The sequence below is a fragment of the Paenibacillus sp. Marseille-Q9583 genome (assembly GCF_976954365.1).
Genome location: NZ_CDRJTB010000017.1, coordinates 1 through 97,819, shown reverse-complemented (window position 1 = coordinate 97,819; position 97,819 = coordinate 1). Strand labels below are relative to the sequence as shown.

Below are 97,819 nucleotides of genomic sequence, written 5' to 3'. Positions count from 1 at the left end.
CAGTCCGTTTCCCAACACACAACAAAAAAAGCGAAGGATTTCTCCCCCGCTTCTTATCATTCGTATGAAGACTAGTCTACGATTTCAGCAGTGTCGCCATTGTTGGCACCAGCAGCATTAGCTTCGTCAGTATCAATATGCATATCAAGTTTGAAACTGTCGGATACACGAGCAATTACGTTCTCCAATACGAGACCGCGGTCGCCACCGAGACGAACTTTAAGCAATTGCTTATCCGCAATGCCCCAAGCTTCAGCTTCAGAAGTGTGGAAGTGAATGTGACGAGCTGCGATGATAACGCCTTGTTCTAATTCAACTTCACCAGCAGGTCCTTTGAGCGTAATGCCAGGTGTTCCTTCAATATTTCCAGATTCGCGAACTGGAGCTTTCACGCCAAGTGCGAAGGAGTCAGTACGGGAAATTTCTAATTGGGAAGCCGGACGAGCAGGTCCCAAAATTCTTACCTTGTCAAATTTACCTTTGCTACCGATAACTGCTACTTGTTCATTTGCTGCAAATTGTCCTGGTTGGGAAAGTGGTTTGAACTCAGTTAATTGATATCCTGGGCCAAACAGAGCCTCCACGTGCTCTTGCGTAAGGTGAATATGTCTAGCCGACACACCTACGGGTACAGTCTTACTCATTGTAAAGTCACTCCTTGTATTTTCTCTAGTATCTGTACAAGCCATTAACCATTATACATCTTCTTACCCAAAAATAAAAAGGGCTGCATCATAACGAAGCCCCTTTTTTCGACAATTTATTTTTTTTGCACAAGATTGTCATGGTTTAGACACCTGAGAGGGCAAATTAACGCTTAAAAAAGAGGCCGCATTCTCATACATCCAGCCTCTCACAGTATTCTCTGGATAATAACGGAGCAGCTGCTCTATAAGATCAGGGTATTTTCCCGGATGCTCCAACTTCTCTACCCAAGTATCAATGCCGTCAAAATCCGAGCCAAACATCATATGCTTCTCTCCGCCGAGACTACATACATGTTCAATGTGCTTTAGCAGATCAGCCATGCGAGCCTTCCCATCATCACGTACAAACCACGGATAAAAGGTCAGGCCCATTCTTCCATCCATTGCAATCAATGCTTTAATCTGTTCATCATTTAAATTTCTAACATGCCCACATATAGCTGCAGCATTCGAATGGGAGGCAATAAACGGACGATTGCTTAAATCGGCCAACTCCCAGAACCCCGCTTGTGACAAATGCGACACATCAAGCAGCATTCCACTTTCGTTGCACCATTCTATCAGCTTTCTCCCTTTTTCCGTAAATCCACCATTACGTTGCTCTAGCACACCATCTGCTGCCCAGTTCGCATAATTCCAAGTCACACCAAGAAACCGTACTCCAAGTTCGAAACAGAGCTGAGCATAAAACAAGTTCCCTTCTAAGCCGTCTACGCCCTCCAGAGAGAGCATTGCTTGTGGAGGCGCGCCTACTAGTCGATTCCCTACTTGCTCCTTCCACCGTAACCACTGAAGCCCATCTGTGTTCACTATCTTTTGCCTAAAGAGATCCATTTGCCCTAGAACATGTTCAAAGCTTGGTTTTCCTCTGTTAGTTGAAAGATATATTGCAAAACATTGCAACTCCACTCCGCCAGAAGCCAGCCGCTCTGCAGTAACATCTAGTCGAGGATCATTGTCAAAATTAATATCCGGGGAGGCTTGCATTTTGCTTAGCACATCACAATGGAAATCCGCTACTTTAAGCTTATCAGCCCTCATTTTTACAACCCCACTTTCTCACAGTTCCCAGCCGTTCATTTCATTTCCAAATGCCTATTTCAGATACTATGCAAAAAAACGCCAGACTATAAATCAAAAGCAAAAAACCTGTTTACATAAGTAAACAGGCTCAATCATTCTATAGGTCTATTATCTGGGTTCAACAATCAGTTTAATCGCGGTTCGATCTTCCCCATCAATCACTATATCAGTGAACGCAGGAATGCAGATCAAATCTACTCCGCTTGGTGCAACAAATCCCCGGGCAATGGCAACTGCTTTGACTGCTTGATTCAGTGCTCCAGCTCCAATAGCTTGTAATTCGGCCGATCCACGTTCACGAAGAACACCCGCTAATGCGCCGGCGACAGAATTTGGATTGGATTTAGCTGATACTTTTAATACATCCATAGTAAGTACCTCCCCTGGGAAAATAATGGTGTTCTTCCACTACTTTAGATGTTATTCGCGAGAGAAGAAATAATTCCTTCTTTTTACGGACCACGTCTTCCAAAAACGGTTTTAAAGATACTCTTTTATGATATTAAAAATATCACACTTTACCCTAACTCAGCGAAATTACCCGGATTAAAACATACTCTGTTCTACGTTTAGCTCATAACCCATTCATCTTCACGTAACCGTATCTTCTCTAGACGAGTTGCCGCACCAGTATTTTCATCTAGTTCTGCAAATAAACCGTGAAGCTGCCACTTGCCTTCATCGACAACAAATCGTGCTGGAAGCTGAGTTGTGAACTTATAAAGTACTGCATCTCTTTCCATACCCAGAATTCCTTCGCTTGAACCAACCATGCCCGCATCGGTTAAATACGCAGTTCCTCCTGGTAAAATCACATCATCATTTGTCTGAACATGAGTATGTGTCCCAACAACAATTGATGCGCGACCATCCATAAAATATCCCATGGCGATTTTCTCAGAGGTTACCTCTGCATGGAAATCGACTAAAATACATTTATGATCTCTACGAAGCTCTTCCACAATTTGTTCCCCGACACGGAAAGGACAATCGATAGCAGGTAAGAATGTCCGGCCTTGCAAATTCACTATGGCAAGTTCTTTACCGTTCCCTTTAACGACTGTATAACCTCTTCCCGGTGTTCCTGGCGGAAAATTAGCGGGACGAATAATCCGAGCCTCATCATCGATGAACTCAAAAATATCTTTGTTGTCCCATGTGTGATTCCCCATAGTTATACCGTGAACGCCCCAGTTAAAAAACTCATTAGCGATCGCCTTGGTGATCCCTCTACCGGCAGCAGAATTTTCACCATTAACAATAATGATATGTGGCTGATATTTACTTTTTAGTGAGGGCAACATCTCACGAAGAGCCTTTCTGCCAACATTTCCAACGATATCTCCAATAAATAGTACTTTAATGATTCTCTCCTCCTAATCTTAACCGCTATATCTAATGGATAAGACCTCATATTCAAAAGAAAAAAGGCCCCGCTTAGGGGCCAATTCTCAACAAATATAAGAAAGTATAAGTTACATCTTATCCCTTAACCTTATATTCCACCTATTTAGCGTATTCAACAGCCCGTGTCTCACGAATAACGGTAACTTTGATATGTCCTGGATAATCCAGTTCACTTTCAATCATTTTCGTAATATCGCGAGCAAGACGGAATGCCTCTGCATCGTCAATCTTCTCTGGCTGTACCATCACGCGTACCTCACGGCCCGCCTGAATAGCAAATGATTTCTCAACGCCTTCGAATGACTCTGAGATTTCTTCCAGTTTTTCTAGACGTTTAATATACGTTTCCAGTGTTTCACGGCGAGCGCCAGGTCTTGCTGCTGACAATGCATCAGCTGCACCAACCAACATCGCAATAACCGAGGTAGCTTCGCAATCTCCATGATGAGACGCGATACTGTTGATAACAACCGGATGTTCCTTATATTTCTTCGCTAGTTCAACGCCGATCTCAACATGCGATCCTTCTACTTCATGATCCAGCGCTTTGCCGATATCATGGAGCAATCCTGCACGTTTTGCAAGCACGATGTCTTCCCCAAGCTCACCGGCCATCAGTCCAGTTAAATAAGCAACCTCCATGGAGTGCTTCAATACATTTTGACCATAGCTTGTACGGAATTTCAGACGACCCAGAATCTTGATCAAATCTGGATGCAATCCGTGAACACCCACTTCGAAAGTAGCTTGTTCACCATATTCGCGAATTCGTTCGTCCACTTCTTTGCGGGATTTCTCCACCATCTCTTCAATTCGAGCGGGATGGATACGTCCATCTGCCACAAGCTTCTCAAGTGCCGTACGGGCCACTTCACGGCGGATTGGATCAAATCCCGACAAAATAACTGCTTCCGGCGTATCATCAATAATGAGGTCGATACCTGTAAGAGTTTCGAGTGCACGAATATTACGGCCTTCACGACCGATAATCCGCCCCTTCATCTCTTCGTTCGGCAGGGTAACAACTGAAACTGTTGTCTCCGCTACGTGATCAGCTGCACAGCGTTGGATAGCGAGTGTGATGATTTCACGGGATTTCTTATCCGCTTCCTCTTTCGCCTGCTGTTCAATCTCTTTGATCATTTGAGCCGTTTCATGGCGAACTTCTTGCTCAACATTGCTAAGAATAATACTTCTTGCATCTTCGATGCTTAAATTGGAAATTCTCTCCAATTCAGTAACTTGGTTTTTGTAAATAACATCAATTTGCTGTTGGGTTTCATCAATTCGTTTCTCTTTGTTAGCTACTTGTTCTTCTTTTCTTTCAAGCGATTCCATTTTTTTATCCAGAGATTCTTCCTTTTGCAGCAAACGTCTCTCTTGCCGTTGGATTTCATTCCGACGTTCACGAGTTTCTTTCTCAGCTTCAGTACGGATTCTATGGACTTCGTCCTTAGCTTCCAATACTGTTTCTTTCTTCAGCGCCTCTGCGTCTTTCTTCGCGTTCTCCACGATGACTACGGCTTCTCTTTCTGCGCTTTGAATTTTAGCTTCTGCAAGGGATTTACGAATAAAATAACCGAACCCAAAGAATAATGCAGCTACAACGAGAACGATAATGACCCAGATCCATGGTTGCATCTGTTCACCTCCTCGTTGGTTCCTCTCCAAGGTATACCCTTGGGAATTGTGCAGTTGTTAAACTATCCGTTCATCACCATACAAAAAACCGGTAAATAACCGATTGCCATACTGCACATGCTGCACATGCACACTGCCCGCCTTATCCGGCGATTACATTTCATATGAGTTGTACGCGAACCGTTTTAAAAAGTCACCTTTTTGGGAAGGAAAAAGGATTCTTACTTTATGCCGATTCATGTTATATTTTATTATTTATAAAAAGACATTGTCAAGAGAGTCGATATGCGCATTAATGTCAAGAGAATCAGTGAGTCTAGTAAAATTCCTCATTTTCACCCTCATAATTGTCTTCCTCAAGTAAAGTATTGATCACTTGTCGCACCATATCACCCGAGAATCCACGCCGCATTAAGAAGGCTCCAGTCTTTCTGCGCTTATCTGTGGCTTCACCACGAATAAGATTCCATTTCTTACGACCAATCTGAAGTGCACTCTCTAGTTCTTGTTCAGGACTGACATTCTCCAGTGCTTCCGAGATCAAGGTTTTGTCGATTCCTTTCTCACGCAGCTCTTGGCGAATCCACATTTTCCCTTTTCGCTGGTTCGTAATGCGTTGCTCGGCCCATTGCTTTGCATACAAGGGGTCATCAAGAAATCTTTCCTGCTGTAGCCGTTGCACCACTTCCGCAATAATAGTCTCCCCTATTTCCTTCTGCCGTAAACGGCGAGTCATTTCCATAGCGGTACGTGGCTTCCTTTCTAGATAGCGAAGTCCTTCTACATAAGCTCGTTGTCGCTCATCAGCAACAACAATTTCCTCCAAATCGGCTTTCATAAAAGAATTTCCAGTAATCATCCGATATTTAATCATGACGTCTTCGTGTACGGTCATGTTATAGGCTCCGAAATGTATGATGTAGCGGTGGTCCGACTTCTTCTGACGTTCTACCTTAGTAATTTCTAAAAGTTCTCCATCAGGAAAATCAGATAGGACCTGTACGTCCTGCTCATCCGACTCAAAATCCATATCCAGCTGTATTACCATAGTTGCTTGTCACCTCATAGCAATAAAATATCCCCACAAAGTGTGGCTTAACTTCGATGCGTACTCAGGTACTTTTGGGGGACCCAAAATATATATGTTCTTACACTGTTAAGAAAAGACACCCTGCAACAATGAATCACAGGGCGTCCTATTCCTTAGTAAATTCTATTGTTCGATTTCGAGAAGTAGCTTTTCTTCTTCCTCTTGCTCTGCAATGATTTCCGCTTCATTTGGTGCAGCAACAATAGTGGACAGGTTACTTGCTTCACGGATCTTGTTCTCAATGATAAGTGCAATATCTTGATGTTCTTTCAAGAACTGTTTGGCATTCTCACGTCCTTGGCCGAGACGCTCACCCTCATAGGAATACCATGCACCACTCTTATTCACGATGTCCATTTCAGTACCGATGTCTACAAGACTTCCTTCTCTGGAAATCCCTTCACCATACATGATATCAACATCAGCTTGTTTAAATGGAGGTGCTACCTTATTCTTCACAATCTTGATCTTGGTGCGGTTACCTACAACGTCGTTACCCATCTTAATACTTTCGACACGACGAACATCCAACCGTACGGAAGAGTAGAATTTCAACGCCCGACCACCCGGGGTTGTCTCAGGGTTACCGAACATAACACCAATTTTCTCACGAAGCTGGTTAATAAAGATAGCAATTGTATTCGATTTACTAATGGCACCAGATAGCTTCCGAAGCGCTTGAGACATCAAACGAGCCTGTAGGCCGACGTGAGAATCACCCATATCGCCTTCGATTTCCGCTTTAGGAACCAACGCAGCTACGGAGTCAACGACAATAATGTCTACTGCACCACTACGGACAAGTGCTTCAGCAATCTCAAGTGCCTGTTCACCCGTATCTGGCTGAGATAGCAACAATTCATCAATGTTTACGCCCAAGTTACGTGCATACTTCGGATCGAGCGCATGCTCAGCATCGATAAATGCAGCTTGTCCTCCTTGTTTTTGCACTTCTGCAATAGCATGAAGAGCAACAGTCGTTTTACCGGAGGATTCAGGTCCGTATACTTCAATAATACGTCCCTTTGGAAGTCCGCCTATACCTAACGCAATATCAAGTGCCAAAGATCCGCTAGGTACAACTTCCACTTGCATATGAGTGGATTCTCCCAGTTTCATGATCGAACCTTTACCAAATTGTTTTTCTATTTGACGAAGCGCCATATCAAGCGCTGCACGACGATCTGACAATCAGACCACTTCCTTCACTGTTTATAATAATATAATAACGTGTTTTTGAGGTCTTGCCAAGCTTTTTTTCGAACATACATTCGTTTTTTTTGTCTCAAGCGTTAATTATCCCTTTTATTGTAAGCCTCCCTCCGGACATAGAAGTTAACTGATTTCTCTACTTCACCGGACATCAACGACTTATGATCAAAACCATAACAGCGATCAAAATCTCCGCAGATATACAAAAAACCGCAGCAAAGAAATCTCAGTGCCACGGTTCTTCCGTATGTCTCAATTATAACTGGGCTAATCTCCCATTACAAGTCTGAGCCTTCAAGAGGTGTCTCCACCTTCCGTTCCTCAAGTCTGCGCCATAGACGATACAACAGAGCTTTAACAGTACGCAGTCGTATATTTTCACGTGTACCTTTAAGATTAAGCTCATACACCTCTGTCTTACGCCCGCGTTCAGCTAAACCAATAAATACAAGTCCAACTGGCTTACGTTCAGAATAGCCTGGTCCTGCTACACCAGTTACAGATAAACCGAAATCACTATCCGCGATCATTCTCACCTGATCAGCTAACACCTCGGCAACTTCACGACTAACTGCCCCTGGAGCATCTGGCCCCTCCAAATAAGCACTTGGCACATTCAGAAGTTTTTTCTTCAGGTCGTTGGAATAACAGACGATTCCTCCCGCAAACATCGAAGCACTGCCTGGAATGTTAGTTATACTCTCCATCAACAAGCCTCCCGTGCAACTCTCTGCCGCACTTAAAGTCAGACCTGCATCCGCCATCCAATCCACAATCAATTGCTCCAGTGGCACATCAATATTTGCATATAAATGTTCTGGCAAAATCTCTTTGATCTGTTTCTCCAGAATCTCCAGCTTCTTGTAAGCTTCATGCTCGGAAGGCGCCTTTGTCGAAATACGAACGGTTACCTCTCCCTCTTTAGCGTAAGGAGCTATGGTTGGGTCTGTCTGGCTGTGAATAAGATCAATGAGCTTATCCTCAAGCAGTGATTCTCCGATACCGGCAAATTTAAGCATTTTAGAATAAAGTGGCATTTCTGTCGTTAGAGCGTGCTGCTGGAGCCACGGTACAGCTTTATCTACGAACATCGGCTTCATCTCGCGAGGCGGACCAGGAAGCACAATATAATATTTCTTTTCATGCTCAAAAGCAATGCCAACAGCAAGACCAATCTCATTTGGCAAAGGTGTAGTTCCTTCAATTATAAGTGCCTGTTTACGATTATTCTCCGTCATTACAATCTTTCGATCATCAAAGAAGCGTTGTACATGATCCATTGCTAAGCGATCTGTATGAAGTGTGCGACCTAAGGAAGCAGCCAGCGCGTCCTTCGTTAGATCATCTTCTGTAGGACCAATACCACCGGTAAATATGATAACATCCGCTCTACTTTGAGCGATTTCAATGGCTTGCTGCAAGCGACTGCTGTTATCCCCAACTACGGTTTGAAAATATACATCAATCCCAATAGCAGCTAGCTCAATAGACAAAAACTGGGCATTACTATTTACGATTTGACCGAGCAAAAGCTCCGTGCCTACTGCAATAATCTCCGCTTTCATACCTGGCTTTCGCCTCCTCGTTATAATGTAGATACACTGCTTTTAGGGTTTAAAAAAGGTAATAGGTGCTTTACCTATTACCTCTCCTATATGTAGCTGCCTAAAATGCTTAAGCATTATGCAGCTGTAATAGATCCTTATTCTTCACAAAATAATCAATTCCAGAGTATATAGTGATCAAGGCTGCAGCCCAGATGGCAATATCGTCTACAGGAATGCTGACGAATTGAAATGGGAAATTATTTAACAACAGCAGTGAGATCGCTACAATTTGTACAACCGTCTTTATCTTACCCCATTTGCTGGCGGCAACCACTTTTCCTTCTAACAATGCTATCTGGCGAAGCCCGGTTACTGCGAACTCACGACTAATGATAACAATTGCGATCCATGAATCACATCTGCCCAATTCCACAAGTGAAATCAGAACTGCGGAAACTAACAGCTTGTCCGCTAACGGATCAAGGAGCTTACCGAGATTGGTAACCATATTATATTTCCTAGCTATGTAGCCGTCTATTCCATCTGTACTCGCAGCAAGCAAAAAGATTACAGCTGCTACCAAATGATTAACAGATAGCTGAAAAGAGCCCCAATGTATCGGTTCTGGATAAAAGCTGAAATCCACCAGCAAAAAAAACATCATAATCGGGATCAGGCAAATACGTGATAGCGTGATGCGGTTGGGTAAATTCACTGAAGTTCCTCCCCTAAATCGTTCATACAAATTGCCTGGATCAGGCTCATCTTTTTCTACTTAAGCAAGTATATTATAGCTATAAATAGGTGTCAAAAAAAATACAAAGCACCCCGCATAAGGGCGCTGATAAGCACTGCGGGGTACAAAATGCTATTTTAAGTTGTTGAACTGCAGGTCCAGCGGCAAATCAGCTTTACGCAGAATCTGGATAATTTGTTGTAAATCATCGCGACTCTTACCAGTTACGCGGATCTGATCTCCTTGAATCTGACTCTTCACCTTCAATTTCGAATCACGAATCAGGATGTTAATTTTTTTAGCGTTCTCCTGATCAATCCCTTGCTTAAGACCTAAGCGCTGACGAACACTTCCCAGGGAAGCAGGCTCCACTTTGCCGAAATCCAAGTTTTTTAGCGTGATACCTCTCTTCACCATCTTCGATTGTAAAATATCAATAACAGCGTTTAACTTATATTCGTCCTCAGAGGCGATAATAAGTGCGTCTTTCTCCAGCTTCAGACTGCTCTTACTGTTCTTAAAGTCAAAGCGGTTGTCAATTTCTTTCTCTGTTTGGTGGATCGCATTGGTTAATTCCTGCATATCCATTTTAGATACGATATCAAATGAACTTTCTGAACTCATAACTACACGTCCTTTGTACTTTTTAGTCTGCTACTATTATAAAAGAATGATACCCTTAAGTCTAATATTGGATAATATGTACCTCACCCGACACAGAAAACAGCCCCACAAAGTGGAGCTTTTCCTTCGAAATGAGTTGTGTTTCAGGTAGAAAATACGTCTCCACGGAAATATACCCCGGGAGACGATCATTTCTAAGGTTTCTATCTGCTTCGGACTGGGTTTCGGAACATATCCAGAACCCCAAGCACAATATGCGCAAGACCGAAACCAAGAATTCCGTAACCCCAAGCACTTGGTGTCATATAGTATCCGATAAGACTGACTATAACCCCAAGTCCAGCTACAACCCAGCTAACAATCATGAATGTACACCCCACTTTGGCTAAGAACTAGAAACAGTCTTATGTTCCCCGCAAAGCCAAAGTCTATGCATCAATTTTCTTATTGGCCTGTTTCATTAGTCTGGTCAGTAGTATCGGTGGAACCTTCATTCTGGGTCGTTTCACTTCCAGTACCATCATCCAGATTAAGTAGCAGACGAGATGAGGTCTTTTCATCCGTAATCACTTGTCCATTGACAGTAATCTCAGTAGCTGGTGAATAACCAGATTTAATATACATTCCTTCACTTCCAAGCACAAAGCTCATACGATCTCCTGCCGCTGTGTTACCAAATGAGAGCTTTTCACCTTTAGAGTTCTCACCTTTATACACCTCAAGCCAGCTTACCCCAGTAGCAGAAATCTCAACCTTCACTTCACTTCCAGCCGGAGCCGAAACCTTGAATTTTGTTGTTTTTCCTGCTTTCCCATCCGGTGTAACTGTAATGGATTGCGTGGAAGGCGTAGGCGTAGGTGTTGGTAATGGCGTTGGCTCTGCAGTAGGTTCAGTTGTTCCTTCTGTTCCTGCCGAAGAAGTTGGCGCCACAACTCCACCCCCTGAAGCCGGTGGAGATGTTTGAGCAGTCGTAGGATCCTGCTGTTCATTCGTCAGATTCGTCTGATCAATCTGATCAGGATCCGGTTTGTTCAAACTAGATGCATAAATGTAAATCACAACAATAATTAATATTGGAAATGTCCACATTAGCACTGTTGGCAGCCATTTTGCATTCCGTTCGGTTTCAGGTCTACGGCTGCGTTTTTGAATCACCGTTTCCATGGCTGTGTCTTCGGGAGGGGCAGGTACATTCCCATGCTCCTCTAGCAGTTCGTCAGGACTCATCCCCACTGCCTCTGCGTACGTTTTGATAAACGCCCTAACATAAAAACTTCCTGGAAGCACCTTATAGTCTCCAGACTCGATGGCTTCCAAATACTTTTTGCGAATTTTCGTTACTTCCTGGACATCGTCAAGACTCATCCCTTTTTGCAGACGCGCCTCTTTCAATTGCCGGCCCAGTTCCGACATACCATCACCTCCTGTAAATTTCAATGAATATCATTGTTCATTCTTGTTCTATAAATCATCACTGTAGCTAGTCGTAAACGACTCGTACAATATTTCTTCATTTGGATTATTGCGAAGCTCGATAATAATATCAAAATCATCAAAGGTGTACTCAGATTCCCGCACAAAAATATCTGGATGCTCGATCACTTTCGTACTTGGCATACTCATAACATTTTGTAATAAATTATAATGCTTCTCATTAGAGCGGATCGTACTAACAATACCATCAATAATAAATACATTATGTGGGTTCATCTCATCTTCTGCTAATTGACTTCGAACCGTCTGACGTAAAAGTGTCGAGGAGACAAATGTCCAACGCTTCATCGCGCAGACACTGCCAGCAATGATTGATTCCGTCTTTCCTACACGGGGCATACCTCGAAGTCCTATTACCTGATTTCCATCTTTTTTAAACAGTTCCCCGAGAAAATCGACCAATAGACCAAGTTCATCCCGAGTAAAGCGAAACGTCTTCCGATCATCTGAATCCCGTTCAATATATCGCCCATGGCGCACAGCCAGCTTGTCTACGAGTCTTGGAGACCGCAGAGCTGAAACTGTAATATTATCAACTTTCTTGAGCATTTCGCCCATCAGCATTATTTTGTCATCGTCATTGGTCTCCAGCAACATTCCGCGAGTCTTTCCTTCAACGCCATTAATCGTCAAAATGTTGACTTCTAGCATCCCTAACATTGAAGCGATATCACCAAGCAGACCGGGTCTGTTCTTGTGAATCTTGTATTCCATATACCATTGTTTATATTCCACTTGTACACCTCATAGATTCCTTTTCCCGCACTTTGATATACATCAAAAAAATGCCGTTCAGACAAAGCGGTCTGAAACACGGGTCATGTTAATGATATATAAAATAAAAATGAAAGGCAAGGTCAGTCCTGTAATAATTGCAGAAAAGCTCCCACAAGGGGAGCTTTTCCGCAAGCTTAGGCGTGATTTTTCGCCAACTTGACCATGAGTTTAGCAATCGTCTGCTTTTCTTCATCGTTGCCGACGTCCCATAGCTCTTTGATTGCACGGTTTTGAGTGTTTGCTGGATCCACTTTTTCATCGAGGAATTCCCCAATTTCAAAAGCCAGCTTTGAGATTGTGTCTTCACTCATCCCAAGTTTCTCCGCCTGTACAACTCGTTTTCCTAGGAATTTCTTCCAGGTGTCAAAATTTTTGATTACGCTATCTTCTTGTGTCATCTTAAATCCTCCTTCATGTTTACGGTCAAACACCTGCATACAGGCTGTAAGCCGCCTTACGTGAGATTTAAAAACAACACTTATAATATGTCTTAGAAGCTAAGTTATTATGCTGGAGCTTTTCTCCAACTGAAGATCAGGTAATCCAACCACCATTTGGACTAATAATCTGGCCAGTGATATACCCGGACTCAGGCAAAGCCAAAAAATAAATTAGTGAAGATATTTCATTAGGCGTAGCCAAACGCCCTACTGGAATCTCATCCTCCAGCATACGGACTTCATCCTCCTGTAAATTGGACAGCATGTTCGTATTAACCGCTCCTGGAGCTACCGCGTTAACCGTTACACCAGATGGAGCCAACTCTTTAGCTAAAGCCTTTGTAAAGGCATTCACTCCACCTTTGCTAGCCGAATAAGCTACTTCGCAAGAAGCTCCAGTGATTCCCCATACAGAAGAAACGTTGATGATACGACCATAACGTTGCGACACCATGTACGGCATAAAGATCTGACTGCACATAAAGGTTCCCTTCAAGTTAATGGACATAATGTCATCCCATTCCTCTTCGGTCACATCAGCTAGCATTCCGTAATGCGATTTACCGGCATTATTGACGAGAATATCCGGCTGCATCCCATTACTCTCAAGCTTTTCCGCCATACGTACAATCTGACTACGATCCTTCATATCGGCGTTTACTGTCATTACCTTTGCCCCAAGAGCCATACAACGCCGAGCGACATCATTCGCAGCTTCATGTGAGTGTTTGTAATGAATAACTATATTCATCCCCACAGAAGCAAATCGTTCCGCAATGGCGCCGCCGATCCCTCCGCTTCCCCCTGTAATGAGCACTGTCATTTCCCCTAGTGGTTTGCTGCTCTCTCCCAAAACGCTCACCTAAGGACTCACCACCAATGAAACGGCAAGCTGTTCCCAGTTTACATGGGCTTGCAGACGCTCATTTACTTCTGCCAGAGTAATCGATTCATACATAGGCAGAACTTCAAACAGGTCACCACCACGGAACTGGTAGCGTGTAAATTCATGTGCGATACTTTCAGGGGAGTTCAGCATGCGCAAATAACCGCCAATTTTCTTTTTCCGTGCCCGCTCGAAATCCTTCTCCGCAAAGCCAGACTTTAAGATTAGATCTACTTCTTCTTTAATTCGTTTTAAAAGCAAGTCCGGATCCTTTGTATCCCCACCCATTGCAGAAAAAGCATACTGTGGAGAACTATTAAATTCATGTCCAAAGCTGTCCGAGATCAATTCCTCATCATAAAGCTTTTGATACAATGCTGTGCTACTACCTACCAACAAATCGAGCATTAGCTTCGTTATCAGGTCGCGTTTCAGAGAAGCTTCACCTGTTAGATCTTCTACTTTTTCCTTGAAACCAAACATGATTTTCGGCATCGAAACAGCAAGCTTGCTTTCTAGCCGTTTTGTAGCGACTTGTTCGGGTTCATCTTCAAAAATACGCTTGATTTCACCCTGCTTACCGTAGGTTTTACCCTTTTGGTTAGCGCGAATCAAGGAGAATACTTTCTCCGGGTCCACACCCCCAACCACGAACAACAACATATTGCTAGGGTGATAAAAAGCGTTATAACATGTGTACAGCGTTTCTTTCGTGATCGTACTAATCGATTCTACCGTACCTGCAATATCAATCCGAACCGGATGCTTCGAATACATTGCTTCAATAAGGCCAAAATACACGCGCCAGTCCGGATTATCAGCATACATATTGATTTCTTGACCAATAATTCCCTTTTCCTTTTCTACATTCTCATCTGTAAAATAAGGTCGCTGAACAAAATCAACGAGCGTATTAAGATTGGTCTCTATATTCTCTGTTGCTGAGAAAAGATAAACTGTCTGATCAAAGCTTGTAAAAGCATTGGCCGAGGCTCCATTTGAAGCAAAGGTAGCAAAAATATCGCCTTCTGGCTCTTCGAACATTTTGTGCTCTAAAAAGTGAGCTATACCATCAGGAACAGTGGTCTCTTCTCCACCTGCGACATGAAAATGATTGTCAACGGAACCGTATTTAGTTGCAAATGTAGCATAGGTCTTTTTGAAGGTTGGTTTTGGCAACACATATACCTGAAGTTCGTTATCCATGACCTCATGATAAATGGTCTCTTGAAGTCTGTCGTAATGAATTTGTTCCATCGTTATTCCTCCTTTCCTGTCAAGAAATATATCGTATCCAGCTGAAAGGTTTCGGCGGCAGCTTTTACATCTTCAGCACCGATTTGTTCCACCTGCTTCAATAGCTGATCTGCTGTCCGTTCTTTTCCTGACAACTGGCGGTTGAAGTCGTAAGAGATCATTTCAAAAGCAGAATCCGGAATCTCGGAAAGCTGATTGCGAATCATAGCTTTGGTCTGACTCAGTTCCAGATCACTGATATTGCCAGCTTTCATCTCTTCCAATTGTTTCTCTATAATGTCCACGGCTTTGCCGTAATTTTGCGTTTCAATGCCTGATTGAATCGTTCCAATGCCCTTGTGGCCGTCATAACGAGACGAAGCATAATATGCAAGGCTTGCCTTCTCACGTACGTTAACGAAGAGTTTAGAGTGGGGATACCCTCCTAATATTCCGTTGTACATAAGTGCGGACGCGTAATTATCATCCTTATAAGTAATAGAGGTGCGTAGACCCAGGTTTAACTTGCCCTGACTGACATCCAGCTTCTCTTCTACAGTCCGCACCTCATTAACTGATACAGGTACGAACTTAGAGCTATATAAGCCCACCTCGGACTGAACCCGACCGAAATGACGTTGTACCAACTTTTCTACTTCCTCAGCTGTTGTGTCACCCACTACATAGAGATCAAGGATGGCATCATCCAGCCAGGAATTATACGATTCATACAAACTTTTCGGAGTGATTTGATCCAGATCCGCTCTTTGCCCCAGAGGGTGAAGACGATATGGCTCGTTACGGCACATTTCCTCAATACAGCGCTCAGCAGCGTAACGTATCTTGTCATTTACGATGGACTCCAGCTTCTTGCGAACGGTTTCACGCTCCGTTGCAACATACGAAGGTCGGAAACTGCCGTCTTCAACTAATGGACGAGTCAGTACTTCACCTAAGAAAGCGAAGGATTGTTCAAGTAAGCTCTCCTGGCTTTGCACAAAAGAGTCATTAATCGTATCCATGCGGAACTGAACGATTTGATAATCGCCTCTTTTGTAAATATCAAACCCGAACCCAGCGCCATACAGCTCCTCCAAACGCTCGCGGAATTGCGTAGTCTCCGGGTAAGTGGCGGTACCTCTGCGAAGCACGAATGGAGCTAATGCGGTAGAGGTCACTGTATTCTCGTCAAGAGGAATACCCGCATAAAGTGAGATCGCGTAGGTTTTGAACGCCTTGGTTGGCATAACGTGAATGCGCAAGCCTCCAACGGTGCCATGCTGAAATACATTATTAGTCAAGTCCAAAACTCCTTTACTGCGTGGATAGTTGCTCTAAGTCATGTTTATGAATTAATAACCATTCTAAACCATTCCAAAGTAAGGAAGCAACCGGGAGCCTCTTCCCGGTTGCTCTCTGAAATCCTTAAATTTCTTATCTACATACAGAAAATATGCTGACCTATCGTCTTAACCTGAGGGCGGCTCCAAATCCATTTAGAGGTAGCCGTTTTTGGGTTAAAGTAATACAAACAGCCTCCGGATGGGTCCCATCCACTGAGTGCTTGCTGCACTGCCTTACGTGCTTGCTCATTCGGCTCCAGATAGATCTGGCCATCAGCCACAGCTGTAAATGCTCTCGGTTGAAAAATAACGCCAGAAGGTGTATTCGGGAAACTAGGTGATTTCACACGGTTTAAAATGACCGCAGCAACAGCAACCTGGCCTTCGAAAGGCTCACCTCTGGCTTCTCCATACACGGCATTAGCCATGATTTTCAGATCATTCTCCGATAAGCCCATCGAATTACCAGAAGACAATCCTGGAGAATTCGATTGATTGGACGTATTTGTTTTATTGCCAGTGTTATTCTGTGCTGTCTTATTTCCCGTAGAAGGCTCCGTCGGCTTCCAGTTCTTCGTTGCGTTATACAACTTCAGCTTAGTCTTGGCACCTACAATGCCATCAGACTTCATTCCGAATTTCCATTGAAACCAGGTTACCGCATTCTTCGTTTTTGGACCAAAATGACTGTCTATTTTCCCGGCATAATAACCTAAGTGCTTTAATCGTCCCTGCAATTCATAGACATCCTGACCCGTGGACCCAAGCTTAATGGTTGTTGTACTGAAAGCCGGCAAGGCTTCTTCGTCAGGATTATTTAACTCGTGGACAAATGACGCAGCAGCACTTTGCTTGGTCTGAACAAGGCCATTCCCCTTGAAAAACGTTCCTGCAAACGGCGCGGCAGCAAGTGCAAGAGTTAAAGCAGCAAATATCCACATCTTTTGTTTCTTCATAGGGTTCGCTCTACCTTTCTTTTGTAAGTTCTGCATGGATGGCTAAAGTTATTATGACGACTGTCAGTCCATCCTATGCATTACTAAAAAAGAAGAAATAGCTTTTCATTGTAATTGAGAATAATTATCAACTATAATCGAAATAAGAAAATCATGAAGTTGATATGAATCATGAATTTAAAGGATCACATTTTACTGTGGAACCACGCATTAATTGAAATTATAGATATACGTCATATTCTTCAACATTTTAGTGATATGAATTCACAATAGTCCAAGTAACAGGTTCGCACTTTTAGGGAAAAACTCCCTGAAAATAGTGGATATTCTCTGATAATGAATGGAATTAGGGAATTCCCCCCTAAAAATCAGGCCAATTCCTTTATTTATTACCAAAATTAATGAATTACAGGGATCTTTTCCCTGATTATTTTAATGAAGCTTCACTCGGAGCCTCATTCGTAGCTTCACTAAAGCCATTATTTGAAGTGTCATTTACACTCCTTCAATGAGTAAGAGGCCGTCCCCAAGTAGTACAAACTACTTGGGGACGGCCCCTTTTTACTGTCTATTTAAGGTTTAAACTGACTTGTTCAGCTTAAGAACTGATCTTGTTATGCTGATACTGCTCAAGGGATACAAGCACCTCACGCGGCTTGCTGCCCTCGTAAGGCCCTATTACCCCACGAGCCTCCATAGAGTCAATCAAACGGGCTGCACGGGTGTAACCAACCCTCATCCGGCGCTGTAGTAGCGAGACTGAAGCTTGCTTCGCTTCAAGCACGATCGTTACGGCCTGCTCATATAACTCATCCTGGGGCTCCTGGTCTTCAGCGATTGTGTCATCAACCTCTGGAACAATGGACTCGTCATATTCTGCTTCACCTTGACTGCTGACATATTGAACGATTGTCTCAACCTCTTGATCGCTCATAAAGGCACCCTGCACACGAATCGGTTTAGAAGCCCCCATCGGTAAGAACAGCATGTCTCCTCGACCTAACAGCTTCTCCGCACCTGGCATATCCAGAATGGTCCGTGAGTCTACATTGGAAGATACGCCGAAAGCGATACGAGATGGAATATTCGCCTTAATCAAACCTGTAATGACATCCACGGAAGGACGCTGAGTGGCGATAATTAGATGTATACCAGCTGCACGCGCCATCTGTGCAAGCCGACAGATAGCATCCTCTACATCGTTAGCGGCAACCATCATCAAATCCGCAAGCTCGTCCACAATAACAACGATATACGGAAGTATAGCAGCTGGGTTCTCTGCCATCAGCTTGTTATAGCCTTCCATGTTACGTGTTCCTGATTTGGAGAAGAGTTCATACCTTTTCTCCATTTCCACAACGATCTTCTTTAAAGCTAAGCTCGCCCGCTTCGGATCAGTAACGACTGGAGCCAGAAGATGCGGAATCCCATTATAGACATTCAGCTCTACCATCTTCGGGTCCACCATCAGGAATTTGACTTCATCGGGTTTAGCTTTGTATAAAATACTCGTAATAATCCCGTTAATACAAACCGATTTACCAGAACCCGTTGCACCAGCCACCAATAAATGGGGCATCTTCGCTAAATTACCGATAATCGTCTGACCCGAAATATCACGTCCAAAAGCAATCGATAATCTAGATTCAGCTTCCTGAAAAATCTGTGTCTCCATAACTTCACGCATGGTCACAATAGACACTTCGGAATTCGGTACCTCTATCCCAATGGCTGATTTACCCGGAATTGGCGCCTCCATACGTATATCTTTGGCTGCAAGAGCAAGCGCAATGTCATCCGTCAGATTAACAATACGGCTAACTTTGACACCGATATCCGGCTGAATCTCATACCGTGTAACCGCTGGACCTCTAACTACTTCGAGAACCTTTGCTCTTACACCGAAACTCTCCAGGGTTGCTTCTAGCTTACGGGCGGTCTGCATATAATCATTCTGATCTCCCGCTTTGCCGCTGTTGTTAGGTTTGGCTAGAAGTCGGAAAGATGGCAGCTTATATGGTTTTGGTGGAGGTGGTGCCGGTGGAGCAGGAATGATCTGTCCATCAGGAGTGGCGCTTAGCAATCCATCCAAGTCAATAGTCACATTCTCCTCAGGCTCATCTGAAGGCTGTTGACTAACTGGATTAACCCCAGCAACAGGAGCTTTGACGGTAACACCACGAGCTGCTGGAGAGAATTCACTCCATTCCTCCCGATCTTCCTCATTCAGCCCTTCTGAGCGGATATGTTCAAAGAAGTCGCGAATAATTGGAGTTACAGGTTCCATATCCATATCTGTATCATCAAAATCATGTTGGATATCCTCAAGTGGAGTCACACGACTATCTACTGAAAGCCCAGAAATGATCGGACCGTGCGAAGCACTTGTTACAATTGGACCATGATCATCATCCTCAGAATCGGCTTCCGCCTCTGAACGGGTGGAGCCTGTGAACCAACCGGATATTTTTTTCAATAGAACAGGTTGCTTACGATTAGGTAAATATCGATCGTCTTCTTCCTCTTCGTCATCTTCGTCATAGACAGGCTGCTTCACTGACCGAGTCTTTGCGGGTGCGGCTGCTTTGGAAGGTCTAGCCGCTACTGGGACTGCCTTCGGACGGTTTGCCGCATGGAGACGAATCCCTTCCACAAACTTAACCGTACGAACTCGTAAAAGAGTAATAATCTCTACATAGGAGAGATTTGTAATTAACATAAAGCTGATGGCAAGCATAACGATCATGAGCAGCTTAGCTCCCAGACTACCAAAGAGCCACAGCAGTGCAGCATACTCCAACCCGCCGATATATCCGCCACTTATATCCTTACCCAGCATATAGACATTACTATTGTTAACACCGGGCGAAAGAGATCCCGAAAGATCATTATGTATTTGTGTCATCACGTTGCCAGGATGGAGCAAGGACAACGGGCCAAGCTTCTGCTCCATTGCAGAAATAGTGCTCATAAGGCACATGGATAGCAGAAGCAGAAGCACGCCTGTATGTCGACTGTTCCAAGAAGAAGGCCATCTTCGATGGATCATAACCATAAGCCCATAAAAAATACCAATAAGCGGCAACACAAAATAAAATCTCCCTAATAAATAACCCGCCATACTTGAAAGTGACCGCCCTACCGCCGCTTCACCGGACAGAGCAATAACGGATATCGTTATTAGTAAAATTCCGTAAATTTCATATTTTAAAACGCTGCCGAGCAGCGCTTTTTTCTTTTTCTTTTTTCGTTTAGCCACGCCAGCCACCCCCGGAACAACATTATACCATATAATGGCGTGGCGTACCTATGTTCTCTTTTGTCAAAAAATGAATCTTTATGTTAACGTAATTATCGCTCCAGGAGAGAACGACGGATCTAAATATCGCTCCAAAGGACAATCCAGCAATCTTACTATGCGCGCGCGTCCTTCCTCCATCGGCTCAACCTGCATGAGCATCCCCTGAACACTTACTTCTCGCGTTGTAGTGTAATTATTAAATGCCCCCTCCCACACCTGTTCCATCGACATTATCGTATAGAGTGTCATTGCGTAAGCCCTCCCGAAATCGCTGCTGTAGGCGCTGCAGAGAAATCTCCACCAATCATGCGGTTAAGATGCGCTAAGGCAGCTCCTATCCCACCCACCTCATCCATGAGACCATATTTAACAGCGTCCAACCCCCCAACGGCTGTTCCAATATCACGATTGAGCTCACCTGTCTTAAACATGAGGTCACGGAACTGTTCTTCAGAAATCCGAGAATGAGAAGTAACGAATTTCACTACACGCTCCTGCATTTTTTCCATGTATTCGAACGTCTGTGGCACTCCAATTACTAAGCCATTCATACGAATCGGATGTATCGTCATTGTTGCACTTTCCGCAATAATTGAATACGTAGAGGATACAGCGATCGGAACGCCAATACTATGGCCCCCTCCAATGACTACTGTTACCGTTGGTTTAGAGAGTGAAGAAATCATTTCGGCAATCGCTAGACCAGCTTCTACATCTCCGCCAACCGTATTTAAAATAATAAGCAGACCTTTAATATTCTTATTCTGTTCAGCTGCCACCAGCTGGGGAATGATATGTTCGTATTTTGTCGTTTTGTTCTGAGGAGGCATTACAATATGGCCTTCAATCTGACCGATGATCGTTATGCAAAAGATATCCGGTTCACCGGTAGGAACCGCTGTTTGTCCAAGCTCTTTAAGTGCACCCATTGTAGTGGGCGGCATATTTTCATTTGTATTTGGATTTCCCTCTTGTGGTATAACTTCCTCATTCTTTGCTCCATTTGATCCATTCATGTAGTTCATTTCGCAGCTCTCCCTTTTCATATGCAGCTCTGGTCTGCTATAGCCTTACTAACTTTCATTAGTATGACATTTCAGGGCACCGCATTATGCAAACCTCTCCTCATGATGTGAATATAAACAATACAAAAACCCCTTTTCCCGTAGAAACCGTCCAATATTTCCGGGGAAAAGGGGCCAATGCCCAAGCTATATATTTATTTAAGGAGAATTCTCCTTACACTTCCATGATAATTGGCAAAATCATCGGTCTACGACGCGTTTGCTCATATAAGAAACGACCGAGTGAATCTTTTACGCTTGTTTTAAGCGACGCCCACTCATTTACTTTCTCACTCATCAGGCGTTGCAGTGTACTGGAAACAATCCGGTTCGCTTCGTCAAGCAGTCCTTCGGACTCACGAACGTAAACGAAACCACGAGAAATGATGTCAGGTCCGGAGACAATCGCACCATTCTGTTTGCTTAGTGTAACCACGACAACTAGAATACCATCTTGAGACAGAAGCTTACGGTCACGCAATACGATATTACCTACATCACCTACACCCAGACCGTCAATCAATACGTTACCAGCCGTTACTTTACCAGCTTTACGAGCGGCACCGCCTTGAATTTCCACAATCTCACCGATTTCAGTGATGAAAATGTTCTGAGACTCAACGCCAACGGATTCTGCCAAAAGCGCATGTTTACGTTGCATACGGTATTCACCGTGAATTGGAATGAAATATTTTGGTTTCATCAGGTTAAGCATAAGCTTAAGCTCTTCCTGGCTACCGTGACCGGATACGTGAACGCCAGAATTGGAACCGCTATAAATTACGTTAGCGCCAAGACGGAACAATTCATCGATGGTACGACCTACATATTTCTCGTTACCTGGTACCGGTGTTGCTGCAATAATAACAGTATCACCTGGCAAGATATCTACTTTACGATGACTGGAACGTGCCATACGGGTCAATGCGGACATTGGCTCGCCTTGGCTGCCTGTGCAAAGAACAACGACACGGTTCGCTGCCATTCTGTTCATTTCTTCAGGCTCGATCAGCATACCGTCTGGTACGTTTAGATATCCAAGCTCTGAAGCGATGGATACAACGTTTACCATACTACGGCCAATTACTGTAATCTTACGGCCTGTGGATTCTGCTGCATTAACCACTTGTTGAATACGGTGCACATTGGAAGCAAAAGTTGCCACAACAACACGTTGTTCAGCTTTGCGGAAAATGTCTTCCAGAACGATACCGACATTTTTCTCAGATGGGGTAAAGCCTGGTTTCTCAGCATTCGTACTATCCGACAAAAGAGCAAGCACGCCCTTCTGACCAATTTCAGCCATCCGATGCAGATTTGCAAATTGACCGTTGACTGGAGTGTGGTCAAATTTGAAATCTCCCGTATGAACTACGTTACCTTCCGGTGTTTCTATGCATACACCGACGGAATCAGGAATACTGTGATTGGTTCTGAAGAAAGTAACTTTGAGCGAACTTCCCAGTTGAATTTCTGAATCTTCATTGATCAGAATTCGTTTGGTGTCACCCAGTAAGTTTGCTTCCTTCAATTTGTTTTCTACAAGGCCTAATGTAAGTCTTGTTCCGTAAACCGGAACATTCAAATTCTTCAGGACATATGGGAGACCACCGATGTGATCCTCGTGTCCGTGGGTAAGTACAATCCCTCTTACCTTGTCACGGTTCTCTGTCAAATAAGAGATATCAGGAATTACGATATCTATACCGAGCATATCTTCTTCCGGGAACTTAAGTCCCGAATCCACGACTACAATGTCAGCTCCATATTGAATGACATACATGTTTTTCCCGATTTCTCCGACTCCGCCCAATGCGAAAATCATCAATTTATCGTTGTTGTTTTTTTTGGACAAATGAATCTAACCCTCCTATGATGTTGGACGTCATACTTTTATTGGTAAATATTGAACTTCGATTATTTCAGCGGCGCTGAACACATTCTTCAAACAGCTGATAGCTTCCTTAATTAACAAGGATATTCCTGATATCTGTAAAATGCGCAATGCGAAAGCTCCCGATTCCGGGCAGTAAAGTTCATATTGAAGCGGACAAATGCCGTCAAAATTCACCGTCGCGCCCCTCGCGCGAAGACATTTCTATCATTTACACAGACTCATCTTGGGACCTATCCTGTCTCACAATGTATACCATTGACGGAAGATTACCGCATATTTAATTTTAACCGCACCCAGTCACTTAAGATCATTATACATGATTTTTTTGGCAAAAGACAAGTCACCCTATCTCGTATCCAAATTCTTTCCTTAAAGGTGACCCATTATTTTAGCAAAATATAATAAATATAAAAACCGGCTCTCCACAGGAGAAGCCGGTTTAAAGACTAGAATATCATTGTTCAGCACTTAGTGAAATAGTGCCTCGATAAAGGCCGCCTCAGCTTCAGTAGGAGAAATAAGCGGCAATCTGACGCCTCCAACAGACAGACCTTTCAGACTTAAAGCATATTTGACCGCTGAAGGATTCGGTAAAGGTTGTGGACATTCGAACAACCCCTTGAAAATAGGGAACAATTGCCGATGGATCTCTCCCGCTCGCTGAACATTTCCTGAGTTGTATGCATAGATCATTTCTGACATCTGTGCACCAACCACATGACTAGCTACACTGATAATTCCGTATCCTCCTACGGCTAGACTAGCTAAGCCCGCAGAATCATCACCAGTATATACACGGAAGTCATCGGAACACGCAGAAGCGATAAGTGTTACTTGATCGACAGATGCACATTCTTTTGTCGCAACAATATTCGATATTTCAGCAAGTCGAAGGGTTGTGTCCACGCTCATACTTACACCCGTGCGACCGGGAACATTATACAGCATGACTGGCAATGAAGTCTCCGAAGCAATCGCAGAAAAATGCTGATAGAGCCCTTCCTGATTAGGCTTATTGTAATAAGGAACGACCAAAAGTACGCCATTCACACCTATTTTCTCCGCTTCCTTCGTGAGGTGAATAGAGTGCTTCGTGTTATTACTGCCTGTTCCAGCAATAATTTTACAGCGACCATTCGCCTTCTCTAGTACAAAAGAAAACAGCTGCAGTTTCTCCTCATCACTTAATGTTGGGGATTCCCCAGTTGTGCCACAGACAACCAATGCCTCTGATTTCTGTTCTTCAATTAAATAATCGACAAGCTGTGAAGTTACATCCCAGTTGATTTCTCCATCCCCGTCAAAGGGGGTTACCATGGCTGTTATTAATCTTCCGAAATCCACTTTGAATTCCTCCTTAGCGGTGCAATTCAAACATAGCGTGCAGCGAACGCAGGGACTGCACCATATCCTCTTTCTTCACCAGCACCCAAATCGTTGTATTCGAATCTGCGGATTGGAGAATCTGAATATTTTGTGAGCTAAGTGCCTCAACGATACGCGCCATAATACCAGGCACACCATTAATTCCGCCCCCGATAACGGAAACTTTTGCACAACCTGATAAGCTCTTAGGACGCAATCCCAATTGCTGAAGAACTGAGATGGCCTTTTCTGATTTGTCATCGAACACAGTATAAAGAGCTTCAGTAGGTGTTACATTAATAAAATCAACGCTTATTCCGTTGTCGGCCATACTTTTAAAAATTTGCAGTTGAACGCCCGTACCATTTCCATCTGGACACTCCACAGAAATCTGTGTGACGTTGCTGACATAAGCAATACCTGTTACGAAGCGATCTACAATACCGCCAGACTGAATATCGTTGAATCCTTCAGGATTCGTAACCAGCGTACCTTCATTCTCAGAAAATGTTGAACGAACGCGTACTGGAATTTGTGCCTGCATAGCAATCTCAACCGCACGTGGATGGATCACTTTTGCTCCTTGATGAGCCATATTACAAATTTCTGTATAACTAACATACGTTAGCGGTTTTGCGTCTTCAACGATCCGCGGATCTGCTGTAAGAATCCCATTAACATCTGTATAGATATCAACCATATCTGCATGAAGGGCAGCACCCAGTGCAGTCGCAGAGGTGTCACTTCCTCCACGGCCCAAAGTCGTCAAATCACCAGCTTCAGTCTGTCCTTGGAACCCGGTCACTATAACTACTTTATCTTCACGCAGTTCGCGAAGAATACGCTCAGGACGTACATCTAGAATTCTTGCATTGCCATAGTTGCTATCTGTCATAAAACCAGCCTGAGCTCCCGTTAGTACCGTAGAAGCAATCCCTTCATTCTCCAGCAGGCCACAAAGTGTAGTAGCAGAGATAATCTCACCACAGCACATCAAGAGATCCTTCTCACGCTCTGGGAGTGAATCTCCATTCTGAACAGCCCAATCCAGCAGAGTATCTGTTGCATAAGGTTCTCCGCGTCTGCCCATTGCCGAAACGACAATGACCAAACTATAGCCGCTAGCGAGCTCCCGTTTGACATTACGAATGACGTGCTCTCTAGCTTGTGGTGTTGAAAGTGATGTTCCTCCGAATTTTTGTACCAGAATACCCATGTATAATTCCTCCATTATTGTCAAAGCAAACACACTAATCGTTCGTAAATAGAACTCATTTCGTCTCTAATGAGAAATTCCTTTACAGTACGTAAGCTTATTTCTTAAGTAATTTTCTTTTATTTTGAAAAATGGTTGTACCGCCCTCGAAATGAGGACGGTAGCAGTAAAGCTTATATTTTTTGGTGGCAATGATCTCAGCAATGGGTTTAGCAGATCTTGGCTTTGAGCGTTTACGTCCGTATCTATTGATTAAGAAGTAACTCCGACCAAGGCGGCATTTAACTTCTCATTGCTCATTTAGTGCATCTCCCCTTTTTATGTCCGCAACTAGCTCCGCCGATTCCGCCCTATTCTAGACGGAATGAAACTTTTCAATAATCATCGGCTGTAGTTGTTTACCTTGCAAAGCGGCATAGCAAGCTTCTGGGATAAGATCCATACGCGCTACTAACGAATTAGGTTTGCCCTCAGGGTTATCCTGTCCGAATGGCACAAAATAAATATGTTTAGCCACTAGAAGCTTTGCAATATTTGCGGCATTAAGACCTAAGCCATCATTGGTAGATATCGCGAGAACAAGTGGACGTCCATTGCGCATCTGCGATTTTGCAGCCATGAGCACTGGACTATCGGTCATAGCATTTGCCAATTTACTCGTTGTATTTCCAGTGCAAGGTGCTATCGTCAGCACATCCAGCAGCTTGGAAGGACCCAGCGGTTCCGCTTCAACAATTGTAGAAATGATATCATTACCTGTTATATCTTTCAACTGTTTTAGCCAATTTTGCGATGTTCCAAAGCGGGTGTCGGTACCTAGTACGGATGCTGAAACTATGGGCACTACGTTTGCTCCTCCATCTACGAAGCGTTGAATTTGCGGCATTACCTCCGCAAATGTGCAGTGAGATCCGGTAATCGCATACCCTACTGTTTTTCCGTGCCAATCCATTTTATTCGTCCCCCTTGATTAAAGCCTCGTCCGATATCGACTGAACCAGCGCATTTGCCATAATAATCCCAGCGCTTTTAGGAGCTACAATGCCAGGGAGTCCAGGTGCCAGCATCGCTTTAATTCCTCTTTTCTCAGCATAACGAAAGTCACATCCACCTGGAGCGGAAGCCAGGTCGACAATTAAGCAATGCGGTGAGATACGTGAGAGTACTTGTGCGGTGATGATCATACTTGGAATCGTATTAAATATCAGATCGACATCCGGCACATGAAGCAACAGTTCACTGGTCATAAACGGCTTCCAGCCCATTTCCTCAGCACGTGCATAATGTTCCTGTTTTCTAACACCGGCTTTGACACTAGCACCCAATCCTTGCAGACTTCTTGCCATTGTAAAACCCGTTCTGCCCAAGCCCAGTACCATCGATTTGGAACTGTGAATGGTAAAATCCGTGTTCTGTATAGCCATAACCAGTGCCCCTTCCGCTGTTGGGATGGAGTTGTAGATGGCTACATCATCACGATTAAGCAATTCAATTAACTTTAACGAATGCTTGGCGCACATACCGCGTAAGTAGCTTTTAGCCATACCGCTATACACCAAACAATGGGGTGGCAGAGCAGCAAAATGTTCTTCCAAGAGCATCAAGCGTTCAGAAGAAAATAAAGCACTGATATTCCCTTCATCATCACAACCAACCGTAGGTAACACTAATACATCTGCATTACTAAGCAGCTCTACCGTCATCTGTTCCAGGCTCACCCCTGGGCAAGGGGCTTCCCATTTATCGAACCCGGCAGCGCTTACCGTCGCATCCAATTCCACACATTTCCGAATCACTTCAAGCTGTCTCGCGTCCCCGCCCAGGAACACGATCCTGACGCCAGTAAGCATAGGGATGACGCTCCTTTCAACATACACTATCGACTATAGAGCATCTTATGCTGGGCATTCTTAATGGGTGAAAAGCGGAGAAGAATTACCATGCAGGCTTAAATATGAAACTTATAAATTGTCATATTTAAACAAAAAAAGCTCGCGAATCACGCCGATTGGGCATAAATTCGCAAGCTTTTTAATAAGTCATATTATTTGCCAGTGTGACCGAAGCCTCCGGCTCCACGTTCTGTTTCGGATAAAGCATCTACTTCAACCAAAGTGACCACTGGAACCGCTTGAAATACCATTTGGGCAATGCGCTCATTACGAGCGATAGCAAATGGCTCTTGCCCTAGATTGATCAACAACACTTTGATCTCTCCACGATAATCAGCATCAATCGTTCCAGGTGTGTTCAAACACGTAATCCCATGCTTCAAGGCTAGTCCACTTCGTGGACGAATTTGAGCTTCTAATCCGTCTGGCATAGCTAATGATATGCCTGTTGGAATTAATGCACGTTCTCCAGGTGCAAGCACAACTTCGCTACCAACTGCGGCATATAGATCATACCCGGAAGCCTGTTCTGACATTTTACAAGGAAGATTAACATCCTCGTTTCCAGCTAGTTTATTGATTTGTACGTAATAAGACAAGATCATCTCTCCTAACATTTGCAATAGCTTTATCTGTTGAACCTACCATCGCTAAAGAAAGCGGCTCAGCAAACATATTATCAAGCACACTGTTGATATTGTCCATCGTTACTAACTGAATCTTGGCGATCATATCGTCTAATGTGTTATGTTTTCCGAGCATAAGTTCATTTTTCCCAATCCGATTCATCCGGCTACTAGTGCTTTCCAGGCTAAGAATTAGGCTACCTTTAAGCTGCTCCTTGCCTTTTCTCAGTTCATCTTCACTAAGACCCTCAGTAGCAAGTTCGTACATCATTTCCTTAATTAGCTCCGTTACATCCTTAGTTTGCTTCGGTGCTGTTCCAGCATAGACCGTGAACAAACCAGAATCCGCTTGAGAACTGTGGTATGAATATACAGAATAGGCTAGGCCACGTTTTTCACGAATCTCTTGGAACATCCGTGAGCTCATACCGCCGCCAATGGCATTATTAATAAGCACCATAGCATATTGCAATGGGTCGCCAGAGCGGACCCCTGGTAGGGAAAGACAGATATGATTCTGTTCTGTTTTTTTGCGGTGAAACAACAAGTCCCCATAATAATCCGGTGGAGTCAACGGCGCAGATGTGCCATGATTAGCAAAAGAACCAAAATGCTGCTCCAGCAGCTCAATCAATCCATCGCTGATGTTCCCAGCTACACTAATTACCGTATTCTCAATCGTATACTGCTCCTTCATGTAGGCACGAAGATCATCCGGCTTCATCTCCATCAGCCGTTCCTTTAAGCCAAGGATAGAATACGCAAGCGGATGATCCTTGTAAGCAGCAGCACACATCAAATCATGCACAAGATCGTCTGGTGTATCTTCGCACATAGAAATTTCCTCAAGGATGACGTTTTTTTCTTTCTCCAGCTCTTCAGCATCCATACGTGAACGGAAGAACATATCTGCTAGCACATCTACTGCGATAGGCAGATGCTCATCCAGTACTTTTGCATAATAGCAAGTATATTCCTTAGAGGTAAACGCATTTACATTGCCGCCAATAGCATCGAACTGTTCGGCAATATCCTTAGCACTATATCGGTCCGTACCTTTAAAAAGCATATGCTCTACAAAATGGGATATCCCGTTGTTTCCAGGGTGTTCATTCCGCGAACCTGTCTTCACCCATATTCCAAATGAAACGGACCGGCCGGTCGGAATTTTTTCCATCACTACTCGTAATCCATTGGATAATACTATTTTTTCCACTTCATGTCCTCCTGGCAATAGCCATGTTCTATCTAAATTAATACACGTGCCTATAATCCTACCAGAAATAGATCACTCACTCAACATCAGAGGGGATTAGACGCTCCGCTGACAGCGTTTGGCTAACTGTTCCTAGCTGTAACCCTTTTGCCTTTATCCCGCGTATCATGGCCTTCAGCGCCTTGGAGGATGAGGCAGTAGGATGCATTAGAACAAGTGTGCCGGGTTCAGCTTTGCTTGTGATTTTGGCAACTATAGATTCAGGAGAAGGATTACGCCAATCCACCGTATCTACAGTCCAGAGTACAGTCTTTAAGCCCAAGCTGCTAGCGATTTCTACTGTCTCTTGATCGAAATCACCAGATGGAGGCGCGAACCATTTATTAGTGACTCCAAGTGATTCCTTTAGCAGCTTTTGCGTCTTCTCAATCTCAACGGTAGCCCGCGCTCGACTTAAAGTACTCATATTGGGGTGAGTATAGGCGTGATTCTCCATCTCATGACCACGCTTTAACATTTGTGTAGCAAGCTCTGGATTCTTACTCAGCCAGCTTCCATCCAGAAAAAACGTAACTTTCACGTTCTCTTCATCCAAAATATCCAGCATTGGCACGATATACTGATTCCCCCAAGCCACATTAATCATCAGTGATACCATCGGTTTCGCCGGATTTCCTCGATATATAGGTTCTGCTCCCAGTTCATTTAACGATACTTTTGGTTCGATCTGCCGATACACTAACTTTACGGGTTCTTTTGGTGCCAAAAGAGCATTCCGATAGGTACTCTCTACATCAATCTCAAGTCCGTTATAACCCGGAATGGCTTTCCACACCCGGTCAACCACTGCATCCACAGGAGGTGCATTTAGCTTGGCCGCGGCGGTCTCAATCCTCAGACGAAGATCGTTGTTCGCCGCCTTAGGGATATCCATCCACACCGCGAGATCATCCTGCGGCTTCAATTGCGCAAGCATGTCCTTGACTGGTCCCTGTGTGCTACCAATTCCTATCACGATTGCTACACAAGCAACCACTAATGCCACTTTTTCCGTCTTCATGACGACTTCCTCCCCGGTAGAAACGAATTTCAGGTTCGTTCCACACGATTACAAAGACACTTTGTCCCAATCTATGAGACAAGGGAGGAATTTATGTCATGAACAGATACAAGACTAATTGATAGGAATGTTTGCTACAGTTTTCCAACCCGTTCATATAAAAAAAGAGCCAGAACGCAAATCGCTTCTGTCTCTTTTAATAATGAAATTCAATCCCTTTAGTAAAGGTTATTACTAAGATCAATCTTACGCTTTAGCTCCAGCTTCCGAAGTCAACACTGCTTTACGAGACAGGTTAACCCGGCCTTGTGGATCGATCTCGGTAACTTTAACGGTAATGGTGTCACCAATAGCAACAACATCTTCTACCTTAGCTACACGCTCAGTTGATAATTGGGAAATGTGTACCAATCCGTCTTTGCCCGGAATAAGTTCAACAAATGCACCAAATTTCTCAATACGTCTAACTGTACCCACATAGATTTCTCCGACTTGTACTTCACGCACAAGACCTTCGATAATCGAACGAGCCTTTTGGATCATTTCTTCATCTGAAGAACCGATAAAGACACGGCCATCTTGTTCGATGTCGATTTTCACACCGGTTTCTTCAATAATTTTATTGATAATCTTACCACCAGCACCGATAACATCACGGATTTTGTCCGGATTGATGTTGATAATAATGATTTTTGGAGCATATTTGGACAGATTAGGTCTTGGCGCAGAGATCGCTTCATTCATTTTGTCCAAGATGAACAGACGGCCTTCTTTAGCCTGTTGAAGTGCATCTTGAAGAATGTTGCGGTCGATACCTGCAATCTTAATGTCCATTTGAATAGCTGTAACACCTTCTGCTGTACCAGCTACCTTGAAGTCCATATCTCCGAGATGATCTTCCATACCTTGAATATCCGTCAGGATGGAGACATGATCTCCGTCTTTGATCAGACCCATTGCTACTCCGGCTACTGGTGCTTTGATTGGCACACCAGCGTCCATCATAGCCAGAATGCTGGCACAGATACTTGCCTGGGATGTAGAACCGTTAGATTCAATCGCTTCTGATACTAGACGAATCGTGTACGGGAATTCAGTTTCACTAGGAATTACCTTGGATAATGCACGTTCTCCAAGTGCTCCGTGACCGATTTCACGACGTCCTGGTGCTCTAAGCGGACGAGCTTCCCCTACGCTGAACGGAGGGAAGTTGTAATGGTGCATGAAACGTTTCGTTTCAGTAGGATCGATTCCGTCGAGGATTTGTACATCACCTAGAGCTCCAAGGGTACAAACGCTAAGGATTTGTGTTTGTCCACGTGTGAACAGACCGGAACCATGGGTACGCGGCAACAGGCTTGTATCACATTCAATCGGACGGATTTCATCAAGTTTACGTCCATCTGGACGAACCTTATCATGCGTGATTAGACGTCTTACTTCATCCTTCACGATATCATGTAGGACTTCTTTAACATCTTTCAGAAGCTCCGGTGCTTCTATGTACTTCTCTACGAAATACGCAACCGCTTCATCATTAACGACATCAATCGCTTCCTGACGAGCATGTTTTTCAGCAATTTTAACGGCTTCCACCAGACGAGCCTCAGCAAATGCACGGACCTCAGTATTTACGTCAGCATTCACTGCATGCAGCTTCACAGCCATTTTTTCTTTACCAGCCACTTTGACCAGTTCTTCAATGGTTGCAACGATCTTACGGATTTCGTCATGACCGAACATAATCGCTTCGAGCATCACATCTTCCGTCACTTCGTTCGCTTCTGCTTCAACCATCATGATTGCTTCCTTCGTTCCAGCAACCACTACATAAATATCACTGATTGCTTGCTGAGCCATATCCGGATTGATCACAAACTCTCCATTAATCCGACCTACAGCAACGCCGCCGATGGGTCCATCAAAAGGCACATCGGAAATACTAAGTGCAGCTGAAGTGCCGATCATAGCAGCAATATCTGGTGCGCAGTCCTGATCCACACTCATTACCATGTTCAATACCTGAACATCGTTACGGAAACCTTCAGGGAACAGTGGTCTGATTGGACGGTCAGTCAAACGGCTGGACAGAATCGCTTTCTCACTCGGTCTGCCTTCCCGTTTAATAAATCCGCCCGGAATTTTACCTACCGCATATAATCTTTCCTCATAGTTAACTGTAAGCGGGAAAAAATCCAGGTCCTTCGGCTCTTTCGAAGCCGTAACGGTACATAATACCGAAGTATCCCCATAACGCACCATAACGGCTGCGTTTGCTTGTTTAGCTAGTCGGCCCGTTTCCAGCACAAGGCGTCTTCCGCCTAGCTGCATTTCTACACGTTTTTCCATAAATACCTCCTTGAATAGTAGTAGACCCGCAGTCAAATATTGCAGGTTCACATATCGATCTAATGAATCGGAAAGGCTTGTCCCTAAGGTAAAAACGCCTTCGGCGTCCTTATAAGGACGGTAGCGTTTATGCGAGAATTATAAGGATAAAGTATAGCATGAAACATATACTTTCTTATAATTTAAGGTATGTAGCCTGTTCTGTATACATATAAGAAGAAACGGCTAAGTCTTACAGATGATGTAAAGTGGCCGTTTTTACGAATAATCTCATCAGTCTTGCTATAAAGTTTTCCCTAAATTTTCAAAAAGCAACCCAGCTGTCCCGCTGTCGCTCCGAGAAGGACATACGGTATACAACCAGGCTGCTTTAAGGGTTATCTTATGGAAAATTAACGACGCAATCCCAGTCTTTCGATCAGGGCGCTGTAACGTCTGATGTCTTTGTTTTTCAAATACGCCAGAAGTTTACGACGTTGTCCAACCATTTTCAACAATCCGCGACGGGAGTGATGATCTTTCTTGTGCGTACGCAAGTGGTCAGTCAAATTAACGATGTTCTCCGTTAGGATAGCAACTTGCACCTCAGGGGATCCAGTATCGGATTCGTGAGTTTTGTGCTCGTCGATCAATTGATGTTTACGTTCTTGAGTTAATGCCATCCTGTTCACCTCCTTCAATATAATCGCCATTAGCCTCGTCACCGTCGGTGAGAACGTGCAACCAAGCTAAGGTTATGGTGCTGTAAGCCAGCAACGTTTATTAGTATAGCATCTCCATTAACAAAAGTAAACGGCTTGTCCGGGATGACTATAGATTATACCCCAAAATCTTCTTCGCGGTTTCTGCATCCTCACCGATTTGAGTAATCAATGCACCAATGGATTCGAATTTTCGTTCAGGACGAATGTAAGATACTAACTCTACCTTGAGCTCTTGATCATACAAATCACCTTCGAAGTCAAACAGATGGACCTCAAAGCTTGGAGTCAATACACCCTCATGAAAGGTAGGTTTAACGCCCACATTCATGACCCCGTATAAAACTTTATCCTTATAAAAGACTCGGACCGCATATACACCTTTAGTCGGAATGACAAAATGAGCACTGAGCTTCAAATTCGCCGTTGGAAAACCAATGGTGCGACCTCTCTTCTCACCATGACCCACTTCACCGCGCAGATAGTAGCAACGTCCGAACCAGGAGTTTGCCAGCTCTAAATCCCCGTTTTGGAGACTTTTACGAATGCCGGAGCTGCTGACCTTCTCACCATCTAGCAGAAAAGGGGGAGCAACCTCTACATTCATAACACCTTCACCCAGCTTGCGAAGCATCTCAACATCGCCTTCACCTTGATAACCAAAACGAAAGTCAAAGCCGACAACTGCAGTTACAATATGTAGCGGCAAAAGCATAACAGAGACAAAATTCTGTGGACTTACACGGGAAAGCTGCTCGTTAAATTCAATAACATATAAGATATCGACACCCAAACTAGCAAGAATCTCCTGCTTTTCTACGGGTGGCGTCAAATACCCTTCATAATCACCCTTACCCATAACATCTTTAGGATGGGGATGAAATGTAAGGACTGCGGCCGGCACACCTTGTTTATGGGCTAGGGCCACAGCGGATGTAATGACGCTAGCATGTCCACGATGCAATCCGTCAAACTGCCCTAGAGCAGCCACTTGAGGCTGAGCCCACTCTGCAGCAGTCTCCGGAGACATCGGATAGGTTAACGTTACGGTTCTCACGCTGTTTCTCACCTACAATTCACTTGGTAAAATTGATTTAAGCTTGTGCAAATACCTTCACTGGAGCAATTGCACCTGTATCTTCCAATTCATAAATGCCAAGAAATCCACCTTGAAGATCGTATAGCCGAAATTGACTGTTTGTCTTCACCTCTGGAGCGATAAATCGTGAGGACAAACGCTGCCCCTGCAAAGCTGCCTTTTTCTTCTCATCCATTACAGTGTGCTTTGGCAAATGAGAAATGGCTTCGTCTGCAGCGATTAGATGATCTTCCAATGTTCCGGCTTCCTTGTGAGTCGCAATATCCTCTAGCGTAAGACAATGACTGGCAGAAATCCCTGCCGACATCGTTCTCTCTAGTTTCACCATCACACCTGGCAGTCCAAGTGCTCGTCCGATATCGACACAGAGCGTACGAATGTACGTCCCCTTAGAGCAAAGCACCCGGAATGTGATATCGGGATGATTGCCTTCCCAAGTCATATCCGTCATTTCAATTTCATAAATCTCTACTTCACGGCTTTTACGTTCAACGGTTTTACCTTCTCTTGCTAACTCATAAAGACGTTTGCCGTCAACTTTTACCGCAGAATACATCGGTGGAACCTGAGAAATAACCCCTTTAAATGAAGCAAGCACTGATAGAATCTCTTCTTCAGTTACATGCACCTCATCTACAGTTTCTATAATAGTTCCAGTTAAGTCCTCAGTATCACTGGACATCCCTAGTCTCAGTGTTGCCACATATTCTTTGGGCAACTCCTGAATATACTCCACGACACGAGTAGCACGGCCAAGACAAAGTGGCAGCACACCTGTTACCTGTGGATCTAGCGTTCCCGTATGTCCGATCCGTTTCATGCCGAGAATACGACGTGCCTTGGCCACAACATCATGTGAAGTGAACCCGGCTGGCTTGTAAACCGCCAGTACACCTTCTAATTCACTCATAAATGACGTCTTACCTCCTCAAGCACCTGCGATATTGCCGTTTCGAGTGTAGCTTCTATACGCGCACCTGCAGCACGGGTATGACCGCCACCTCCAAACGTTTGCGCTAGATCAGCCACGTCGACCTTACCCGCAGAACGCAAACTAACTTTAACCGCATGTTCATGAATGACTTTGAACAGAATCCCTACTTCCACACCTCGAATATTGCGAGGGTAGTTCACGAGACCTTCTAAATCTTCATTAGCAGCAGCACATTCAATCATATCCTCCGGTGTAACATAGAGCCAGGCAATATCCCCTTCGGGTGATAATTGAAGAGTATTTAACGCTTTATTTAAAATTTTAATCTGCGGCAATGTCATTTCTTCAAGTAATGTCTCAGCCAGTTCAGGACCGTTAACGCCATAAGAAAGCAGTTCAGATACGGCTGCCATTACTTTTGGTGATGTATTGGTATATCGAAATCCACCAGTATCTGTCAAAAGACCTGTGTATAAAGCTGTGGCGATATCAATGTCCCATTGAATCTCGAACGTCTTCAGCAGATCGAACAAAATTTCCGCAGTCGCAGCAGCATCCGGTTTGATTAAGTTCACAAGTCCATAACCGTTGTTAGTGGGATGATGGTCAATGTTCAGGATTAGAGCATCCTTCGCAAAATAGCGATGAGTCAGTCCTACTCGCTGAAAATCAGCACAATCCACACAGATCACATTGCTGTATTGACGGGGCGGCTCACTAGAGGCCATATTGATGATTTCATCCGAATGCCATAAATATTCCATCCGCTTCGGTATCGGTCCTTCATTCAGCATAGTGTATTTTTTGCCCAGACATGAGAGAAGCCAGCCCACCGCTAGGGTGGAGCTGACTGCATCTCCGTCCGGCTGAACATGCGACACTACAAGGTAATCGTCGTGTTCCAGCAGAAACTCACGGGTCTGCTGGAGACTTTGTTCATAGCTCTGCATTCGCCGTCTCCTTTATAAAGGTTGTTCAAAATAGCCTTGAGCTATTTTGAACTCCTTTTAGTACCTATTTCTAATCGTTCTTATGAAGCTCTCCAAGAAGTTTCTCAATGTGACTGCCATAAGCGACAGATTCATCGATCTTGAAGATCAGTTCCGGTGTATGCCGAAGGCGTATCGCCTTGCCAAGCTCCGAGCGAAGAAAACCATTAGCTTTTTCAATCGCTTTAAGGGAGCCTGACTTCTGCTCTTCATCCCCGAACACGCTTAGGTATACTTTCGCTTGCGACAGATCGTTAGTCACGTCTACGCCAGTTACAGTTACAAAACCGATTCGAGGATCTTTCAGTCCGCTTTGGATAAGTTGACTAAGCTCTTTCTTGATCTGCTCGCCCACTCGTCCTGCTCTAATTTTAGACATCTATATTCACCTCTTCGCTTAGCGCTCTACAGTTTCCATAAGAAACGCTTCGATAATGTCGCCCTCTTGGACGTCATTATAGCGTTCCAAAGTTATGCCGCATTCATAACCTTGCGCCACTTCTTTGGCATCATCTTTAAAGCGTTTCAAGGTATCAACTTTACCTGTAAATACAACGATTCCGCTACGGATCAAGCGCATTTCAGCATTACGGGTAATTTTACCATCAATAACCATACAACCTGCAATGGTACCCACTTTACTGATTTTGAAGACGCTACGTACTTCAGCGTGACCGATAACGTTCTCTTTATAGATAGGATCAAGCATACCCTTCATTGCACTTTCGATTTCCTCAATTACATTGTAGATGATGTTATGGAGACGAACATCTACTTTTTCTTGTTCAGCAGCTGCCTTGGTTTGAGCGTCAGGACGAACGTTAAAGCCAATAACAATAGCATTAGATGCTGCTGCAAGTGTAATATCGGATTCCGTAATGGCACCAGCACCACTGTGAATGATCTTCACGCGGACGCCTTCCACTTCGATCTTAGCCAGGGAACCTTTAAGTGCCTCGACCGAACCTTGTACGTCAGCTTTAATGATAACGTTAAGGTCTTTGATCTCGCCGTCTTTAATGTGCTGGAACAAATCATCCAATGTTACACGGGTGTTCGTATTCAGCTCAGATTGACGTTGGGATGTGGAACGTCTATCAGCAATCGCACGGGCTTTACGCTCGTCTTCGAAAGCCATAAACGGATCGCCAGCTTGTGGTACCTCAGTCAAACCAGTAATTTCTACTGGAGTGGAAGGTCCAGCTTCCTTGATCTTACGTCCTTTATCATTAACCATCGCACGTACACGTCCGAAGCAGTTACCTGCTACGAAAGCATCGCCGACTTTCAATGTACCGTTCTGTACCAGAACACGTGCAACTGGTCCACGATTCTTATCAAGCTCAGCTTCTATAACCGTACCACGTGCCCGTTTGTCAGGGTTCGCTTTGTACTCATTTACTTCAGCAACGAGCAGAATCATTTCCAGCAGTTCTTCCAAGTTAATACGTTGTTTTGCAGAAAGGTTAACGAAGATGGTATCTCCGCCCCACTCTTCAGGAACGAGTTCATAGCTTGTAAGCTCTTGCTTCACTTTGTCAGGATCTGCACCCGGCTTGTCGATTTTATTAACAGCGACAATAATCGGAAGTCCAGCAGCCTTAGCATGTGCAATAGCTTCAACGGTCTGAGGCATAACACCGTCATCAGCAGCAACTACGATAATAGTCATATCTGTTACCTGTGCACCACGAGCACGCATAGCAGTAAATGCTTCGTGACCAGGTGTATCTAGGAACGTTATTTTCTTCTGGTTGATTTCAACTTGATAAGCACCGATATGCTGTGTGATTCCGCCTGCTTCGCCTAGAGATACACTCGTCGAACGAATGGCATCCAGCAAAGTAGTTTTACCGTGGTCAACGTGACCCATGATCGTAACTACTGGAGGACGTGACTGAAGTTCTTCTTCAGCATCATTCTCTTCCACAGTTTCAAAGCTATCCTCATCAACAGGAATCTTCACTTCTACTTCTACGCCGAATTCAGCAGCAAGTAGCAGGATGGTGTCGATATCCAGCTCTTGGTTGATGGTTGCCATAACACCCATAGAGATCAGCTTCTTAATTACTTCAGAAGCGTCTTTGTGAAGCAATTTTGCTGTTTCACCAACAGTCATGCTACCACGAACGATAATCTTCTTAGGTGTGTTATCGATCTTCTCACGGTGAACCATTGGCTGATTCTTGCCGCGGCCATTCTTACCACCACGACCGCGGTAGTTACCGCCTTTGCCATCATCAAACCGTCTATTGTTCGTATTTGGTCTACCACCAGTGGTGTTCTTCTTAGGACCTCTGTCGTCACCGCGTGTGAAGCCACCGCCAGTGCCAGATTGACCTTGTGGGCGGCTGTCAGTGCGAGGTGCACTGCTTTGTCCTTGCGGACGGCTGCCAGTATTGCTTCCTTGTGGACGGCTACCACCGGTATTACTACCTTGCGGACGGCTACCACCGGTACTGCTACCTTGTGGACGGCTGCCAGTATTACTTCCTTGTGGACGGCTTCCGCTAGTAGTGTTACCTTGTGGACGATTGCCGCCTGTGCTACTTCCTTGCGGACGGCTTCCGCTAGTACTGTTAGTACGTGGAGCTCCGCTTTGTTGCGGACGTGCATTCTGCGTTGAACCTGTTGTTGTTCTGCGGGAATCTTGTCCGCTTTGGGGCCTTGGGGACGTCGTCGATTGGTTGTTGTTTTGGTTACTGTTCATACCTACCTGCTTTTCCTGTTGATTTTTGTTGGCATTCTGAGCACTTTGGGGTTCGGCAGTTACCGCACCGGTTGTCACCGGACGGCTGCTGGAGCTGGTATCCCGTTTGGCTGCAGCGTTCGACTTGATATCCTTGAAGAATTGCTCTACTTTGTTCACGGAACCGTTCTCCATGACACTCATATGATTATTCACAGGGACATTCAAACGCTTCAGAATTGTAATAATTTCTTTACTGCTCATGTTTAGTGACTTGGCGTATTCGTACACGCGCAATTTATCTTTGTTCTCTTCTTTAGTCAATAAATCCACCTCCGACAGTATCTCCGAGTTGCTTGGAGATCATTTCCGCGAATCCTTTATCCGTAATGGCCAGTACTACACGCTGGTCTTTACCAATACTTGCACCGAGGCTGTCTCGGTGAAATGCGATTACTAGTGGAATATCGTAGGTTCCGCATTTATCACGGAACTTTTTTTGGGTATTATCTGAAGCGTCACCTGCCAGAACGACCAGCTTCGCCTCTGAAGACCGTACAGCTTTGAGTACAGCCTCATCGCCGGTGACTATCTTGCCTGCTCTCATGGCAAGCCCTAAATAAGAAAGCGCCTTACTCATTATCCTCACTATCCTTTGCTGCTAGAAACTGCTCTTCCACGGAAGTAAACTCCCGGGCAAGCTGGTCATAGATTTCAGGACTCACTTGACATTTCAAAGCGCGGTCAAGTGCTTTATTCTTCTGTGCCAGCTTAAAGCATTCAAGCTTGCCGCATATGTAAGCACCGCGGCCTGACTTCTTACCTGTCAGATCAATCAGTACTTCGCCCTCGGGCGTTCTAACCACTCGAATCAGCTCTTTTTTCGGCATCATCTCCTGGGTAGCAACGCATTTGCGCAGCGGCACCTTTCTTTGTTTCATACATACGCCTCCCGTCAAGCAGGTTAATTAATCAATGGAGACGGAATCCTGATGCATTTCATCAATAGAAGTTCTCGGTCTACCGTATTCCTGCTCCGCTTGACTTTCACTCTTAATATCAATTTTCCAGCCGGTAAGCTTAGCGGCAAGACGTGCATTTTGCCCTTTAATACCGATAGCCAGTGATAATTGATAATCAGGAACGATCACCCGTGCCATTTTCTCTGCTTCAAAGACTTGAACTTCAAGCACTTTAGAAGGGCTGAGTGCATTAGCGACATACTCCTGCACCAGATCAGAGTAACGGACGATATCGATCTTCTCGCCACGAAGCTCAGTAACGATGGTTTGAACGCGTGTTCCTCTTGGGCCTACGCAAGAACCAACTGGATCCACTTCCGGATTGCGGGAATACACAGCAATCTTCGAACGGAAGCCAGCTTCACGAGCTACGGAACGAATTTCAACTACACCATCAAAAATTTCCGGAACTTCTAGTTCGAACAGACGCTTCAGCAATCCGGGATGACTGCGGGACAGCATAATTTGCGGTCCTTTAGTCGTGTTCTCAACTTTAGTGATATAAGCCTTGATACGCTCGCTTTGTTTAAACTTCTCACCTGGCATCAATTCACTAAGCGGCAAGACCGCTTCGATTTTACCAAGATCAATGTAAATGTTCCGCATATCTTGACGTTGTACAAGTCCTGTTACAATATCATCTTCTTTGTCAATAAAGGCATTATAGATGAGTCCACGCTCTGCTTCGCGAATCCGTTGTGTTACAACCTGCTTTGCAGTCTGTGCAGCAATACGCCCGAAATCACGTGGTGTTACTTCAAGCTCAGCAATGTCTTCAAGCTGGAAATGCGGGTTAATTTCTCTGGCTGCCGGCAATGAGATTTCAGTCCTTGTATCCAGGACCTCTTCAACAATTAGCTTGCGGGCAAACACTTTAATGACACCTGTGTTGCGGTTCATGTCAACACGCACGTTCTGTGCTGCATTGAAATTACGTTTATAACTAGAGATCAGCGCCGCTTCGATCGCTTCGAACAGCACATCTTTACTGATGCCTCTCTCCCTTTCCAGCTCATTCATTGCTTCAATAAACTCCATACTCATGAATTTCCGGCCCCCCTTTCAAGACGTTAAAAAATAATGGCCAATCTCGCGCTTGCGACTTTGGCATACGGTACTAAATGTTCTTTTTTGCCCGCGGAGATGAGCAGTTCCTCGTTCTCGAACGAGAGCAAACGACCTTCAAATTCTTTGAGTCCTTGAATCGGCTCATAAACAGTCACATACACGTCCTTACCTACCGCTTTAGCTACATCCGCAGCTTTTTTGAGAGGACGCTCTGCTCCCGGTGAGGAAACCTCAAGGAAATATGCCTCAGGGATAGGATCATTCTCATCCAACTGCTGACTGAAATATTCGCTAATGCTTCCGCAGTCATCAATATCAATGCCGCCTTCTTTATCTACGAATATACGCAGAAACCAATTGGAGCCTTCCTTCACGTATTCAACGTCCACCAGTTCGAAACCATTGTCGTCGAGATAGGGCCCGAGCATCTGCTCTACCGTTTGTTTAATTTTAGATTTGGGTGTGCTCAAAAGAAAATTACCTCCACGAACTTGTCTTTTGCTATATACCAAAGATAAAGAGTGGGTTTCCCCACTCTTTACACAACGGACTTATCTCATTATTACCAAAGAAATTATACCATAGTGAGTCTGGACTGACAAGTGCTAGCCCTTGACTCCCCCTTTGGAACTCTCTTTTCCAGCCATGAAATAAGTGTTGTTAAAGCCTTTAAAATAGGGAAAGTTGATTGCTCTCCGGTAAGCCGCGGAAGCAGCCCATATTGGTTAGCAGCTCAATAACTGTCTTACTCGCCTTGGATTTTTGCTGGAAATCCTCAATAGAAAGGAACTCCCCGGCATCTTTCGCAGCAGCAATGTTGATAGCAGCATTCTCACCAATTCCCGCTAATGCGGAAAACGGAGGAATCAAACTCTTGTCATCAACAATAAACTTATTCGCTTCCGAACGGTAAAGATCAATGTTTTTGAATGTAAACCCACGTGCCGTCATCTCCAAAGCCATCTCAAGGACAGGCAACATCGCCTTTTCCTTAGGCAAAGCTTGAAATCCTTTTTGCTCAATTTCTACGATCTGACGGTTGATCGCTTCATATCCCTTACAGCACAATTCAATATCAAAATCTGCTGCACGTACAGAGAAATAAGTCGCATAATATTCAATAGGATGATACAGCTTGAAGTAGGCGGTACGTACTGCAGAAATTACGTATGCAGCAGCATGCGCCTTCGGGAACATGTATTGAATCTTCAGACAAGAATCAATATACCATTGTGGAACCTTGCACTTTTTCATTTCCTCGATCCATTCGTCAGATAAACCTTTACCTTTACGAACACTCTCGGTGATTTTAAAGGCCAAGCTCGCATCCATTCCCGCTTTATAAATTAAGAAGAGCATGATGTCATCCCGACAACCGATAACGGTCTTAATGTTACAAGTGTTATTCTTTATAAGCTCTTGCGCGTTACCAAGCCAAACTCCAGTACCATGAGACAAACCTGATATTTGCAGTAAGTCAGCAAAGCTGGATGGTTTCGACTCAATAAGCATTTGACGTACGAACTTGGTACCCATTTCGGGCACACCATAAGTCGCAACCGGCGATCTGATTTCGTCAGGTCTCACTCCAAGTGCATCTGTAGAGTTAAACATGCTCATTACTTTCGGATCATTCATCGGGATAGAAGTTGGATCAACACCTGTCAAATCCTGGAGCATCCGCATCATCGTCGGATCATCATGACCCAGAATATCAAGCTTCAGCAAATTCGCGTCAAAAGCGTGATAATCAAAGTGTGTGGTCTTCCATTCGGCATTGACATCATCCGCCGGGAATTGCACTGGCGTAATATCTTCTACCTCCATATAGTCTGGAACAACGACTATACCACCCGGATGCTGTCCCGTACTACGTTTAACGCCTGTACAGCCGGCCGCCAGACGGCCAACTTCAGCTCCACGCCAACGTTTCTGGTGAAGTTCTTCGTATTTTTTTGCAAATCCGAAGGCTGTCTTCTCAGCCACGGTACCAATCGTTCCGGCACGGAATACATTTTTCTCACCAAACATTTCTTTGGTAAAGTTATGTGCATTCGGCTGATATTCCCCTGAGAAGTTCAAGTCGATATCGGGAACTTTATCCCCTTTAAATCCAAGGAAGGTCTCGAACGGAATATCCTGGCCTTCGCCTTTGAGCTTCTGACCGCAATCCGGGCAGACTTTATCTGGTAAATCGAATCCGCTCCGCACACTACCGTCCAGGAACCATTCACTATGGCGACACTCAGGGTTTAGGCAAATATAATGCGCAGGCAAAGGATTAACTTCTGAAATCCCAAGAAATGTAGCTACTACAGAAGAGCCTACAGAACCCCGCGAGCCTACGAGATATCCATCTCGATTTGATTTTTTAACGAGACGTTCAGAAATCAAATAGTTGGCAGAGAACCCGAATTTAATAATCGGTGCAAGCTCTTTCTCCAAACGGGCAATCACTACTTCAGGTAGTTCTTCGCCATAAATGGATTTGGCAGTGTTATAACAGGTCTCGCGAATTTCTTCGTCCGCCCCTTCAAGAATTGGTGTAAATAGCTTATCTGGAAATAGCTCCAGCTCTTCAAAACGTTCTGCCAGCTCAACGGTATTCGTAACCACGACTTCCTTCGATTTTTCAGCACCGAGAAAATCGAATTCAGACAGCATTTCATCCGTTGTGCGGAAGTGTGCATCCGGTTTGCGTTGGTCTTTAAGCGGACTAAAGCCTGTGATCCCATTAATCGTAATATCACGATACAGCTTGTCCCGGGGTTCAAGATAATGCACATTCCCTGTTGCGATAACAGGTTTATTCAACTGTTCCCCTATTTCGCAAACCTTGCGGACTACATCGCGAAGCTCATCAGGGCCTGCTACAAAGCCCTTGTCCACCAAGTGCATGTACATGGTCAAAGGCTGAATCTCCAGCACATCATAAAAATGAGCAACCTCCATGGCTTCCTCAGTCGTTTTATTGAGTACTGCTTCAAAAAACTCTCCACGTTCACAACCGGAAATCACAAGCAGTCCATCTCTATGCTCTTCCAGCTTGGATTTTGGAATACAAGGTACACGTTTGAAATATTCCGTATGTGACATGGAAATGAGCTTATAGAGATTTTTTTTGCCTACTTGATTAAGTGCATAAATATTACAGTGGAACGGTCTTGTGTTCGAAAGATCATTACCCACATAATCGTTTAGTCGATCAAGGCGGGTCATGCCCTTCATCTTTTCAGCATCTGCGAGCAATCCTGTTAATATACCGCCGAGTGCTATGGTATCATCAATCGCACGGTGATGGCTTTCCAGAAGAACTTTATATTTATCGGCTAATGTGTTCAGCCTGTGATTCTTCATGCTTGGATATAGTAACCGAGCGAGCTCAAGCGTATCAAGAGATGGATTTGGAAGCACAGGTTCACCTATTTTACGTAACGAGGCCTGAATAAAACCCATATCAAATCGGGCGTTATGAGCAACAAGGATACTGTCACCCACAAATTCAACAAACTTACGCAGCACTGGTTCAAGATCAGGAGCATCCTTAACCATTTCATCCGTAATATTGGTCAATTGCTGAATATGATAAGGGATCTTCTCATGCGGATTAACAAAAGTAGAATAACGCTCTACTTCTTTGCCTTCGCACATTTTAATGGCCGCCAGCTCCGTAATATTATTGCGGGTAATCGATAATCCAGTGGTCTCTATATCAAACACTACATAGGTAGCTGTCTTCAAGTCCAAAGGCTGAGCATTCTCGACAATATTTACAGAGTCATTCACAACATTGGCTTCCACGCCATAAATCATTTTTATCTTATGCTTATGAGCTGCATGGTTCGCATCAGGAAAAGCCTGAACTCCGCCATGATCAGAAATAGCAATCGCAGGATGCCCCCACTGGGCAGCTGTTTTGACATAGGTAGTGATCGGAGTGACCGCATCCATCGTACTCATCGTAGTGTGAAGGTGGAATTCCACCCGTTTCTTAGGAGCCGTATCTTTACGCGCAGGCGGTGCCTTAACTTCCGTTAAATCCGAAGGGATCATCACTAGCTCAGGAATCTGCATAAAACGGTCATATTCAACTTTTCCGCGTGCTCTTACCCATTTACCGTTTGCTAGCTGACTCATAACCTTCAGATCATCTTTAGTCTTCGCGAACATCTTCATTTGTAGAGAATCCGTGAAATCAGTCAAACTGAAGGTGAACAAGGTACTGCCATTGCGAAGTTCCTTACGATCCAGACCAAAAATGGTACCCTGAATTGTAATTTTCTTCTCTTCATCTTGAATTTCAAGAATCGGCACGGCCTGTTCCTTAATTTCATACCCCACTTGAAGCTTAATTACTTCATTAGGATCGCTATCATCAGCAGGAGCTTCTGTTTCTACAGCAGTCATCATCTGCTCAACGATCTCGCGTTGTTCTTGCTGAAGCTTTTGCTGAAATTCTTCGTATGCTTCAACATTATTATTTTCGTTCTCTGCCATTAGCACTTTAACTTTTATGGAGAGACCGAAATACTTATCATAAAATTTAATAATTGCCCCATCGATGCCTTTTTTACGAGCCAGCTCCATAGAAGTGGAGTCACTCATCGTCAGCATTAAAGTGTCATCTTTAAGCTCTTGGGTAGAACGTGTCAGCCAGCCATTAACCGAAGGGATCTCGCGAGTCACCCACTCCAGAAACAATCCCCAATATTCTTGGACTAGCTCTGCTCTACTAACTTTTTGATCATATACGAATAAAAAGTTTACTTTGGCTATATGCTGTAGCTTCTCGCGCATTCTGAGGCAAAATGTCCGGTATACCTGAGCTGGAACAAGACTTTCTTTCGCAATCACAATTTGCCAGTCTCGGTTACCACGGCTGATCTCTACACGCTCTATATATCCATCTAAAAAGTAGGGATCCATAATTGCAGGTGGAATTTCACCTTGCTTCATCAAGAGCTCGAATCTTTTTCTTCTCTCCTGGTTTTGTTCCATGCTTTCCTCCCACCTTTGATAACTCCGTAAAACACAATCAATGATATTCAGTGAAAGTACAATATGATAAGAAGAAACGACGTTGTCGTCTTTTCAAGACGATAACTGTTTCTCGCAAAAATATAAGGATAATTTATTACGTAAGCATATAAATTCTTATATTTTAAAAAGCTTCTGGATTCAAAAAGCATTGGGTTTTTTCGGCCCGCTGACTCCTCTCTCCAGAAGCTAGATTAAAATACTACAAGACTGTTGATCGGTACCAAAAGATTAATATGCCTTTGCAAAAACCACAGTATGCTCAGCCGGTTTGCCACAGCAAATGCAGACTTGTTTCTTCTCCGCCGGATCGAAAGGAATGTTTCGGCTACCCGCACCTGTCTCTTCCTTAACTTTGGACTCGCATTCTTCGGAACCACACCAGCCAGCTAGTGCAAAGCCGCGTTTTTCTTCCATTGAAGCTTTCATTTCTTCCAAGGAATCTACAGAATAGAAATGGTCCTCGCGGAATTTCAGGGCACGTTCGAACATTTCATTATGAACCTGCTCGAGCATTGCTTGTACCTCTTCAACAAGGTTCTCCTGCTGAATTACCTTCTTCTCACCTGTGACACGGGATACGATAACGCAAACGCCATTCTCCATATCGCGTGGTCCAAGCTCCAAGCGCACAGGTATACCGCGCATTTCATATTCATTGAACTTCCAACCTGGCGTTACATCCGAACGATCATCCACACGTACACGAACACCTGCGTTCTTCAGCTCCTTGAACAGCTCGTCTGTCCGTCCAATCACGGCTTCGCGAGTTTTAGGAGGTCCGATCGGAATCATAATCACTTGAGTTGGCGCTACCTTAGGTGGCAGAACAAGACCACGGTCATCACCATGTACCATAATCAGCGAACCAATCAAGCGTGTAGTGGATCCCCATGAAGTGGTATGCACATATTCTAAATTATTGTCGCGGCTCAAATACTGGATCTCAAATGCTGTTGCAAACTTGGTACCCAAGTAATGTGAGGTAGCAGCCTGAACAGCACGTCCATCTTTCATCATCGCTTCAATAGAATACGTATCTACTGCACCAGCAAAACGCTCGGAAGGTGTCTTTTGTCCAGTGATCACCGGAATGGCAAGGAATGTCTCGGCAAAATCACGGTAGTTATCCAACATCTTCATGGTTTCTTCACGAGCTTCGGCTTCATTCTCATGTGCGGTATGCCCTTCTTGCCAAAGAAACTCAGTAGTGCGGATAAATGGTAAAGTACGCTTCTCCCAACGAACCACGTTCGCCCATTGATTGATAAGTACAGGAAGGTCACGATAGGACTGAATCCATTTGGAATACATATGCCCGAACATGGTCTCAGAAGTAGGACGGACCGCCAGACGTTCTTCAAGCACGTCTCCACCAGCCTCAGTTACCCATGGCAGTTCGGGATTAAAGCCTTCAATATGATCCTTTTCCTTTTGAAAGAAACTCTCTGGAATAAACACTGGAAAATAAGCATTACGATGCCCAGTTTCCTTGAGGCGACGGTTCATTTCCTCCTGAATATGCTCCCATATTTCATAGCCCTCTGGCTTAAATACGATACAGCCACGAACAGGAGAGTAGTCCATCAAGTCTCCTTTTTTTATAACATCAATATACCAGCGTGAGAAATCCTCGCTTTGCGGCGTGATTTCCGTAACGAATTGCTTATCTTTTGCCATGTAATGGAATGCCTCCCGAAGAAAATTAGCCGCTGATCAAACGTAAAATATCATTATACGTAACAGCAATCATTAATAAAAATAACAGTGCAAATCCGACAAAGTGAACCATACCTTCACGACTCGGATCTACAGGTTTACCGCGTAATGCCTCCACACCTAGGAACGCCAGACGGCTTCCATCGAGTGCTGGAATCGGCAATAGGTTGAAAATCCCCAGATACAAGCTTAGGATAGCAGCCCAATAGGTAAGATACTGAATGCCTTGTTGGGCAATTTGACCGGTTACTTCAAAGGTACGAACCGGACCTCCAATATCATCCATATTGAATTTATTGATCAATTGCTTAAAGCCCAGAAAGATAGCTTCCGTCGTATCGACCATAGCTTTACCTGAACCTGTCAACGTCTCTCCAACCCCTGCTTTGCGGGTAGGAAGCTCAGGTGTAATCCCAATTTTACCGCCTTCTTGTCCCTCCATGCTACGAGGAACGAGAGTCACATTAAGGGTCTCATCACCACGTTGCAGCATCCATTTCATTTCTTTCCCTTTGGACTCCGAGGTTAAGTCAATCATTTTTTGGTAATCGGCACCAATCTTCTCACCGTTGATGGAGACAATAATGTCACCCTTCTGCAATCCCGCCTCTTGTGCAGGCATTCCTTCAGAGACATCACCGATCTTAACATAAGTAGGATTCTCCACCGGAATTCCAACCATTTGCAAATGGATGGCAAACAGAACAAAGGCTAACAGGAAGTTCATCACAGGACCCGCAACAATAGCCAATGCACGCTGACCCACGGTTTTACTACCGAATTGGCGATCTTTAGGGGCAATTTGAGTCTGTTGCGTTCCTTTAATCATCATCGCTTGAGGATGAACATCATAAGTAGTAACTTCGCCATCGACATCCAAGCGGATTTGCAGATCATTTTCAAGATCAGTATGCAAAGCCTCACCACGGATTACATTTTTACGTGTATCCAATGCGTCCAGATAAATATTTTTTACTTTGTTATCCTGACCGAGTCTTACTGCAATGGTCTGCCCTGAGCCAATTTCAATAATTTCTGGATCTTCACCAGCCATCCGAGCATAACCGCCAAAAGGCAGTAAACGCAAAGTGAACTGTGTCTCATTCCGTTTATAAGAAAACAGTTTCGGACCGAAACCGATAGCAAATTCCCTCACGAGAATACCGGCGCGTTTGGCAAAATAATAGTGACCCCATTCATGTACAGTCACCAGGACAAAAAACATGAGCACCGTTAATAAAACGACTTGAACCATTTCCAAACGTATCATCCCCCTTTAGGTGTAAGACCGAAGTATGTCCTCTTAATTTATCATTATTCTCCGATCAGGCACAAGAGAATCAACTGTCCCAACCTATTTTTAGGGCAAAGTAAGTATTTCCAGTCAAGCAATAACGCCATCGGCGTCCCTTAAGGAGACGGTACGCATTTACGCGAGAAATATAAGGATAATGTATATAGTGAAACTTATACTTTCTTATATTTTTAAAAGAGATCTTTCTACCTTCTACAGCGTTGCTGCCAGCTCACGAACACGCTTATCACAGGATTCAATTTGTTCCAAATTCGGATTGTCCTCGTTAATATGACGATGCAGCACTTCCCCGATGATCTCCTCAATGCGCAGGAACGGGATCTCATGACTCAAGAAACGAGCAACAGCAACTTCATTTGCAGCATTAAAAGCAGTAGTAGCTGTCCCTCCAGCTTTTCCACAATCCATGGCTAGCTTAAGCGCAGGGAATCGTTCATAGTCCATTTCCCGGAAAGTCAAACGTCCAACTTCAGCTAACGACAAACGCTGTGCTGGCGATGCCCAGCGTTCGGGATACGTGAGCGCATATTGAATCGGGACACGCATATCGGGATTACCAAGCTGAGCAATAATGCTGCTATCGCGGAACTCCACATAAGAGTGAATGATACTCTCTGGATGCAAAAGTACATTTACTTGTTCATAAGGTAGACCAAATAGCCAATGCGCTTCTATCACCTCAAGCCCTTTATTCACCATTGTAGCAGAATCAATCGTGATTTTCGCGCCCATGCTCCAATTTGGATGACGAAGTGCATCCTCTACCGTTACATTTTTGAGTTGATCACGAGTGAAATCCCGGAAGGATCCACCAGAAGCTGTTAAAGTGATACAAGCTATATCAGCAAGGTTCTCACCATTTAAGCACTGAAAGATAGCTGAATGCTCGCTATCAATAGGTAACAACTTAACACCCTTACGATTAGCTAGATCAGTGACGAGGTGTCCTGCCGTTACCAAAGTCTCTTTATTAGCTAATCCAATATGTTTGCCTGCTTCGATCGCAGCTAACGTGGATTGGAGGCCTACACTACCCATAACAGCCGTTACGACCATTTCGGCATCTCCACCAGCTGCCACCTCAACAAGACCTTCATTCCCGCTGTATAGCTGTATGCCAGAAGGCAGACTGGATCTAATCTCATCTGCCAACTCCTTTGTTGCAACAGAAACACGACGAGGATTAAACCGACGAACTTGTTCCAGCAATAACGCTGTATTCGTTCCAGCTGCCAAGCCATCTACTTGAAAAGAGTCTGGGTGCATAGCGATGACATCTAGAGTCTGAGTGCCGATCGAACCTGTGGAACCAAGAACACTTATTTTTTTCATAGTTATACCCTCTCCTTCCGTTAATAGTAAGGCATGAGCGTTAGGATATGTACGAATGGAAAGACGATAATCCAGCTGTCACATCGATCAAGAATACCACCGTGACCTGGCAGAAGTGTGCCTGAATCTTTGATACCATACGCACGTTTATAGGCAGATTGCACAAGATCACCAAGCTGACCCAAGACCGCACAAGAAAGCCCTATAAGGAGCGCTCGTCCTATCGCTAGTTGTTCAGGAGCAAATATTGCAAACACGATCGCGATTAGCATCGAGATCAGTACCCCACCTACTGCACCTTCCACCGTTTTGTTGGGACTGATGGCAGGCCAAAGTTTGTTCTTCCCCATGCTTCTTCCAACAAAGTAAGCACCGGCATCACTACCCCAAATGCAGAAAAGGAGTAAAAAAGTCCAGAACAAACCATGTCCGTCATCCGATGCACGAGCCATGGCCATATAAGAAAAACCCATTCCAATGTATACTATACCAGTAAACAGCAAGGCCGTTACTCGAATATCTAATTTATTTTTAGTAAAAACTGTAACTAAAAGGAACAACAGCAGCAGAATCCAAATTCCTTGTTCCCACGATAAGGGTGCAGAGATCCCAAGCAAATTCCAAGGGATCATAAAACTTAGAATGGCTGCATAACCAAGAACGGTAGAACCGGAAAGCGCAGGTATCCCTATCATTTTCACAAATTCATAAAACCCGATAAAAGCCATGGCAGTAAGTAACAACTGGTATGGCCAGTTCCCCAACACGCATAAGCCTAAAAATAGTGCTCCGGCAACAATTCCGGTAATCAATCGCTGCTTCAAAGGTTTCCATCTCCTATCAAGCTACTTCAGTCCACCATAACGGCGTGTACGGCGTTGATATTCAGCAACTGCCTGATGCAAATGCTCCTTATCAAATTCAGGCCAATACACATCAGTAAACCACAGCTCACTATAAGCAAGCTGCCATAGCATGAAATTGCTAAGTCGCATTTCTCCGCTTGTACGTATAAGCAAATCCGGATCTGGTAACCCACCAGATAACATTCGGCTATCGATTAGATCAGTCGTAATATCTTCCGGTGACAAAGCCCCTGATTGGATGTCTTTACCAATGCTGCGCATGCAGTCCTCAATTTCTTTACGTCCCCCATAATTAAGAGCAAAATTCAATATAAGTCCAGTATTGCCCTGTGTTCGGGAAACCGCTTCTTCCATAGCCTTGCGTGTATATGAAGGTAATGCATCAGTATCCCCCATCATACATACTTGGACATTCTTCTCAATCAGTTCATCAAGCTCAATGGCTAGAAACTCCACTGGCAAGCGCATCAGATAATCGACTTCTTCCTTTGGTCGTTTCCAATTTTCTGTCGAGAACGCATACATCGTCAAAAACTCAACACCCAGTTCGTCTGCAGCGATTGTAGCACGTTTAACAGCCTTCATGCCATTCTGATGACCCACAACGCGCGGCAACCCGCGACGCTTAGCCCAACGCCCATTGCCGTCCATAATAACAGCCACATGCCGGGGAATGTTATCCGGTGAAATCTCGACTGGCTGTTGCCTGTCTTTACGGCTCAGCCACGCTTGAACCCGTTTGATCATTTCCGTTTCCTCCAAGCTCTTATCAGAAAGAGACAAACCCCACCATTAACGGAGGGGCCTTAAGTCTCTAGAATATCTTTATACTTCCATAATCTCTTTTTCTTTGGATACAAGTACTTTATCGACCTCGGCTATGAACTTATCCGTTGTCTTTTGAATGTCTTCCTGATGGCCACGGGACTCATCTTCCGAGATACCGTTTTTCTCCATCTTCTTAATATCATCGTTGGCATCACGGCGAATGTTGCGGATCGCTACTTTCGCTTCTTCACCAAATTTCTTCGTCAATTTCACCAAGTCCGTCCGACGTTCTTCAGTCAGCGGAGGGATAGAAAGACGAATGATTGTGCCGTCATTAGCAGGCGTCAAACCGATATCCGATTTCATGATCGCCCGTTCAATGTCAGACATCGATGTTTTGTCCCAAGGCTGGATTAACAGTGTCCGGGAATCCGGAGTACTGATGTTCGCCAGCTGATTGATTGGAGTAGGAGAACCATAATATTCAACTTGAATGCGATCTAGCAGTGATGTTGTTGCACGTCCTGCACGCAATGTTGCCAAGTCACGTTTCAGCGATGAAATCGCTTTTTCCATACGCTCTTCGGCATTTTTTTTGACCGATTGTGGCATTAATCTACACTCCCTTTAACAATCGTTCCGATCTTCTCACCGAGAACGACACGTTTGATATTGCCTTGTTCAGTAATGGCAAATACAATGAGCGGTATATTATTATCCATGCATAGAGATGAAGCTGTGGAATCCATAACACCAAGGTTTTTGTTCAGAACATCCATGTAAGTGAGCTGTTCAAATTTCTCGGCTGTGCTGTCTTTAAACGGATCTGCTGAATATACACCATCAACCTTGTTCTTCGCCATCAGAATAACTTCTGCTTCGATTTCTGCTGCTCTAAGTGCTGCAGTAGTATCTGTAGAGAAGAAAGGGTTACCTGTGCCTGCTGCAAAAATAACAACACGGCCCTTCTCTAAGTGACGAATCGCACGACGACGAATGTACGGTTCAGCAATTTGCTGCATCGAGATCGAAGTCTGCACTCTTGTTGGCACATCGATTTGCTCTAATGCATCCTGCAGAGCAAGTGAATTCATTACTGTTGCCAGCATGCCCATATAATCTGCAGTAGCGCGATCTATGCCACTTGCACTACCAGCGATCCCGCGCCAAATGTTACCTCCACCACAAACAATCGCAACCTGAACGCCAAGTTCTACAACTTCCTTGATCTGTTCAGCGATGGAAATAATCATGTCGGCATCAATACCATATCCGTTTTGTCCTGCCAAAGACTCTCCACTTACCTTAAGGACTACTCTCTTAAATACCGGCTGTTCCAAATGTATACCCTCACTTTCTGCAAAAGACGGAACACTACGTGTACGTGTTCCGCTCTTCTGATGCTTGCCTTTATTCAATTCTTCACATGTATGATGAAGCTGATATTAATTATTTACTTGTGCCATAACTTCTTCAACAAAGTTATCCACTTTCTTTTCCAAACCTTCGCCTAGTTCAAAACGAGCAAAACGACGGATCGAGATATTTTCTCCGATTGTGCTGATTTTTTCATTCAGCAATTGGGAGATCGTTTTGTCTGGGTCTTTAACGAAGGTTTGCTCAAGCAAGCAATATTCTTCGTAATATTTACCAATACGTCCTTCAACCATTTTTTCAATGATTTTCTCAGGCTTACCTTCGTTCAAAGCTTGAGCTTTCAGGATTTCTTTTTCTTTTTCTACATCTTCTTGCGGAACTTCTTCACGACGAACATAACGTGGGTTTGCTGCAGCGATTTGCATAGCGATATCGCGAGCAAATTCCTTGAAGGAATCTGTTTTACCTACAAAGTCAGTTTCGCAGTTGATCTCTACAAGTACACCAATACGGCCGCCAGCGTGGATGTAAGATTCTACAACGCCTTCAGTAGCAATACGTCCTGCTTTGTTTGCTGCTGCGGACAGACCTTTTTCACGAAGCAATTCAGCCGCTTTAGTGATATCGTTATTAGCTTCTTCAAGCGCTTTTTTACAATCAAGCATACCAGCGCCTGTTCTTTCACGAAGTTCTTTTACTGCTTTTGCATCAACTGCCATTGTTTATTCCCTCCAGGTAATTGTCGTTTTCTTACATTATTCAAGGCCTTTATCCTAAAAAAAGGGCAGTGAGAGGTTATCCACCTGCCAACCACCCTTTTCATTTAAGTTCTTGTATGTGTTAGTCGCTACTTAAGCAGTAGTTGTGTCTTCGCCTTGGTGAGCTTCAACAACAGCGTCTGCCATTTTACCAGTCAACAATTTCACGGCGCGGATAGCGTCGTCGTTACCTGGAATTACGTAGTCGATTTCGTCCGGATCACAGTTAGTATCAACGATAGCTACGATTGGAATACCCAATTTGCGAGCTTCTGCAACTGCAATACGCTCTTTACGCGGGTCAATGATGAACAACGCGCTTGGTAGACCTTTCATGTTCTTGATACCGCCCAAGAATTTTTCAAGACGATCTTTCTCTTTGCGAAGAAGGATAACTTCTTTCTTAGGTAGAACTTCGAAAGTGCCGTCTTCTTCCCAAGATTCCAATTTCTTCAAACGATCAATACGTTTTTGGATAGTTTGGAAGTTAGTAAGAGTTCCGCCCAACCAACGTTGGTTAATGAAGAACATACCGGAACGTTCTGCTTCTTCTTTTACGGAATCTTGTGCTTGTTTCTTTGTTCCTACGAATAGGATTGTGCCGTTGTCACCAGCGACGCTTTTTACAAAGTTGTAAGCTTCTTCTACCTTCTTGACTGTTTTTTGCAAGTCAATAATGTAAATTCCGTTTCTTTCAGTGAAGATATAACGATCCATCTTTGGGTTCCAACGACGAGTCTGGTGACCGAAGTGTACCCCAGCTTCTAGAAGCTGTTTCATGGAGATTACTGCCATCTTCACACACCTCCTAAGTTTGGTTTATTGTGTGTCTCCTCCGCCGTGCGTCATCTTTCAGCAAGACTTTCTTCAGAAGAAAGCACCCCTTGTCGAAATCAACCGGCGTGTGTTTTAACACCGTCAATTACTATACCATATTTTATTAGTGTATGCAACGATCATTGAAAACTTATTAATTTTTCTAGTATAGAATCTAGACTCTCGTCTTTATTAAAGGTGTAAGAACCCGATTGAATCTTCGTATTGATCTGACGTTGATTGGCGGCTTTAAGAAAACTAGCCTTGTCCTTAATGACTTCAGCCTTCTCCAAAATATCTGCTGTTTTTGTCAGTGTGCTACCTGAAGGTATACGAACAACAACCCCTGCATCCGCAGTGGCTTTAGGCTTATCAGGTGCAACAGCAGATGGTGCAGTAGTGACCTCTGGCTTCTCAATAGTGCCTTCTTTAGGCGTTGAGGGCTCTTTAGGAGGGACAACCTTATTGGGGTTATCAGATACTGTAGGAGACACTACAGGAGCGGGAGAAGCCGCTACTGTAGGCTTAGAAGGTTCCACGTTCTCCGTACTTCCCTCATTACCGCCTTCTGTCTTCTCACCTTGAACAGCGTCCTCCAAAGCGGACTCGTCAGAAGGAGGTTCAGTAGATTCGTCGATAACCTTCAAGTTCAATTTCTCAGCACCTTGTATTACCTGTTCCTTGGTGAGTGGAGCCGCTCCACCGGATATCATTAACTGAAGTAATAGGGCGCCTGCAATTAGCCCTGTGCCAAGACCGAACAAAAAAGAACGGTTCTTCATCATACCGATTCCTCCTGTTTGGCGAGTTGCAGAATCAGTTGCACTTCTCCCCGCTGAAGTCCAGCCGTCTTGGCAATGGAGTCTATCGATTTCCCCTGCTCATGTAGTTCAAATAATCGTGGATACCGCAATTTAATAGAACTAATGGGTTTCGCTTTCACTTCTGGTTGTATTGAACTCAATTCAGCTCCGGCAGACGGGTCTCCGATCGCCGCAACCTTAGCATACGAACCCTTCTCAACCGAAACTTCCAACTCTCTTAACCGCTTTTCTTCGTTAGTTACTCGGCCCTCTAGTAATAAAGAGCTTTGCTGTAATTCTGTCAATTGATGCTGCAAATCACTAATCTGCCCTTGCATTGCTACATGATTAGTTTGTGATTGCTGTTTAATACTGCTGACCAACTGTGCTAGCTCTTCATTCTCGCGCTCTATGTCAGCCATATATAGCTCAAGCGCAGCCTCCGTTTCTTTGAGGCTTTGCTGCCCTGCTTTTCCTTCCTTCATACGCGCTGGAAGTAAAAGGGCATAAAGAATAGCGGCGACACCTACTAGCACAATATACACCCATGGTTGCAAGTGCCTTATCTCCTTTTACATATCAAATATAATTACCTATTAAAGACTCAGATCAATGCGCTGTCCTTTGTAAGGATGTTCCGCATCACGAGTGCCTGACTTCGAACGTTTCTCCGAGGAAGAATTCCCTCCGGAATGATGATTGCCTTTATCTCCGCCATCGCGTAAAGCAGATTCAGAAGATTCATCCACTTCAGCGCTTCGCATGGTCATTTCCTGACTTTGTTTCACATTTTGTCCGGCTAGTTGATGCTGATCAATAGCGGGGCGCTGCTGAGATTCATTCTGAACCTTACCCGCTTCCGTAGTCCGAGGTAGTGCAATTTGCAGTTCCACTGGTTTTAGGCTCATCATAACCCTCTTCTCATAAGAAGAAACGATGTTGTCGTCTTTTGAAGACGATAACTGTTTCTCGTAAAAATATAAGGATAATGTATAACGTGAAACTTATACTTTCTTATATTTCAAGAATGGCCGGCCGCTATTGCTGCCCGCCCGATTAATTGTATGGCGTTAAGGATATATCACCTTCACTATAAACAAACACAACTCGTTCTGTGGGGTCCTTTACAAATCGTGTATATCTGCCGATCATAATTTTGGATCCGCCATAGATCGTTTTGATCACTTCAACTCTAGCTCTGCCTGTATCTTCTAGCATTCTTTCAATCTCTAGTACACGTTCTTTAATTCTTTTTTCCTCACGTTGATGAGACTGTTTGGTAGCATTCAATTTAACGCGAAGTGCCACTTTATCTGCAGGGAGTTGACCATTAGTTGCCAATTGATTTAATAGATACAATGCTTTAGAGGTTTTGTCCTCATTTTCAAGTAATTGACGCAGTGATTGACGTAGCTCGTTAATCTCATTTCTGAGCTCAGGTACTACTCCTACCTCAATAGAAGTCGCTGTGGACATGGTATTGCCTATGGTACGTGCTACGACTCTTTCCCCAGACTGTACAGTTCCGCCAACTATCAATCCCTTAGCCCCGTTACAAAGAACGTCTCTGCCTGCACGTATATTGGAATGCATAATGCTCTGGGATACAATGACATCTTCACCAGCTGTTACATTACCATCTTGAATGAATGAGACCTTAACATTTTTCCCAGCAGTTACATGTCCTTTGTTATAGCCGATAATTCCACCTGTAATTTCGATAGATCCCCCAGAGATTAATTCCGCTCCTTCAACTCCACCAACTACACGAATATCACCAGCGGACTTTACAGAAAATCCTGAAAGTACGTTTCCTCGAATAACAACGGTACCTACAAAATCAATGTTCCCAGTACTGTAGTCCACATCACCATTCACTTCATAGACAGGAAATACATTGATTTTACCGCTATCGGTTAAAGTAACAAGACCGTCAATTGCGGCATACATCGAGGTTCCATTGTTATCAACGAGTACGTTCTTACCCACTTTAAAATGAGCTTCCCTTCCAGCTCTGAAAGCAAGCTCATCACCAGTTACAGTCTTACCATGCTTACCAGGCTGAGCAGGGATAATTCTAGCTATCAGCTTTCCTTTGAGGACGTTACGAAGCCGAACTAAATCCTTATAATCCACCTTACCATCCGCTTTTTCAAGCGGCTTGCGATCCTCTTCCAGATCAACAGTAAGCATAATACTTCCGTCGACTCCATTTACTGCAGGTTCACCTGTAGCAATAGCGACTTTACTCCAAAAAAACTCCTCCGGATGACTACAAATACGTCCAACAATATCACGCTGGACCCCGTAGCGAATATTGTGACTGTGCAGGAAGCTTTCCAATTCTGAAGGAGAGCAGGAAAAATTCTCATCCTTTTTGGAGAACTGCAAATACGCGATCCCTTTGTCATCCGAAAAAGTAATACTTAAGTACTGATCCAAAGCATTTTGACCGATCAATTTTGCTCCCCCTTGTCACCACTAACGGTTAATCGTTCTGCATAAGTAGATCGCGATTCTTCTCAAGCGTTCCCCTCAGCCGCAAAATAGCCTTGGAATGAAGCTGCGAAATCCGTGAAGGAGATAGTGACATGACCTCTGCGATTTCGCTCAATGATAAATCTTCATAATATAAAAGGGACACAACGGTCCGTTCTTTCACCGTTAATTTCTCAATACCTTTGGTGAGGGCTTCGCGTAAGTAGAACTCATTTACCTTGCTATCCGGATTCTTAGCTTTATCGTCCACCAGTATGGACATTCGGGTCTCTGATTCCTCTTCACGAATCGGGTCTTCCAGTGAACATAGTGACATTACAGCCACATCCTGCAACATATTTTGAAATTCAGTTACACTAATATTCAGGTATAGACTCATTTCCTCATCACTAACGGATCTCAAATACTTCTGTTCCAACTGCTGATAAGCGTCCTCGATTTTTTTAGCTTTTTCTCGCACAGATCTAGGGACCCAATCACTTTGGCGTAAGGAATCTAAAATCGCACCACGTACGCGCCAGGAAGCATAGGTCTGAAACTGCAATCCCCGTTTGTAGTCGAATTTTTCAATCGCATCAATTAATCCCATGACTCCATTGCTGGCTAAATCATCTTTAGATACATTTTTGGGCAATCCCACAGCCAAACGGCTGGATACATAATCAACAATATGGAGGTAACTCTCTATCAGCTTCTTTTTGGCTTCAGGGTCACTGTGTTCTTTCCACTGTTCCCATAGCTCATCAGTTTCCAATTGAGAAGCTTTACGCTCGTTCAATAGCTTTCACCCTTCCCAAAGTTTAGTCAGAGAGCTTGTCGCGGCGAAACCTGCCTAGTCATAAGAAGAAACGCCTTCGGCGTCCTCTCTGGGACGCCCATCGTTCCTTCGAAAAATATAAGAAATAAAGTATTTAGTGAAACTTATACTTTCTTATATTTAAGATAACCGATTCCGCCACAGCGCTCGCTTATTCTTCTTTCAGGTGACGAACGGCCTTGGCCAATTCTTCAGGATCTTTCATAGAGACTAGTTTTGGGGGTGTGAGCGGCTTGAACCCCTCACTGTTCCCACTCCCTTGTCCTGGCTTCGGTTTGAGTAGATTAATTAACTCTTCATCCTCATTAGGGGTACTGATGTCTAGCTTTGCACCAAGTTCTTCTCCCTCAACATCCTGTTCATCCGGAGGTGATGATTGATACACGATAAAACCCAATACCCATCTTAGGAGGAAAGCAAGCAGAAACCAGATGATAAATCCTAATAGGCTTCGTAATAAACTAGTACCGAGAACATTATTACTGTAGGTTACAAAAAAAGTGAATACAAAACCTATCAAACCAAACAGCAAGTTTATAAAAATGTTTCCTATCATCTTCATATTTATATTTCCTTAGCGCCTTTTTGCACACTGCGGATGAACAATACACCAGTGTTACAGGCAATTTCTATCGTACGGCCATAATTACCGCCCGTGTCTTCCGCAATTAACGGAATTTTCAAATGCTCAAGAGCAAGTTTACAAGATTCAACATTACGAGGCCCGATCCTCATGGTGTCGCTCCCCCCGGCAAAGGCAAACATTTGTGATCCTCCTGCCATCTTGGCTACGATCCGACTCCGAACCGCACCAAGCTCCAGCAAACGGGATAAGAGCTCCGGCACTGCAGTATCTGCAAACTTAGCGATGTTTAATTGCCCTTCCCTAGCAATCTCAGAAGTAGGGAGCATCACATGCGCCATTCCCGCGAGTTTTTTTCCAGGGTCAAACAATGTCAATCCCACGCAGGAGCCAAGACCCGTTGTACGAATCAAACTATCCTGGCTTCCAACGTTAAGATCTGCCATCCCTACTTTAATGATGCTTTGTTCTTCAATCATTTTCAAACGGAACTCCTAGCGATTTGAAGATTTTCGGGAATGATTCCGGATCGGGAATAAGGAAAAATTGCCCTTCAATTTCGTTTTTCCCCTCAAAAAAGGTAGTATCGATCAACAATGCATCGTCACCCATTTGCCCAAATTGCAGCAAACCATAGCTTAAGATGGCTCCAGCCATATCCATGGCAAGTGCAGGAACTGTTGGATACATAGAAAGTGAGGTAAAGTCTGCAAGTGAAGATAGGTACGATCCTGCTAATATATTTCCAATTTCACTCAGCGCGGAAAGTTCCATTTCTCCAAGTTCTTGGTCACTCAAAATCTCGATGCCTGCAATGCGACTGAGTAAGTTCAAAGCGGCTTCCGGGGAAAGTATGAAAAACAGGTTGCCCGGAGCTTCTCCCTCCACACGTAAGAAAACTGCATATACTAGTTCTTCAGCTCCACCAACTTTGTCCGTAATCTCTTCAAAGTTGAGAAGCTGTACCTTGGGAACAGCCATATCAATCGGCTTATTCAAGAGCTGTGATAATGCGGTGGCTGCATTCCCAGCTCCAATATTCCCGACTTCCTTAAGCACATCCATTTTAAAATCCTTATAGTGCTTAAATAATTCCACAGGTTAGCCCTCTAGGCTTTCTAATTGAACGATTTCGCCTTTGTTAAGCACTTCTGACAGATTAAGCATAATCAGCAAGCGCTCTTCACCTATCTTGGCCACCCCATCTAAATACTTCGCTTTGATGCCGCCAACAACATCTGGAGGTGTATCGATAGAATCCCTGTTCAAATCTATTACATCATTTGCTGAATCTACAATGAAACCTACTTCCATTTCATTAACAGATACGATAATTACACGTGACTGATCTGTTTGCTCCGCCTCTTCGATCCCAAAGCGGCCTCGAAGGTCAATCACAGGGATAACAACACCACGTAAATTAATTACACCCTTGATAAACGAATACGTTTTAGGCACACGAGTTATTGGCATCATGCGCTCAATGGTTTGTACCTTCTCAACTTCGATACCGTATTCCTCTGAACCTAATTTGAACACTATCACTTTAATATCTTCAGCCATGGAACGAACCTCCCTGTTCTATCCTAGTTATTTAATAAAAGCGTTCGGATCAATAATAAGTGCGACTTGGCCATCTCCAAGTATCGTTGCGCCAGATATCCCTTGAATTTCAGGTAAATATTTACCCAGATTCTTGATAACGATCTCGTTCTGACCAATAAAATCCTGTACAGCTAAGGCTACAAGACGCTCTCCCTTACGTACAACTACGATCTCTGTCTCTTCTTCAGTACTCTCATCATAATCAGGTACCGAAAATAGGCGACTTAGAGAAACTAGTGGAATATGAGAATTCCGGAACTCTATCATTTTGTTGCCATGAATCGTACGGATTTGAGTGTTCTGGACGATTCCAGTTTCCACAATAGAGGATAATGGAATGGCATACTTCTCAGAACCCAATCGAATAAGCATGGCTGCAATAATAGATAGAGTAAGTGGCAACTGAACTGAAAAATTCGTACCTTTACCTGGTGAAGAATAGATCGTTACATTACCACCCAGGGAAGAAATCTTAGATTTTACTACATCCAGTCCTACGCCACGACCTGAGACATCAGAAATAACTTCTGCCGTGCTGAAACCTGGTGCAAATAGTAATTGATAAGCTTCATCATCCGTCATGTTCTTCGCTTGCTCTTGCGTGATCACGCCTTTTTTCACAGCAGACTTCAAAACCTTCTCTGGATAAATACCTGTTCCATCTTCCTCAATTTCAATGAAGACATGATTTCCGCTGTGGAAAGCACGTAGATGAACTGTCCCAGTCTCTGGTTTACCAGCAGCAATACGGTCAGCAATGGATTCAATTCCGTGATCAACCGCATTACGCAATAAATGTACAAGTGGATCACCAATTTCATCAATTACCGTCCGGTCAAGCTCTGTTTCGGCACCCGTTACAATTAGATCTACTTTCTTGTCCAGCGACTTAGCAAGATCACGAAGCATACGTGGGAACCGGTTAAATACGGTATCTACTGGAACCATACGAAGCTTCATCACAATATTCTGGAGATCTCCGCTTACTCTGCCCATATGCTCGACAGTTTCCGTAAGATCACCATTCTGAACCTCAGAAGCCAGCTGTTCTAAACGAACTCTGTCAATCAGAAGTTCACTAAATAGATTCATGAGCACATCTAAGCGTTCGATATCTACACGAATCGTACGTGAAGGCGCCCCTCCTGTTTTAGTTGTTGCCGGCTTATTAGCTTCATCTTTGGTAGGCAATGGTTTAGATGCTACTGAAGTAGCTGGAGCTGTTTCCTCTACAGTGGCTGTTGCTGCAACCTCTGACACGGCAGCTGCCGTTTCTTGACCAAGCATTTTCAAGGATTCTTGATCTAGTGCTACTGCTGTTACTTTATCAATCTCAGACAAATTCATAATCATTGCCTGAATCTGATCAGCATTTTTTTGGGTTATGTAATAAAGTGAGAAGCTTTGGTCAAATTTCTCTTGTTCTATATCTTGAACGGATGGGAAGGATTTAACTACTTCCCCCGAACGTTCGAGCAGATCAAACACCATGTATGCACGTACAGCCTTAAGTTGACAATCCTTACGGATCGTTACGTCCACATACAATGCATGATGCCCTTCCTGAATCGATTGTTCTAGAACAGAAAATTGGAATTCATCTAAATGAATCGGAGTTTCAGCTGCTTGTGCAGCAGGCATATTAGCAGCAGATGCTGTACCGCCTTCAACAGGAATCTCACCCCGTACGATAGCCTGTAGGGATGAGACAATGGCTGATACATCTGCTTTACCTTCGCCACCGCTAGTAATATCCTCAACCATAGACTCTAAGGCATCCAAACTTTTGAATAACGTATCAAAAATGAAATCCTGCATGCGCAGCTTGTTATTACGTACAAGATCTAACACATTCTCCATTTGGTGTGTAAGTGAAGCCAAATCTTCAAAGCCCATAGTCGCTGCCATACCTTTTAAAGTGTGCGCAGAGCGGAATATTACCTGGACGATACTAAGATCCTCAGGATTCGCTTCCAGTCCCATCATGCTCTCGTTCAATGACTGCAGATGATCATTCGACTCATCAATAAACATGGATAAATATTGGTTCATGTCCATAGTAGAGCACCTCCCCTTCGAGTTCGCTTTTCCGTTATTTAACGGCTTGCACTAGCCTTGGAGCAATTTCTTGCAAAGGCAGTACATATTTGACGCACTGCAATTCCACCGCAGATCGCGGCATCCCGTAAACGACACAGGTCTCTTCACTTTCAGCAAATGTTGAAGTAACCCCTGAGTCATAGAGAGATTTCATCATCCTAGCACCATCACTACCCATCCCTGTCATCAACAACACGTGCCGATCTAGAGATGTGAGTGGAAGCAATGATTCGAATAAAACATCCACTGAAGGTCGGTGGCCATTTCGCGCCTCCTCCTTCGTGAGTACAACTGCATATTGCCCTTTAGATGTGGGTGTAACTTGTAAATGATAGCCTCCAGGCGCAATGTAGGCTGCTCCTTTTCGTAATATCATCCCCTGCTCTGCTTCTAACACTTCTAGCGGACTGAATGTATTCAGACGCTGGGCTAGTGATTTCGTAAACTTAGGCGGCATATGCTGCACAATGACAATAGGAGCTGGAAAATCCGCTGGAATTTTCTCCAGGAGTACCTTCAGTGCACGAGGTCCGCCTGTAGAACAACCGACAGCAACTAATTTGTGCAAATTCTTGCTACCAACCATTCGATCCGGAGAAAGTCCCGGAGACTCAGTAGATACCTCCACTAAAGACTCTATCACCGGTTTGGGCGGAATTGCTTTATTCTCTACTTTAGTCTTTGGTTTAGACTTTTCGATTAACGGTGTTTTAGCAGAGATGATTGGTTTAGTTGCTTTTTTAGGGATAGTACTATCTACTGGCTGTTTCCCCCGAGGTTTTCTCATTTCTTCATCTTTGAGAGAAGATTTAAGTGCTGCCTTGGGTTTGTCCGGCAACAATCTCGGGGCAGTCGGCAGTAATGGCTCTAAAGGGGTGATGTCAGGCATCCTAAAAGCAGATGCTCGCGCTTCACGTTGCTCTCGAGCCAACATAGCTTCTTTCATTTGCTCTCTTAGGGATTCCCCTACGCCCGTTATATCCTGGGAATTTGATATTGAAGGTTTACGAATGAAATCAAAAGCGCCCCATTCCAGTGCAAGAATGGTTTCCTTCATGCCCTCTTCATTGATGCCTGACAGCATAATCACTGGCAGCGGATCTGACGCCATTATTATTTTCAGCGCTTCCAGGCCGTTCATCTCCGGCATTTCCACATCCATAGTAACTAGATCCGGCCGAAGTTTATTTATTTTCTCGATAGCCTCGCGACCATTTGTGGCTGTTGCCGTCACCTGAAAGTCAGCGTCATTTTCAATTAAATCGGAAATGATCTTGCGCATAAATGCAGAATCATCAACAACCAAAACTTTATATGGCTTCATATCATTTCCACCTCTGTTCCAGATTCAGAACAATTATTTACTTCGCTTTAACCATTTATGGATAAAGCCTTTAATACCTTGAACTTTTGTTTCTTTTTTACCATCTATGGTCAAATAACTTAGGGCTAGCCGATGTATATCTTTTGCAGCAACACTGTTTGGAAAAGCCAATGAAAATGGCGTCTGCCTTTTGACAGCCTGAACTACATGGGCATCTGAGCTTATATGACCAAGATAGGAAACATCTAATTGCAAAAAACGACTGGCCGCCATACGGATCTTATCACTTGTCACTGATGCTTCTCTCTCGTCACCTGCTTGATTCACAATCAGTTTAAAAGAAATCTCCGGATATGTCCGATTCACAACCTTCATTAATGCGTAAGCGTCTGTTATAGCAGTTGGCTCTGGTGTAGTAACTACTAGGCAATCGTCCGCAGAAGTTATAAACTTCATCGTTTCCTTAGATAATCCAGCACCTGTATCGAACAAAATATAATCCATACTGTCCGCAATAAGGGCTATCTGGGCTGTGAAATAATTAAGGTCCGATTCCGAAAGAGAAAACAACTCATCCATGCCCGATCCACCAGCTATAAAAGGAAGCCCGTTCGGTCCTAACTGAATAATCTGCTCAATATCCGCTTCTCTTTTTAACAGATGATATAGGTTATACTTCGCCGACACGCCCATTAACACGTCTATGTTAGCCATGCCAATATCTGCATCGAACAGCAATACTCTCTTGCCCATTGCTTTTAAAGTTAAAGCGAAATTAAGTGTAAAATTCGATTTCCCTACGCCACCTTTACCACTACAAACAGTAATGATACGGGCGGATGTTTCCCCTTTTTCAGCTAGTTTAGGCTCCTGACTGGATACAAGCTGTCTCAAGGATTGTGCCTGATCCATCATGATTCACCTGTTCCAAGAAGCATCTCACTAAGTTGTTCTTTGGAAGCCATCAATAAATCGTCAGGTACATTTTGACCATTGGTCATATAAGATAATGTGAGAGGGAAATCATTCAGGACGTTAAAGAGTGGTCCATAACTTCCCGTCTCATCTAGCTTGGTAAAAATAACTTTATCCAGCTTGTACCTGCCGAAATGCTCTGCAATCAATTTCATATCACGGCTTTTCGAAGTTAAGCTGAGTACAAGATAGGTCTCACTTCTTAATTCCTTCGCTAGCAAGCTTTGCAGTTCTGCTACAAGCATATCATTACGATAATTCCGTCCAGCTGTATCCATAATTACAAGATCACAACTCTCCAATCGAAAGAGTGCTCTTTGTAAATCTCCTGGAGATTGTACAACCTCTAGCGGAACATTCAGGATAGCTGCGTATGTACGCAACTGCTCCACAGCTGAAATTCGATACGTATCAGAGGTGATAAAACCAACCTTGCGTCCGTTTTTGAATAGCTGTTCAGCCGCAAGCTTGGCTATGGTAGTAGTTTTTCCTACTCCTGTGGGCCCTGCAATATATACGATTTGGGTATCAGGGGCAATTCCATCAGCGATTCGCCCTGACAGGAACCCATCGAGCTGTTCTTTTAAGGACTCCTGAAATTTCTCAGGTCCCCAAGTACGCCCTTCATCCGCCCAACGTTCGGAGATATTACTGATCCACTCCTCAACAAGCACAGTATCCATCTCCTGCTCAATCAAAAGATCTCTAAGCTGCTGGAGACTATCCGGTAATTCTCTTGCCCCTGAAGACTGCCTCGCGATTCGTTCCATCCAAAGCTTCATATCTCTAATTTCACGAAGAACATCATTCTCCAGCGCCGAGGCAACCTCTGGCGTTTGATCTAACCCTAAAGATTCATATAAGGCTGATACAGAGGTAGTTTCATCTGGATTGGATTCAAGCGATTTCTGATCAGGCTCTGGATGTTTGGTTATCGATTCTTTTACATCAATAGCTTCCGACAAGGCAGCGGCGATTTCCGCAAAGGACCGAGGCTCTTCCGGCTTTTCCAACGTTACAGTAGAAGCAGATGATGAAGCTTTTTGGTAAGCTTGCGGGACAGCGCTGCGCGGAATGTTCATCGCAGGCTTCACAGGCTTTTCAGGAGCACTCTCCTTTTGAGCTTTTTCAACAGCCGCTACTACCTCTATTTTTTTCTTTTTAAACAATCCTAAAAATCCGCCAATCTTGATTTCTTTAGTACTTAAAATTACAGCCTCGCTTCCAAGCTCACTGCGAATGGAATGCATGGCGTCAGGCATCGTATCGACCACATAACGCTTCACTCTCATAAATTCACCACTCCGACGCTTTGTATTTCAATGTTAGGCTCTAGTTCGCTATAAGACAGTACAGGAATATCCTGCATTGTCCGTTCAATCACCTGCCGCAAATACATACGAATGGTTGGTGATGTGAGTACAATGGGCTGTTGTCCTGACTGCAGCAGTCGATTGATCTGTTCACTTAACCGCTGATAGATCGTTTGAGTCGATGCTGGATCCAATGCCAGATAACTGCCCTGTTCAGATTGCTGAACACTCTCAGAAATTTTCTTCTCTAGGTTAGGTCCTACCGTAATAACTTTCAGAGTCTCTCCAGCTTGCGAGAATTGCTGAGTAATCTGTCTGGACAAGGATTGACGAACATATTCGGTAAGAATATCAGGATCCTTGGTGTACGTCCCATAATCCGCCAACGTCTCAAAGATAGTAACCAAGTCCCTGATCGATATTTTCTCGCGCAGCAACTTGGCAAGTACCTTTTGCACATCCCCAATCGCTAATACCGAAGGAATAAGATCATCAACAAGCACAGGATAATTGTCTCTTAGGTTATCCACCAACATCTTAGTTTCTTGTCGTCCTAACAACTCATGTCCATAACGCTTAATTAGCTCCGTCAAATGTGTTGCAACAACGGATGGTGGATCTACCACGGTATAACCTGACAATTCAGCCCGCTCTTTAACCGATTCGTCAATCCACAACGCTGGAAGTCCAAAGGATGGTTCAATGGTCTCAATACCGTTTATAGATTCATCATCATAGCCTGGACTCATGGCTAAGTAGTGATTAAGTAATAATTCACCGCCGCCGACAGTATTTCCTTTAATTTTTATGACATATTCATTCGGTTTTAGTTGAATGTTGTCGCGAATGCGAATAACAGGCACTACAAGACCCATTTCAAGGGCACATTGCCGTCGAATCATGATGATACGATCTAGTAAATCTCCACCCTGGCCTGTATCTGCCAAAGGTATAAGACCGTAGCCAAACTCGAATTCAATAGGATCTACAGAGAGTAAATTAATTACACTTTCCGGACTTCGTACCTCTTCAATCTGTTTTTCTTCAACAAGCTGCTCTTCGGCAATCTGTTTTCGATTTAAATTTTGTCCCATACTATAGGCTGCAAAAGCCAGCAAAGCAGCTAGCGGGAGCGTAGTAATCATATGTATAGGTGTAAATAGACCTAGAAAAGCAACAGTAACTGCAACAATATATAACAACTTTGGATAGGACAGTAACTGACCTGTTAATTCTTCTGCCAGATTACCTTCCGATGAAGCTCTGGTAACGATAAGACCTGCTGCAGTCGAAATGAGCAAAGCAGGAATCTGGCTGACTAGACCGTCCCCGATCGTCAATACAGAATAAGTAGATAACGCAGTGGAGAAATCCATTCCGTGCACAACCATACCGATAATAAATCCACCAATAAGATTGATCAACAGGATAATGATACTCGCAATCGCGTCTCCTTTAACGAATTTACTCGCACCATCCATGGCTCCGAAAAAATCCGCTTCCCGTTCAACATTGCGGCGACGCTCACGTGCCTGTGTTTCATTAATCATGCCTGCGTTAAGATCGGCATCAATACTCATCTGCTTACCGGGCATCGCATCCAAGGTAAATCTCGCCCCTACCTCAGCTACACGCTCTGAACCTTTAGTAATAACAATAAACTGAACCACTACCAAAATCAGAAACACGATAAATCCGACGGCAATTTGTCCACCGGCGATCCAGCTTCCGAAAGTGGATACCACGGAACCAGCATCTGCGTAAGTCAGGATCAATTTCGTTGTCGAAATGTTTAGTGACAGACGAAACAATGTCGTAACAAGCAATAATGAAGGAAAAATTGAAAATTCGAGTGCATTCTTCGTGTTCATAGCAACTAATATGATAATTAATGCTATAGAAATATTAATAACTAGCAAAACGTCCAAAAGCCAGGACGGGATAGGCAGAATCATCATAAGCACAATACCGATGATGCCTAGCAAAACTGTTAAATCTTTAGCTTTCAATGTCCTAACCCCCCGCCTTATTTCCTCTTACCTTTAAGTTTATATACATATGCCAGCACTTCAGCTACAGCCTGAAACAGATCATTTGGAACGACATCTCCAATTTCTGCTCTTTGGAATAATGCCCGTGCCAGCGGTTTGTTTTCCATAGTCACGACGCCATGTTCTTTAGCCAGCTCCCGTATACGAAGTGCTACATAATCCTGCCCTTTTGCAATAATCTGTGGCGCCTCCATTTTGGAACCATCATATTTCAGCGCAACAGCAAAGTGAGTTGGATTTGTAATAATTACATCCGCGTTAGGAACTTCCTGCATCATACGCTGCATGGCCATTCTGCGTTGGCGTTCCCTGATCTTACCTTTAATTAGAGGGTCACCCTCCATTTTTTTGTATTCATCCTTGATATCCTGCTTAGACATTTTCAGGCTTTTTTCGTGCTCGTACTTCTGATACATAAAATCTAGAAAAGCCATAATTAGCAAGGCAACCCCGATTTTCAAACCAAGACTCATCGTCAGCTTGGCCGCAAACTTAAAAATCCCCTCCGCACTGATATGCGACAGGGATGCAAAGTTCTTCTTTTCTCCCCATAATGTGCTATATACCAGATAAGAAATAATTAGAAGCTTAAATATTGATTTCAGGAATTCTACAAACGAACGCATAGAGAAAATATTTTTGAATCCTTTTATCGGATTAATCTTACTGAATTTAGGAGTAATCCCCTCTCCTGTAGCCATAAAGCCCACCTGCGCCAAGTTGGAAACAAGTGCCATAACAAACGTAATTCCAAGTAATGGAGCTAGCAAAATCAAGATTTGCAAGCCATACTGATTAAATAACAGCGTAATATTCTCAGGCGTAACGTCCAGCATCATTCGATTCTGAAATACATCCGTGTATAGCTTCATAAAACGCTCTTTCATAAAACCACCAAACATCATCAAGCTAACTACCGCAGCTAGCAATACAACCGCACCAGACAGCTCAGCACTTTTGGCTACTTGGCCTTTTTTACGAGCATCCTGCCGTTTCTTCGGGGTTGCTTTTTCCGTCTTTTCACCGGCGAAGAGTTGAAGATCTAGTCTATAACGCTTCGTCTTAGGCATAATACTCTCCCCTTACGGTCACCTACGGCTTCTTCCCCATGAGACCCAGTAAATTCTCCATGGATTCGAACATGATTTCGAAGAGATTCTGAAACAACACAGCTAGACCTGGCATCAGCACTAAAAGAAGTGCAATACCTATGATGATTTTTAGAGGAACCCCTATAACGAATACATTATATTGCGGAGCCGTTCTTGCTAAAAAAGCAAGACCAACATCGGTCAGAAACAGTGCAGTTACTAATGGAGCCGACATTTGAAAAGCTAATACAAACGACTGCGCAAATGTTCGGACCAGAAACTCTGACAAACTACCATCAACCATGCGTAGAAATAAATCATTATTCATAGGAATCCATTTATAGCTGTACACAATGGCATCTAGTAAATGGTGATGTCCATTCATACTCAAAAACATTAGCAGGGCTATCATATATTTGAAATTACCGAGAATAGGTGCTGACGTTCCTGTCATAGGATCAATGACGTTGGCAATACCGAAGCCAATCTGAATATCAATGAAAGAACCTGCTGTCTGAATCGCCATAAACATCAAATATCCAATGAAACCTAGCAATAAACCTATTAATACTTCTCTCATAATCAGCAAAATATAACTAAAATCCTGCGGAATCGTAATCCCTGTTCCATTAGCACTAAAGACTACCAATGCTACAAAAAAAGATATGCCAATCTTAAAAGTTGTCGGTACCCCTTGAGAAGAAAATACAGGAACGACAACAAAAAAGGCTGTAATTCGACAAAAAATAAGCAAAAAGACGGGTAAACTTTGCAATAAGGTATCCATGTTCATTGGTTAACCAATATACATATAGAGATTGCCTAGAATTTGGCTAGTAAAGTCAATTAGCTTCGTGATGATCCACGGTCCAAATAGCAATAAAGCCAGCAGTACTGCGACGATTTTTGGAACAAACGCTAGCGTCTGTTCCTGAATCTGTGTCGTAGCTTGAAAGATACTGATTATTAGCCCTACCACCAGACCAAGAATCAGCATGGGAGCGCTGACTTCCAGCACTAAATATACGGCTTGGCTTGCTAGACCGATAATAAACTCCGTACTCAATCCTCATGCCTCCTCTTAAGGTCAGGTGTTAAAACTAAGAAGTAGTGATTTAATGACTAAGTACCAGCCGTCTACCAGTACAAAGAGCATAATTTTAAAAGGTAATGAAATCATGACCGGGGGAAGCATCATCATCCCCATGGCCATCAGCGTACTCGCCACAACAATATCAATAATCAGAAATGGAATGAAAATTAAGAAGCCCATTGTAAAAGCTTTTTTTAATTCTCCAATTGCGAAAGCTGGCACCATCACCGTCAGTGGAATATCACTGTATGTAGCCGGTTTAGCCGATCCCGTATAACCGGTATATTTCATAAATAACAAAAGGTCTTTGGAATTGGTCTGTTTAAACATAAACTCTTTCATCGGATCAGCAGCTTTATCAAAAGCCTCAGTCTGGGTAATCGTCCCCTTCATATACGGCTGTAATGCCGTTTCATTCACTTGCGCCAAAGTTGGCGACATAATGAACAGGGTCAGAAACAGAGCAAGTCCTACCAGCACCTGATTCGGAGGCATGGCCTGAGTCCCAAGTGAGGTTCTAACAAAACCGAGCACGATTACAATTCTAGTAAAACTGGTCATAAGAACTAGAAACGCCGGAGCAATACTCAGAACCGTAACGAGAAGAAGAATTGATATGGAACTGGTACCACCGCTTGAACCATCTTCATTACCGACCTGAATATTAACATTAGGTATAGGATCAGCATGTATCGGCCGCATCATAACTATACTAATGAACCCGAACAGCAGAATAGCAAGAATTAGCTTCTTTTTCATAAATTCCTCGACTCATCCTTAGTAACATCATCCCGTAACAGCTCTTCCATTTTCTCTTTTCGCTCTGGTGCAGAACGAAGCTTGGATTGCAGTGTCTCGTAAAAAGATGATGTTTCACTAAGCTCGATTTCTTCTGATGGAACCTCCCCACGCAGCTTAACCTTAACCTTGGCAATAAGCGGTGCGAGAAAATTATTCTGGTTGGAGGACTGATCCTCAAATGCTGCAATGATCAAAGCCACCTCATCCGGATCAGTGACTTTATCCAAGATGGATATATTCTCACCAATCCCGATTAAGTAAAGGCTGCTTCCTAGTTCAATAACCTGCATCGACTTGTTAGGTCCCAGCCCTACAGCACCAAGCGTTCGAATGGAGCGCCCGCTCATAAAGGTCTGATTACGACGTCCAAGAAAACGGATCAGCAGCACAATAAGTACAATGATTACCGCAAGGACAATAATAACGTTAAGCAAATTCAGCAGGGTGTTATTGCTCCCGAGCGGTTCTGAATTGAGGGGCATGTCTTTTTCCTACACACCCAACGTTTTGTTGATAGCTTCGATAACTCGGTCAGCTTGGAAAGGCTTCACAATAAAGTCTTTTGCTCCCGCTTGAATAGCATCGATAACCATAGCCTGCTGGCCCATGGCTGAACACATGATGACCTTAGCAGCCGGATCTACCTTCTTGATTTCTTTCAGGGCGGCGATTCCGTCCATCTCAGGCATAGTTATATCCATCGTGATAAGGTCTGGACGCAGTTCTTTAAATTTCTCTATAGCTTGAGAACCGTCCTGAGCTTCGCCCACTACTTCAAATCCGTTTTTCGACAAAATGTCACGGATCATCATTCTCATAAATGCTGCATCGTCCACGATTAGAATTCGGTTAGCCATTTTTACAAAATCCTCCCTAAGTATGCTTATTGTAATTTCTGAATTCGGTCCCACTGGCTGACGATATCCGTAACGCGTACGCCGAAGTTTTCGTCGATAACTACGACTTCACCTTTGGCAATAAGCTTGTTGTTAACCAAAATATCTACAGGCTCACCGGCGAGCTTGTCCAGCTCAATGATCGAGCCTTGAGACATTTCTAAAATATCTTTAATCTGCTTCTGGGTCCTTCCTAATTCTACGGTTACTCTAAGCGGTATGTCCATCAATAAATTTAAATTGTTTTCATCAATATGACCAAAAGCTCCACCGTTAAGGTTAGCAAACTGTACAGGCTGTACATTTACATTGCGATTCGCTTCAGGACTAAGCGGTGGTGTCTGCCCATAAGGCATGCCTTGAGGCGGCATTCCGTAGGGTGGCATCCCTGGCATGCCATACGCCGGCATTCCTGCTGGAGGGTAATAATATCCGCCTTCTGGCATTCCTGGATAACCAGGCATCCCCTGCGGCGGGTATGGCGGAGGTATTTCTCCTGCGGGCTGTGAAGGCGCCTGGTGCACTGGTGGAGCTACAGGAGGCGTCTCTTGAGCTGGCTTAGCAGGAGTCTCTGTCGACGTAACTGCAGCCTCCTGCGCTGCAGGGCTAACATCACCCAGAAGCATCGTTACCATATCCTTAGCAAACTGGACAGGCAAGAGCTGCATAATAGTAGAGTCTATTAAATCTCCTATCTTAAGTCGAAACGAAATTCGAATTAAGGTTTCTTCATTGGGTAAGCTGCCTACACCTTCACCGCTGGACATGTTTAGAATGTCGATACCCGGAGGCGAAATATTAACAAATCGATTGAAGATCGTAGACATTGATGTGGCAGAGGAACCCATCATTTGGTTCATAGCTTCCTGCACAGCACTAATGTGAATTTCATTCAATTCTTCATCTTTAGGTTCGCCTTCCCCACCAAGCATTAAATCTGCGATGACCTGTGCATCCCTAATCTTAATAACAAGTGAGTTAATACCCTGAAATCCATCTACATATTCCACGTGTACAGCTACATGTGGTTTAGGAAAAGCCACTTCAAACTCCCCGCGTGTAATGATGGAAACTTGAGGGGTTGTAATATCAACCTTTTTCCCCAGTAAAGTGGAAAGAGCTGTCGCTGCACTACCAAACGTTATATTACCGATTTCACCCAAAGCATCCTGTTCAAACGGTGTTAAATAGTCATTTACCGTTTTCTCTGAAGGAGCCAATGAGCCTTCCGCAGATTGTCTCAGAAGGGCGTCGATTTCTTCTTGGGATAAATAATCTTTACTCGTCAAATTCTTCAACTCCTTCACTGACAATCTCGTCTATTTGCACGGCTACCCGGTCTTTCACCATTCCAGGACTTCCGATGAACTTAAGCTTCTCCCCTACCTTAATCGAGAGTCCAGTATCTACATTCCTGTTTAGTGAGATCACGTCACCGACGCTAAGCCCAAGAAACTCAGATATAGATAAGCTCGATTCTCCAAGTTCAGCGACAATCGGCAGTTTCGCCTTATGAACTCTAGCTTTAATAGCTTCAAGTTCATCTGCATCCCGCGTCTTCTTCTCTGTTACAAACCATTGGTGAACAGATAGTCTAGACATTATTGGTTCCAGAACGACGTGCGGTATGCACAGATTGATCATACCTGTTGTATCTCCAATTTTGGTGCTTAACGAGATCAATGCAATGGTCTCATTGGGCGATACAATTTGCATGAACTGTGGGTTCGTTTCTAGCGCTTCCATGCGCGGATGGATATCCAGCACAGTCTTCCAAGCCTCCTGCAAGCTCTCAAAACATCTGCTGAAGATGCGCTCCATAATCGTTGTTTCGATTTCAGTTAAAGCATTAATCTTAGATGGCGCAGTCCCAAAACCGCCCAGCAATCTGTCCAGCATAGCGAAAGCGATGTTTGGATGAACTTCCATTACCATTCGACCTTCTAAAGGTTCGGCTTCAAAAATGTTCAGTATTGTCATTTTCGGAATGGAACGAATGAATTCATCATAAGGGAGCTGCTCTACTTGAACGACATTAATCTGCACAAAGGTGCGTAATTGGGCTGAAAAGTACGTTGTAAGATAGCGTGCGAAATTGTCATGAATCCTTGTAAGACTACGAATATGATCTTTAGAAAATCGAACAGCCCGTTTAAAGTCATAAGATCGGATCTTCTTCTGAGTTTCTTCCTTTTTAAGTTCATCGGCATCCATCTCACCTGAAGAAAGTGCAGCAAGTAGAGCATCTATTTCGTTTTGTGATAGTACATCAACCAATTCAATCACCCCCCTATCAAAGAATTATCATGCCTGAAGCTACATAGAAGCCAAAAGGTATTTGGTGACTTCGATCTGAGTGATTTTGCCTTCGGTCAATGTCTTATTGATCAGATTAACAAGCTTGCTGCTAAGCTGGTCTTTGCCATTTGCTCCATTAAGCTCCTCAGGTTTGGTATCTGCAAGCGTTTTGATAATAATCGGTTTGATTTTGATCTCTTTTATTTTTTCGAATGCTTCCTTTGATTTCGCAGAATTCAGTTGGAAGGCGAAATCTATTTGAACGATATAATCGGGATCAGCAAGATTTGTTTTGATATCTTTGATCTCTGCCGTTAATTCGACGACTTCATCTGCAGTTAAATACTTGGTTTCCACACTTTGAACCGCAGCATTTACATCATTCGAATCTTTCGGAAAGATCTTGTCCATTAATAAAAATGCGGCGATCACGATAAGTGTAATCGCAAGTAAAATCGTAAGTAACCATGGCAGCATCTTCTTCATGTTAGCTCCTCCATTGACTGGACTTTAATGGTGGCAGCATATGTGCCTATGTCCCTGTTATAATCCCGGATCTTCGTAATAACTTCATCAGCTTTTTCAAGCACGATCAGTCTTTTTCCGGTTACTAGCGTAATATATGTATCCGGGCTTTCTTCTACCATTTCTACCAGTAGGGCATTGATCCACATCGGTGTTCCATTTAATCTCGTTACCGATATCATAACAGGCCTCCTAACAAAAATAGGGGGAGGGGTACCTCCCCCACGACTCCGCGTTAATCTTTAAAAAAGATATTTAATTATTGATAAAATTAACGCTTCAGGTTAACTACTTCCTGCAGCACTTCATCAGAAGTCGTAATGATACGGGAGTTCGCCTGGAATCCACGTTGCGATACGATCATTTCTGTAAATTCATTCGTAAGATCCACATTGGACATTTCGAGTTGACCAGAAATGATAGCGCCTGTTCCAGTTTCAGTATCATTTGCTACTGTAGGAACAAGCTCACCTTCTGCATTCGCATTAAGTGACATACGGTATAGATTGCCACCAATCTTCTCTAATCCAGATGGATTAGTAACCTTAGCTACACCGATCTTCACACCTGCTTCAGTCGTTCCATCCGACATGGTCTGAACAATCGTTCCATCATTGGAAATGGAGAACGCTGTTACATCATCACCCAGTTGAATGGGTCCACCATCGGAATCTAGCACATGAAGTCCGTCAGAAGTTACAAGATTACGTGCAGCATCTACATGAAAATCTCCTGCACGAGTCAAGAAAGGTGTTTCTTGATCTCCTGATAGCTTTACTAGGAAAAATCCATCTCCGTCAATGCGTAAATCTGTCGGGTTATTAGTAGTTTGAGCACTACCGGACAAATGGAGTGTATCGATAGAAGCGATACTTACGCCCAGTCCGATTTGTTTAGCATTCATACCACCTGCACCATCATCACTAGGAGCAGTTACACCAGAAACGGTTTGACTCATAATGTCCTTGAACATAACCCGTCCTGATTTAAAACCAATTGTATTGACATTGGCAATGTTATTACCGATTACATCAAGCTTAGTCTGAAAGCCTCTCATCCCCGAAACCCCTGAATACATAGATCTTAACATTTGTGTTGTCCTCCCAGATTATAGAGTCCTAATAACTTACTAAGTGAATGGGACCGCGTCAGTCGGTCAGCGGCCGCCTCGGCTTTCCGTTAGGACCAGCCGGTTATGAAATCACAATTGCACTATCAATTTGCGTAAATACGTTATCTTTAATCGAATTTCCATCCATAGCGGTTACAACCGTACGATTCGGGACACTTACGATAAATGCCAAGTCCTTCATTAATATCAAGGATTCTTTACTGCCTTTGGCAGCAGCTTTATCCACAGCAGAAGATATCTGATCCAGTTGTCTGCTTCCAAGTTCAATTCCTCTTTGTTCAAGACGCTTAGCAGCATGATTGCTGAATTTTAGTAGCTTCTGTTGCAGTACGCTCTCAAAGGTGGCTTCTCCAGCCACAGTCTGCTTCGGTATCGAAGATCGCTGTAACGTTGAGGAATGTAGGGACGACGCAGGATACAGTTGGCCTATGGTCAGCCTGTCACTCATATTGTCGCCTCGCTTCCTCCGTTATTCTCCGGAGTATTACTATCTGTACCAGAACCATTCTCTGTTGTTGCGGGATTCTGAATTTGTGTAATATCGGTTAAAGCAATTCTGTCTTTCCCCACAACCGCATATTGAATCCCCTTGCTGACAACGATTGATTCAACGTTCCCTGTCTTAGGTAGATTTGTGGCGGTATCCGTCCATGTGATATCTTTACCAATCAAGCCGGATACTGAGCCAAGAGACTGATTCATTGATGTAAGCTGTGTAGAGATATTCATCAGCTGCTCAACAGATGTAAACTGTGCCATTTGAGCAATAAATTCTTTATCTTGCATCGGCTGCATCGGATCTTGATTCTGCAGCTGGGTGATCAATATCTTCAAAAACTGATCCTTACCCAATACAGAATTCCCTGTTGTTTTAGTAGAATCAGGAGTTGTATAATTCCACTGGTCTTTGGTAGAAACAGGAGGAGTTGTTGTTGTCGTCATAACCGTTCACCTCTCTTTCACTTGTGATAAGTTTAAGCTTTGGCAGAGAAGGAGTTCCCTTGATTATCATCTTCTTGCCCTGCGTTTGAAACCCAATCTTTCCATTCACCATTTAGCTCTGCGGCAAGAATGGCATCATTAGCTTCCTCACGACTTTCTTTGGAGCGTCTTCCCTGCTGACCACTTCCAGAACCAGGTTGGCGTCCTTCTTGACCCCACCCTGAATTGAGGGGGGTATTATTTTGTGTGACTTCCAATTTTTCTACTTGGAGGCCTTGAGACTGCAATGCTGCTCGAAGCTGGTTCATCTGCTGTTCCAACATATCCTTTGCTCCGGAATGTTCAGTCATAAACTGTGCAACCAGATGGCCGTTTTGCATAGTAATCTTAACATCTACTTGTCCGAGATTTTCTGGAAAGAGTGATATCGTAGCCTCAGCTACTCCGCCTTTTTGCACAATCTCCAATTTACCTGTAATAAAACCGGTCATTTCCTGTGCAAACTGATGAACGGGTACAGGAGCTACTGGAACCTCAGCCTTCAACGGAGCAGTAATTCCTCCCCGAAGAGCTAATTGACCAGCAGTTACAACCTCATGATCTCCTTCTATGATAGTAGTTCCTGATGTGGAATCTTGAGTTGATTCTGCCTGCTTTGTTTCTCCAGTTGCACTGCTTTTAATCAATGGAGTGGTAAGCTCTGCTTCAACATCTTGAACAGCTCCTGAGGTCACAGGCGAAGTTAGGACTGCTTCATTCTTAATTGCAGCTGCTTCTCCAGCACGGTTACTAAGGTTTTGAATGGTCTTGTCCGTCGTATTACCTTTGCTTTCAGTCACTATAGGTTGTTGTACAGATACACCAGAATTTTCATTTATACTGGAGTTCTTTCCCTTCCCCTTAGTAGTGTTAGCGGAGGACTGTTCTAGTATTGCTGTGAAATTATTTAACAGGCTTATTCCTTTACTAGCAGCTTCTTCGTTCCCATTGACTGCAGCTTCCTGAATCATAGTAACTAAACTTTGCAAATCATCTTGAACAGCAAATCGCAGTGTATCCGCATGCTGAGCTAACGGTGACAAACTTCCTGCCGACTCCGTATCAGAAGCAGCATCACCTTCAGTCGCTTGACTTCCTGAAAGAAAAGCTGATACCTGAAGAAGCCAAGCTTGCAAAGCTACTAGCACAGCAGGATCGCTATTGATGCTTTCATCCAGATTTTCAACATCAGCAGTTAGCTTCTCGATAAGATCAGAGTTCTCCGTATCTTGTCCCCCTTGATCTTCTCCAGTTGTCTGCACTTCCTTTAAAAGACCTTGCAATAAAGAGGCTAGATTTCCCAGAAGCGGATCAGTAGGTACCGATGTGGTGTTAGCTGTGTTTCCTCCCATAGTCTGCACTAAAGTCTGTGCGAAAGGTACAGCAGCTGTTGTGCCAGTAGAAGTCGATGAGCTGCCACTTGCGGCTGTAGCATTTGCGCTCACAAGCGATTGAACCACTAAACTCATATTATTTTTCACCTCCTTTCAATATTTATTTAGCACCCATCAAACGGTTAACAATCTTCGCGGTTTGCGCACTATCATTTTTAGTCATTTCCCCCAAAATCGAAGAACGAACACTATCACTTACGGTATTCATAATCGTTACTACTTTATCAGGGCTAATCTTGTACATTTCTCCTAGTAGAGAAGCTGCATTGGCAGGCGTCATTGAACTAAAGGTTTGGTTCAACTTTTCCTTATCCAGATTTGTACTAGTTTTAGTCGTTTGAGTAGTTCCAGCTTCTTTTTTCAATCTAGATTGAAGAGCAGCAATAGCCATATCACCCGAAGAGGTAGTTTCTTTCAACTTAATCGTGACATCTGCCGCTTTTTGAGGATCCATTTTTTCCAGAATCGCAGTTTTACTCGCTTTATTCATTACGCTGAATATCTGCACCATCTCTTCTGTAGTCAAATTCTCCATAATCGGTGCAGCTTTGGAAGCTTTCATGCCCGCGTACAGCTTCGCCAGATCAGTAACCTGCTTCTGATAAGGGTCTTCTGTTTCCTCACTGTTTATTTCAGCAGCTGCAGCAGCTTCCGTCTTCATTCCCTCAATTTGCGACTCTAGCGCCTGAACCTTGGTATCCTGGGCTGTTTTTTCATCTGTGACCTTCTTCAACTCACCTGCCTGCTGGGCAAGCTGAGCTTTGAGCTCTTTAATCGTTGAGTTTGAGCTCACTTCCTGCTTTTTGCTTTCTTCCTTCGGTTTAGAAGGATCTGTTGGCGGATCAGGAACCCATTTTTCCAGAATCGGAATTTTATTCGCAACTTCAAGCACGTTATTACGAATGTCCATATTAAAAAGCGTCAACAGTACTCCAAGCAGTACTAGCGTGAAGATAATCGGTATCATTAGAAATAAGAACCGCTCAAATTTCCCCGCTGACCCTTCATTTTCAAGTTCCATGTCATTATCAATTTTAGCCACTAGCGGAAACCTCCCGGGTTAGAGGGATTTCATCGCGAAGCGGACGGTTGCCATCTCATCCAGTTCGTTTTGTTCCCGTAAAATCATACTTTGCTGAAACTGTGTCTCAGCCTTATCTTTTGCCTTTAACCATACTTTTTCATCTAATACCTTTGTGCTTAACTGATCTTGCTTCTTCAAGACTTCCTGATGTGCACTTCTAATGTCCGTATGTTTACGGGCAATGCATATATCCAGGTATTCTACATATTCTTGCATTTCACGAATCTTCGCCATAGGTGCCTTTTGTTCTGCGGCATTTTGTAAAGATAACATAATAGCGCTCCGCTGAAAGGTGAGTTCATCCAGGCTTCTTTCTTGTGCCTGCAATTCTCCAAGCGCGCTTGAGAGCATCCATTCTGCCTGTGTCTTCTCATTGCCCTTCAAGTCAACGACTTTTTGAAAAGTATAATGAAATCTCATGATACTGAATCAACTCCTCGAGAAGTGTGAAATTAAAGACTGTTGAACTTCAGCCAGCGTAACTTTTTCATTCACTCTTTGTTTGGTGAATTCCCATATACTGTCTATATACTCCATCGACTCATCGATTTGAGCATTGGAGCCTCTCTGATACGCTCCGATATTAATTAAATCTTCTGAATCCTTGTACACGGCCATTAGTCGCTTAACATTCTCTGCAGCAGCGATCTGTTCTTCTGGCGCAATATCCTTCATTACACGACTAATGCTGGAAAGCACATCTATTGCTGGAAAATGTCCTTTGTTCGCAATACTTCGGTTAAGGACGATATGTCCATCGAGTATTCCTCTCACTGCATCAGCGATCGGCTCATTCATGTCATCACCATCAACCAATACAGTGTAAAAAGCTGTGATAGAGCCTGTAGGACCAGTTCCGGCGCGTTCTAGTAGTTTAGGTAAGCTTGCAAATACAGATGGTGTGTAACCTCTCATAGCCGGTGGTTCTCCGACTGCAAGTCCAACTTCACGTTGAGCCATAGCATAACGAGTGACCGAATCCATCATCAGCATCACATTAAGTCCACGATCCCGAAAATACTCAGCAATCGTAGTAGCAATAAGTGCTCCCTTAATTCGAATTAATGCAGGCTGATCAGATGTAGCGACAATAACGACTGACCTCTGCAAACCCTCAGGTCCCAAATCGCGTTCGATGAAATCCAGTACTTCCCTGCCACGTTCCCCAATCAGAGCGATAACATTAACATCTGCTGATGTATTACGTGCAATCATTCCCATGAGCGTACTTTTGCCGACCCCTGAACCAGCGAAAATCCCCACCCGCTGACCTTTACCAATTGTTAGCAAACCATCTATCGCTCTTACACCGATGCTTATAGGTTCTTGCACTCGTGGTCTATTGAGTGGATTGGACGGAATGTTAAAGGTTGAACTATGTGGCATTCGAGCTGGGATCAGGGAACCATCAAGCGGTTGCCCTAGACCATCCAGTACCTTACCCAGCAATTCTGAACCCACCTGAACACTAAGCGGCTTACCCGTTCCCACTACATCACAACCAGGTCCAATTGCCTGCAGTTCTCCAAGTGGCATTAATAGCACCTTGTTGTCACGGAAACCAACGACTTCAGCTTGCAGCGGCTTATTTCCTTTAGAAGGATAGATATAGCACACATCACCAATGCTAGCATCAGGTCCTTCCGATTCAACCATAAGACCGATAACCTGCGTCACTTTCCCATTGATCCTCACCGGATCGAGATTACGAAGTTGCTCCTTATAACGGTTACTATCAAGCATCTTCTTCCCCATTTCTCTGCTCATCGGTGTCCAGCGCGATTCTAACCAGCTCTTTCTTGATTTCTGCAAGCTGAGTATCAATTCGGGCATCTATGCTGCCAAAGGAGGAGCGGATTACACAACCTTGATCTTTCACAGTCGAGTCAGGCAAGATCTGTAGTTCAGCCTGCGAGTCAACCGCTAATGACAATTCTTCCCTTGCTGCGTTTACGAAAGCGAACTGCGCAGGTGATACACACAGTGAAATCAGCCCCTGCTCACGTTTACGAGCTAGATTCTTCCGAATCAAATCCATTGCAAACTGCGGTTCAACCGTTAACTGTCTGTCCACAATTTTCTCCGCAATATCACAACTTAGCTCAACCAAGAAAGGTTCAGCTTCCTGAATAATGACATCCCTTGCCTTATAGGCTTCAGTTAAAACAGCACGCGCTTCATCCATCATCGCTGCAATTTTGAGCTTCATCTCTTGCTCAGCTTGAGAAACACCTTCTTGATACCCTAGCTGATAAGCCTCGGCTTTGACGGCCTCAACCAGATGTTCATCCTGCTCACGCCGCTCTTTCCACCACTCTTCAGCCTCCGCTTTTGAGGATTCAACAATCTGTTCCGCTTCAAGAGAGGCATTCCGTACTTGCTCTTCAGCAAATTCTTGGGCGTCTTTAAGCATTTGCTTACGTGCCACTTCAGCCTCTTCACGAGCGGGATCATGATAGTGAGTCTCGCTTACAGTCTCCTCTGGAACGGGCTCCTCAGTTAGGCCCGCATAGTGCCGGGCCTGCTCCAATCTTTTCAGTACATCAACTGGAACATACTGAGAATGCTTAATCAGCTTAGACAATGATGTCATCTCCTCCGCCACGAGCGATGATAATTTCTCCAGACTCTTCGAGTCTGCGGATCGTACCTACAATACGCGTTTGCGCTTCTTCTACATCACGCAACCGCACAGGACCCATGTACTCCATTTCTTCTCGGAATGTCTCTGCCATACGTTTAGACATATTCCGGAAAATAACATCTCGTACTTCTTCGCTTGCAACCTTAAGGGCAAGCTGCAGGTCCGCGTTATCAATATCACGAATAATACGCTGAATCGAACGATTATCCACATTGACAATATCCTCGAATACGAACATCCGTTTCTTGATTTCCTCGGCGAGCTCTGGATCTTGAATTTCGAGAGAATCCAGAATTGTGCGCTCTGTCCCACGGTCAACTCCATTCAAGATCTGTACGATTGATTCGATACCGCCAGCATTTGTATAATCCTGAGTTACTGTAGCAGAAAGCTTCTGCTCCAGCACTCGTTCAATTTGTGTAATGACCTCCGGAGAGGTGCTGTCCATTACAGCAATTCTTCTAGCCACCTCCGCCTGCTTCTCTTGAGGTAATGAGGAGAGAATAGCTGCGGCTTGTTCGAATTGCAGATAAGACAATACAAGTGCGATAGTCTGGACATTCTCATTCTGAATAAAGTTCAAAATCTGGTTTGGATCAGCCTTGCGTGCAAAATCGAAAGGTCTTACCTGCAAAGTCGCAGTCAGACGGTTAATGACCTCCATTGCTTTTGCGGAACCAAGTGCTTTCTCCAGAATCTCTTTGGCGTAGTTAATACCGCCTTGTGATATATATTCCTGGGCGAGGCATATCTGATGGAACTCAGACATGATCGACTCTTTTTCACTGCTGTCCACTTTACGGACATTGGCAATTTCAAGAGTTAATTGTTCAATCTCCTCGTCTCTTAAATGTTTGAATATTTGCGCCGATACCTCGGGCCCTAGTGTGATAAGCAGGATCGCGGCCTTTTGACGGCCACTAAGCCCCTGCTGACTAGCCTTTGCCATTAGTTCACCTCTGTTCGTCTGCAAGCCATGTACGCAGCAGATTTACGAATTCGTCTGGCTTTTTCTTGGCCAAACTTTCCAATTGCTTACGAACTTGACTGTCATTCGTCACACTTTCCAAATTAATAGATGGAAATTCGGTAGGAACCTGCAATGGAATGTCTTCATCTTCCTCTTCCACAGTCTTCTTACGACTCCGATAGATTAGATATCCTCCACCTGCTCCAACCAGCAATGCAGCTGCTCCGATAGCCCATAACATCCATGTGGCAAGACCACCTGGTGTTGTATTAGCAGCGGTTCCGCCAAATTGTTGAGAATACACCGAAACCTTTTTGGTTAAATCAGCGTCTGTATATGTAGTACCTGAATCTGCGAGCGAAGCACGAACAATATTTACCAAAATGTTTTGAATTGCTGCTGATGTAGCAGCGTCCAAAGTATTTTGTCCTGTAGGTGGTTCAACTGCAACATTTATGGTTAAATCTTTAACAGTAAAGGGACTTGCGATAACATCCTTTGTAATTCGGTTTACTTCATAGTTCCTCGTTTCAGAAGATTCTTCCGAAGTAGAAGTATCCGTACCGGCTTGTGAAGGATAGCCCGCTACATCTTGTGAACCAGTGCCTGCCACTCCGCCAGTTGTATTTCCTTGACCCGAATACGAATTACTAATGATTTGTGAACTGATCTCAATCCCCTTCATGTTCTCTGTATCCACAGGGGTTACGAGATTCTCCTTCCGGTTTTCCTTGTCAAAGTTCAGCTTCGAAAATACAAGAACATCAACTTTATCTGGACCCGTAAGAGTGCTAAGGAATTGTTTCACATCTTTCTTTACTTCTTCTTCGAATTTCTTCTGAAGAGCGAAGTTCTCTTCGACTTGGCTGGAAACTCCAGCTTGTCCACCTTTGGCCGTAGGCATTAACTCGACTTCATTATTAGCAATCGTAATGTTATCGATTGGTAGATTTGGAACAGCCGTCTTTACAAGGTTAAAGTACCCATCAATATTATCTTGAGTGGGTCTGAATCCCGGATTAAATGAAAGCACAACGGATGCAGATGCTTGCTCTTGGTCAGCCTGGGAAGCAAAAACTGTTTCTTTAGGCAGATTAATCAGCACTTTAGCATCCTTAATTCCTTGCATACGTCTCATTAACTGTTCTACTTCACCGTTTAATGCATTATTATACTTCACATTAAACTCACTATCTGTCGTCCCTATCATTGACGAATTTTCATTAAAGACCTTATAACCGATAGAGCCCCCCTGAACAATCCCCTGAGAACCGATATCCACCTTTATTCGAGCCGCTTCTGTGCTTGGCACGGAGATGCTCTTTCCATCTTGGCTTAATCGGTATGAAACACCCGCTGTATCCAAGTAGTTCATTACTCCAGCTGAATCTGTGCTGTCCAAATCTTGAAACGCTACTTCATATTCTGTCTTTGAAAGCTGCATGGTTAATACTACGATTATTATTAGAATGATAAACAATGTAGAAAAGAATAAAACCTTCTGTTTACCACTAAATCTGTTCCAATACAGGGTCACCTTCTCCCGATATTGGGCAAATCTTTCATTCACAGTGTCACCCCATCCGGAACTAAGCTAGGAATTAATTAAATTTGAGTTCTCATAATTTCTTGATAGGCTTCTATCACTTTGTTCCGGACTTGTGTAGTCAACTGCAAACTCAGTAAAGCCTGTTGGGAAGAAATCATCACCTCGTCTATGTTCACTTCTCCCAATACAAATTTATTACTCATATCCTTTGCTTGTTGTTCCTGATCTGCTACTTTAGTGAGTGCATTCTCAAGATAAGAACCAAAGCTCTCCATGGCATTAGCAGGAGTGGATGAAACTTCGGTAGATGTTGGTTTCATGGCAAGCTGCTGTACAGCTTGAACCCCATTAGTGATATTCTGTATCAACTGTTTCCCTCCTAAAAGTTTTGTAAGCATATGCTTCCTAGATTCACTTCGTACAAAACTCACTTCGGAAGCTTTCTTGGTTAATTACGTTTAGCGCCCAATTTCGAGTGCTTTACTTACCATAGCTTTAGATGCATTAAGCATCGTGACATTGGCTTCATAAGAACGTGATGCAGATAACATATCTACCATTTCTTTGGTAATATCTACGTTTGGCATATAGACATAACCTTCGGCATCCGCATCAGGATGGCTTGGGTTGTAAACTGGCTTTAACGGTGAAGTGTCTTCTATAATGGACTGCACCTTTACACCTTCATTACTACTACCGTTCAATTTCGAATTTAGTATATTCGAGAACTTATTGCTTTCGGTAGCTTCCATAACAACAAGCTTTCGACGGTAAGGAACGGCTTTGCCATCAACCACCGATGCTCTTGTAGTTTCCGCATTGGCCACGTTGGAGGAAATCACGTCCATCCGCAATCGTTGAGCTGTTAATGCTGATGCACTTATCCCAAAACTACTCCCAAAGTTCATGCAATCTTATCCTCCTTGAATTACAGCTCGCATCATCGAAATTTGACTGTTGATCTGCTCGACATAAGAACTATACCTGAGTTGGTTCTCAGCACTTAACGCCATTTCTCGTTCTACATCCACATTGTTGTCGTTATTATTCATCGAGGTAGTTTCATCCGTACTAACGACAGCTGATGGTACAATTCTGTTGGTACCAAATTGAAAATGTCGGGAGTCCGTTACCTTCGCGTTAAGTGTAGGTTTTATTCCACTTTCTTGTTGCTGAAGGAAACTTTCGAATGAAACATCAGAACGTTTGAAATTTGGCGTATCTTCGTTAGCCACATTATTCGCTAGAACATTTTGTCGTTTGTAGGCAGCATCAATGCCTCCCTGCAATCGTTGAAAACTGACACTATTCAGCAATCCCAAGATAATTCCTCCTTTCAAAGCTATCATAATGAAATGAATTCCACAACTTCCCTTAAAAAACCTGCTTGATTTCGACAAATAAAGTATAAAAGTCCTCTATTTATCGGTTTCTACGTCGAACCTTGTCGTAAAGAATAACTTATTAGTATTTTCACATACATTGATTTTCATTTAATTTGTATATTATTACAATAAGAAATAAGCCCTATCTTTTTAGAAAAGACAGGGCTTTTAGCACTTTATTGCTATTTTATTCCTTTTTTAACTCAAAATTATCTTTTTAATTGCATCTTTTTACATTTTTTTACCTATTAATGACACTAAATTGTAATTTTCTAATTCAATATGCCCAAAAACAAAAGAATTGAATTTGTCGCATCAAAGAATATACTGACTTAGATCACGATCCTGTGCAATACTTGCCAATTTCTCACGCACATACTCTGGTGTAATAACCATAGTGTCCAGAGTCAGCTCAGGTGCTTCAAAAGAAAGATCCTCCAATAGCTTTTCCAAAATCGTATGAAGACGCCGAGCACCTATGTTCTCCATATTTTGATTCACTGAAGCAGCTATTTTGGCAATTTCATAAATAGCATCTTTCTGGAACTCCACTTCAATGTCCTCGGTTTTTAACAAATTAACATATTGTTTCGTCAGAGCGTTCTCTGGCTCTGTTAAGATGGAAACAAAATCCTCCAGTGTCAGACTGCTTAGTTCTACGCGAATCGGAAAACGCCCCTGAAGCTCTGGAATCAGATCAGAAGGTTTAGCAACATGAAAAGCCCCGGCAGCCATGAAGAGCACGTAGTCCGTCTTCACAGGACCGTATTTTGTCATGATTGTAGAACCCTCTACAATTGGAAGGATATCTCTTTGCACACCTTCTCGTGATACATCAGGGCCCGAACCCTTACCTTGACTTGCAACCTTATCAATCTCATCGATAAAAATAATACCCGATTGTTCAGCGCGTGTCACAGATTCCTGAATGACATCATCCATATCAATCAGTTTGGTTGCTTCATCCTGAATTAGCACTTTACGAGCCTCACGGATAGGAAGCTTGCGCTTCTTCGTCCGCTTCGGAAGCAAGCTACCAAACATTTCTTGCATATTCATCCCCATCTGGTCGTTCCCTTGCCCTGCAAACATATCCAGCATAGATGGCGCTGTATCCTCAACATCTATTTCAATGATATCTTCTTCCAATTGACCAGCTAGCAGCTTAAATCTAACCCCGCGACGGCGTTCGCTTAAGCTTCCATCTGGTTCGGAATCTTCTTTAGAATCCTCTTGTGAAGAGTTCCCGCCAAAAATCATCTCAAAAGGATTCTTCTGAGATTTATTTTTTGAAGACGAAGGCACTAAAATAGAGACAATCCGCTCATTAGCCAGTTCTTCTGCACGGTCCTTCACCTTTTCCGTACGCTCTAGCTTCACCATACGAATAGAGGTCTCAACTAAATCACGAACCATAGACTCCACATCTCGCCCTACATAACCCACCTCAGTGAATTTGGTTGCCTCCACTTTGATGAACGGAGCATTAACGAGCTTAGCTAGACGCCGAGCAATCTCAGTTTTCCCTACACCAGTAGGTCCGATCATCAAGATGTTCTTAGGAACAACTTCATCACGCAGTTCCTCAGCCAGCAGACTGCGGCGATAACGATTACGAAGTGCAACAGCTACCGATTTCTTAGCTTGTTTCTGACCTACAATATATTTATCCAATTCAGCTACGATTTGACGGGGTGTTAGCGATTGATTCACCATCGTGAATTCCTCCTTGTCTCTATGGCACTGAGCCTATAATTGCTCAACAATAATATTGGAGTTAGTATACACACATATCTCTGATGCAATCTGAAGAGCTTCGCGAGCGATATCCGCAGCAGCAAGATTTGGAGCATGACGTTTGAGTGCACGACCGGAAGCAAGTGCAAAGTTACCACCGGAGCCGATAGCGAGCACATCATCATCAGGCTCGATAATTTCACCATTTCCGGAGATCAAGAGCATTCCTTCCTTATCCATAACAATCATCAATGCCTCAAGTTTACGAAGAATACGATCTTGACGCCAGTCTTTCGCTAATTCTACGGCTGCCCGTTGCAGGTTTCCATGATGCTCCTCCAGCTTGCCTTCGAATTTTTCAAACAAGGTGATAGCATCCGCCACAGATCCTGCAAACCCTGCTATTACTTGTCCTCTGTATAAGCGACGAACTTTTCTCGCCGTCGTCTTCATAATTACACTCTCTCCGAATGTAACCTGACCATCACCTGCTATAGCTGCCTGTCCGTTATGTCTTACAGCACAAATTGTAGTCGCATGAAAGCTGGGTACCATGATTGTAGTTACCTCCTTAAGATGGGCTTTGTTCAAAAATAAGAAGTATACGTTTCACGTTATACATTATCCTTATATTTCTCGCTTAAACGCTAACGCTTATCAACCTTATAAGGAAGCCGAAGGCGCTTATTCTTGGTTATCGATAACCTCCGGTTCTTTATAAGCAAGGCCCGTACGATTGGCGTACTCGGCAAGACTGTCTAGTGCACGATGCGCTAACATCTCATTCTTTTCTTTCTTATTACGGATTTTCTTCTCCACCTTCGGCAGAAGACCAAAATTGGCATTCATAGGCTGAAAATGCTCCGGATCAGCGGAAGTGATATAAGCAGGCATACTACCAAGCACCGTGTCTTGTGGGAAGATCAGTCCTTCTTGACCAAGCGCGGCTCTAGCAGCGTTAATGCCGGCAATCAGACCTGAAGCTGCTGATTCCACATAACCTTCCACGCCAGTCATCTGTCCAGCAAAGTACAGCCTTTCTTTACCCTTCATTTGATAAGTAGGATGCAAGAGTTTAGGAGAATTAATAAAGGTATTTCTGTGCATTACCCCATACCGAACGTATTCAGCGTTCTCAAGACCTGGAATCAGCGAGAATACCCGCTTTTGTTCGCCCCATTTCAAGTGCGTTTGAAAGCCCACCAGATTGTAAAGCGTTCCAGCAGCGTTATCCTGACGAAGCTGAACTACCGCGTAAGGTAGCTTACCTGTGTGCGGATTGATAAGCCCTACAGGCTTCATCGGACCAAACAATGCAGTTTGCTTACCGCGCTTCATCATGATTTCGATAGGCATACAGCCCTCAAAGTATATCTCTTTCTCAAAATCCTTGAGTGCCGCCGTCTCTGCAGAAATCAACGCGTCATAAAACACGTCAAACTCTTCTTCAGTCATAGGACAGTTCAGATATGCTGCTTCCCCTTTGTCATAACGGGAAGCCAGATACACTTTATTCATATCAATACTGTCCTTTTCAACGATCGGTGCTGCAGCATCATAAAAATAGAAATACTCTTCACCTAATAGACCCTTAATTTCAGCAGATAATGCAGGGGAAGTTAGTGGACCCGTTGCAATAACAACAATCCCTTCCTCCGGTATATGCGTAAGTTCTTCATTTATGACTTCAACGAGCGGATGATTATGCAATGTACTCGTAATTTCTCCCGAGAAACCATCCCGATCCACGGCAAGTGCACCGCCTGCAGGTACAGCGTGGCGATCAGCCGCACCTAATACAAGAGAGTTTAAACGTCGCATTTCTTCCTTTAATACACCCACCGCATTGCCTAAACCATTTGCACGCAAGGAGTTGCTGCATACTAGTTCTGCGAATTGATTGGTGTGGTGTGCTGGCGTCTTCACCACTGGTCTCATTTCATACAATCTTACCGGTACGCCTTGAGAGGCTATTTGCCAGGCCGCTTCACTTCCTGCGAGACCTGCTCCAATTACTGTTACCTTTGCTGTATCTGTCACTGTCTTATTTCCTCCTGTAGAGACTATTATTCTGCTAACTCTTCTTCGTTGTCTAAAACTGCCTCTGTATGGTCACAAGACGTACATTGCAGTTTGGTGCCTTGCTTATTGCGTTTCTCAATCATCCAAGCCCCGCAAGATGGACATGGTTTAGTGGATGGTCTATCCCAAGAGACGAAATCACACCCTGGATATTGATCGCAGCCATAGAAGACACGCCCTTTTTTGCTACGACGCTCTACAACTTTTCCTTCATTACATTTAGGGCAAGTTACACCAATATCTTTGATAATCGGCTTCGTATTTCGGCAATCTGGAAAGCCAGAACATGCTAGGAACTTCCCAAAGCGTCCTAATTTATATACAAGTGGTTTACCACATTTCTCGCAGATCTCATCAGAGACTTCATCTTCAATCTCGATTTCTTTCATTTCTTCTTCGGCAAACACTAAGCGCTTCTCGAAAGACTCGTAAAATTCGGCAAGAACCTTCACCCAATCTTCTGAGCCTTCTTCCACATGGTCAAGATCGCCTTCCATATTAGCCGTAAACTCTACGTTCAATATTTCCGGGAAGAATTGTTCCATCTGCTCGATGACAAGTTCTCCAAGCTCTGTAGGCATAAATTTCTTCTCTTCAATCGCTACATAACCACGCTTCTGAATCGTTTCGAGCGTTGGTGCATACGTACTTGGGCGTCCTATCCCTAATTCCTCAAGTGTCTTTACAAGCCTTGCTTCTGTATATCGCGGTGGTGGCTGTGTAAAATGCTGCTTCGGCTCGATCTCTTGCTTATTTAAAGCATCTCCCGCTTCAAGAGGCGGTAAATACTTATCTTCATCTGTAGTTCCATCATCGTTACCTTCCACGTAAACCTTCATGAACCCTGGGAATGAAACCTTCGAACCCACCGCTCTGAATGTGGCTGTACCTGCTTCTATATCAACCGAGAGTGTATCAAGAAGAGCCGAAGCCATCTGACTGGATACGAACCGCTCCCACACCAGCTTGTAAAGACGGAATTGATCCCGGCTTAAGAACTCTTTGACCATTTCCGGTTCACGAAGTGCGGAAGTTGGTCGGATCGCTTCATGCGCTTCTTGCGCTCCAGCCGCTTTCTTTGAATACTGGCGAGGGGCTTCAGGTAAGAACTTTTCACCATACTTAGCAGTAATCAGCTCTTTAGCTTCATCCTGTGCAGTGACAGATAAACGTGTCGAGTCTGTACGCATATAGGTGATCAAACCTACGGTTCCCTCTTTGCCTAGTTCCACACCTTCGTATAATTGCTGGGCAACAGACATTGTCTTAGCTGCACGGAATCCAAGCTTACGAGCTGCTTCCTGTTGAAGGGAACTTGTAGTAAAAGGAGCCGAAGGATGCCGTTGTCTTTCCTTCTCCTTCACATTACTTACCTTAAAAGCTGCGTTCTTGATTGCCTCAAGGACCTCTTGAACATCGCTTTCCTGATTAAGTTCCTTCTTCACACCATTCAGCTTATGAAACTTAGCTTCAAAGACAGAATCCCGAATCCCAAGTTTAGCTGTAATACTCCAATATTCAGTAGGTACAAAAGCGGAGATTTCATTCTCACGATCCATTATGATCTTTACAGCTACAGATTGAACACGTCCAGCAGATAACCCTTTTTTGACTTTCTTCCATAATAGAGGGCTAATCTTGTAACCTACTAGCCGATCCAGTATACGTCTTGCCTGCTGTGCATTCACAAGATCCATGTTAATCTTGCGTGGCGTCTTAAAAGCATCCTTCACCGCTTGTTTGGTGATCTCATTAAATACAACTCGGCATTCCTGTGTATTATCTAAATCCAGGGCATGTGCCAAGTGCCAAGCAATCGCTTCTCCTTCGCGATCGGGGTCAGCTGCGAGATAGACTTTTTTCACTTTTTTACTAGCGTCTTTCAATTCCTTTAATATAGAACCTTTACCACGAATCGTAATATATTTGGGATTGAAATCATTCTCGACCTCAACACCAATTTGACTCTTCGGTAGATCTCTGATGTGTCCCATAGATGCCTTTACAATATACTTACTACCTAGATATTTGCCAATTGTCTTCGCTTTCGCGGGCGATTCGACAATAACCAATGCATCTGCCATAGACTCTTCCTCCTCGTTAACACTCGTACCTCTATATTAAATTACCTTATAAATAGCTCCTGGTAATTGTGCTACCGCTTTTTTTATGATTAAAGATAACAGAACTGAATGCAAATGTCCAAAATCCCATCCTGTCCTCACAAGCAGATCGTCCAAAATAAAGGGGCCTTGATGCAGTATATGGTATAGGTGTAACTCCTCATTTGTCAATTTCTTTTCAATTAACAAATCGTCAGCCACCTGTTTAGAGGGACCGCTTTCACCTATTTTTGAGAGGTTTGTCGGGAGAAAAGAAGTGTATTCTTCTAAAATATCTAGTGCACCGGATACCAGCTTTGCCCCCTGTTTAATCAGATCAAGAGCACCTCTACTTTTTGGAGACGTAATAGGTCCAGGGACAGCAAAAACATCCCGTCCTGCCTCCAAGGCAGCATCTGCAGTAATGAGTGATCCACTTCTACTATCCGCCTCTACGACCACTGTCCCGTATGTAAGGCCTGCAATAATTCGATTGCGCTGCGGAAATAACCCTGGATGACTTTTGGTTCCAAGGGGATACTCTGTTAGCACTAACCCATCACGGGAAATCAATCCTTCAAGCTCCTTATTCTCAGGCGGGTAGACCCGATCAAGTCCTGTAGCCACTACCGCTATTGTGCCCCCACCGCTTCTTAGCGCAGCTTCATGACAGACGCTATCAATCCCCCTAGCTAATCCGCTAACCACTGTTAGACCTGCTTCACTAAGCTCTTTTGTGAGAATCTCCCCTACCTTTCGTCCATAAGCTGTTGGCACACGAGTACCGACCATCGCTACACTAGGTGTCGATAACAGATCCAAACGCCCACGATAATAAAGAATCCATGGTGGCTGAGCCGTCTCTTTCAATAAATGGGGATAGTCTGCATCAAAAATCGTAACCATGCTCACAGCACTTTCTTCCATTAGTAAGCGGCGGTTTGTTATCCACTCCAACGTATATATTGAAGCAAGTTGAATCGACACTTTCTCACTCAATCCAACCTGTTCCCAGTCTTCTGAGCTACAAGAAAATGCTTTTTCTGACAAAAGCCCAGCTCTGCGAATTTTGTCGATAGTTTTCCAGCCAATGCCTTCCACTTCATTAAAGCCGAATAGTAGTTCCCGTTCTTCCATAGCATTTTTCGCCCCTTAACATGGAAGGCCTAGCCTTCCCTATTTTGTGTTACACCTCTTGAAAACGCAAGCATTTCTTTAAATTCAATAAATTTCTATTTAAAACAAAAAAAAGCAACCTTTCATTCCTAAATAGGAACAAAAGGTTGCTTACCTCTTTAATTAATTATACACGAAATAACCTCACTACGTGGAGTGATTTCTCTGTCTTAACTACACTAATTAGTGTGATGTAAAAGCATTGAGAATACCGCGCTCTTCAAGCACACTTACGAGTGTCGAACCCATTTCAGCAGGTGTAGGGGCTACCTTGATTCCGCAAGCTTCCAGTACGGCAATTTTTTCGCTAGCTGTACCTTTCCCTCCAGAAATGATAGCACCAGCATGCCCCATACGCTTGCCTGGAGGTGCAGTTGCTCCTCCAATGAAGCCTACAACTGGCTTGGTCATGTGTTCACGAATCCACTCTGCTGCTTCTTCCTCTGCAGTTCCACCGATCTCTCCGATCATAATAACTGCCTTCGTACCCGGATCTTCATTAAACAGCTTCAAAATATCAATAAACTCAGAGCCTTTAACTGGGTCTCCCCCAATACCTACAGCCGAAGATTGCCCAATTCCACGCGTGGTCAGCTGATGAACCGCCTCATAGGTTAGCGTTCCGCTACGCGAGACCACTCCTACATAACCAGGCATATGAATATAGCCAGGCATGATTCCAATCTTACACTCTCCAGGAGTGATAACACCCGGACAGTTTGGACCGATCAACACTGTAGAACGACCTTCCATATAACGTGAGACTTTTACCATATCAAGCACAGGAATACCTTCGGTAATACAGATAACCAAATCCAGCTCTGCATCTACAGCCTCCATGATGGAGTCTGCTGCGAATGCTGGCGGTACATAAATCACACTAGCAGTTGCACCAGTAGCTGCCTTAGCAGCTGCGACTGTATCAAATACCGGAAGACTAACTTCACTGCCATTTTCAAGCGTGATATTAACTGTCGTTCCACCTTTACCCGGCGTTACCCCTCCAACCATCTGAGTTCCATAATCAAGCGCACCCTTAGTATGGAACAAGCCCGTTGCTCCCGTAATACCTTGCGTGATAACTTTCGTATTTTTATCTACAAGAATGCTCATGCCTTAAGTCACATCCCTACTTATATTGTCAAATACGATAACTGGCTTCAACTTCCGAGCCATTATTGCACAAGAGATACAATCTTACGGGCACCGTCCGCCATAGAATCAGCAGCTACAATGTTAAGTCCCGATCCAGCCAAGATTTGCTTACCCAATCCAACATTTGTTCCTTCAAGACGTACAACAAGCGGTTTAGTCAATCCCAATTGGCTTGCCGCTTCCACAACACCGTTAGCAATAACGTCACAGCGCATAATACCGCCGAAAATATTAACGAAAATTCCATTTACCTTTTCATCCGATAGAATGATTTTAAAGGCTTCTGTAACTTTCTCGGTAGTTGCACCGCCCCCTACATCAAGGAAGTTGGCGGGTTCGCCTCCGTAATATTTAATTATATCCATCGTTGCCATCGCTAGGCCTGCACCATTCACCATACAACCAATATTACCATCAAGTGCAATATAGCTCAGGTCATACTTAGAGGCTTCGATTTCTTTCAAATCTTCTTCATCTAGATCCCGAAGCTCTTGAATATCTTTGTGGCGGAACAAGGCATTGGGGTCAAAATTCAATTTAGCATCTAGAGCCATCACATTCCCATCCGCAGTAACTACCAATGGGTTAATTTCGGCAATAGAGCAATCTTTATCCACAAAAGCTAGATATAGCGCTTGCATGAATTTCACAGTCTTGCCTACCAGTTCATTAGGAATAGAGATGCTGTAAGCTAATTTACGAGCTTGGAAAGTCTGCAAACCTACTGCCGGATCAATGATTTCTTTAAAAATCTTCTCCGGATGTGTAGCTGCAACCTCTTCAATCTCTGTGCCACCTTCTTCAGATGCCATCATAACCACTCGACCAGTTCCTCTATCAACAACGATACCGATGTAATACTCTTTGACAATTTGACAGCCCTCTTCAATGAGCAGCCGTTTTACTACCTTACCCTCAGGACCAGTCTGGTGAGTAACTAAAGTCTTACCAAGAATTTCGGTTGCGTAAGTACGCACTTCATCGATATTCTTAGCAACCTTTACACCTCCAGCTTTACCTCGTCCACCTGCATGAATCTGAGCTTTAACTACAACAACCGGTGTACTCAGTGACTCTGCGGCTTCTACCGCTTCCTCCACTGTATAAGCTACTTTTCCATTCGGTACGGCCACACCGTACTTCTTAAGCACTTCTTTTCCCTGATACTCGTGGATATTCATAGCGGTAGCCTCCTAAAGTAGCGTGGTGACTTAACAGGCAGCCTGTTGTCATCTCGCCTTCCGTTTTGATTGCCGCGGGGTTAGGGATAGGCTGATGCTAAACATGCAGCACTATTCCGGAACCAACAGAAACTGCTCTACCACTCGTAAAAGAATGGCCTTATTTCTGTGAGAGACATTGAGTAAATCTATAAGACTAAGCTTATACTTACCTATATGCCATATAAAGGAACCCAGAATAGTGTAACATGTTTTTAAAACGCTTTCCTTAAATATATTCATGATTTGTACACATTTTTTCGCTTGATTTCATGCCGGAATGCGAACGATCGCACAGACTCCTGATTATACTTACTTTTTACTATCTTGAGTGTTCGCCTCATGAACACGATTTAACAAGCTTTTAAACTGTCCAAGCAGCTCTACAGTCTCGTCTCCGGACATAGTCGTTTCTTCCATCATTTTCCCAGGAATACAAGCCGCGTTGCTTTGAAGTGCCCAGCCCTGTTCCGTTAGTGAAATCAGAACTTTTCGCTCATCTTGTGTCGAACGTTCACGCACGATCAACCCTGCAGCTTGTAGGCGTTTTAAAAGAGGTGTCAGCGTACCCGAATCCAAAAATAGCGCCTCACCAATTTCTTTAACCGTACATTGCTGCCGTTCCCATAACACAAGCATTACCAGATATTGCGAGTATGTTAAACCGATCTTATCCAAATAAGGTTGATACAGCTTTGTGATCTCACGAGAGCAAGCATAAATCGTAAAACAGAGTTGATTCTCAATCAGCAGCTCAGGTGTAGTCGTCATCTTTTGCA

94 protein-coding genes and 1 pseudogene are annotated in these 97,819 nt (G+C 43.8%); all 95 read right to left on the bottom strand.

The features are described from left to right. Positions 1–71: 71 nt before the first annotated feature. A complete protein-coding gene (gene pduL, locus ACWNM1_RS10825; RefSeq protein ID WP_042128797.1) occupies positions 72–644 on the bottom strand; it encodes a phosphate propanoyltransferase in 573 nt (190 codons plus the stop codon). A 138-nt stretch (positions 645–782) separates the two neighbouring features. Beyond that, positions 783–1,748, bottom strand: a complete 966-nt coding sequence (locus ACWNM1_RS10820) for a dipeptidase (protein WP_449600949.1) — start codon at positions 1,746–1,748, stop codon at positions 783–785. Between the two features lie 150 nt (positions 1,749–1,898). Beyond that, positions 1,899–2,159: a stage V sporulation protein S gene (locus tag ACWNM1_RS10815; RefSeq protein WP_019910496.1), complete on the bottom strand. Its 261-nt coding sequence runs from the start codon at positions 2,157–2,159 to the stop codon at positions 1,899–1,901. 200 nt (positions 2,160–2,359) lie between these two features. Beyond that, a complete protein-coding gene (locus tag ACWNM1_RS10810) occupies positions 2,360–3,154 on the bottom strand; it encodes a TIGR00282 family metallophosphoesterase (protein WP_449600954.1) in 795 nt (264 codons plus the stop codon). Positions 3,155–3,296: 142 nt separating this feature from the next. After that, on the bottom strand, positions 3,297–4,838 hold the full coding sequence (gene rny, locus ACWNM1_RS10805; RefSeq protein WP_449600948.1) for a ribonuclease Y: 1,542 nt from the start codon (positions 4,836–4,838) through the stop codon (positions 3,297–3,299). Between the two features lie 316 nt (positions 4,839–5,154). Continuing rightward, positions 5,155–5,886, bottom strand: a complete 732-nt coding sequence (locus tag ACWNM1_RS10800) for a regulatory protein RecX (RefSeq protein WP_449600947.1) — start codon at positions 5,884–5,886, stop codon at positions 5,155–5,157. Between the two features lie 165 nt (positions 5,887–6,051). Continuing rightward, positions 6,052–7,119: a recombinase RecA gene (gene recA / locus ACWNM1_RS10795; protein ID WP_042128809.1), complete on the bottom strand. Its 1,068-nt coding sequence runs from the start codon at positions 7,117–7,119 to the stop codon at positions 6,052–6,054. 299 nt (positions 7,120–7,418) lie between these two features. Next, entirely contained in the window at positions 7,419–8,705 is a 1,287-nt protein-coding gene (locus tag ACWNM1_RS10790; RefSeq protein WP_449600946.1) for a competence/damage-inducible protein A, read from the bottom strand. A gap of 109 nt (positions 8,706–8,814) precedes the next feature. Beyond that, positions 8,815–9,402: a CDP-diacylglycerol--glycerol-3-phosphate 3-phosphatidyltransferase gene (pgsA, locus tag ACWNM1_RS10785; protein WP_449600945.1), complete on the bottom strand. Its 588-nt coding sequence runs from the start codon at positions 9,400–9,402 to the stop codon at positions 8,815–8,817. 153 nt (positions 9,403–9,555) lie between these two features. Beyond that, complete coding sequence (locus ACWNM1_RS10780; RefSeq protein WP_042128814.1) at positions 9,556–10,047, bottom strand: YajQ family cyclic di-GMP-binding protein; 492 nt, start codon at positions 10,045–10,047, stop codon at positions 9,556–9,558. A 203-nt stretch (positions 10,048–10,250) separates the two neighbouring features. Further along, on the bottom strand, positions 10,251–10,412 hold the full coding sequence (locus ACWNM1_RS10775; RefSeq protein ID WP_449600944.1) for a hypothetical protein: 162 nt from the start codon (positions 10,410–10,412) through the stop codon (positions 10,251–10,253). A 79-nt stretch (positions 10,413–10,491) separates the two neighbouring features. Next, the gene (locus ACWNM1_RS10770) at positions 10,492–11,460 is read right to left on the bottom strand and encodes a helix-turn-helix domain-containing protein (protein ID WP_449600943.1); all 969 of its coding nucleotides are present in this window, start codon (positions 11,458–11,460) and stop codon (positions 10,492–10,494) included. A gap of 48 nt (positions 11,461–11,508) precedes the next feature. Next, positions 11,509–12,276 carry a DUF3388 domain-containing protein gene (locus tag ACWNM1_RS10765; protein WP_042128818.1) on the bottom strand — a complete coding sequence of 256 codons (768 nt, stop codon included), beginning with the start codon at positions 12,274–12,276 and terminating at the stop codon, positions 11,509–11,511. Positions 12,277–12,452: 176 nt separating this feature from the next. After that, positions 12,453–12,716 (bottom strand): DUF3243 domain-containing protein, encoded by a 264-nt coding sequence (locus ACWNM1_RS10760; protein WP_042189396.1) that lies wholly within the window; start codon positions 12,714–12,716, stop codon positions 12,453–12,455. 136 nt (positions 12,717–12,852) lie between these two features. Beyond that, positions 12,853–13,581 carry an elongation factor P 5-aminopentanone reductase gene (gene ymfI, locus ACWNM1_RS10755; protein WP_042194125.1) on the bottom strand — a complete coding sequence of 243 codons (729 nt, stop codon included), beginning with the start codon at positions 13,579–13,581 and terminating at the stop codon, positions 12,853–12,855. 39 nt (positions 13,582–13,620) lie between these two features. Continuing rightward, complete coding sequence (gene yfmH / locus ACWNM1_RS10750) at positions 13,621–14,901, bottom strand: EF-P 5-aminopentanol modification-associated protein YfmH (RefSeq protein WP_449600942.1); 1,281 nt, start codon at positions 14,899–14,901, stop codon at positions 13,621–13,623. 2 nt (positions 14,902–14,903) lie between these two features. Continuing rightward, positions 14,904–16,181: an EF-P 5-aminopentanol modification-associated protein YfmF gene (yfmF, locus tag ACWNM1_RS10745; RefSeq protein ID WP_449600941.1), complete on the bottom strand. Its 1,278-nt coding sequence runs from the start codon at positions 16,179–16,181 to the stop codon at positions 14,904–14,906. Positions 16,182–16,318: 137 nt separating this feature from the next. Then, the gene (gene sleB, locus ACWNM1_RS10740; RefSeq protein ID WP_449600940.1) at positions 16,319–17,179 is read right to left on the bottom strand and encodes a spore cortex-lytic enzyme; all 861 of its coding nucleotides are present in this window, start codon (positions 17,177–17,179) and stop codon (positions 16,319–16,321) included. Between the two features lie 598 nt (positions 17,180–17,777). After that, a complete protein-coding gene (locus tag ACWNM1_RS10735) occupies positions 17,778–20,438 on the bottom strand; it encodes a DNA translocase FtsK 4TM domain-containing protein (protein ID WP_449600939.1) in 2,661 nt (886 codons plus the stop codon). Positions 20,439–20,516: 78 nt separating this feature from the next. Then, the gene (locus tag ACWNM1_RS10730) at positions 20,517–20,729 is read right to left on the bottom strand and encodes a YlzJ-like family protein (protein WP_449600938.1); all 213 of its coding nucleotides are present in this window, start codon (positions 20,727–20,729) and stop codon (positions 20,517–20,519) included. Continuing rightward, a complete protein-coding gene (locus ACWNM1_RS10725) occupies positions 20,726–21,505 on the bottom strand; it encodes a ClpP family protease (RefSeq protein WP_449600937.1) in 780 nt (259 codons plus the stop codon). The genes ACWNM1_RS10730 and ACWNM1_RS10725 overlap by 4 nt, the downstream gene beginning before the upstream one ends. Before the next feature lie 214 nt (positions 21,506–21,719). Beyond that, positions 21,720–23,399 carry a ribonuclease J gene (locus ACWNM1_RS10720; protein WP_042189403.1) on the bottom strand — a complete coding sequence of 560 codons (1,680 nt, stop codon included), beginning with the start codon at positions 23,397–23,399 and terminating at the stop codon, positions 21,720–21,722. Positions 23,400–23,909: 510 nt separating this feature from the next. Further along, positions 23,910–24,785, bottom strand: coding sequence for a 4-hydroxy-tetrahydrodipicolinate synthase (gene dapA / locus ACWNM1_RS10715; protein ID WP_449600936.1), 876 nt, complete (start codon positions 24,783–24,785; stop codon positions 23,910–23,912). 13 nt (positions 24,786–24,798) lie between these two features. After that, positions 24,799–26,022, bottom strand: a complete 1,224-nt coding sequence (dapG, locus tag ACWNM1_RS10710; RefSeq protein WP_042189405.1) for an aspartate kinase — start codon at positions 26,020–26,022, stop codon at positions 24,799–24,801. 355 nt (positions 26,023–26,377) lie between these two features. Next, positions 26,378–26,974: a dipicolinate synthase subunit B gene (locus tag ACWNM1_RS10705; RefSeq protein WP_042189406.1), complete on the bottom strand. Its 597-nt coding sequence runs from the start codon at positions 26,972–26,974 to the stop codon at positions 26,378–26,380. 1 nt (position 26,975) lies between these two features. Then, on the bottom strand, positions 26,976–27,872 hold the full coding sequence (gene dpsA, locus ACWNM1_RS10700) for a dipicolinate synthase subunit DpsA (RefSeq protein WP_042189407.1): 897 nt from the start codon (positions 27,870–27,872) through the stop codon (positions 26,976–26,978). 194 nt (positions 27,873–28,066) lie between these two features. Further along, positions 28,067–28,513, bottom strand: a complete 447-nt coding sequence (gene dut, locus ACWNM1_RS10695) for a dUTP diphosphatase (RefSeq protein WP_197071224.1) — start codon at positions 28,511–28,513, stop codon at positions 28,067–28,069. Continuing rightward, entirely contained in the window at positions 28,488–29,756 is a 1,269-nt protein-coding gene (locus ACWNM1_RS10690; protein WP_042189409.1) for a M16 family metallopeptidase, read from the bottom strand. Before ACWNM1_RS10690 ends, dut begins: the two co-directional genes overlap by 26 nt. A 76-nt stretch (positions 29,757–29,832) precedes the next feature. Beyond that, positions 29,833–30,816 carry a polysaccharide deacetylase family protein gene (locus ACWNM1_RS10685; protein WP_449600935.1) on the bottom strand — a complete coding sequence of 328 codons (984 nt, stop codon included), beginning with the start codon at positions 30,814–30,816 and terminating at the stop codon, positions 29,833–29,835. A 246-nt stretch (positions 30,817–31,062) separates the two neighbouring features. Then, positions 31,063–33,165 (bottom strand): polyribonucleotide nucleotidyltransferase, encoded by a 2,103-nt coding sequence (gene pnp, locus ACWNM1_RS10680; RefSeq protein ID WP_449600934.1) that lies wholly within the window; start codon positions 33,163–33,165, stop codon positions 31,063–31,065. 392 nt (positions 33,166–33,557) lie between these two features. Next, a complete protein-coding gene (gene rpsO, locus ACWNM1_RS10675; protein WP_036656390.1) occupies positions 33,558–33,827 on the bottom strand; it encodes a 30S ribosomal protein S15 in 270 nt (89 codons plus the stop codon). A 148-nt stretch (positions 33,828–33,975) separates the two neighbouring features. Next, complete coding sequence (locus ACWNM1_RS10670; RefSeq protein WP_449600933.1) at positions 33,976–34,923, bottom strand: bifunctional riboflavin kinase/FAD synthetase; 948 nt, start codon at positions 34,921–34,923, stop codon at positions 33,976–33,978. A gap of 37 nt (positions 34,924–34,960) precedes the next feature. Beyond that, entirely contained in the window at positions 34,961–35,875 is a 915-nt protein-coding gene (gene truB / locus ACWNM1_RS10665) for a tRNA pseudouridine(55) synthase TruB (RefSeq protein WP_449600932.1), read from the bottom strand. Further along, positions 35,872–36,849: a DHH family phosphoesterase gene (locus ACWNM1_RS10660; RefSeq protein ID WP_449600931.1), complete on the bottom strand. Its 978-nt coding sequence runs from the start codon at positions 36,847–36,849 to the stop codon at positions 35,872–35,874. The genes truB and ACWNM1_RS10660 overlap by 4 nt, the downstream gene beginning before the upstream one ends. Positions 36,850–36,919: 70 nt before the next feature. Continuing rightward, entirely contained in the window at positions 36,920–37,267 is a 348-nt protein-coding gene (rbfA, locus tag ACWNM1_RS10655) for a 30S ribosome-binding factor RbfA (RefSeq protein WP_042128856.1), read from the bottom strand. Between the two features lie 18 nt (positions 37,268–37,285). Continuing rightward, the gene (gene infB / locus ACWNM1_RS10650) at positions 37,286–39,901 is read right to left on the bottom strand and encodes a translation initiation factor IF-2 (RefSeq protein WP_449600953.1); all 2,616 of its coding nucleotides are present in this window, start codon (positions 39,899–39,901) and stop codon (positions 37,286–37,288) included. Then, positions 39,896–40,217 (bottom strand): annotated as a pseudogene (locus ACWNM1_RS10645) (YlxQ family RNA-binding protein); the annotation flags it as partial. The gene infB and the pseudogene ACWNM1_RS10645, both read right to left, overlap by 6 nt. Next, positions 40,210–40,518 carry an RNase P modulator RnpM gene (gene rnpM / locus ACWNM1_RS10640; RefSeq protein WP_042189416.1) on the bottom strand — a complete coding sequence of 103 codons (309 nt, stop codon included), beginning with the start codon at positions 40,516–40,518 and terminating at the stop codon, positions 40,210–40,212. The pseudogene ACWNM1_RS10645 and the gene rnpM, both read right to left, overlap by 8 nt. Before the next feature lie 27 nt (positions 40,519–40,545). Further along, positions 40,546–41,643: a transcription termination factor NusA gene (gene nusA, locus ACWNM1_RS10635; RefSeq protein ID WP_042189417.1), complete on the bottom strand. Its 1,098-nt coding sequence runs from the start codon at positions 41,641–41,643 to the stop codon at positions 40,546–40,548. 26 nt (positions 41,644–41,669) lie between these two features. After that, on the bottom strand, positions 41,670–42,137 hold the full coding sequence (gene rimP, locus ACWNM1_RS10630; protein WP_060623087.1) for a ribosome maturation factor RimP: 468 nt from the start codon (positions 42,135–42,137) through the stop codon (positions 41,670–41,672). 199 nt (positions 42,138–42,336) lie between these two features. Continuing rightward, positions 42,337–46,665, bottom strand: a complete 4,329-nt coding sequence (locus ACWNM1_RS10625; protein ID WP_449600930.1) for a PolC-type DNA polymerase III — start codon at positions 46,663–46,665, stop codon at positions 42,337–42,339. Positions 46,666–46,935: 270 nt separating this feature from the next. Beyond that, positions 46,936–48,384 carry a proline--tRNA ligase gene (proS, locus tag ACWNM1_RS10620; RefSeq protein WP_042189419.1) on the bottom strand — a complete coding sequence of 483 codons (1,449 nt, stop codon included), beginning with the start codon at positions 48,382–48,384 and terminating at the stop codon, positions 46,936–46,938. 25 nt (positions 48,385–48,409) lie between these two features. Then, positions 48,410–49,684 carry an RIP metalloprotease RseP gene (gene rseP / locus ACWNM1_RS10615; protein WP_042189420.1) on the bottom strand — a complete coding sequence of 425 codons (1,275 nt, stop codon included), beginning with the start codon at positions 49,682–49,684 and terminating at the stop codon, positions 48,410–48,412. 246 nt (positions 49,685–49,930) lie between these two features. After that, positions 49,931–51,070, bottom strand: coding sequence for a 1-deoxy-D-xylulose-5-phosphate reductoisomerase (locus tag ACWNM1_RS10610; protein ID WP_449600929.1), 1,140 nt, complete (start codon positions 51,068–51,070; stop codon positions 49,931–49,933). A 20-nt stretch (positions 51,071–51,090) separates the two neighbouring features. Continuing rightward, positions 51,091–51,894, bottom strand: coding sequence for a phosphatidate cytidylyltransferase (locus ACWNM1_RS10605; RefSeq protein WP_449600928.1), 804 nt, complete (start codon positions 51,892–51,894; stop codon positions 51,091–51,093). A 21-nt stretch (positions 51,895–51,915) separates the two neighbouring features. After that, positions 51,916–52,683 carry an isoprenyl transferase gene (locus ACWNM1_RS10600; RefSeq protein WP_449600927.1) on the bottom strand — a complete coding sequence of 256 codons (768 nt, stop codon included), beginning with the start codon at positions 52,681–52,683 and terminating at the stop codon, positions 51,916–51,918. Positions 52,684–52,761: 78 nt separating this feature from the next. Next, positions 52,762–53,316, bottom strand: coding sequence for a ribosome recycling factor (frr, locus tag ACWNM1_RS10595; RefSeq protein WP_042189424.1), 555 nt, complete (start codon positions 53,314–53,316; stop codon positions 52,762–52,764). Then, on the bottom strand, positions 53,316–54,044 hold the full coding sequence (gene pyrH / locus ACWNM1_RS10590; RefSeq protein ID WP_036688491.1) for a UMP kinase: 729 nt from the start codon (positions 54,042–54,044) through the stop codon (positions 53,316–53,318). Before pyrH ends, frr begins: the two co-directional genes overlap by 1 nt. Before the next feature lie 105 nt (positions 54,045–54,149). Further along, positions 54,150–54,800 (bottom strand): translation elongation factor Ts, encoded by a 651-nt coding sequence (tsf, locus tag ACWNM1_RS10585; RefSeq protein WP_042128879.1) that lies wholly within the window; start codon positions 54,798–54,800, stop codon positions 54,150–54,152. 132 nt (positions 54,801–54,932) lie between these two features. Continuing rightward, positions 54,933–55,634, bottom strand: coding sequence for a 30S ribosomal protein S2 (rpsB, locus tag ACWNM1_RS10580; protein ID WP_036688493.1), 702 nt, complete (start codon positions 55,632–55,634; stop codon positions 54,933–54,935). Between the two features lie 161 nt (positions 55,635–55,795). Then, complete coding sequence (locus ACWNM1_RS10575; protein WP_449600926.1) at positions 55,796–56,440, bottom strand: endolytic transglycosylase MltG; 645 nt, start codon at positions 56,438–56,440, stop codon at positions 55,796–55,798. Further along, on the bottom strand, positions 56,437–57,015 hold the full coding sequence (locus ACWNM1_RS10570) for a hypothetical protein (protein ID WP_449600925.1): 579 nt from the start codon (positions 57,013–57,015) through the stop codon (positions 56,437–56,439). Before ACWNM1_RS10570 ends, ACWNM1_RS10575 begins: the two co-directional genes overlap by 4 nt. A gap of 39 nt (positions 57,016–57,054) precedes the next feature. Continuing rightward, the gene (locus tag ACWNM1_RS10565; protein ID WP_449600924.1) at positions 57,055–57,369 is read right to left on the bottom strand and encodes a hypothetical protein; all 315 of its coding nucleotides are present in this window, start codon (positions 57,367–57,369) and stop codon (positions 57,055–57,057) included. 145 nt (positions 57,370–57,514) lie between these two features. Next, entirely contained in the window at positions 57,515–58,918 is a 1,404-nt protein-coding gene (locus ACWNM1_RS10560; RefSeq protein WP_449600923.1) for a DUF342 domain-containing protein, read from the bottom strand. Between the two features lie 28 nt (positions 58,919–58,946). Continuing rightward, positions 58,947–59,735: a FliA/WhiG family RNA polymerase sigma factor gene (locus ACWNM1_RS10555; protein WP_042189430.1), complete on the bottom strand. Its 789-nt coding sequence runs from the start codon at positions 59,733–59,735 to the stop codon at positions 58,947–58,949. A gap of 190 nt (positions 59,736–59,925) precedes the next feature. Further along, on the bottom strand, positions 59,926–60,336 hold the full coding sequence (locus ACWNM1_RS10550) for a hypothetical protein (RefSeq protein WP_052404338.1): 411 nt from the start codon (positions 60,334–60,336) through the stop codon (positions 59,926–59,928). A gap of 2 nt (positions 60,337–60,338) precedes the next feature. After that, positions 60,339–60,836, bottom strand: coding sequence for a chemotaxis protein CheD (locus tag ACWNM1_RS10545; protein ID WP_094869621.1), 498 nt, complete (start codon positions 60,834–60,836; stop codon positions 60,339–60,341). Continuing rightward, positions 60,829–61,422, bottom strand: a complete 594-nt coding sequence (locus ACWNM1_RS10540) for a chemotaxis protein CheC (protein ID WP_371915738.1) — start codon at positions 61,420–61,422, stop codon at positions 60,829–60,831. The genes ACWNM1_RS10545 and ACWNM1_RS10540 overlap by 8 nt, the downstream gene beginning before the upstream one ends. A 36-nt stretch (positions 61,423–61,458) precedes the next feature. Continuing rightward, positions 61,459–61,920: a chemotaxis protein CheW gene (locus tag ACWNM1_RS10535; protein WP_076285425.1), complete on the bottom strand. Its 462-nt coding sequence runs from the start codon at positions 61,918–61,920 to the stop codon at positions 61,459–61,461. A gap of 27 nt (positions 61,921–61,947) precedes the next feature. Then, on the bottom strand, positions 61,948–64,020 hold the full coding sequence (locus ACWNM1_RS10530; protein ID WP_449600922.1) for a chemotaxis protein CheW: 2,073 nt from the start codon (positions 64,018–64,020) through the stop codon (positions 61,948–61,950). Positions 64,021–64,054: 34 nt separating this feature from the next. Further along, complete coding sequence (locus ACWNM1_RS10525) at positions 64,055–65,386, bottom strand: protein-glutamate methylesterase/protein-glutamine glutaminase (RefSeq protein ID WP_449600921.1); 1,332 nt, start codon at positions 65,384–65,386, stop codon at positions 64,055–64,057. A gap of 33 nt (positions 65,387–65,419) precedes the next feature. Continuing rightward, positions 65,420–66,301, bottom strand: a complete 882-nt coding sequence (locus tag ACWNM1_RS10520; RefSeq protein WP_076285422.1) for a MinD/ParA family protein — start codon at positions 66,299–66,301, stop codon at positions 65,420–65,422. Then, positions 66,298–67,653, bottom strand: coding sequence for a flagellar biosynthesis protein FlhF (gene flhF, locus ACWNM1_RS10515; protein WP_449600920.1), 1,356 nt, complete (start codon positions 67,651–67,653; stop codon positions 66,298–66,300). Before flhF ends, ACWNM1_RS10520 begins: the two co-directional genes overlap by 4 nt. Then, complete coding sequence (gene flhA, locus ACWNM1_RS10510) at positions 67,650–69,683, bottom strand: flagellar biosynthesis protein FlhA (RefSeq protein ID WP_449600919.1); 2,034 nt, start codon at positions 69,681–69,683, stop codon at positions 67,650–67,652. Before flhA ends, flhF begins: the two co-directional genes overlap by 4 nt. Before the next feature lie 17 nt (positions 69,684–69,700). Beyond that, the gene (gene flhB / locus ACWNM1_RS10505) at positions 69,701–70,795 is read right to left on the bottom strand and encodes a flagellar biosynthesis protein FlhB (RefSeq protein ID WP_042189439.1); all 1,095 of its coding nucleotides are present in this window, start codon (positions 70,793–70,795) and stop codon (positions 69,701–69,703) included. Between the two features lie 22 nt (positions 70,796–70,817). Further along, on the bottom strand, positions 70,818–71,603 hold the full coding sequence (gene fliR, locus ACWNM1_RS10500; protein ID WP_042194135.1) for a flagellar biosynthetic protein FliR: 786 nt from the start codon (positions 71,601–71,603) through the stop codon (positions 70,818–70,820). Between the two features lie 9 nt (positions 71,604–71,612). After that, complete coding sequence (fliQ, locus tag ACWNM1_RS10495; protein WP_036688516.1) at positions 71,613–71,882, bottom strand: flagellar biosynthesis protein FliQ; 270 nt, start codon at positions 71,880–71,882, stop codon at positions 71,613–71,615. 21 nt (positions 71,883–71,903) lie between these two features. Continuing rightward, complete coding sequence (gene fliP / locus ACWNM1_RS10490) at positions 71,904–72,668, bottom strand: flagellar type III secretion system pore protein FliP (protein WP_042189441.1); 765 nt, start codon at positions 72,666–72,668, stop codon at positions 71,904–71,906. Then, positions 72,665–73,192, bottom strand: a complete 528-nt coding sequence (locus ACWNM1_RS10485; RefSeq protein WP_042189442.1) for a flagellar biosynthetic protein FliO — start codon at positions 73,190–73,192, stop codon at positions 72,665–72,667. The genes fliP and ACWNM1_RS10485 overlap by 4 nt, the downstream gene beginning before the upstream one ends. A gap of 9 nt (positions 73,193–73,201) precedes the next feature. Then, a complete protein-coding gene (locus tag ACWNM1_RS10480; RefSeq protein WP_036688523.1) occupies positions 73,202–73,567 on the bottom strand; it encodes a response regulator in 366 nt (121 codons plus the stop codon). A gap of 26 nt (positions 73,568–73,593) precedes the next feature. After that, the gene (gene fliY / locus ACWNM1_RS10475; RefSeq protein WP_149646138.1) at positions 73,594–74,895 is read right to left on the bottom strand and encodes a flagellar motor switch phosphatase FliY; all 1,302 of its coding nucleotides are present in this window, start codon (positions 74,893–74,895) and stop codon (positions 73,594–73,596) included. Beyond that, complete coding sequence (gene fliM / locus ACWNM1_RS10470; RefSeq protein WP_076119558.1) at positions 74,885–75,883, bottom strand: flagellar motor switch protein FliM; 999 nt, start codon at positions 75,881–75,883, stop codon at positions 74,885–74,887. The genes fliY and fliM overlap by 11 nt, the downstream gene beginning before the upstream one ends. 39 nt (positions 75,884–75,922) lie before the next feature. Then, positions 75,923–76,390: a flagellar basal body-associated FliL family protein gene (locus ACWNM1_RS10465; RefSeq protein ID WP_449600918.1), complete on the bottom strand. Its 468-nt coding sequence runs from the start codon at positions 76,388–76,390 to the stop codon at positions 75,923–75,925. Next, a complete protein-coding gene (locus ACWNM1_RS10460) occupies positions 76,387–76,611 on the bottom strand; it encodes a flagellar FlbD family protein (protein WP_042128923.1) in 225 nt (74 codons plus the stop codon). The genes ACWNM1_RS10465 and ACWNM1_RS10460 overlap by 4 nt, the downstream gene beginning before the upstream one ends. An 89-nt stretch (positions 76,612–76,700) precedes the next feature. Next, entirely contained in the window at positions 76,701–77,519 is an 819-nt protein-coding gene (gene flgG / locus ACWNM1_RS10455) for a flagellar basal body rod protein FlgG (RefSeq protein WP_341053178.1), read from the bottom strand. A 103-nt stretch (positions 77,520–77,622) separates the two neighbouring features. Then, positions 77,623–78,009 (bottom strand): TIGR02530 family flagellar biosynthesis protein, encoded by a 387-nt coding sequence (locus tag ACWNM1_RS10450; RefSeq protein WP_449600917.1) that lies wholly within the window; start codon positions 78,007–78,009, stop codon positions 77,623–77,625. Further along, the gene (locus ACWNM1_RS10445; protein WP_339287144.1) at positions 78,006–78,503 is read right to left on the bottom strand and encodes a flagellar hook capping FlgD N-terminal domain-containing protein; all 498 of its coding nucleotides are present in this window, start codon (positions 78,501–78,503) and stop codon (positions 78,006–78,008) included. Before ACWNM1_RS10445 ends, ACWNM1_RS10450 begins: the two co-directional genes overlap by 4 nt. 32 nt (positions 78,504–78,535) lie before the next feature. After that, positions 78,536–80,011 carry a flagellar hook-length control protein FliK gene (locus ACWNM1_RS10440; protein WP_449600916.1) on the bottom strand — a complete coding sequence of 492 codons (1,476 nt, stop codon included), beginning with the start codon at positions 80,009–80,011 and terminating at the stop codon, positions 78,536–78,538. Between the two features lie 25 nt (positions 80,012–80,036). Further along, positions 80,037–80,957 (bottom strand): MotE family protein, encoded by a 921-nt coding sequence (locus ACWNM1_RS10435; protein ID WP_449600952.1) that lies wholly within the window; start codon positions 80,955–80,957, stop codon positions 80,037–80,039. 39 nt (positions 80,958–80,996) lie between these two features. Then, positions 80,997–81,440 carry a flagellar export protein FliJ gene (gene fliJ, locus ACWNM1_RS10430; protein ID WP_076285416.1) on the bottom strand — a complete coding sequence of 148 codons (444 nt, stop codon included), beginning with the start codon at positions 81,438–81,440 and terminating at the stop codon, positions 80,997–80,999. Positions 81,441–81,449: 9 nt separating this feature from the next. Further along, positions 81,450–82,775 carry a flagellar protein export ATPase FliI gene (gene fliI, locus ACWNM1_RS10425; protein ID WP_042128931.1) on the bottom strand — a complete coding sequence of 442 codons (1,326 nt, stop codon included), beginning with the start codon at positions 82,773–82,775 and terminating at the stop codon, positions 81,450–81,452. Further along, positions 82,756–83,604, bottom strand: coding sequence for a FliH/SctL family protein (locus ACWNM1_RS10420; RefSeq protein ID WP_042189449.1), 849 nt, complete (start codon positions 83,602–83,604; stop codon positions 82,756–82,758). The genes fliI and ACWNM1_RS10420 overlap by 20 nt, the downstream gene beginning before the upstream one ends. Further along, on the bottom strand, positions 83,597–84,613 hold the full coding sequence (fliG, locus tag ACWNM1_RS10415) for a flagellar motor switch protein FliG (RefSeq protein WP_042128934.1): 1,017 nt from the start codon (positions 84,611–84,613) through the stop codon (positions 83,597–83,599). Before fliG ends, ACWNM1_RS10420 begins: the two co-directional genes overlap by 8 nt. 4 nt (positions 84,614–84,617) lie before the next feature. After that, positions 84,618–86,204 (bottom strand): flagellar basal-body MS-ring/collar protein FliF, encoded by a 1,587-nt coding sequence (gene fliF / locus ACWNM1_RS10410; protein ID WP_449600915.1) that lies wholly within the window; start codon positions 86,202–86,204, stop codon positions 84,618–84,620. A 35-nt stretch (positions 86,205–86,239) separates the two neighbouring features. Then, a complete protein-coding gene (fliE, locus tag ACWNM1_RS10405) occupies positions 86,240–86,551 on the bottom strand; it encodes a flagellar hook-basal body complex protein FliE (protein ID WP_042189451.1) in 312 nt (103 codons plus the stop codon). 90 nt (positions 86,552–86,641) lie between these two features. Continuing rightward, the gene (flgC, locus tag ACWNM1_RS10400) at positions 86,642–87,091 is read right to left on the bottom strand and encodes a flagellar basal body rod protein FlgC (protein ID WP_094869605.1); all 450 of its coding nucleotides are present in this window, start codon (positions 87,089–87,091) and stop codon (positions 86,642–86,644) included. A gap of 6 nt (positions 87,092–87,097) precedes the next feature. After that, positions 87,098–87,505, bottom strand: a complete 408-nt coding sequence (gene flgB / locus ACWNM1_RS10395; RefSeq protein WP_449600914.1) for a flagellar basal body rod protein FlgB — start codon at positions 87,503–87,505, stop codon at positions 87,098–87,100. Positions 87,506–87,883: 378 nt separating this feature from the next. Next, positions 87,884–89,284: an ATP-dependent protease ATPase subunit HslU gene (gene hslU, locus ACWNM1_RS10390; protein WP_076299246.1), complete on the bottom strand. Its 1,401-nt coding sequence runs from the start codon at positions 89,282–89,284 to the stop codon at positions 87,884–87,886. Between the two features lie 33 nt (positions 89,285–89,317). After that, positions 89,318–89,860 (bottom strand): ATP-dependent protease subunit HslV, encoded by a 543-nt coding sequence (hslV, locus tag ACWNM1_RS10385; protein ID WP_042189455.1) that lies wholly within the window; start codon positions 89,858–89,860, stop codon positions 89,318–89,320. A gap of 129 nt (positions 89,861–89,989) precedes the next feature. Then, positions 89,990–91,372, bottom strand: coding sequence for an FADH(2)-oxidizing methylenetetrahydrofolate--tRNA-(uracil(54)-C(5))-methyltransferase TrmFO (gene trmFO, locus ACWNM1_RS10380; protein ID WP_449600951.1), 1,383 nt, complete (start codon positions 91,370–91,372; stop codon positions 89,990–89,992). Then, entirely contained in the window at positions 91,372–93,471 is a 2,100-nt protein-coding gene (gene topA / locus ACWNM1_RS10375) for a type I DNA topoisomerase (protein ID WP_042189457.1), read from the bottom strand. Before topA ends, trmFO begins: the two co-directional genes overlap by 1 nt. 36 nt (positions 93,472–93,507) lie before the next feature. Next, positions 93,508–94,626: a DNA-processing protein DprA gene (gene dprA, locus ACWNM1_RS10370; RefSeq protein WP_449600913.1), complete on the bottom strand. Its 1,119-nt coding sequence runs from the start codon at positions 94,624–94,626 to the stop codon at positions 93,508–93,510. Between the two features lie 222 nt (positions 94,627–94,848). Next, the gene (gene sucD, locus ACWNM1_RS10365) at positions 94,849–95,778 is read right to left on the bottom strand and encodes a succinate--CoA ligase subunit alpha (protein WP_042128953.1); all 930 of its coding nucleotides are present in this window, start codon (positions 95,776–95,778) and stop codon (positions 94,849–94,851) included. Between the two features lie 62 nt (positions 95,779–95,840). Next, the gene (gene sucC, locus ACWNM1_RS10360) at positions 95,841–97,001 is read right to left on the bottom strand and encodes an ADP-forming succinate--CoA ligase subunit beta (protein ID WP_042128955.1); all 1,161 of its coding nucleotides are present in this window, start codon (positions 96,999–97,001) and stop codon (positions 95,841–95,843) included. Between the two features lie 351 nt (positions 97,002–97,352). Beyond that, entirely contained in the window at positions 97,353–97,811 is a 459-nt protein-coding gene (locus ACWNM1_RS10355; RefSeq protein WP_449600950.1) for a MarR family winged helix-turn-helix transcriptional regulator, read from the bottom strand. Positions 97,812–97,819 lie beyond the last annotated feature (8 nt).

Excerpts from the sequence above, each read along its gene's own strand:
- ACWNM1_RS10535 (WP_076285425.1), bottom strand. The coding sequence starts at position 61,920 with ATGGCTGAAGATATTAAAGTGATAGTGTTCAAATTAGGTTCAGAGGAA.
- nusA (WP_042189417.1), bottom strand. The coding sequence starts at position 41,643 with ATGAGTATGGAGTTTATTGAAGCAATGAATGAGCTGGAAAGGGAGAGA.
- fliR (WP_042194135.1), bottom strand. The coding sequence starts at position 71,603 with ATGGATACCTTATTGCAAAGTTTACCCGTCTTTTTGCTTATTTTTTGT.
- pduL (WP_042128797.1), bottom strand. The coding sequence starts at position 644 with ATGAGTAAGACTGTACCCGTAGGTGTGTCGGCTAGACATATTCACCTT.
- dapG (WP_042189405.1), bottom strand. The coding sequence starts at position 26,022 with ATGGGTATTCTGGTACAAAAATTCGGAGGAACATCACTTTCAACACCA.
- ACWNM1_RS10540 (WP_371915738.1), bottom strand. The coding sequence starts at position 61,422 with ATGGATGTGCTTAAGGAAGTCGGGAATATTGGAGCTGGGAATGCAGCC.
- rny (WP_449600948.1), bottom strand. The coding sequence starts at position 4,838 with ATGCAACCATGGATCTGGGTCATTATCGTTCTCGTTGTAGCTGCATTA.
- ACWNM1_RS10775 (WP_449600944.1), bottom strand. The coding sequence starts at position 10,412 with ATGATTGTTAGCTGGGTTGTAGCTGGACTTGGGGTTATAGTCAGTCTT.
- ACWNM1_RS10815 (WP_019910496.1), bottom strand. The coding sequence starts at position 2,159 with ATGGATGTATTAAAAGTATCAGCTAAATCCAATCCAAATTCTGTCGCC.
- ACWNM1_RS10725 (WP_449600937.1), bottom strand. The coding sequence starts at position 21,505 with ATGAACTACATGAATGGATCAAATGGAGCAAAGAATGAGGAAGTTATA.
- flgC (WP_094869605.1), bottom strand. The coding sequence starts at position 87,091 with ATGAACTTTGGGAGTAGTTTTGGGATAAGTGCATCAGCATTAACAGCT.
- truB (WP_449600932.1), bottom strand. The coding sequence starts at position 35,875 with ATGAGTGAATTAGAAGGTGTACTGGCGGTTTACAAGCCAGCCGGGTTC.
- hslU (WP_076299246.1), bottom strand. The coding sequence starts at position 89,284 with ATGGTGAATCAATCGCTAACACCCCGTCAAATCGTAGCTGAATTGGAT.
- ACWNM1_RS10435 (WP_449600952.1), bottom strand. The coding sequence starts at position 80,957 with ATGGAACTTGAAAATGAAGGGTCAGCGGGGAAATTTGAGCGGTTCTTA.
- ACWNM1_RS10460 (WP_042128923.1), bottom strand. The coding sequence starts at position 76,611 with ATGATATCGGTAACGAGATTAAATGGAACACCGATGTGGATCAATGCC.
- ACWNM1_RS10450 (WP_449600917.1), bottom strand. The coding sequence starts at position 78,009 with ATGAGTGACAGGCTGACCATAGGCCAACTGTATCCTGCGTCGTCCCTA.
- pnp (WP_449600934.1), bottom strand. The coding sequence starts at position 33,165 with ATGGAAAAACGTGTAGAAATGCAGCTAGGCGGAAGACGCCTTGTGCTG.
- rnpM (WP_042189416.1), bottom strand. The coding sequence starts at position 40,518 with ATGAAACAAAGAAAGGTGCCGCTGCGCAAATGCGTTGCTACCCAGGAG.
- ACWNM1_RS10550 (WP_052404338.1), bottom strand. The coding sequence starts at position 60,336 with ATGAAGATGATAGGAAACATTTTTATAAACTTGCTGTTTGGTTTGATA.
- proS (WP_042189419.1), bottom strand. The coding sequence starts at position 48,384 with ATGGCAAAAGATAAGCAATTCGTTACGGAAATCACGCCGCAAAGCGAG.
- ACWNM1_RS10770 (WP_449600943.1), bottom strand. The coding sequence starts at position 11,460 with ATGTCGGAACTGGGCCGGCAATTGAAAGAGGCGCGTCTGCAAAAAGGG.
- ACWNM1_RS10440 (WP_449600916.1), bottom strand. The coding sequence starts at position 80,011 with ATGAGTTTAGTGGTTCAATCGCTTGTGAGCGCAAATGCTACAGCCGCA.
- ACWNM1_RS10480 (WP_036688523.1), bottom strand. The coding sequence starts at position 73,567 with ATGGCTAACCGAATTCTAATCGTGGACGATGCAGCATTTATGAGAATG.
- flgG (WP_341053178.1), bottom strand. The coding sequence starts at position 77,519 with ATGTTAAGATCTATGTATTCAGGGGTTTCGGGGATGAGAGGCTTTCAG.
- ACWNM1_RS10820 (WP_449600949.1), bottom strand. The coding sequence starts at position 1,748 with ATGAGGGCTGATAAGCTTAAAGTAGCGGATTTCCATTGTGATGTGCTA.
- ACWNM1_RS10760 (WP_042189396.1), bottom strand. The coding sequence starts at position 12,716 with ATGACACAAGAAGATAGCGTAATCAAAAATTTTGACACCTGGAAGAAA.
- rpsB (WP_036688493.1), bottom strand. The coding sequence starts at position 55,634 with ATGGCAGTAATCTCCATGAAACAGCTTCTAGAAGCTGGGGTACACTTC.
- ACWNM1_RS10545 (WP_094869621.1), bottom strand. The coding sequence starts at position 60,836 with ATGATTGAAGAACAAAGCATCATTAAAGTAGGGATGGCAGATCTTAAC.
- rpsO (WP_036656390.1), bottom strand. The coding sequence starts at position 33,827 with ATGGCATTAACTCAAGAACGTAAACATCAATTGATCGACGAGCACAAA.
- sucC (WP_042128955.1), bottom strand. The coding sequence starts at position 97,001 with ATGAATATCCACGAGTATCAGGGAAAAGAAGTGCTTAAGAAGTACGGT.
- ACWNM1_RS10790 (WP_449600946.1), bottom strand. The coding sequence starts at position 8,705 with ATGAAAGCGGAGATTATTGCAGTAGGCACGGAGCTTTTGCTCGGTCAA.
- hslV (WP_042189455.1), bottom strand. The coding sequence starts at position 89,860 with ATGGTACCCAGCTTTCATGCGACTACAATTTGTGCTGTAAGACATAAC.
- ACWNM1_RS10600 (WP_449600927.1), bottom strand. The coding sequence starts at position 52,683 with ATGATCAAACGGGTTCAAGCGTGGCTGAGCCGTAAAGACAGGCAACAG.
- ACWNM1_RS10625 (WP_449600930.1), bottom strand. The coding sequence starts at position 46,665 with ATGGAACAAAACCAGGAGAGAAGAAAAAGATTCGAGCTCTTGATGAAG.
- fliG (WP_042128934.1), bottom strand. The coding sequence starts at position 84,613 with ATGGCAAAGGCTAGTCAGCAGGGGCTTAGTGGCCGTCAAAAGGCCGCG.
- ymfI (WP_042194125.1), bottom strand. The coding sequence starts at position 13,581 with ATGACAGTGCTCATTACAGGGGGAAGCGGAGGGATCGGCGGCGCCATT.
- ACWNM1_RS10565 (WP_449600924.1), bottom strand. The coding sequence starts at position 57,369 with ATGATGAGCCTAAAACCAGTGGAACTGCAAATTGCACTACCTCGGACT.
- sleB (WP_449600940.1), bottom strand. The coding sequence starts at position 17,179 with ATGAAGAAACAAAAGATGTGGATATTTGCTGCTTTAACTCTTGCACTT.
- sucD (WP_042128953.1), bottom strand. The coding sequence starts at position 95,778 with ATGAGCATTCTTGTAGATAAAAATACGAAAGTTATCACGCAAGGTATT.
- ACWNM1_RS10355 (WP_449600950.1), bottom strand. The coding sequence starts at position 97,811 with ATGACGACTACACCTGAGCTGCTGATTGAGAATCAACTCTGTTTTACG.
- rbfA (WP_042128856.1), bottom strand. The coding sequence starts at position 37,267 with ATGTCTAAAATTAGAGCAGGACGAGTGGGCGAGCAGATCAAGAAAGAG.
- ACWNM1_RS10520 (WP_076285422.1), bottom strand. The coding sequence starts at position 66,301 with ATGATGGATCAGGCACAATCCTTGAGACAGCTTGTATCCAGTCAGGAG.
- ACWNM1_RS10575 (WP_449600926.1), bottom strand. The coding sequence starts at position 56,440 with ATGATGAAGAACCGTTCTTTTTTGTTCGGTCTTGGCACAGGGCTAATT.
- frr (WP_042189424.1), bottom strand. The coding sequence starts at position 53,316 with ATGCCACAATCGGTCAAAAAAAATGCCGAAGAGCGTATGGAAAAAGCG.
- ACWNM1_RS10465 (WP_449600918.1), bottom strand. The coding sequence starts at position 76,390 with ATGAAGAAGATGCTGCCATGGTTACTTACGATTTTACTTGCGATTACA.
- flhF (WP_449600920.1), bottom strand. The coding sequence starts at position 67,653 with ATGAGAGTGAAGCGTTATGTGGTCGATACGATGCCTGACGCCATGCAT.
- ACWNM1_RS10610 (WP_449600929.1), bottom strand. The coding sequence starts at position 51,070 with ATGAAAAAAATAAGTGTTCTTGGTTCCACAGGTTCGATCGGCACTCAG.
- topA (WP_042189457.1), bottom strand. The coding sequence starts at position 93,471 with ATGGCAGATGCATTGGTTATTGTCGAATCGCCCGCGAAAGCGAAGACA.
- ACWNM1_RS10485 (WP_042189442.1), bottom strand. The coding sequence starts at position 73,192 with ATGCCCCTCAATTCAGAACCGCTCGGGAGCAATAACACCCTGCTGAAT.
- ACWNM1_RS10685 (WP_449600935.1), bottom strand. The coding sequence starts at position 30,816 with ATGAAGACGGAAAAAGTGGCATTAGTGGTTGCTTGTGTAGCAATCGTG.
- ACWNM1_RS10730 (WP_449600938.1), bottom strand. The coding sequence starts at position 20,729 with ATGACACTCTATACGATAATGTCGATGGAACAGGTGTGGGAGGGGGCA.
- flhB (WP_042189439.1), bottom strand. The coding sequence starts at position 70,795 with ATGCCTAAGACGAAGCGTTATAGACTAGATCTTCAACTCTTCGCCGGT.
- dpsA (WP_042189407.1), bottom strand. The coding sequence starts at position 27,872 with ATGCTTACTGGCGTCAGGATCGTGTTCCTGGGCGGGGACGCGAGACAG.
- fliI (WP_042128931.1), bottom strand. The coding sequence starts at position 82,775 with ATGGGGAAGAAGATGCTTGATAGTAACCGTTATAAGGAGCAACTTCGT.
- ACWNM1_RS10780 (WP_042128814.1), bottom strand. The coding sequence starts at position 10,047 with ATGAGTTCAGAAAGTTCATTTGATATCGTATCTAAAATGGATATGCAG.
- ACWNM1_RS10660 (WP_449600931.1), bottom strand. The coding sequence starts at position 36,849 with ATGCAGAGCTATGAACAAAGTCTCCAGCAGACCCGTGAGTTTCTGCTG.
- ACWNM1_RS10445 (WP_339287144.1), bottom strand. The coding sequence starts at position 78,503 with ATGACGACAACAACAACTCCTCCTGTTTCTACCAAAGACCAGTGGAAT.
- tsf (WP_042128879.1), bottom strand. The coding sequence starts at position 54,800 with ATGGCAGTTGATGCAAAAGCAGTAAAAGAACTTCGTGAAAGAACAGGC.
- fliJ (WP_076285416.1), bottom strand. The coding sequence starts at position 81,440 with ATGAGATTTCATTATACTTTTCAAAAAGTCGTTGACTTGAAGGGCAAT.
- ACWNM1_RS10530 (WP_449600922.1), bottom strand. The coding sequence starts at position 64,020 with ATGGACATGAACCAATATTTATCCATGTTTATTGATGAGTCGAATGAT.
- dprA (WP_449600913.1), bottom strand. The coding sequence starts at position 94,626 with ATGGAAGAACGGGAACTACTATTCGGCTTTAATGAAGTGGAAGGCATT.
- ACWNM1_RS10525 (WP_449600921.1), bottom strand. The coding sequence starts at position 65,386 with ATGAAGCCATATAAAGTTTTGGTTGTTGATGATTCTGCATTTATGCGC.
- fliP (WP_042189441.1), bottom strand. The coding sequence starts at position 72,668 with ATGAAAAAGAAGCTAATTCTTGCTATTCTGCTGTTCGGGTTCATTAGT.
- yfmH (WP_449600942.1), bottom strand. The coding sequence starts at position 14,901 with ATGGAACAAATTCATTACGACAGACTTCAAGAGACCATTTATCATGAG.
- ACWNM1_RS10800 (WP_449600947.1), bottom strand. The coding sequence starts at position 5,886 with ATGGTAATACAGCTGGATATGGATTTTGAGTCGGATGAGCAGGACGTA.
- ACWNM1_RS10705 (WP_042189406.1), bottom strand. The coding sequence starts at position 26,974 with ATGGATTGGCACGGAAAAACAGTAGGGTATGCGATTACCGGATCTCAC.